At 41.4% G+C, this 115,343-nt stretch carries 99 protein-coding genes, 1 tRNA gene, 4 pseudogenes and 2 other annotated features (2 of these 106 only partly in view); of the genes and pseudogenes, 36 read left to right on the forward strand and 68 right to left on the reverse strand.

All coding sequences use genetic code 11. The annotated features are described in order from the left end of the window. The 8 genes and pseudogenes from hisH to CCC71_RS01310 form a co-directional block, all read right to left on the reverse strand. On the reverse strand, positions 1 to 529 hold the 5' portion of the coding sequence (gene hisH / locus CCC71_RS01270; protein WP_021840129.1) for an imidazole glycerol phosphate synthase subunit HisH. Its footprint begins 101 nt before the window's first position; 529 of the gene's 630 nt are visible here — the first part of the coding sequence; it begins with the start codon at positions 527 to 529; its stop codon lies beyond the left edge, outside the window. Positions 530 to 555: 26 nt separating this feature from the next. Further along, positions 556 to 1,242 carry an imidazoleglycerol-phosphate dehydratase HisB gene (gene hisB / locus CCC71_RS01275; RefSeq protein ID WP_156704118.1) on the reverse strand — a complete coding sequence of 229 codons (687 nt, stop codon included), beginning with the start codon at positions 1,240 to 1,242 and terminating at the stop codon, positions 556 to 558. Continuing rightward, positions 1,232 to 2,572 (reverse strand): histidinol dehydrogenase, encoded by a 1,341-nt coding sequence (gene hisD, locus CCC71_RS01280; RefSeq protein WP_021840131.1) that lies wholly within the window; start codon positions 2,570 to 2,572, stop codon positions 1,232 to 1,234. The genes hisB and hisD overlap by 11 nt, the downstream gene beginning before the upstream one ends. 35 nt (positions 2,573 to 2,607) lie before the next feature. Next, positions 2,608 to 4,390: pseudogene (gene hisG / locus CCC71_RS10910) on the reverse strand (ATP phosphoribosyltransferase). 288 nt (positions 4,391 to 4,678) lie between these two features. Continuing rightward, entirely contained in the window at positions 4,679 to 5,662 is a 984-nt protein-coding gene (gene hisJ, locus CCC71_RS01295; RefSeq protein ID WP_021840134.1) for a histidinol-phosphatase HisJ, read from the reverse strand. Then, complete coding sequence (locus CCC71_RS01300) at positions 5,659 to 6,339, reverse strand: energy-coupling factor transporter transmembrane component T family protein (protein ID WP_021840135.1); 681 nt, start codon at positions 6,337 to 6,339, stop codon at positions 5,659 to 5,661. Before CCC71_RS01300 ends, hisJ begins: the two co-directional genes overlap by 4 nt. 8 nt (positions 6,340 to 6,347) lie before the next feature. Beyond that, positions 6,348 to 7,157 (reverse strand): energy-coupling factor ABC transporter ATP-binding protein, encoded by an 810-nt coding sequence (locus tag CCC71_RS01305; protein ID WP_296332674.1) that lies wholly within the window; start codon positions 7,155 to 7,157, stop codon positions 6,348 to 6,350. Between the two features lie 133 nt (positions 7,158 to 7,290). Then, positions 7,291 to 8,751: an energy-coupling factor ABC transporter ATP-binding protein gene (locus tag CCC71_RS01310; RefSeq protein WP_021840137.1), complete on the reverse strand. Its 1,461-nt coding sequence runs from the start codon at positions 8,749 to 8,751 to the stop codon at positions 7,291 to 7,293. A gap of 52 nt (positions 8,752 to 8,803) precedes the next feature. After that, positions 8,804 to 9,054 (reverse strand) — a binding site (T-box leader). A gap of 362 nt (positions 9,055 to 9,416) precedes the next feature. Between CCC71_RS01310 and CCC71_RS01315 the strand changes: the two genes are divergently transcribed. Beyond that, positions 9,417 to 10,448, forward strand: coding sequence for a Rossmann-like and DUF2520 domain-containing protein (locus tag CCC71_RS01315; RefSeq protein ID WP_226981821.1), 1,032 nt, complete (start codon positions 9,417 to 9,419; stop codon positions 10,446 to 10,448). After that, positions 10,441 to 11,280 carry a 3-methyl-2-oxobutanoate hydroxymethyltransferase gene (gene panB, locus CCC71_RS01320; protein WP_156704126.1) on the forward strand — a complete coding sequence of 280 codons (840 nt, stop codon included), beginning with the start codon at positions 10,441 to 10,443 and terminating at the stop codon, positions 11,278 to 11,280. The genes CCC71_RS01315 and panB overlap by 8 nt, the downstream gene beginning before the upstream one ends. A gap of 274 nt (positions 11,281 to 11,554) precedes the next feature. On the opposite strand, the gene leuB is transcribed toward panB, so the two are convergent. The 8 genes from leuB to CCC71_RS01360 all read right to left on the reverse strand — a co-directional run bounded on the left by leuB (position 11,555) and on the right by CCC71_RS01360 (position 20,250). Further along, complete coding sequence (gene leuB, locus CCC71_RS01325) at positions 11,555 to 12,628, reverse strand: 3-isopropylmalate dehydrogenase (protein ID WP_021840140.1); 1,074 nt, start codon at positions 12,626 to 12,628, stop codon at positions 11,555 to 11,557. Between the two features lie 118 nt (positions 12,629 to 12,746). Continuing rightward, complete coding sequence (locus tag CCC71_RS01330) at positions 12,747 to 13,241, reverse strand: 3-isopropylmalate dehydratase small subunit (protein ID WP_021840141.1); 495 nt, start codon at positions 13,239 to 13,241, stop codon at positions 12,747 to 12,749. A 1-nt stretch (position 13,242) separates the two neighbouring features. Next, the gene (gene leuC, locus CCC71_RS01335; protein WP_226974409.1) at positions 13,243 to 14,502 is read right to left on the reverse strand and encodes a 3-isopropylmalate dehydratase large subunit; all 1,260 of its coding nucleotides are present in this window, start codon (positions 14,500 to 14,502) and stop codon (positions 13,243 to 13,245) included. A 161-nt stretch (positions 14,503 to 14,663) separates the two neighbouring features. After that, the gene (locus CCC71_RS01340) at positions 14,664 to 16,280 is read right to left on the reverse strand and encodes a 2-isopropylmalate synthase (RefSeq protein ID WP_021840143.1); all 1,617 of its coding nucleotides are present in this window, start codon (positions 16,278 to 16,280) and stop codon (positions 14,664 to 14,666) included. Positions 16,281 to 16,785: 505 nt separating this feature from the next. Continuing rightward, positions 16,786 to 16,987, reverse strand: a binding site (T-box leader). Positions 16,988 to 17,050: 63 nt separating this feature from the next. After that, entirely contained in the window at positions 17,051 to 17,785 is a 735-nt protein-coding gene (locus CCC71_RS01345) for a DUF805 domain-containing protein (protein ID WP_156704128.1), read from the reverse strand. A gap of 58 nt (positions 17,786 to 17,843) precedes the next feature. Beyond that, on the reverse strand, positions 17,844 to 19,001 hold the full coding sequence (locus CCC71_RS01350; protein ID WP_226974410.1) for a glycoside hydrolase family 3 N-terminal domain-containing protein: 1,158 nt from the start codon (positions 18,999 to 19,001) through the stop codon (positions 17,844 to 17,846). A gap of 15 nt (positions 19,002 to 19,016) precedes the next feature. Next, positions 19,017 to 19,646 (reverse strand): hypothetical protein, encoded by a 630-nt coding sequence (locus CCC71_RS01355; RefSeq protein WP_021840146.1) that lies wholly within the window; start codon positions 19,644 to 19,646, stop codon positions 19,017 to 19,019. Positions 19,647 to 19,662: 16 nt separating this feature from the next. Further along, a complete protein-coding gene (locus CCC71_RS01360; protein ID WP_021840147.1) occupies positions 19,663 to 20,250 on the reverse strand; it encodes a hypothetical protein in 588 nt (195 codons plus the stop codon). 349 nt (positions 20,251 to 20,599) lie between these two features. Between CCC71_RS01360 and CCC71_RS01365 the strand changes: the two genes are divergently transcribed. Then, entirely contained in the window at positions 20,600 to 21,415 is an 816-nt protein-coding gene (locus CCC71_RS01365) for an ADP-ribosylglycohydrolase family protein (protein ID WP_156704132.1), read from the forward strand. Positions 21,416 to 21,961: 546 nt separating this feature from the next. Beyond that, complete coding sequence (locus tag CCC71_RS01370) at positions 21,962 to 22,129, forward strand: hypothetical protein (protein WP_021840151.1); 168 nt, start codon at positions 21,962 to 21,964, stop codon at positions 22,127 to 22,129. 171 nt (positions 22,130 to 22,300) lie between these two features. Here the strand turns inward: CCC71_RS01370 and CCC71_RS01375 are convergent, their stop codons facing one another. From CCC71_RS01375 to CCC71_RS01410, 8 genes and pseudogenes are all read right to left on the reverse strand, one after another. Further along, positions 22,301 to 22,864 (reverse strand): DUF805 domain-containing protein, encoded by a 564-nt coding sequence (locus CCC71_RS01375; RefSeq protein WP_021840152.1) that lies wholly within the window; start codon positions 22,862 to 22,864, stop codon positions 22,301 to 22,303. A gap of 266 nt (positions 22,865 to 23,130) precedes the next feature. Beyond that, positions 23,131 to 23,673 (reverse strand): DUF805 domain-containing protein, encoded by a 543-nt coding sequence (locus CCC71_RS01380; protein WP_021840153.1) that lies wholly within the window; start codon positions 23,671 to 23,673, stop codon positions 23,131 to 23,133. A gap of 184 nt (positions 23,674 to 23,857) precedes the next feature. Beyond that, a complete protein-coding gene (locus tag CCC71_RS01385; RefSeq protein ID WP_021840154.1) occupies positions 23,858 to 24,106 on the reverse strand; it encodes a hypothetical protein in 249 nt (82 codons plus the stop codon). 281 nt (positions 24,107 to 24,387) lie between these two features. Next, a complete protein-coding gene (locus CCC71_RS01390) occupies positions 24,388 to 24,798 on the reverse strand; it encodes a DUF805 domain-containing protein (RefSeq protein WP_021840155.1) in 411 nt (136 codons plus the stop codon). A gap of 140 nt (positions 24,799 to 24,938) precedes the next feature. Continuing rightward, the gene (locus CCC71_RS01395) at positions 24,939 to 25,697 is read right to left on the reverse strand and encodes an SDR family NAD(P)-dependent oxidoreductase (protein ID WP_156705285.1); all 759 of its coding nucleotides are present in this window, start codon (positions 25,695 to 25,697) and stop codon (positions 24,939 to 24,941) included. A gap of 95 nt (positions 25,698 to 25,792) precedes the next feature. After that, entirely contained in the window at positions 25,793 to 27,034 is a 1,242-nt protein-coding gene (locus tag CCC71_RS01400; protein ID WP_021840157.1) for an L-cysteine desulfidase family protein, read from the reverse strand. Positions 27,035 to 27,190: 156 nt separating this feature from the next. Then, a complete protein-coding gene (dpaL, locus tag CCC71_RS01405; protein ID WP_021840158.1) occupies positions 27,191 to 28,360 on the reverse strand; it encodes a diaminopropionate ammonia-lyase in 1,170 nt (389 codons plus the stop codon). Positions 28,361 to 28,440: 80 nt separating this feature from the next. Next, positions 28,441 to 29,529, reverse strand: a pseudogene (locus tag CCC71_RS01410) (hydantoinase/carbamoylase family amidase). 340 nt (positions 29,530 to 29,869) lie between these two features. On the opposite strand from CCC71_RS01410, the gene CCC71_RS01415 reads away from it, so the two are divergent. Continuing rightward, entirely contained in the window at positions 29,870 to 30,787 is a 918-nt protein-coding gene (locus CCC71_RS01415; protein WP_226974413.1) for an AraC family transcriptional regulator, read from the forward strand. 64 nt (positions 30,788 to 30,851) lie between these two features. On the opposite strand, the gene CCC71_RS01420 is transcribed toward CCC71_RS01415, so the two are convergent. The 7 genes from CCC71_RS01420 to sfsA form a co-directional block, all read right to left on the reverse strand. After that, on the reverse strand, positions 30,852 to 31,964 hold the full coding sequence (locus CCC71_RS01420; protein ID WP_296333589.1) for an IS1249 family transposase: 1,113 nt from the start codon (positions 31,962 to 31,964) through the stop codon (positions 30,852 to 30,854). A 325-nt stretch (positions 31,965 to 32,289) separates the two neighbouring features. Further along, the gene (locus CCC71_RS01425; protein WP_226974688.1) at positions 32,290 to 33,510 is read right to left on the reverse strand and encodes a GNAT family N-acetyltransferase; all 1,221 of its coding nucleotides are present in this window, start codon (positions 33,508 to 33,510) and stop codon (positions 32,290 to 32,292) included. 54 nt (positions 33,511 to 33,564) lie between these two features. After that, on the reverse strand, positions 33,565 to 34,473 hold the full coding sequence (locus tag CCC71_RS01430) for a DUF2156 domain-containing protein (RefSeq protein WP_296333590.1): 909 nt from the start codon (positions 34,471 to 34,473) through the stop codon (positions 33,565 to 33,567). Positions 34,474 to 34,813: 340 nt separating this feature from the next. Then, positions 34,814 to 35,932, reverse strand: coding sequence for an IS1249 family transposase (locus CCC71_RS01435; RefSeq protein WP_296332682.1), 1,119 nt, complete (start codon positions 35,930 to 35,932; stop codon positions 34,814 to 34,816). A 334-nt stretch (positions 35,933 to 36,266) separates the two neighbouring features. After that, positions 36,267 to 38,744 carry a DNA gyrase subunit A gene (gene gyrA, locus CCC71_RS01440; RefSeq protein WP_296332684.1) on the reverse strand — a complete coding sequence of 826 codons (2,478 nt, stop codon included), beginning with the start codon at positions 38,742 to 38,744 and terminating at the stop codon, positions 36,267 to 36,269. 133 nt (positions 38,745 to 38,877) lie between these two features. After that, complete coding sequence (locus tag CCC71_RS01445) at positions 38,878 to 39,198, reverse strand: YnfA family protein (protein WP_295243416.1); 321 nt, start codon at positions 39,196 to 39,198, stop codon at positions 38,878 to 38,880. 20 nt (positions 39,199 to 39,218) lie between these two features. After that, positions 39,219 to 40,382, reverse strand: a complete 1,164-nt coding sequence (gene sfsA / locus CCC71_RS01450; RefSeq protein ID WP_156704231.1) for a DNA/RNA nuclease SfsA — start codon at positions 40,380 to 40,382, stop codon at positions 39,219 to 39,221. A gap of 254 nt (positions 40,383 to 40,636) precedes the next feature. Here sfsA and CCC71_RS01455 point away from each other — a divergent pair, with 254 nt between their 5' ends. From CCC71_RS01455 to CCC71_RS01465, 3 genes are all read left to right on the forward strand, one after another. Next, positions 40,637 to 41,632, forward strand: coding sequence for a DUF1858 domain-containing protein (locus CCC71_RS01455; protein WP_226974611.1), 996 nt, complete (start codon positions 40,637 to 40,639; stop codon positions 41,630 to 41,632). Positions 41,633 to 41,634: 2 nt separating this feature from the next. After that, positions 41,635 to 42,297, forward strand: a complete 663-nt coding sequence (locus tag CCC71_RS01460; protein ID WP_226974610.1) for a hypothetical protein — start codon at positions 41,635 to 41,637, stop codon at positions 42,295 to 42,297. A 215-nt stretch (positions 42,298 to 42,512) separates the two neighbouring features. Beyond that, on the forward strand, positions 42,513 to 42,800 hold the full coding sequence (locus tag CCC71_RS01465) for a cupin domain-containing protein (RefSeq protein ID WP_296332689.1): 288 nt from the start codon (positions 42,513 to 42,515) through the stop codon (positions 42,798 to 42,800). A gap of 177 nt (positions 42,801 to 42,977) precedes the next feature. On the opposite strand, the gene CCC71_RS01470 is transcribed toward CCC71_RS01465, so the two are convergent. From CCC71_RS01470 to CCC71_RS01510, 9 genes are all read right to left on the reverse strand, one after another. Then, on the reverse strand, positions 42,978 to 43,427 hold the full coding sequence (locus CCC71_RS01470) for an OmpH/Skp family outer membrane protein (RefSeq protein ID WP_127059053.1): 450 nt from the start codon (positions 43,425 to 43,427) through the stop codon (positions 42,978 to 42,980). A 234-nt stretch (positions 43,428 to 43,661) separates the two neighbouring features. Further along, positions 43,662 to 44,036, reverse strand: a complete 375-nt coding sequence (locus tag CCC71_RS01475) for a GerW family sporulation protein (RefSeq protein WP_021840419.1) — start codon at positions 44,034 to 44,036, stop codon at positions 43,662 to 43,664. A 61-nt stretch (positions 44,037 to 44,097) separates the two neighbouring features. Then, positions 44,098 to 45,201: a hypothetical protein gene (locus CCC71_RS01480; protein WP_296332693.1), complete on the reverse strand. Its 1,104-nt coding sequence runs from the start codon at positions 45,199 to 45,201 to the stop codon at positions 44,098 to 44,100. A 164-nt stretch (positions 45,202 to 45,365) separates the two neighbouring features. Further along, positions 45,366 to 45,944: a cob(I)yrinic acid a,c-diamide adenosyltransferase gene (locus tag CCC71_RS01485; protein ID WP_127059051.1), complete on the reverse strand. Its 579-nt coding sequence runs from the start codon at positions 45,942 to 45,944 to the stop codon at positions 45,366 to 45,368. Between the two features lie 320 nt (positions 45,945 to 46,264). After that, positions 46,265 to 47,263, reverse strand: coding sequence for a M23 family metallopeptidase (locus CCC71_RS01490; RefSeq protein WP_021840416.1), 999 nt, complete (start codon positions 47,261 to 47,263; stop codon positions 46,265 to 46,267). A gap of 73 nt (positions 47,264 to 47,336) precedes the next feature. Further along, positions 47,337 to 47,858: a DUF4446 family protein gene (locus CCC71_RS01495; protein WP_021840415.1), complete on the reverse strand. Its 522-nt coding sequence runs from the start codon at positions 47,856 to 47,858 to the stop codon at positions 47,337 to 47,339. 210 nt (positions 47,859 to 48,068) lie between these two features. Continuing rightward, positions 48,069 to 49,286 (reverse strand): [FeFe] hydrogenase H-cluster maturation GTPase HydF, encoded by a 1,218-nt coding sequence (gene hydF / locus CCC71_RS01500; protein WP_021840414.1) that lies wholly within the window; start codon positions 49,284 to 49,286, stop codon positions 48,069 to 48,071. A gap of 75 nt (positions 49,287 to 49,361) precedes the next feature. Continuing rightward, entirely contained in the window at positions 49,362 to 50,357 is a 996-nt protein-coding gene (locus tag CCC71_RS01505) for a ParB/RepB/Spo0J family partition protein (RefSeq protein ID WP_021840413.1), read from the reverse strand. Next, positions 50,350 to 51,111 (reverse strand): ParA family protein, encoded by a 762-nt coding sequence (locus CCC71_RS01510; protein ID WP_021840412.1) that lies wholly within the window; start codon positions 51,109 to 51,111, stop codon positions 50,350 to 50,352. The genes CCC71_RS01505 and CCC71_RS01510 overlap by 8 nt, the downstream gene beginning before the upstream one ends. Before the next feature lie 529 nt (positions 51,112 to 51,640). Here CCC71_RS01510 and CCC71_RS01515 point away from each other — a divergent pair. After that, entirely contained in the window at positions 51,641 to 52,807 is a 1,167-nt protein-coding gene (locus CCC71_RS01515; RefSeq protein ID WP_296332695.1) for an ISL3 family transposase, read from the forward strand. A gap of 149 nt (positions 52,808 to 52,956) precedes the next feature. On the opposite strand, the gene CCC71_RS01520 is transcribed toward CCC71_RS01515, so the two are convergent. From CCC71_RS01520 to rpmH, 11 genes are all read right to left on the reverse strand, one after another. Next, on the reverse strand, positions 52,957 to 53,820 hold the full coding sequence (locus CCC71_RS01520) for a methylenetetrahydrofolate reductase (protein WP_021840454.1): 864 nt from the start codon (positions 53,818 to 53,820) through the stop codon (positions 52,957 to 52,959). 117 nt (positions 53,821 to 53,937) lie between these two features. Next, on the reverse strand, positions 53,938 to 56,364 hold the full coding sequence (locus tag CCC71_RS01525) for a homocysteine S-methyltransferase family protein (RefSeq protein ID WP_296332698.1): 2,427 nt from the start codon (positions 56,362 to 56,364) through the stop codon (positions 53,938 to 53,940). Positions 56,365 to 56,549: 185 nt separating this feature from the next. Beyond that, complete coding sequence (locus CCC71_RS01530; protein ID WP_021840456.1) at positions 56,550 to 57,242, reverse strand: vitamin B12 dependent-methionine synthase activation domain-containing protein; 693 nt, start codon at positions 57,240 to 57,242, stop codon at positions 56,550 to 56,552. Between the two features lie 300 nt (positions 57,243 to 57,542). Beyond that, the gene (gene rsmG, locus CCC71_RS01535) at positions 57,543 to 58,268 is read right to left on the reverse strand and encodes a 16S rRNA (guanine(527)-N(7))-methyltransferase RsmG (protein ID WP_226974464.1); all 726 of its coding nucleotides are present in this window, start codon (positions 58,266 to 58,268) and stop codon (positions 57,543 to 57,545) included. Positions 58,269 to 58,276: 8 nt separating this feature from the next. Further along, positions 58,277 to 60,154: a tRNA uridine-5-carboxymethylaminomethyl(34) synthesis enzyme MnmG gene (mnmG, locus tag CCC71_RS01540; RefSeq protein ID WP_021840459.1), complete on the reverse strand. Its 1,878-nt coding sequence runs from the start codon at positions 60,152 to 60,154 to the stop codon at positions 58,277 to 58,279. Between the two features lie 193 nt (positions 60,155 to 60,347). Further along, positions 60,348 to 61,736: a tRNA uridine-5-carboxymethylaminomethyl(34) synthesis GTPase MnmE gene (mnmE, locus tag CCC71_RS01545; RefSeq protein WP_021840460.1), complete on the reverse strand. Its 1,389-nt coding sequence runs from the start codon at positions 61,734 to 61,736 to the stop codon at positions 60,348 to 60,350. Positions 61,737 to 61,800: 64 nt separating this feature from the next. Next, positions 61,801 to 62,919 carry an RNA-binding cell elongation regulator Jag/EloR gene (gene jag, locus CCC71_RS01550; RefSeq protein ID WP_021840461.1) on the reverse strand — a complete coding sequence of 373 codons (1,119 nt, stop codon included), beginning with the start codon at positions 62,917 to 62,919 and terminating at the stop codon, positions 61,801 to 61,803. 2 nt (positions 62,920 to 62,921) lie between these two features. Beyond that, positions 62,922 to 63,578 carry a YidC/Oxa1 family membrane protein insertase gene (locus CCC71_RS01555; protein ID WP_296332702.1) on the reverse strand — a complete coding sequence of 219 codons (657 nt, stop codon included), beginning with the start codon at positions 63,576 to 63,578 and terminating at the stop codon, positions 62,922 to 62,924. Between the two features lie 120 nt (positions 63,579 to 63,698). Beyond that, positions 63,699 to 63,941 carry a membrane protein insertion efficiency factor YidD gene (yidD, locus tag CCC71_RS01560; protein WP_021840463.1) on the reverse strand — a complete coding sequence of 81 codons (243 nt, stop codon included), beginning with the start codon at positions 63,939 to 63,941 and terminating at the stop codon, positions 63,699 to 63,701. A gap of 14 nt (positions 63,942 to 63,955) precedes the next feature. After that, positions 63,956 to 64,342, reverse strand: a complete 387-nt coding sequence (gene rnpA / locus CCC71_RS01565; protein ID WP_412192070.1) for a ribonuclease P protein component — start codon at positions 64,340 to 64,342, stop codon at positions 63,956 to 63,958. 60 nt (positions 64,343 to 64,402) lie between these two features. Beyond that, positions 64,403 to 64,537, reverse strand: coding sequence for a 50S ribosomal protein L34 (rpmH, locus tag CCC71_RS01570; RefSeq protein WP_006555255.1), 135 nt, complete (start codon positions 64,535 to 64,537; stop codon positions 64,403 to 64,405). Positions 64,538 to 64,985: 448 nt separating this feature from the next. Between rpmH and dnaA the strand changes: the two genes are divergently transcribed. The 17 genes from dnaA to CCC71_RS01655 all read left to right on the forward strand — a co-directional run bounded on the left by dnaA (position 64,986) and on the right by CCC71_RS01655 (position 85,909). Next, entirely contained in the window at positions 64,986 to 66,842 is a 1,857-nt protein-coding gene (dnaA, locus tag CCC71_RS01575; protein ID WP_021840465.1) for a chromosomal replication initiator protein DnaA, read from the forward strand. 254 nt (positions 66,843 to 67,096) lie between these two features. Beyond that, the gene (dnaN, locus tag CCC71_RS01580) at positions 67,097 to 68,206 is read left to right on the forward strand and encodes a DNA polymerase III subunit beta (protein ID WP_021840466.1); all 1,110 of its coding nucleotides are present in this window, start codon (positions 67,097 to 67,099) and stop codon (positions 68,204 to 68,206) included. 76 nt (positions 68,207 to 68,282) lie between these two features. Further along, a complete protein-coding gene (locus CCC71_RS01585) occupies positions 68,283 to 68,525 on the forward strand; it encodes an RNA-binding S4 domain-containing protein (protein ID WP_021840467.1) in 243 nt (80 codons plus the stop codon). Then, on the forward strand, positions 68,522 to 69,598 hold the full coding sequence (gene recF / locus CCC71_RS01590) for a DNA replication/repair protein RecF (protein WP_021840468.1): 1,077 nt from the start codon (positions 68,522 to 68,524) through the stop codon (positions 69,596 to 69,598). Before CCC71_RS01585 ends, recF begins: the two co-directional genes overlap by 4 nt. A gap of 2 nt (positions 69,599 to 69,600) precedes the next feature. Next, a complete protein-coding gene (locus CCC71_RS01595; protein WP_021840469.1) occupies positions 69,601 to 70,740 on the forward strand; it encodes a DciA family protein in 1,140 nt (379 codons plus the stop codon). Positions 70,741 to 70,767: 27 nt separating this feature from the next. Then, positions 70,768 to 71,037 (forward strand): hypothetical protein, encoded by a 270-nt coding sequence (locus CCC71_RS01600; RefSeq protein ID WP_127059033.1) that lies wholly within the window; start codon positions 70,768 to 70,770, stop codon positions 71,035 to 71,037. Positions 71,038 to 71,122: 85 nt separating this feature from the next. Beyond that, complete coding sequence (gyrB, locus tag CCC71_RS01605; RefSeq protein ID WP_226974469.1) at positions 71,123 to 73,024, forward strand: DNA topoisomerase (ATP-hydrolyzing) subunit B; 1,902 nt, start codon at positions 71,123 to 71,125, stop codon at positions 73,022 to 73,024. Between the two features lie 16 nt (positions 73,025 to 73,040). Continuing rightward, positions 73,041 to 74,492 carry an amino acid permease gene (locus tag CCC71_RS01610; RefSeq protein WP_296332705.1) on the forward strand — a complete coding sequence of 484 codons (1,452 nt, stop codon included), beginning with the start codon at positions 73,041 to 73,043 and terminating at the stop codon, positions 74,490 to 74,492. A gap of 361 nt (positions 74,493 to 74,853) precedes the next feature. Next, a complete protein-coding gene (locus CCC71_RS01615) occupies positions 74,854 to 76,119 on the forward strand; it encodes a 1-deoxy-D-xylulose-5-phosphate synthase (RefSeq protein ID WP_226974471.1) in 1,266 nt (421 codons plus the stop codon). Positions 76,120 to 76,122: 3 nt separating this feature from the next. Then, positions 76,123 to 76,605, forward strand: coding sequence for a transketolase C-terminal domain-containing protein (locus CCC71_RS01620; protein ID WP_226974472.1), 483 nt, complete (start codon positions 76,123 to 76,125; stop codon positions 76,603 to 76,605). A gap of 350 nt (positions 76,606 to 76,955) precedes the next feature. Next, positions 76,956 to 78,314, forward strand: a complete 1,359-nt coding sequence (locus CCC71_RS01625; protein WP_021840474.1) for a hemolysin family protein — start codon at positions 76,956 to 76,958, stop codon at positions 78,312 to 78,314. 123 nt (positions 78,315 to 78,437) lie between these two features. Further along, complete coding sequence (locus CCC71_RS01630) at positions 78,438 to 78,989, forward strand: MarR family winged helix-turn-helix transcriptional regulator (RefSeq protein WP_021840475.1); 552 nt, start codon at positions 78,438 to 78,440, stop codon at positions 78,987 to 78,989. A 162-nt stretch (positions 78,990 to 79,151) separates the two neighbouring features. Beyond that, positions 79,152 to 80,243 (forward strand): efflux RND transporter periplasmic adaptor subunit, encoded by a 1,092-nt coding sequence (locus CCC71_RS01635; RefSeq protein ID WP_226974473.1) that lies wholly within the window; start codon positions 79,152 to 79,154, stop codon positions 80,241 to 80,243. After that, entirely contained in the window at positions 80,240 to 83,287 is a 3,048-nt protein-coding gene (locus tag CCC71_RS01640) for an efflux RND transporter permease subunit (protein WP_156705448.1), read from the forward strand. The genes CCC71_RS01635 and CCC71_RS01640 overlap by 4 nt, the downstream gene beginning before the upstream one ends. Before the next feature lie 147 nt (positions 83,288 to 83,434). Beyond that, the gene (locus CCC71_RS01645; RefSeq protein WP_021840478.1) at positions 83,435 to 83,752 is read left to right on the forward strand and encodes a hypothetical protein; all 318 of its coding nucleotides are present in this window, start codon (positions 83,435 to 83,437) and stop codon (positions 83,750 to 83,752) included. A 329-nt stretch (positions 83,753 to 84,081) separates the two neighbouring features. Further along, positions 84,082 to 84,158: transfer RNA gene (locus tag CCC71_RS01650), tRNA-Arg, on the forward strand. Between the two features lie 143 nt (positions 84,159 to 84,301). After that, a complete protein-coding gene (locus CCC71_RS01655) occupies positions 84,302 to 85,909 on the forward strand; it encodes an IS1182 family transposase (RefSeq protein ID WP_296332711.1) in 1,608 nt (535 codons plus the stop codon). Between the two features lie 176 nt (positions 85,910 to 86,085). Here the strand turns inward: CCC71_RS01655 and citX are convergent, their stop codons facing one another. From citX to CCC71_RS01670, 3 genes are read right to left on the reverse strand one after another with little or no spacing between them, the layout of a single operon-like run. Continuing rightward, positions 86,086 to 86,646: a citrate lyase holo-[acyl-carrier protein] synthase gene (gene citX / locus CCC71_RS01660; RefSeq protein ID WP_021841201.1), complete on the reverse strand. Its 561-nt coding sequence runs from the start codon at positions 86,644 to 86,646 to the stop codon at positions 86,086 to 86,088. Beyond that, the gene (gene citC, locus CCC71_RS01665) at positions 86,630 to 87,694 is read right to left on the reverse strand and encodes a [citrate (pro-3S)-lyase] ligase (protein ID WP_021841200.1); all 1,065 of its coding nucleotides are present in this window, start codon (positions 87,692 to 87,694) and stop codon (positions 86,630 to 86,632) included. Before citC ends, citX begins: the two co-directional genes overlap by 17 nt. Further along, the gene (locus CCC71_RS01670) at positions 87,687 to 88,565 is read right to left on the reverse strand and encodes a LysR family transcriptional regulator (protein WP_296332714.1); all 879 of its coding nucleotides are present in this window, start codon (positions 88,563 to 88,565) and stop codon (positions 87,687 to 87,689) included. Before CCC71_RS01670 ends, citC begins: the two co-directional genes overlap by 8 nt. Positions 88,566 to 88,791: 226 nt before the next feature. Between CCC71_RS01670 and citD the strand changes: the two genes are divergently transcribed. The 4 genes from citD to citG are packed head-to-tail and all read left to right on the forward strand — an operon-like array spanning position 88,792 to position 92,533. Continuing rightward, entirely contained in the window at positions 88,792 to 89,088 is a 297-nt protein-coding gene (gene citD / locus CCC71_RS01675; protein WP_021841198.1) for a citrate lyase acyl carrier protein, read from the forward strand. Continuing rightward, positions 89,089 to 90,000, forward strand: coding sequence for an HpcH/HpaI aldolase/citrate lyase family protein (locus CCC71_RS01680; protein WP_006555234.1), 912 nt, complete (start codon positions 89,089 to 89,091; stop codon positions 89,998 to 90,000). 11 nt (positions 90,001 to 90,011) lie between these two features. Further along, positions 90,012 to 91,574 (forward strand): citrate lyase subunit alpha, encoded by a 1,563-nt coding sequence (citF, locus tag CCC71_RS01685; protein ID WP_226974678.1) that lies wholly within the window; start codon positions 90,012 to 90,014, stop codon positions 91,572 to 91,574. A 20-nt stretch (positions 91,575 to 91,594) separates the two neighbouring features. After that, positions 91,595 to 92,533: a triphosphoribosyl-dephospho-CoA synthase CitG gene (citG, locus tag CCC71_RS01690; protein WP_156705341.1), complete on the forward strand. Its 939-nt coding sequence runs from the start codon at positions 91,595 to 91,597 to the stop codon at positions 92,531 to 92,533. A gap of 41 nt (positions 92,534 to 92,574) precedes the next feature. On the opposite strand, the pseudogene CCC71_RS01695 reads toward citG, so the two are convergent. Continuing rightward, positions 92,575 to 93,586, reverse strand: a pseudogene (locus tag CCC71_RS01695) (IS30 family transposase). A gap of 269 nt (positions 93,587 to 93,855) precedes the next feature. On the opposite strand from CCC71_RS01695, the gene CCC71_RS01700 reads away from it, so the two are divergent. Continuing rightward, positions 93,856 to 94,170 carry a DUF1904 family protein gene (locus CCC71_RS01700; RefSeq protein WP_021840271.1) on the forward strand — a complete coding sequence of 105 codons (315 nt, stop codon included), beginning with the start codon at positions 93,856 to 93,858 and terminating at the stop codon, positions 94,168 to 94,170. Between the two features lie 61 nt (positions 94,171 to 94,231). On the opposite strand, the gene CCC71_RS01705 is transcribed toward CCC71_RS01700, so the two are convergent. Then, positions 94,232 to 94,408, reverse strand: a complete 177-nt coding sequence (locus CCC71_RS01705) for a hypothetical protein (protein ID WP_021840272.1) — start codon at positions 94,406 to 94,408, stop codon at positions 94,232 to 94,234. A gap of 632 nt (positions 94,409 to 95,040) precedes the next feature. On the opposite strand from CCC71_RS01705, the gene CCC71_RS01710 reads away from it, so the two are divergent. Then, the gene (locus CCC71_RS01710; protein WP_021840273.1) at positions 95,041 to 96,387 is read left to right on the forward strand and encodes an SLC5/6 family protein; all 1,347 of its coding nucleotides are present in this window, start codon (positions 95,041 to 95,043) and stop codon (positions 96,385 to 96,387) included. Positions 96,388 to 96,652: 265 nt separating this feature from the next. After that, positions 96,653 to 98,056, forward strand: a complete 1,404-nt coding sequence (locus CCC71_RS01715) for an NAD(P)-dependent oxidoreductase (protein WP_021840274.1) — start codon at positions 96,653 to 96,655, stop codon at positions 98,054 to 98,056. A 131-nt stretch (positions 98,057 to 98,187) separates the two neighbouring features. Here CCC71_RS01715 and CCC71_RS01720 read toward each other — a convergent pair whose 3' ends face one another. Both CCC71_RS01720 and CCC71_RS01725 read right to left on the reverse strand, forming a co-directional pair. After that, complete coding sequence (locus tag CCC71_RS01720; RefSeq protein WP_021840275.1) at positions 98,188 to 98,667, reverse strand: pyridoxamine 5'-phosphate oxidase family protein; 480 nt, start codon at positions 98,665 to 98,667, stop codon at positions 98,188 to 98,190. A 43-nt stretch (positions 98,668 to 98,710) separates the two neighbouring features. Beyond that, positions 98,711 to 99,919 (reverse strand): MalY/PatB family protein, encoded by a 1,209-nt coding sequence (locus CCC71_RS01725; protein WP_156705645.1) that lies wholly within the window; start codon positions 99,917 to 99,919, stop codon positions 98,711 to 98,713. 169 nt (positions 99,920 to 100,088) lie between these two features. Between CCC71_RS01725 and CCC71_RS01730 the strand changes: the two are divergent. Next, positions 100,089 to 101,175 (forward strand): annotated as a pseudogene (locus CCC71_RS01730) (IS30 family transposase). Between the two features lie 101 nt (positions 101,176 to 101,276). Here the strand turns inward: CCC71_RS01730 and CCC71_RS01735 are convergent. From CCC71_RS01735 to CCC71_RS01755, 5 genes are all read right to left on the reverse strand, one after another. Continuing rightward, positions 101,277 to 102,044 carry a sugar phosphate isomerase/epimerase family protein gene (locus tag CCC71_RS01735; protein ID WP_021840322.1) on the reverse strand — a complete coding sequence of 256 codons (768 nt, stop codon included), beginning with the start codon at positions 102,042 to 102,044 and terminating at the stop codon, positions 101,277 to 101,279. Positions 102,045 to 102,052: 8 nt separating this feature from the next. Continuing rightward, on the reverse strand, positions 102,053 to 103,138 hold the full coding sequence (locus tag CCC71_RS01740) for an ABC transporter ATP-binding protein (RefSeq protein WP_156705578.1): 1,086 nt from the start codon (positions 103,136 to 103,138) through the stop codon (positions 102,053 to 102,055). Further along, on the reverse strand, positions 103,138 to 103,965 hold the full coding sequence (locus CCC71_RS01745; protein WP_156705580.1) for a carbohydrate ABC transporter permease: 828 nt from the start codon (positions 103,963 to 103,965) through the stop codon (positions 103,138 to 103,140). Before CCC71_RS01745 ends, CCC71_RS01740 begins: the two co-directional genes overlap by 1 nt. Beyond that, complete coding sequence (locus CCC71_RS01750; protein ID WP_021840319.1) at positions 103,955 to 104,833, reverse strand: carbohydrate ABC transporter permease; 879 nt, start codon at positions 104,831 to 104,833, stop codon at positions 103,955 to 103,957. The genes CCC71_RS01745 and CCC71_RS01750 overlap by 11 nt, the downstream gene beginning before the upstream one ends. Before the next feature lie 106 nt (positions 104,834 to 104,939). Beyond that, positions 104,940 to 106,241: an ABC transporter substrate-binding protein gene (locus tag CCC71_RS01755; protein ID WP_021840318.1), complete on the reverse strand. Its 1,302-nt coding sequence runs from the start codon at positions 106,239 to 106,241 to the stop codon at positions 104,940 to 104,942. 371 nt (positions 106,242 to 106,612) lie between these two features. On the opposite strand from CCC71_RS01755, the gene CCC71_RS01760 reads away from it, so the two are divergent. Next, positions 106,613 to 107,779 carry an ISL3 family transposase gene (locus CCC71_RS01760; RefSeq protein WP_296332595.1) on the forward strand — a complete coding sequence of 389 codons (1,167 nt, stop codon included), beginning with the start codon at positions 106,613 to 106,615 and terminating at the stop codon, positions 107,777 to 107,779. A 91-nt stretch (positions 107,780 to 107,870) separates the two neighbouring features. Here CCC71_RS01760 and CCC71_RS01765 read toward each other — a convergent pair whose 3' ends face one another. Next, complete coding sequence (locus tag CCC71_RS01765) at positions 107,871 to 109,961, reverse strand: OPT family oligopeptide transporter (RefSeq protein ID WP_226974592.1); 2,091 nt, start codon at positions 109,959 to 109,961, stop codon at positions 107,871 to 107,873. A 252-nt stretch (positions 109,962 to 110,213) separates the two neighbouring features. Between CCC71_RS01765 and CCC71_RS01770 the strand changes: the two genes are divergently transcribed. Continuing rightward, on the forward strand, positions 110,214 to 111,089 hold the full coding sequence (locus tag CCC71_RS01770; protein WP_226974593.1) for a DUF3298 and DUF4163 domain-containing protein: 876 nt from the start codon (positions 110,214 to 110,216) through the stop codon (positions 111,087 to 111,089). Between the two features lie 195 nt (positions 111,090 to 111,284). Here the strand turns inward: CCC71_RS01770 and ychF are convergent, their stop codons facing one another. The 4 genes from ychF to CCC71_RS01790 form a co-directional block, all read right to left on the reverse strand. Continuing rightward, the gene (gene ychF, locus CCC71_RS01775) at positions 111,285 to 112,391 is read right to left on the reverse strand and encodes a redox-regulated ATPase YchF (RefSeq protein WP_021840315.1); all 1,107 of its coding nucleotides are present in this window, start codon (positions 112,389 to 112,391) and stop codon (positions 111,285 to 111,287) included. Between the two features lie 124 nt (positions 112,392 to 112,515). After that, the gene (locus CCC71_RS01780) at positions 112,516 to 113,649 is read right to left on the reverse strand and encodes an ABC transporter permease (protein ID WP_296332724.1); all 1,134 of its coding nucleotides are present in this window, start codon (positions 113,647 to 113,649) and stop codon (positions 112,516 to 112,518) included. Between the two features lies 1 nt (position 113,650). Continuing rightward, complete coding sequence (locus CCC71_RS01785) at positions 113,651 to 115,153, reverse strand: ATP-binding cassette domain-containing protein (RefSeq protein ID WP_156705584.1); 1,503 nt, start codon at positions 115,151 to 115,153, stop codon at positions 113,651 to 113,653. After that, positions 115,150 to 115,343 carry the end of an HlyD family secretion protein gene (locus CCC71_RS01790; RefSeq protein WP_021840312.1) on the reverse strand. The gene runs 781 nt beyond the window's last position, so the window shows 194 of its 975 coding nt (coding positions 782-975); the start codon falls outside the window, past its right edge; it ends in the stop codon at positions 115,150 to 115,152. Before CCC71_RS01790 ends, CCC71_RS01785 begins: the two co-directional genes overlap by 4 nt.

Genomic DNA, 115,343 nt, shown 5'->3' on the forward strand with positions numbered 1-115,343 from the left:
CATACACATTACCATGCGCCACCACGGCCGGTATTTCCATGCCGTAATCAGCCACCGCCGTAATATAGCGCGTTTCACATTTCACATAATAGGAATGAACAAAGTATGTGTATTCGCCATCAATACAGCTAAAAGGACTTGTTTTATTCACCAGTGAATTGCAATTCCAGCCGGTGTGCGGCACCATGAGACCCAAATCTTGAGGAATTTCATCTACCGTACCCGGAATAAAACCGAAGCCCTGTGTTTGGCCGTATTCATTGGAACTATCAAACAAAAGTTGCATTCCCAAGCATATGCCCAATACGGGAATATTTCGAGCTACCACCGTCTCTAAGACGGGTACCAAATCACGTCGTGTTAAAGTATCCATGGCTTGCCGAAAAGCGCCCACGCCGGGCACAACGACGCCGGCGGCCTGTAAAATCGTCGTCTTATCGGCCGTTAAGACCGTCGGTATGCCCAAGTGAGCAAAGGCTTTTTGCACATTAAAGGTATTGCCCGCATCATAATCTATAATTGCAATCATACGCTACCTTCTCTTTTCAAAATATTTTATACTGTCAAACTGCCCTTGGTAGAGTTAACGCCTACAATAGCCTCATTTACAGTTACAGCACGGCGCAGTGCCCGCCCCAAGGCCTTAAACATGCTTTCAATAATGTGATGTGTATTGCGTCCATATTCATTGCGCACATGAAGATTCATAAGACCGTTCATAGCGATGGCTTGGAAAAAATCTTCCACCAATTCTGTCTCAAAAGTTCCCAACAAAGGAGTTGAGAGTTCCGCCTTGAACACTAAATAGGGCCGGCCGCTCAAATCAATAACGACCTGAGTCAGTGCCTCATCCATAGGCACCCACGCATCGCCGTAGCGCTCAATTTGTTTTTTATCGCCCAAGGCCTTTGTCAAAGCTTGGCCCAAGGCGAGGGCCACATCTTCAACCGTATGATGAGCATCAATATAGGTATCGCCATCAGCCTTAACCGTTAAACCGAAGCGACCATGTTTAGCAAACAAATTCAACATATGATCAAAAAAGCCGATGCCCGTCGCCACGGCAACGCCTGATTCTTCATCTAAATTAAGCGTTACTTCAATATTCGTTTCCGCGGTTTTGCGGATTACCGTAGCCACTCGCCATGTAGCGGCCGCTTGCTCAGCTGCTTGCCGGGTCTTACCTGATATTGCCACCGTGGCCGGCTTAGTATTTGTCTTCGCTTCATCCTTAGTGTCCATAAGCAACTGCCTCCGTATCTTCACCTTTACCGGCTACTACCGCATTGTCTTTTGTTTTATCAAAACGAATTTCAATGGACCGCGCATGGCCTTCCAAACCTTCAGTGCGTGCTAATGTGGCAATATGCGGAGCCAGCTCAGCTAAGCGTTCTTTAGAAAATTGCATAAACGCTGTACGTTTTACAAAATCATATACGCCGAGGGGTGACGAAAAACGAGCCGTACCGCTGGTTGGCAATACGTGATTCGGGCCGCCCATATAATCACCCAGCGGCTCAGCCGTATAAGAGCCGAGGAATACGGAGCCGGCATTTTCTACTAAGCTCAAGTAATCTGACGCATTGTTAAGCTGAATTTCCAAATGTTCCGGTGCCACTTCATTCATTAAAGTGAACATGTCGGCTACCGAATCCATGATGGCAATAAAACTACGCTCTTCAATGGCCACTTTGGCAATATCCTTACGAGGCAGTTCCTCCAATTGCCGTGCCACTTCATCCGAAACGGCATGAGCCAATACTTCGCTGTCTGTAATTAGAATAGCCCGCGCCCGTTTATCATGTTCCGCCTGAGACAATAAATCAGCGGCCAAGTGAACCGGATTAGCTGTTTCATCAGCCAAAATGCCTATTTCGGAAGGCCCTGCAATCATGTCGATGGATACTTGACCGAACACTTGACGTTTCGCCGTAGCCACATAGATATTACCGGGGCCTACGATTTTATCAACCTTCGGAATTGATTCCGTACCATAAGCAAGGGCTCCCACAGCCTGAGCGCCGCCTACCTGATAGACTGCATCAACACCGGCTAATTTAGCGGCACCTAGTACAATCGGCGCAATGCCTTCTTTTTGCGGCGGTGTCACCATAATAACTTCCTTAACACCCGCTATTTTAGCCGGCAAAGCACACATCAAAATAGTCGACGGATAGGCGGCCGTACCGCCCGGTACATAAATGCCCACCCGTTTTAACGGGGTTACTTTCTGGCCCCGGACTATGCCCGGTGTATCCAAATCAATAAAGCTTTGGTCGATTTGTCGTTTATGAAAAGCCTCAATATTACGTTTGGCCACTTCCAAAGCCTCTTTTAAAGCCGGATCCAGTGAATTATAAGCTTTGGTCAAAGCTTCGTCACTCACTTTTAACTCCGTAAGCTGTACGCCGTCAAACTTTTCACTATAATCACGCAAAGCCGCATCACCTTTGGCAATAACGGTATCAATAATTTCGCGTACCTGCTGTTCAATCACTAAATCCGTTGTGGCCGCCGTGTAATCATTTACCAATTCCAGCATCTTTTGTAACGGCTCTCTATATATTTTCATGATGGTCTCCTCTCTTTTTTTAATTTTTTCTCAAATTATTTCGCCATATCAAGCTTACGAGCTTCTTTTAAGCGGTCTACCAAATCAAAAATTTCACCCCGTTTTTGCTTAAGCGCCAAAGGATTCGCTACTAAGCGCGTTGAGATGGGGCTCAATTTATCAAAAATCTGCAAATTATTTTCCCTCAAGGTTGTCCCTGTTTCCGTTATATCCACAATGGCATCAGCTAAACCGATAAGGGGCGCCAACTCCACGGACCCCTCAATTTTGATAATTTCCACGTCTTTACCACGGCTGGCAAAATAGCGTTTCGTAATATTCGGATACTTGGTGCCGATGGTATGTCGCCGCGGCTCATTGAGATCATAACCGGCCAGCGATGCCAGAATAAATTGACAACGCCCCGTTTGTAAATCCAACAGCTCATACCCTGTATTCTGCTGTTCTTCCAAAATATCGCTGCCTACAATGCCGATATCAACGACACCGTTATTTAAATAGGTAAGAACGTCGCCGCCTTTAACTAAAATTACTTGCAAATTCTCACCTAAAGTAATGACCAGTTTTCGTTTTTTATTTCGTAGCGGCTCACAATCAATACCGCAACGTTCAAAGAGTGGAATAACCTGATCTTCCACTCGTCCCTTTGTCAATGCAATACTAAGCATCGGCTTTCACCCCTTCCTCTGTGACCACATAGAGTATGGCTCCGTCCGCAGCAGCTTGTTCACGGGCCTCCGCTAATGTATCGGCCAACACTAAACTATACGTCGGATGAGCCAATACATAATCAGCCACCACATCCCAAGCATCTTCACCGATATACACATAGGATGGTTTTGCCTGAGGCAAGGTTATATCCGCTACCGATGCCAATACATCCAAATCAAAGCCCATACCCACGGCCGGAGTAGGTTCTTTTTGAAAATTAGCGAGTAATTTATCATACCGTCCGCCGCTCACAATATAACTGGCCACGCCGTCAATATAGCCGCGGAAAGTAAGTCCCGTATAATAAGGTTGCGGTGCGGGACTGCTGAAGTCTATGCGCACCTTTTGACTGGATAATTTTTGTACCGCCTGCGCCATTTGCATAACCCCGTTCACCAAACGCTGTGCGCTCATCGGTAAAATAATGGCATCCAGCTCTTGCTGCACTTCCTCAATAGAGCCGAAAAGGCGCGGCCAAATTTTGAGCAAGGAATACAATGTATTTTCCGTATACGCTTCAATTAAACGCTCGTACACCGGCAAGTTTTTATTAAATAACGCTTCAAACAATTCGGTTCGTTCCGCCGCCGTAAGCCCCAATGCGTCGACTACGGTTTCGGCAAACCGCGCATCACTGAGTTCCACATATAGCTGATTGTTGAGCCATAATCGGTTAACTTGATTAATGATAAGCAAACACTCCAGTTCGGCTTTTTCCGAAGCATAACCGACCAGCTCAATGCCGGCCTGTGTCACTTGATTTGCCCAACCGCGGTGAGCCTGATTCATAGCAAACACATCGCCGGTGTAGTAAAATTTTTTAGGCAAATTAACTTGAATATTCGCTAAAAAGCGTGCAATAGGCAGCGTCAGATCGGGGCGAATTACCAAGCGTTCCTGGGAGCTGTCCACCACTTCATACATACGCTGCTGAACAGCCAAATCATAGTCATCAAATATATTCTTGTATTCAATGAGAGGTGTATTAATCTTCGTATAACCCCGTTCAAAAAAGCACTTAGCCAGACTATGACTAAGAGCTGCTTTTTTCTGTGCTTCTTCACCAAACTCATCGCGAAATCCCGGCGGCAATCGTTTCTGTCTCATATGTTCTCCCTACTCTCTTCCTCTTTGAACCCTATCGGTACGTTCTATTACATCTCTTTTACTTATTCTTTACTTTTATTCTTCATCTAACTAAAGGATTAAAGTTATAATACACTTTCAAGCGCGGATAGTCAACTTTCATTTAGGTATAGCATGCATGTATTTAAGTAATAAGATACTGTTTCAAATGGCAAATAACTAAAAAGGAGCCTTTAACCATATGATTTTATATGACTAAAGGCTCCTGATATGTTGTTCTCTCAAATCAATTTCTCTATAATATTACCCTTACTCACTCCAGGCTTTTACAAAAGCCGATAAGCTATGTGAGTCGGATCCCATCATGAACGGTACACCCAAAACATAGGCCATTCCTTGAATGAAAGGACTTGGATACATTTCACCGCAATTTTCTTTGAACACACCGCTCACATTATAATCAAGGGTCCGATTTTGCACTTTTAAGGTGCGTAAAATGTTCATAATGACCTGCTGCGTTTGCTGATCATAGGACGATGTAAAATTGAAATACTTTTGGTATTTTTTAATCACATCAATATGGCCGATACGCACCGGCGTATGTGGTCCGAAATCAGTCTGTACCGCCTGCAATACCAATTCAAAATAGCGACGGAACAAAACATCCTGTTTTTGCAAATAACTGCCAAAGGCTTTTTCAAATTCCGCCTCACTGTAGTCAAGACACCAAAAACCGTCGTTCGCGCCCTGCATGAAGTGAACCGACAATAAGTTTTCACCCGTATAAGGACCTACCATGTTTAAAAATTCTTGCGTAGCTGCTTCAAAGCCCGGTAAAAAATCCACTTCAAAACCGACAGACAAATTAATATGCTGCCCGTATTCGCGTTGCAGTTCATTGCCTAACGCCAAATACGGCTCCACTTGGTCCATCCGCAACGAAGCTGTAGTAAGCCCCTCTTCATCACCTTTATAGCGTTTACTGAAACCGACCGGTAGTGGTGCATGTTCAGTAATACAAAGTTTATAAAAACCTAATTCGATGGCTTTTTCAATAATCAAGGCCACCTTATCGCCACTGCCATGAGGGCAAAGTTCGGTGTGTATATGACCATCCACCAATTGCCCTTCATATTGATTATTGCCGGCTACGGGATAACGGTGTTGGCGAGCTTGTACCGCAGCGGCAGGCTCGTTATTTTGCGGCATAGTATTACGCACGTTATTTTGCGACATAGCGTCACGATCGTTATTTAGCGGCATACCGTTATGAAACGGTTGATTATTACTCATATAGCGCCTCGCACATACATAATAATAGCAATCGTAACCAAGACAAGCACGGCTGTCACTACATAATCCAAACCTTTCATGCCAACAGTGGCTACAAAGCTGTGATCTTTATTACCGAAACCGCGAAGTTCCAAAGACAGCGCCATTGTTTCCGAACGGCCTAAGGATTTTAACAACAATGGTTGAATGACAGAACCGTAAGAAGTAAAGCGTTTGAAGAAATTACCTTCCAAAGCAAGACCTCGACAAGCCTGAGCTTCCTGAACGGCATGGCTTTCCGCAATGAAATCCGGTACGAAACGAAGGGCTGCGGTGAACATAAACGCATATTCGTAAGGAATTTTACACTGCGTAACCAAAGCTGCCGTCAAATCCTGTAATTTCGTCGTTGCCAAAAGCATGATGAATACCATAGTCATGCAGAGCATACGAAGACCGGTTACGTAAGCCGATTCCAAGGTACCACCGCCAAGGAACTGTACCACTGCCAAGAACACGGCGAAGGCGGCTAAAGTTAAAACGGCTTTATATTGGCGAATCAAAAGACCCGTTACTAGTAGAATTAAAAGTTCCAAAGCCAATAAAAGGCTTAATTCATAGGTGGTTGTCAAAAGGACAGCCCATGCGGAAAAGGCGATGGTCATTAATATTTTGGTAAATGGTACTAATCGTTGCATGGTTCCTCCTAACTGCGAGCCTTTAAGGCCAACATTTTTGCTTCAAATTCTGCCATTGATTTGCAATAACCAAGGCCCGGTACCGTTTCTGCCAATTCTACACACGGCGGTTTGGTAAGACCTAAGTCAAATAAATCATCACGGCTCGTAAATAATTCTTCCGGCTTCCCGTCAAAAGCTTTCGTGCCGTAGCCTACGATAATAGCGCGGGTACAGTGGCTTGCCATGATTTCCATGTCATGAGTAACAAGGATAATCGTAAGTCCCGTAACACGCAAGGTTTCCAACAATTCCAAGAGTTCGCGTGTTTCCTTACCGTCTTGACCACTGGTCGGTTCATCAAGAATTAAAAACTTGGACTTCATAGCCAAGGCCGAAGCAATGGCTACACGCTGTTTTTCACCACGACGTAAAGTCGGTGGATACGCATCGCGCAAATGACTGATGCCCGTATCGGCCAAAGCTTTGGACGTAATATCCGCCACTTCCGCTTTGGTGTAACCTAATTGTTCCGGTCCGAAGGCCACTTCTTCAGCCACCGTTGGGCGGAACATTTGGCGATCCGGCTGTTGGAACACGTAGCCGATGAAACGGCCTCGTTCCGATGGCGGTAACGCCGTAATATCTGTGTCATTATAATAAATCTTGCCGCTGCGCGGTTTTTCAAGGCCCATTAATAAACGGGTTACCGTCGTTTTACCGCAACCGTTGCGACCGCCGATGGCGATGAATTCACCTTCGCCGATGGAAAAATCTACATTATCTATAATATCTTGGCCCAGCACATAGCCGAAACGCAAGCCTTTAACCTCCAGCATACGAACCTCCTGTTTTTAATCCGTTAGCTAATTCTTTATCTACCGCTGTAACTTTAATGACTCGGTAGTGCTATCTATTTTATGTTGCTTTTCTCTTATACTCTTTACCCGCTCTCACAACTGCTTTGATTGGCTAGGCTTTTAAACCTTCTTTAGCAGCTGCCACGCTGAGCCATGGTTTTTCAAAAGCAAAACCTGCTTCTTCTAGACGCATATAGGTTGTGAAGATGGATGGCAATGCGTCCACATAAATTTTGTGGTCATACATGTAACGCAAGGTTACTTCCGGCACATCGTCGGTGCGAAGTTCGCCGTCTACCATGAGGGCCATGCGATTGGCATATGGCAGCACTGCATGAAGGTCGTGGTCGATAACGACTACGGTAATGCCGTATTCCTTATTAAGGGCACCCACTAAGCGATACAATTCAGCAGTCCCTTCCGGATCGAGGGAACTGGTCGGCTCATCCAACACGAGGATGGATGGATTCGTGGCAAGCACGGAGGCAATAGCCAAACGTTGACGCTGACCGCCGGAAAGACTTGGAATCTTACGGTTTTCCATGCCTTCAAGACCAACCTGTTTGAAAACTGCGGCACTTCGTTCTTTAATCTGTTCCGGTGTATAACCGCGGTTTTCCATGGCGAAGGCCACTTCTTCGGCTACCGTCATGGTTACGAGCTGCGTGTCATAATCGGCCAGTACGACACCGATTTCCGTAGCCAATTCGGAAATTTCCGCCTGCGTCGTGGCTTTACCGTTTACGAATACCATGCCTTCCATACGACCGCCGTAGAATTTAGGCACCGCACCAATCATGGCCATACATAAAGTGGATTTACCGCAACCGGCAGGACCGGTAATAACGAGGAAGTCCCCATCGTTTACAACTAAATTAATATCTTTCAAAGCCGGCTTGGTTTGCTGGCCGTAATAATAAGAGAAATGTTCAATAGAGATTTTAGCATCCGTAGCCGGTGTCAATTCATACATACTATGGTCGCTGGAAATAACTTCATCCGCTTTCGGTAAATAACCGCGGCGCGCGAATAAGCGTTGTGCCGGCAAATATAAAAGCGGTGTAATAACGGCGTTAATAGCAGCTACCAAAAGAACTAACGGCCACATAGCTTTCGTGTACACTTCAGTCGGTAACGCTAAAACTACATACAAAACGGTAACGAAAATCCCGCCCGATACAACGGTACTTAAGAATCCGGATACAACCGGCGGTACAATCATGCGACCGAATTTCAAACGGCTGAACATGTGAACCACGAAGGCGGCGGTGAGTGCCCCGGCCGGTTCACTCAATAAGTTCGCATACGGAAACGCCGATTTAGAAGTCATCAGGTTAATTAGGGCTGCCACAAGACCAATCCCTAAGGACTGACGATAATTTGGTCTGGTCAAATGAATGGCTACGCAGTAGGTAGCAATCATCCAGTTCGGCGTAATGCCCGCCACGCTAGGGCTGACTAAGTGTAAAATCGTACCTAACGCAAGCATTAAGGTACTGACTGTGACCCAGCGGAACTGCCCGCCTTGCACATGTGTATATACTAATTTTGAAACATCTTGAACTCGCTCCATACTGTTCTCCTCCTAAAAATGGGTATAAAAAAAACCTTCCAATCCCAAAATACATAGGGACGAAGGTTAATCCGCGGTGCCACCCCGATTGGTCAAAAGACCCGGCTCACTACGTACGGCCTACCCAATACAGGCGATACGCGCTCCTTTGGTAACGGTCGGAGATGACCGGTGACGCCTACCTACTGGTTCGGGCCACATCTCCCAGGTCCATTCACTATACTTTCTTGCACCGGGCTTCCACCATTCCCGACTCGCTGTAGCCGAACTTGTATAGCTACTCTTCCTGTTCACAGATGATAACTATATGTTTTATCCAATTATACACACAAGCGATTTAAGAAGTCAATACGATTTTCACAAATTATGACAAATCTTTTTGCTGGCTCTCAGAATCTTTATTCATGGTTGCTGCTGTAGCTTTATTCATAATCTTCGTTCTCCAATAAATATATAAGTTAGCGTTTAACACGTCATTTCAATAAACAGTTCGCTATGCTATAATAACAGTGAAATAGAGTGGTATCTATCAAGAACCACATCGCTTTCAACAGGATTTATAACTTCATAATTTATTCTAGTTTTATCGCTTGGATCTTTTAGACCGGGACGAGACGCAACATAGGAATTTTATGCGCATTTCGTGGTCGAAGTGCGCCTTTTTTATGAAAACTTGCGGCACGTCAAAAGCAGAAAGGAGTTTCATGAAAATCGGTATTATCGGCGGGGGCAAAGTCGGTTCTACCTTAGCTCGTCATTTGAGCACTCGTTTGGTGGGCATCGTAGGTTCTTCTTCTGAAAAAACCACCCAATTAGCCACCAAGTACAAGGTACCTTGTATGACTCACGCTGAACTCGCCGCCAAGGCGGATTTGGTATTACTCACCGTACCGGACAGGCAAATAGCCATCGTCGCCAAAAGCCTCGCTGCCGAGGCTCAACAAGAGCCGGCTATAGGGAGTACCGTTTACTTACACTGCAGCGGCAGTTTAGACCTGTCACCCCTTAAGCCTTTGCAAGACATTGGCGCTTTCGTAGGCAGTCTTCATCCTCTGCAAAGTTTTGCCGGTGAAAACACCGTTTTAAAAGGCATTTACATGGCCATTGACGGTGATGAAAAGGCACAACAAGCCGCCCATGAACTGGCAACGATTTTAGAAGGACGAAGTTTTCACGTTCCCGCCGCAGACAGACCGCTCTATCACGCAGCCGCCTGTATCTGTGCCAACTATACGGTCACCTTACAGGCCATGGCGCAAGAGCTTATGAGCCGTTGGTTAGTGCCAACTAAGATTTCAGACTCAACCAAAGACTCAGCCAAAGGCTCAACCAACGAAGCACCGGCCAACGTTTCAGGCTCCGGCTCAGTCATTATGGACTCAACCAAGCCTTCGAAGGCCGCTTGGCAAGCACTTTTGCCATTATTCCAAGGCGTCGCCGCCAATCTTGAAAAGGCTGAAAATCCCGGTTCCGCTCTTACCGGCCCCATCGCGCGGGGCGATATAAACACGGTACAGAGCCATTTAGGGGTTTTACCAAAAAACATGATTCCGGTTTACATACAATTGGGCATGGCCACAACGCAGTTGGCCCTAATGAATCAGACAATTACGCCGCTTATGGCGGAAGAACTATTCGATCTATTTAATTCCGTTCACTATGAAGCTACTACTAAGGAGGAGACTTCACATGAGTAACAAACCAAAAACTATTACAACCATCAAACAAATGAAGGAACAGGGCGAACCGATTACCATGATTACGGCCTATGACGTAGCCATGGCGCGCAATGTAAATGAAGCGGGCATCGACATGATTCTCGTAGGTGACTCCGTCGGTAATGTAATGCTCGGTTACGAATCCACTCTTCCTGTTACGATGGATGAAATGATACATCATACCAAAGCGGTAATGCGCGGCAATTCAACGGCTCTCGTGGTAGCCGACATGCCGTTCATGAGCTATCAGGCAGACATGGCGGAAGCCATGCATAATGCGGGCCGTTTCTTAAAAGAAACCGGCTGTACCGCCGTAAAACTTGAAGGCGGTCAAGAAGTGGCCCCTTTGATTAAGAAACTTACCACCGCCGGCATTCCGGTAGTAGCCCATATCGGTTTAACACCGCAGTCGGTAAATCAACTCGGCGGCTTTAAAGTACAGGGCAAAGACATGGAAGCGGCGCAGCAACTCATTGATGATGCCAAAGCCTTGGAAGAAGCAGGCGCTTTCGCCTGTGTCTTAGAATGTGTACCTGCTGCCTTAGCTACCAAAGTAACGCAATCCCTCAAAACGATGGTAACCATCGGCATCGGTGCGGGCAACGGTTGCGACGGGCAAGTACTGGTTTGCAACGATTTACTGGGCGTAAGCACCGGCTTTTCACCGAAATTTGTCAAAAAATACGCCAATCTCCATGACATCACGGTCAACGCGGTAAAAGACTATATTGCGGATGTAAAAAGTCGTGAATTCCCGGCCGAAGAACATACCTTTAAGATTGACGATTCTGTGCTGGATAAATTATATTAAAGTAAATCCCGCAACTATAAACACGCATAAATACATACAGGCATATATAAACATATTTAAACACACATAAACACATATAGGCACATATAAGAAAATATGTGGTTTCAAAATTCAAAAAGGCGATAAGTTCAGTTTATTTCTGAATTTATCGCCTTTTAAGTTAGCAAATTATAGGACAAATCAGCAGCACTTTCCCTACATTATATTTTACCCTATCTAAAGTTAAGGTTTGAAAATATAGGTAATTGACATTAAATAGGCTGAGCTAAGTTAGTTAAATATATTGTAAAACCGCTGCTGTCATGCCATTTGTATCGACCCGTTGCATGCCGTCCTTATAAATATCGCCCGTACGATAACCCGCTTCCAAGGCTTTTTCAACGGCTGCTTCAATAGCATCAGCGGCCTTAGGTGCGTTCAACGAATAACGACACATCATGGCGGCCGACAAAATGGTGCCCAAAGGATTGGCAATGCCTCGGCCTGCAATATCCGGTGCGGAACCGTGGATTGGTTCATATAACGCAGTACCCGTACCGATGGAAGCGGATGGCAAGAGACCCAGTGAGCCGGACACAACGGCGCCTTCGTCACTTAAAATATCGCCGAATAAATTGGTCGTAACGATAACATCAAACTGGCCGGGATTGACTACAAGCTGCATAGCCGTATTATCTACATACAAATAGTCCATATCAATTTCCGGATTAGCCGCCGCTTTCTCTTGGGCAATCTTACGCCATAAGCGGGAGGAGGCCAACACATTGGCTTTATCCACACTGGTAATCTTACCGCGACGTTTAGCCGCCGTTTCAATGGCCACATCCATGATGCGCTCAACTTCATAGCGATGATACGTTTCCTTATCCCATGCCAATTCATTGGGACCTTCCCCTTCCGCTTCTTCACGTTCTCCGAAATAAATACCCCCGGTCAATTCACGGACAATGACAAAATCTACATTTTGTACCAGTTCCGGCTTTAACGGTGAATAATCTTGTAAGGCTTTAAAAATGCGAACCGGTCGTAAATTACAAAAAAGACCTAAAGCTTTACGAAGACCGAGAATTGCTTTTTCGGGGCGAATAGATGGGGCAACATCATCCCACTGCGGGCCACCAACCGCCCCTAGCAAAACAGCATCCGCCGTTTCACAAGCTTTAATCGTCTCCGCCGGCAATGGCTCGCCATAGGCATCGATGGCTTCACCGCCGGCCTTTTTTTCAACCCATTCTATCGTTATATTATCTTTTGTCACAGCCGCATCAACTATACGGCGTGCCGCCGCCACAATTTCACGGCCGATTCCGTCGCCATTAATAGCGACAACCGTTTTTGTTTGACTCATTTATATTCCCTCTATTTTTCTCAAAATCTCAATACCCAAAATGCAAAAAGATAGTGAAGTTCTTATACGCATTACCTGCTAACTATATTAACAGATACTTCATGCCCCGGTGCAGCGATTAAGCCTCACTGCGTTGTTTGGCAAAATTCACCAACCCGCCGGCCTTGGCGATAGCCTGTACAAATGGTGGCAAAGCAGTCCCTTGATACACTTCGCCGGTCGTCAAATTATGCACTTCGCCGGTACTCATATCTACGCCCACTTCATGGTCGGCTTTGATTTTTTCAACAGCATCACCGATTTCAATCACCGGCAAACCGATGTTAATCGCATTGCGAAAGAAGATGCGGGCAAAACTGTGAGCAATGATACAAGGCACACCATTTGCCTTAATAACCGCCGGTGCATGCTCACGGGAGGAGCCGCAACCGAAATTTTTACCGGCCACCATAATATCACCGGGCTTCACATTCGGTGCAAAAGTAGTATCAATATCTTCCATGGCGTGGGTGGCGAGCTCCTGCATATCGGCAATGGCCAAATAGCGGGCCGGAATAATTACATCTGTATCTACATTGTCGCCGTAGCGCCAAATTTTTCCTTGAAAATCCATATTATACCTCCTCCGGACCGGCAATGCGTCCCAAAACGGCACTGGCCGCCGCCACATAAGGGCTTACCAAATATACTTCACTATCTACATGACCCATACGGCCTCTGAAATTACGATTCGTCGTCGACACAGTGCGTTCACCGGCCGCCATAATGCCCATATAGCCGCCTAAGCAAGGTCCGCAAGTCGGCGTGCTCACCGCACAACCGGCATCTACAAAAATATCTACCAAACCTGTTTTAATGGCCTCATCATACACAGCCTGACTACCCGGAATAACGATGCAACGAACGAAGTCAGCTACTTTACGATCTTTAAAAATAGCTGCTGCCGCCGCTAAGTCTTCATAACGGCCGTTCGTACAGGACCCGATGATTACCTGGTCAATCGCGATGTCCTTTGCAATTTCATCTACATAATGCGTATTCGATGGTAAATGCGGGAAGGCTACTACCGGCTTTAACGCTGCTAAATCAATAATCACGGTTTCGCTGTAAACGGCATCTTCGTCCGCAGCAACCGGTGTAAAATCACGTTTTACCCGGCCGGTTACATACGCTTCAGTTCTTTCATCGTACGGGAATACACCACATTTACCGCCCGCTTCAATAGCCATATTACAGATAGTTAAGCGATCGGCCATAGCCAAATGGGCTACGCCGTCACCGGTGAATTCAATAGCCTTATAACGTGCTCCATCTACACCAATGCGACCGATAAGTTCAAGCACGATATCCTTGCCGGTTACCCAGCGATTCGGCTTACCCATAAGTTCTACCTTAATGGCTTCCGGCACTTTGAACCAAATCTGTCCCATGGCCATAGCTACGCCCGCATCAGTAGAGCCTACGCCGGTGGCAAAAGCGCCAAGCGCTCCATAAGTGCAGGTATGTGAATCCGCCCCGATAATCATATCTCCTGGTGCTACCAAGCCCTGTTCCGGCAATAATACATGTTCGATACCCATGCGGCCCACTTCAAAATAATGAGTAATCTTTTCGGCTTTTACAAAATCACGCATTACTTTGGCTTGCTCCGCCGATTTTATGTCCTTATTCGGCGTGAAATGGTCGGGCACCAAATAAATACGGTCACGGTCAAACACAGGTTTACCTATTTTTCTGAATTCTTTCAGTGCCGGCGGAAAGGTAATGTCATTCATCAATACCGCATCTACCTTGCACTCAATAATATCGCCTGCTTTCACCACGTCTACGCCGGCGTGGCGCGCCATGTTCTTCTCTGTCATCGTCATCCCCATAACGAAATCCTCCTCAACTCTCTTAAGCTCTCAAACTATTTTCTCTTATGTCTTAAAATACATTCTCTTATGTCTTAAACTACATTCTCTTGTGCCTCAGACTTACGCTCTATCAGCTGTAATACACCATGAAGCTCTCTCAAAACTTCGTAGCGTAATGTTTATTCTATGTCCTGTGCTATTTCCTGCTCAATTTCTTCTGCCAAATACACATAGTTTACAGCATTAATATAGGCCAACACACTGGATGAAATTACATCGGTGCTCACGCCGCGTCCGTTATATCGGCGGCCTTTATATTCAATCGTTACCTGCACTTCACCAAGCGCATCCTGCCCTTCCGTTACGGCTCGTACCTGATAATCCTTGAGTTCAATCGGCAAACCGATAACACGCTGTGCCGCTTTTAACGACGCATCTACCGAACCGTCACCGACCGCCGCATCTTCGCGAATACCTTGCGGTGTTTTCAAACGTACATCGGCGTAAGCATAGCCTCGTTCGTTAGATTTATAATGATGATGGACAAGTTCCACTGCTTTTACATGGTCGATATTGTCGATAACTAAAGCCAAAATGTCTTCGTCAAAAATCTCTTTTTTACGATCCGCCAAGGCTTTGAATTTAGCGAATAAGTCGTTCACTTTGGCCGTATCAAACTTAAAGCCCATGCCCTCCAAATGGCTTTCAAAGGCATGACGGCCGGAATGTTTGCCAAGGACGATGCTCGTTTTTTCTGCCCCCACACTTTCCGGTGTCATAATTTCATAGGTGGTCGGATTATTCAACATACCGTGCTGATGAATACCCGATTCATGGGCAAAAGCGTTACGCCCTACAATCGCCTTATTCGGCGGTACCACCATACCCGTCAATTTGCTGACCAATTTGCTGACACGAGTGAACTGTTTCGTATCGATGGCGGTGGTTACGCCGTAAATATCGGCGCGAGTTTTTAAAGCCATTACAACTTCTTCAATGCCCACATTACCGGCTCGTTCGCCAAGACCGTTAATGGTGCCTTCCACCTGACGGGCTCCCGCTTGAATGGCAGCCAAGGTATTGGCGTTGGCCATGCCCAAATCATCATGGCAATGAACACTGATGATGGCTTTGTCGATGTCCTTTACATGCTCCTTGATGTAACGGATTTTATAAGCAAACTCATCCGGCGTCATATAGCCCACCGTATCCGGCACGTTCAAGATGGTAGCGCCCCCTTCGATGGCAACACCAAAGACTTCACATAAATAATCCAAGTCGGTACGCGATGCATCTTCGGCGGAAAACTCGATTTCATCAAATTTGCCGGCTGCAAAAGCTAAGCAGTCTTTTACGATTTCAATGACTTCATCGCGCGTTTTTTTCAATTTATATTCTAAGTGAATATCGCTGGTGGCAATAAACACATGCAAACGGCTATGCTCAGCGCCTTTCAAAGCTTCCGCGGTGCGCTCAATGTCTGCCTTATTGGCTCTGGCCAAGCCGCAAATAGTGGCGCCTTTTACTTCATCGGCGATTTTTTTAACCGCTTCAAAGTCCCCCGGCGATGCAGCCGGAAAGCCCGCTTCAATCACATCAATGCCTAAGCGTACCAAGTTCTGCGCAATTTCAATCTTCTCCGGCGTCTGTAATGATACGCCCGGGCTCTGTTCACCGTCACGCAAGGTTGTATCGAAAAAATAAACTCGATCCTGATTTACTACATTATTGGCTGTCTGGTTAACTGCTTGATTTGTTACTTCGTTGACTTGATCAGTTGCTTGCCCCTGTGTCATATACATTCCCTCTCTTTTCGCTCTCTTATTTCTCAACTAAGCGCCCTATATGTTTAGCGCCACTCTTTGTTTACCCAAAATTTCATCAGTACAGCGCTCTCACCCGCCATACTAAGACTCATCATTTCTTAAGCGAACCGGCTCAGCCCCGCGCTCTCACCCACGGGACCGGTTCCTCTCTTCTCGCTCAAATGAGTCCCCAGTGCATCATGCTCTCACCCACAATGCATTCTCTCTCTTTTTTCTCAAAAGAACCGTCACGCCATTATTTTTAAACTATTCTTCTTAAAAAATCTTGACTCGGATAATATAAAAACGCCCCCGGATGCACAGTAAAACTGTACGTCCAGGGGCGTTATATACATTAATAGCAGCCTATTAACAGCTATGATTTTTGCCGGATGAAGTAAGACTTGAGACCTGAAAATTTAAAATTTAGACTTGAAGTAAAATTTTCATTTATTTTTTCATCTAACAAAAAAGCCCCCGGAATCACATAATGTGTTCCAGGGGCATCATAAACTATAACACGGTACCACCCTAGTTGGTTCTCTTGCAGTTATAACGGAACTACCGTCACGGCTTACTTCAGTTCAGCCGCAATGCTCCGAGGCGAGTTTCGATACTATCCGTTCTATTGCCTCGCACCGACCGGCAACTCTCTGTAAGCAACTAAATAGTTCTTTATACCTGTTCATCACATATCTCATTTGATTGTTGCTATTTTCGCACATACATATATACTTTGTCAAGAGATTTTTTTAAGAGTTTTATATTTTACCAAAATAACGGCTCGAAAACTCTGATTTCTCATAGTTGGAATAATCCGGTAACGGCCCATATTGATTCGTTTCCGGTTGACTCTGCTGTATGCTGAAAATTAACAGAACGATAACACCAAATGGTACAAATACGATTAAATACCACCAGCCCGTACGACCGATATCATGGAGCCGCCGTACCTGTACGGCTATGGAAGGTATGATAAAAGCCAGGCCGATTACACTGCTTATAATACTGCCAAACTCCGAAATAACACTAAAAATAAGCGTTAACAGCGAGCCTACTACCCATTGGGCCAACACAAAGCGCCAAAATTCACCGCGCGTAGCCCGCCCCTTGAAATCAGCATATTTATCCTTAAGACACATAATATAATTATCGATTAAAGATAGGGAACCCACCCAGTTAGGCGGATAACCTTCACCATTCTCCCAATTGGCATAGTGCGTATTAGAGGACTGTGGCTTTGCCGCCGGCACTTGATTATTAACACCGACTTCTTTTGGCTGATTGCCATCTGACGAATCATCTGCCACCGGCTCCTCTACATAAACCGGCTGGCTGAATTGACTATCCTTCTTGAATTGTTCTCCTTGCTGTTCCTTTTTCGGCTGCGCCGGTTCACTCACGTCCGGCATGGCTATTTCACCGACGGCCGTGCCGCATTTCGAACAAAAACGACTGCCTTCCCCAAGTTTAGCTCCGCATTTTGTACAGTACATAATTCCACTCCTTTACCTATTCCCCGTTTTCCATCTATTCCTTACGAATTAATAACTATTACCATGCCAAATTATGGCTGATTTTCAACATTAATATGTGACGCACCGCATCATTTAAGCGGTCTTTGGAGATGTCACCGCTGCGCACGGCCTTTAAAATCGCATTATAACCCTCGATGGCGTGATTGTACTCTTGACCGATAAGCACAATATCCACACCGGCGTTAACAGCCTTAACACTCATATCGCCAAAACTGTAATGATTGGCAACGGCGCCCATTTCCATATCATCCGTAATGATGACACCTTTATATCCCAGCTTTTGACGTAAAAAATCTTGCATAATAACCTTAGACAAGCTGGCCGGCATGGTATCATCGAGATTGCTGTAAACCGCATGGGAAACCATGACCATATAGTCGTCGTTATTCACCGATTGTATGATCGTCTCAAAGGGCTTTAAATCGGTGGCCCATAATTCATCGGCCGATGCGTCAATCGTATTGCCCTCTTTATGTAAGTCCGTCACGGTACGACCGATACCCGGAAAATGCTTTAACGAATAAATAAGCCCCGCTTCATGGTAAGCATTGCCCACCGCCTTAACAAATGGAATGACTTCAGCCGCGGTGGTGCCGTAAGAACGTTCATCGGCAAGGCCCAAATCGGCAACCGGTGCAAAGTTCACATTAAAACCTAATGATTTTAACTCTTTACCACTTTCTAATGCTAGTTTTGCTGCTTCCGCCGGTGTACCTTGCCCCAGCTGTTCAGCGGCCGGTACTTTTACAAGCTCACTGCTCAGGCGCGCCACCCAGCCGCCTTCCTGATCTATAGCTACAAAGAGCGGTGCTTTTTCACTTTGGCGAGCCGCTTTCTGTAAATCTTGAATCAACGCTGCAACCTGTTCTTTGGATTCCATGTTGCGGTCAAACAAAATAATGCCGCCCATTTTGTATTCGCTCAGCATATAGCGCACATCGTCGTTTACCTGAGTCCCTTGCATGCCGAATAAAATCAGCTGGCCGACTTTTTCTTCATCACTCATGGACTCAAGTAATGAGTCTACTTTTTGCTCGGCCGTCAAATCCGTCTTTTGCCAAATTTCTTCCTTAGCCTGGGGCTTTGTATCAGAGCCGCACCCTGCCATAACCACTAAAGCCATAAGCAAAGCCATTAAAAATCCAAGCCGTTTAAGACCTTTTCTGCCTTTCATTAATTCGCCTCACTTCTAAATCTTACGGGCCGACATATCATCAATAAGCCAGCCCGACCCTTGTTTACGCATCGTCACTTCGCCGGCAAATTTGCTCGCCACCGTGTCGCCCTTGTTACCTGTATAGTCTTCCGCATGCAACGTATACTGAATCACAATCGTGTCATCTGTTTGGGAAATAACGCGCATAGAATCCACTATACTTTCCTTGGTTTTGATATACCCCATGGACCAATCATAAAAAGAATTGCCCCCTTCTCGCTTATAATTTTCAGATAACAAATCATAGGCCTTAGAAATATCACCATCAGTAATCATCTGATGATATGTTCTAAATGTGTTCATAGCACTGTCAGCGGCCAATGTTTTTGGATCGGATGATTTAGGTTTTACTACCGGTTGTGTTTTAGTTACTGTTTCAGTTGCCGTAGTGGTCACACCATTTGATGTTAACGTGGTCACTTCTTTGGCTGTCGTATTCAGTATTTGCTGATTTCGTTCCTGATAACTTTCATCGGCATAATCAGCCGCTTCCTCCAATACGCTCATCGTATTGGCATAGGACATATACATATTACCAAAAAATAAAAATACCCCCAGTACACAAGCCCCAATAATCTGTCCCTTATCATTGCGTTGATACATGCTAACCTCCTCCTTCTTACAACGATTTCTCTTTAATTTCATCGATTAACCAAACCGGTCCATCTTTGCGCAGCGTCGCTTCACCGGCAAATTCCCTACGCACCGTATCGTTACCTTCATCGACCAACTTATGTAATGTATATTTAATGATAATCGTATCCTCGGTTTGTGAAACTAAATCCATTGAAGATACGACAACTCCTTTGGTTGCGCTAAAGCTGTTAACCCAGGTCTCATAATTACCGGCCACATTCTGTTGGTAATTATCGGAAAGCAATTGATACGCACGGGCATACTTATGCTCCGTAAGAAACAAATGATAATTTACAAACGTGGTCAACGCACTTTCGAGCTCCTTAAGCTCCAGCACATCTTTTGACGTATCCTTGGCTTCGGTTGCAATTTCGCCCTTGGCCGCTGATGTAGTTGTCTCTTTAGTATCGGACTCTAAACCTAATGCTTTTTTACCCTGCTCCCAGTAACCAACCCATCTGGTGGCCTGTTCAAATACTTTATCCACACTGTTTGTGGAAACCATTATCGACGCTGACGCCATGATTAAAACTCCGATAATAATTCGCCGTATTAGACCCCAATAATCCATACCATCCTCCCCGATTGACTGTACCCCTAAACCTATTTACTATTCTCCTAAACCTATTTACTATTCCCCTAAACCTTTTGCAAAAAATCCTCATTTCATAAATTGGAGACTTACTCTATAAGTAAAAAGTTCCACACACATTGAAAGTTTCCCTCTTTTAACTTTTAACGACTTCATTTTATAATCACATTTCAAGTATCTTGATAAAATTCATTGAACTTAGCCTCTATATTTATCGTAAAAAGCATGTGGTATAATATAAGCCTAACGATATTTTTTGGTTTTTTAACCTGAATATTCATCGTTTTTTTAATTGAATTAGGTGTTGGATATGAGGAGGCGTATTACTATGTTAGGTGCAATTGTAGGCGACGTTGTAGGCTCCCGTTTTGAATGGGACAATCTGAAGTCTAAAGAATTTGAACTTTTTAAACCCCCTTGTCATGCTACCGATGATTCCGTGATGACCATAGCCATTGGTAATGCTTTATTAAAGGCTGCTACGGCTCCCCCTGAAAAGCTGGCTCAAACAACCGTAATGTCTATGCGTATTCTGGGACGAGCTTATCATGGTCCTAATTACGACTATGGCGGCATGTTTTACCAATGGCTCTATGAAAAAGACCCAAAACCATACAACAGTTTTGGGAACGGTGCGGCCATGCGTGTCAGCGGCTGTGCCTACGCCGGCGACAGCTTAGAAGAAGTCCTTAATTTAGCTCACACCGTAACGGCTGTCACTCATAACCACCCAGACGGTATTGCCGGCGCGCAAGCTACGGCCGGTGCCATTTATTTAGCACGTACCGGTGCTTCCAAAGACGAAATTCGCAAGTTTGTCCAAGATAATTATTATGACTTGAATTTCACCATTGACGGAATTCGTCCTACCTACACATTTCAAGGTAGTTGTAAAGGAACGGTACCGCAAGCCGTTGTAGCCTTTCTTGAAGGTAACGACTTTGAAGATACCATTCGCAATGCCATTTCCATCGGCGGCGACAGCGATACCTTGGCAGCCATTGCCGGCTCTATTGCTGAACCGTTCTTCGGAATTTCGCGAGAAATCGGTGATACCGCCTTGTCCTACTTAGATACGCCACTCTTAAAGCTGTTCTGTGAATTTGAAAAAACCTTTATTTTTCCGAAACAGCCGAAAAAATAGAATAATCCGAACAGCAAATTTTATTTAGAACCAAATTATTCCGGCAACATAATCACAACATACCATCATTTTCATATCGATAATTTGCGATTTACTCCCGAATTTGCTATAATTTTAAAAAAACAGCAAGCCCTGTGCTTGTAAACAGCACAATAATCAAGCCAAATAATCGATTGTATCATAATGTTATTTTGTCATTTTTTATGTACATCAAGAAAATTTAAAGTTTTCGTATTAGAAAGGTGTAAAAAATGGATAATTCTCTTTATGAATACAAAGCATTTACTCTTATTGAAGGTTTAGGTGAATTATATACAAAATATCTTTACAGAGTATCAACATCTGACTTAGATAGCGAAACTAAATAGACATTCATAGACAAAATAAAATCTGAAAAAAGAAATCTTAATTTCAAAACGTTAGATACCGTTGAAAAACTAGATTTAGCGGAAGCTAATTTTAATCAACTAAAAAAACAATTAGATGGCTTAAATATTTCTTTATAAAAAGTAGACATTAAATTATAACAGTAGGGAGACTTGTAAAATGAAATCTTTAATTATGTTATTGTTAGCCGGCTTATTTATGTATATTTCCTTCAAAATGATGGTATTTGCATTTAAAGTAGGCTTCATGGTTGTATCCATTCTCTTACTTTGTGGCTTTGTTTATTACCTCTACCGCTCTATCACGTCCAAACGTTCGGAAGAGTAATACTGATACCACATACCGCATAAAACATACTCCTAACAAAAAGCGATGGACCCCGGTCCATCGCTTTTTTGCGTTCATTTTAAAAGACCCATAAGACTAGGTAACTACTTATCTTATCGGCCTAAAAAACAACTCATTTTGTCCTATAAAATAAAAACAGCGCAAAATGTCCTATATATCTGAAATTTTCTTATTGTTGAACCACTTTTTGCTTACATGATCCGTATAATCCGGCAACGGTCCATACTCATTTTCATACATCTGACTTGGCAAGAGCGTAAAAATTAAGAGAATAAAACTACCGCCCGGAATAAGGTGTAAGAAATACCACCAACCGCTGAAGCCGGTATCATGATAACGACGTATTTCACAGGTAATAATAGGTGGTAACAAGGCTAGCCAAGCGGCTACGCTGATAAAAAAGAAAAAGAAGAACGGTACATTGGAGTCGGCTACATTCATAAACATTCCGGTAATAAACATCAACGGAAATTCAACTACAAGGATTAATAGCCCTACAAATAACATAAACTTCCAGTACTCACCGCGCGTAGCACGACCTTCAATGGTACAGTACTTTTCAATAAGGCATAATTTTATATTTTCAGTGAATTCCAGCGAACTCTTCTGATGATTTGCCACTACCGGTACGGTGGACGCAACGCGCATTTGTCCGCAATTAGGACAAAACCTGGCTTCCGGTGACAATTCTTTACCACAATGACTACAATACATAATAAACCTCCCAGCAATCATTTTTTTAGATAGTATACATGATTCGACAACAAAGTTAAACACTTCTAACTTTTATTGCCGATTAAATTATTATATTGCTAATTATATTCTAACATACTTTTTCAATCATTTTTGTATACAAAAAAACAGCCCTAAGCTATGACTGCACCTTTTCACGAACTTTTGAAAAGCCTGCCTCATCAAAGCCAATGACTGTTTTATAAATTTAATATTCAATGTTTAATTAACTAAATAATTGCTCACGATTACCCTTGATAATTACTGTAATCAGGCAAAGAACCATATTTATTAGGCAATGGATTATTTTTTAAAAGCATTAAAACAATACCCGCAATAGTGCCTATGAAAGGAATTAAAATGAGTACTAACCACCAGGCACTGCGATTGGTGTCATGAAGTCGTCGAACCATTACGGCTAATGACGGCATAAATAATGCGAGGCTCAATAAACTGAGTACGCTTTCAACAATTTTACTCGACTCCATAACCGACCCAATTAGAGCCGCTACAATTACAATCACATAATGCACCAAAGAAAACTTCCAATACTCTCCCCGTGTAGCACGACCTTGTATGGTAAAGAACTTTTTAGTCATACACATCTTAAAGTTTTCCCAAATCGGTAAGGATCCCACCCAATGTAAAGGATAGCCATCCGCATCTACCGCAGGCACCGCATTTGTTGACGTCGCTGCTACCGAAGTCTCTGCCGCAGCAACATCTTGACCACAGTGTGAACAAAATGCTTGCCCGGCCTCCAATTCTTTACCACAATTTTGACAATTCATCCCAATACTCCTCTCTACGCAAACCCTTAACTAACAACCACTTATAAAAAAATTCATGTATATCATTCAATAAAACGATATAAATGAACATTCTACACTAATTATTAATCTTTATCAAATGCAAATTATGAAAACCGGTATCACACCGAATTATCATAAATATTAAACCAAAACATCTTAACGTTTACGTTGGGTGAACACCCGGATAATGGTCGGGAATTTTATCATTTATCCCTCGTGTGAGCGCCTTTATTTCGTCATGAATAACATGATTGACTGTTTCACATTTCGCCGAATTTTGTCCTAACAATACACGACCTTGGTCAACTGCTACCTTAGCTCGCCCGGTTACTATGAACGGGTGCTTTTTAATAGCTTCGATTTCATCTACATAATGACTGCACATAATCTTATTGACCGTAATTATTTTCATAAGTTTCCCCCTGGCACGGTAAAATAACCAACTGATATACTTAAAAATTTAAAATCGGCACAATGTTAAGTTTTTAATCGTACAATTCAAACGTAAAATATAGTATCAATCAAATGTTGCCCACCGCCCGTAATAAGTGGTTAAGCCATTCCCAGACGCTGCCGGTGCATTCCCCCATTCCGTTACTGCTTAAAATAATTACTATAGTAAAACTCCAAGTCCCGGTTTGAATCCTTGCTTTTGGGCTCAGAGGTTAAAACAGTATTAATATTCAAGCTCCATTAGCCCCTGTAATAGCTGTAATCCGGTACGGGGCCGTATTTATTAGGTACTGGATTCCCTTTCATGACGGAGAAAATAAACAAAACAAAAGAACCGGCATAGGGCACGAAGTGGAGTAAAAGCCACCACGCACTACGGTTCAAGTCATGAAGCCGACGGGTCTGCACCGCTAACGAAGGCAAAATGAACGGTAAGGTGACTACCAAGGTCAAAATATCTTCGAAGGTCGAACCAATACTGAAAATACTGATTAAGAATTCCAACACAATTATAATAACGAATTGAATGAGCACAAATTTCCAGTACTCACCACGGGTAGCACGACCTTCAAATTTTAAATATTTTTCAGTCATACACATTTTAAAATTATCCCAAACCGGTAAGGAACCGACCCAGTTTTCACTATTCATAGGAACTCCTCTTTTAACTACAATCTTAAATTCAAACTCATAAGTAACCGACATGCTAATATAACTAGCCCGCCGGAAAAAGATATATAACCACCAATTGCCTGTAGTGCTTTATGGGCACCACAGGCAACTGTCATTTCTTATTTCTTTGCAATCATAAAACCGGTGGCCTGCTGATTGGCCATGATGGTAATGTCCGAAATCTGCACGCGTTTTGGCTGCGTAGCGGCAAATACGATAATGTCCGCAATATCTTCCGCCTGCAACGCTTCCACGCCGGCATATACAGCAGCCGCTTTTTCCTTATCACCGTGAAAACGAACTTCACTGAACGGTGTTTCCACAATACCCGGTTGAATCGTCGTCACTTTAATATCCGACTCAATCGTATCGATGCGGATACCGTCACTCAGTGTTTTAACAGCCGCTTTAGTGGCACAGTATACAGCGCCTTTAGCGTACGCATAAATACCGGCCGTAGAACCTAAGTTAATAATGTGACCGGCATTTTTAGCCAACATGAACGGTAATACGGTACGTGATACATAGAGCAAACCTTTTACATTTGTATTAATCATGAGCTCAATATCATCGATGGAACTTTCTTGGAAAGCATCGAGACCTTGCGCCAAGCCTGCATTATTTACAAGAATATCTACACCGCCGGCTTTTTCAATCACCGCCGGTAACGTTTCCGTAACTGCTTGACGATTTGTTACATCAAGGGCAAACGGAGTTACCTTGATGCCGTATTCCGGTTCGAATTCGGCTTTCATGTTTTCCAATACTTCCAAGCGACGAGCGCATAATAAAAGGTCATACCCCGCTTTGGCAAAAGCTAAAGCCGTAGCGCGGCCGATTCCCGAAGTAGCACCTGTGATTAATACTGTTTTGCTCATTATAGTCACTCTCTTTCTTAGATATACCTTATATTTCTATTATAGATATAATTCGGTTTTGAGACTAGTTAGAAATATTTTTATTTTGCTCTATATTATTTTTCAATCATTGATTCTAAAATTACAATGTCCGTCTCGCGCATACCGTCACGAGCGATACGCCCCACCGTATGCACCGTTTCATCGATATTAGCTTTAACGATACCGTCACCGTTTTTAAAACTATTATTCGACTTCGCCTGGCGATAGGATAATAACGCATTGCCCAGAGACATACCAATCTTCATGGCACACGATGCTTTGGCGCCGTCACAAACCACGCCGGATGTACCAACCAGTGCATTGGATAGGGTTTCCCATACCACTTCTTTCGGCTCATCCGTTAAGTACGCAATACCTGCTGCCGTAGCAGATGCGGCACTCACCACACCACAATAGGCACTCAAACGCCCAATATCATGCTTAATATAAAGTGCTAACACATTAGCCAAGGCCAACGCACGATAACGTCGTTCTTCAGGCACATCATATTCTTCAGCATACACATGAATAGGAACGGCCAAGGTAATTCCCTGATTGCCGCTGCCGCAGTTAATCATAACCGGCATGCTGCAACCGCCCATGCGCGCATCGGAGCCGGCCGCCGCATAAGCACGTGCCTTATCCGCAATGCTGGCAGAATCTTCAATAATAAGTTTACCGATGTTTGAACCGTAGGAGTTTTTCATCCCCTCTTCGGCAATGGCCATATTATATTCAAACTGACGATGCAATAATTCTTTGAGCCGCTTAAAATCAGCCTCTTCAGCGAATTCATAGCAGTCATCAAATGTCATCTGCACTTCTTCCGCCAAAATCTGTTCCAACGGCATATCAAATATAACTTCCCCGTCTTTTTCGATGTGCGTAATATTAGTGTGTTTCTGTTGAACCGTTACCTTCACTTCGTGATCCGCCGTTTTAGCGGTTACGGCGATGTACAGATTGGCCACACCTTCCGCCAACGATACGGTACAGAAATTACTTTCAAATAATTCATCAGCCCGCTTCACATCATCCGATGTCAAACCTTCGAGTACTTCCAGTTCTTTAGACGCATCACCCACAATAGCGCCCAAAATCAGACTGTAGTAAAAACCGGTTCGCCCCTGTGCATTCGGGATAGTTACGCTCTTCGCGTTTTTAATAATGTTGCCGCTGCAATCAGCGTGCAAGCTGCTTGGAAATTCCCCCAAAACTTCCACCGCTTTCGCCGCCGCAAAGGCCAGCGCAATCGGCTCCGTACAACCAAAAGCAGGTAGTACCTCTCTCTCCAACATACAGTACAAATCTTTCATAAGAGTCCTCCATGCTTTTTTATTCAAATGACGTAATTTAGCCATTTCTAATTTTATTATACCTTATTTATAATCAAAAATCTCAATATAATTTCATTATAATAAAAAACAAGACACTTTGCGAGCAATCATTGCAAAGTGCCTTATTAGCAAAATTTACTTTATTAAACCGCATGCACCATCCCAAACAATGCGTCGATAATTAACTGTATCCGTATCGCCTTCAGTACTGATACAAAGAACAACAGATTCTTCATTTAATCCCAACTCTGAACGCATAGGCGCTTTATCCGCATCAACCATAAGACGATAAACGAGTCCGGTTGTAACAGCACCGCTTTCACCTGAAATGATTTGTTCATCACCATACAACGGATTCCCCAACACACGCATTCCATCGGCTGCAACTTTATCATCGCAAGACACACTGTAATCGCCAAATTGACGAATTTGTTCCCAGCCTACCGTACATACCTCACCACAACAAAGGCCGGCCATAATAGAATCTAAATCTCCCGTCACGGCATGTAAGGTACCATCATTGGCTTTAACTGTCTGAAATACACAGTCTGCCTTATTAGGTTCTACATAAATTATGGTTGGTTTCTTATCACCATAATAATGATTGAAAAATCCGGTTAAAGCTCCGGCCATAGCACCAACTCCGGCCTGTAAGAAAATATGGGTAGGTACAATATCTCCCAAAGACTGTACAGCCTCTAACGCCATTGTCATATAGCCTTGCATAATCCAACCGGGAATTTCCTCATAGCCCGGCCATGCCGTATCTTGCACCAAAATCCAACCGTTAGCGTCACCTTGTGATTTAGCAAAACGAACTGTATCATCATAGTTCAGTTCGGTAATCTCTGCCGTAGCACCAAGTTTACGAATATTTTCCAATCGTTCGACAGCCGATCCTTTCGGCATATACACAACAGCTTGCTGTTTTAAATTCTTAGCAGCCCAAGCAATACCGCGTCCATGATTGCCATCGGTAGCCGTTACAAAAGTGAAACTGTTTGGCTCTACATTTTTCACTTCAGCCGGCGTTATATTTAATTTTGTAGCAATCACTTCAGCCAGCGCATAACTGCCACCAAGGCCCTTAAAAGCATTCAACTCAAATCTATAGCTTTCATCTTTTACAAATAAATTTTTTAGTCCCACATGTTTAGCTAATGCACTTAGTTCTCGTAACGGTGTTGCCTCGTACCCCGGTAAACTCTCGTGGAATTCCTTAACTGCTTTTGCCTTTGCAACAGTAAACAAGGCATCAAAGTCACTAGATCTAACATCTTTTTGAATAGGAACAATATTTATCATGGATTCTCCTTAACTTATGTTATTCATAGACTAACTGTAATTCTTCTTAGAAATTTATCTTCTTCAAGAAAATCGATTGTTTACTGCGCCAAATTTTTGATTACATTAATGAATACATTGGCTCCGGCAAAAATATCTTCGTCTTTAGTATATTCTTTCGGATTATGACTAATACCGTTTACACTTGGTACAAAAATCATGGCCGACGGGCAAATCCGCGCCATCATCTGTGCATCTTGACCGGCACCGGACGTCATCCGACGATTCGATAAATGCATTTCATTAGCCACTTGTTCCACCATACTTACAATTGTTTCATCAAATTGTACCGGTTGAAAACGTACTAATTGCTCCGTACTAATTTGTACCTTATCGGTCACTGCCAATTCTTTTAGGTATGCCGCTAAAGCCTGTTCTTCAGCTATTAAGCGTTCCTCATTAGGGTTGCGTACATCAACTGTAAAAACAGCTTTTGATGGGATTACATTAATCGCATTTGGTTCAAAAGCAATCGTACCCGTTGTCGCTACTGTAGTACCACCTGACTGATTACAACGGTCACGCATAAAAGTAATTACCTTGGCTACGGCCAAACCCGCATCCACTCTCATATTAGTCGGTGTTGTACCTGCATGATTAGCTACACCTTTAATCTCAATTCGTTGCCAAGAAATCCCTTGCAAATTTTCAACAGCTCCGATAGAAATGCCTTCTACATCTAAAATAGGACCTTGCTCGATATGAAGTTCAATATACGCACGAGGTTTAATAAATCCCGGTTCTTCCGTCCCTTCGTAGCCGATACGCTTTAATTCTTCTCCTAAAATCGTGCCGTCTACACCAACAATAGCTTAGGCTTCTTTTACATCAAGACCTCCTGCATATACAAGGGAGCCCATCATATCCGGTGAGTAACGAATACCTTCTTCATTGGTAAAGGCTCCTACAACCAATGGACATTTTGTTACAATCTGCTGTTCCTGTAAACTTTGAATTACTTCAAGGCCGGCCAACACTCCATAACAACCGTCATATTTGCCGGCATTAATAACCGTATCAATATGAGAACCCATCATAATCGGTGCTTCATGTTTATTGGACTCGGTCTCCCATATCCCAAAAATATTACCAATATAATCTACTGCTACACGAAGTCCGGCTTCTTTCATCCATGCCACTACCTGATCGCGCCCGGCTTTTTCCGTATCGGAAGCAGCCGCTCTGGTACGGGCTCCATTTTCATCAATGCCGATTTCACCAAGTTAGTTGATTCGATTCAACAATCGTTGTTCGTTAATTTTTAACATAATAGTTCCTCCTATACCTACTGACATCCACTATAGAACTTCTTATCTATGCCCTAAGTATAAGGGTATCGTGATTTTCTTACTATCGAATACGAACGTATTTTTATCTGATTTGTACTTTTTATCATACTTATTATGTTGTATTGTAATAAATATTCCTTTATAATTTAAATCAAGACATATCATCAAAGGAGGATTAGTTATGATAGAATCTCATCCACAATCAAAAAATAAAGGGCAAGCATTTGCCATGAGTTTCACCAGTGAGCTTCGCGAAAACCTCCCCTATATAGCCCTTGATTTACCTTTATCCGTATATACCCAGGATTTCGTCCATGCTACGTCCGACATGGTGCCCATTCACTGGCATAATGAAATCCAACTGACTTGGGTTATTTCCGGATCATTAGAATATCGTGTTAATAATAAAACCTTTCATTTAACACCAAATACATTATTATTTGTAAATCCTCACCAACTACATACGTCAAAAACAATAGACCAAGATACACATTCACTCTGTCTAAACTTTACCGATAGTTTATTTATTGACTATATCCAAACTCATTTTATTAATCCCATTACCCAAAACCCGTCACTCGCTTATGCCATGTTACCCCTACAGCCAAATCAGCTAAAACAGTTGCAATCTTTTATAGAGTTAGACGATGCTCCATTTCATCATTTAGAGGTTATTAACTTTATTATGGAAATCATTGAACAGCTCTATCCGCTTACCAAGAATGAATCAAAGCCGGTCAACAAAAAGGAACTGGCCCTGTTCTACGCTATGATTGAATACATTCACAACCATTTCCATGAACAGCTGACAGTTACAGCTATCGCCAAACAGGCTTTTACCAATAAAAATAGATGCACCGCCTTATTCAATAAATACGCCAGTACATCGCCTATTAAATATTTAAACAATTATCGGCTTAATCAAGCCAAAGATCTGCTATTACAAACATCTCAATCAGTATCAGATATTTCATTAGCGGTCGGTTTCAATCAGTTAAGTCATTTTATTGAACTCTTCCGTCTTAATTATGGTTTATCACCTCTCAAATATAGAACCTTTCATTCTAAAACCATCGGTAATGATGCTATTGAAAAATAATAATCTTGGAAGAGTTCTGTTAATTTTGGCTTATAGGACAAAAAGTGTGTGTGGCTTTTTTAAATTAATCCCAATAAATTGGAAATTCCGTGGACATATGGAACTCATTCCAGACAATGGCATCGCCCCATTGGGGTAAGATATTATCAGGACGGTTATTCCGCATTATCCTACGGTAAGTAGCAGCGATTGTTTTATCTGTAGGCATACATTTTAATATTTCAGCAACAGGAAGCGGTCTAGGTGAGTGCTCGTAACACCACCAATAGACCGCTTTTAATCGTCTTTCTAAGGATAATCCTCTGTGGTCTCGTAACATCCCCCTAAGTTGCGCATTAACGCCTCCTTCCAGTCGATTGTTCGTTGTAGGTACGGTAATATCTACAAACGTCAGGTAGGTAAATAGAGTCTCATCTCTAATTAATCGTAAAAGTCCTGCCTCAGCTTTTAAGAGGCGTTCATGAGTAGCCCTTTTATTCCCATTTTCGTCAACTGTCATTTCACGTAAGAAGTCATCAAACTCTTCTCTCCAAGCTAATAATCCATCAATCCAAGTATAGGCATCATCTATCGATTGAATCTTAAATAAACGCTTTGCTAGTTCATATAAGGCCTTGCCGGCTACTGTTTTTGGTGCAGAAGTTGTATACCTTCTTACTTGTGCAAAAACATGAAATAAGCAGCGTTGATGGTTACTTGTCGGCCACCTCTTTGCTAAGGCCTTAGCAAATCCAGATCCGCCGTCTGAGATAACAACACGCGGAGGAGCAATACGGTCCATTAATGCCTGCCAAGCTCTAGAGTTCTCATATCTACAAACATACCAGCCTAACACATGGTCCTTACTACAACAAATAAGTACACAGAGCTTACGCGTTAGGTATATGCCGTCAAAGTAAAGCACATCATATACTTCCTCAATCTTTGGTGGAAGGCACCATATGGACCAAAATTTAGCGGTTTTACGTCTAAATGTACGTCCTCCTCCAGGCATATCCTGCTGCAACTGTTTACTAAATAACCACTTCAAAAACAACTTTAGATCATGACTATCGGTGTTAATTTTGTTAGTGAAAGCGACTTTACAGTGCTTACAAAACCATCGCTGAGAACCGGATTTCAATATACCGTGTTTTATACATTTTCGACCACAATCAGGGCAAACTACTTGTTTAATTTTAATCATCCTCCTATTTATGTTTTTATTTAGGAAGATATAATACCATTTTAGTCAGTAGTTATGTGGGTTCAAGCATGTTTTTACACACACTTTTTGTCCACCCTTTATCTTTGTCAAAAAAAGATAAAAGTGCTATAAACCCAGTATCTATCTAGGTTTACAGCACTTTTTACACACACTTTTTGTCCTATAACTCTTAATTTTCAAAAAATTAGCAAAACAAAAAGCCCTCATAAGATGCAAAACCTCTAGCCAATCGGATGTAACGCATCCGGTATAAGTAGAGTCTGAGCCTTATGAGGGCCTTTTTATATATTAATTCTTACCACCATTCATTAATGTATGTTTTTTGTTTCGGATAAACACGGATGAGCATAGCAATCACCGCTTTTTCACCACATACTTTACCTTCAAACAGCAGTTCCGACGCTGTCATGCGGCCCATAAGGATAAGGCTTAAAGCCCCTACCTCACTTACAACCTGCACATCAGCTTTAACTTCGTCCGCTGTTTTAACGGCTTCCACGTGGCCATCACTATGAATTGTCACTTCATAGGTACCTTCATTCCAAGTTGCCATGGAATCTTTAACACCTAATGTAAAGGTATAGGTCTTACCGTCAACTACGCCCGCCTGATTGGCCCAATGTGCATCAATATGGGCCGGCACTGTCGCCATAGCCGTCGTCACATCGACAATACGACTCATCATGTACGGCATGGTTGTATGACCGGTTTTACCGTTCGGATGGAAAATATAAGATTCATCCTGCATACCTTCGTTCCAGCGGATGCTCGAACCTTGCGAACGATGATTGTATAAGTAATTTAAGAGACCTTTTTGACCGCGACGGGAAGTGTACACAAATTCGGTAACCGGAATTTCTTCCGCCCCTAAACGATACACCGCATAGCCTTCAATTTGACCGTCTTCGGTCTGCACATAAGCTACGCGCACCCCTTCCGCAAAAAAGCTGCCCAATAAGCGTCGCCATTCTTTTTCACCGCGCACGGCATAACCGGATAAACCTTCAGTATAAGCTTCATAGATTGGGGCTAACTTAGTCCATTCGTCTTCCGATTGCAAAAGACCGAAATGAAGTGTTTTATCCGTAAGCGGACGTAACTCTTCAAGACTCAAGGTTTGCACCCACTGATGAGCGTACAGTTCCCAACCGTATTGTTGGTAAAACGCAGCTTTGGACGGCATCAAAATGGTGATCCCCTGACCGCGTTTTTTTAACTCTTCTAACGAAGCCGTTAATAATTGACCGCCGATACCGCCACGGCGGGCTACCGGATCGGTTGCTACGCCTACCATGTAACTTACCGGCACGAGCGCACCGCGCACATTAAGGGTATACTGACGCAAATGCACCATACTGGTCAGCAAATTTCCGTCATAGCCTACCATGGTATGTTCCGGTTCATAGGCTTTGCTGAAATAATATTGGAAAAACGGATCTTCTTTTGTTTCAAAGCAATAAGCCCATAAATTTTCTACCGCTTTCGTATCATTGGCGTTGGCAATTCTAAATTCCATAATTACACCTCTTTTTATACAAAAAAGGAGAGTCCTCAGGACTCCCCTAATACTTTATTCCTTAACAGGACAAATATCGGCATATACCGCATCATATTTTTCGGCAAAATGATCCGGATTATACGATTCTTTAGCCTTACGAAGGCCCGGTAAGCCCATATCTTCTTCACGGTTTACAAATTCCGTATCGGCAAATTCATGACGAATGAATTCATTGTTGATAGCCTGGTACAAACCGCGGATAGTCGGATTTGCTTTTTCAATATGAATCAAAGCCATACGGTCGTTCAAGTATTCACCGATAGTGAACGCTTCGATACGTCCGAACAACTTGATAGCACCGCCTACAAGACCAAGTTCATCCCAATGAGTGAACAACAATTTAATGGCTTCCAACTCATCTTCAATGCCTTCTTCATGATGCTGTTCCACCCAGGATTCAGCCGTAGCAATACAATCGGCAAAAATGTCCGAAGTAAGCGGCATGTACTCATAGTTGGTATACTGCATGCGGAACTGATTTAAGTGATTTTTCTTCTGGCGCAATTTTTTACCGGACAAAGTAATCAAATCTTGCGTTTTATAAATGTACTCAAAATTGTCACGGTCCGGCGTAAATTCATAGCAATCAGGACAAAGCGTATTCATACGCTCCATCATAATCGGATTAACACCTTTTAAACGGAACGGCAAGTTATTCACTTCGAACCATTCTTTAGCCATATCAAGGCCGTCTACGAATTTTGCATCTTTACCGGCAAAAGGTGGCAACATAAACGGTTCCCGTTTGCCGCCCCCTTTAATGAACAATACGCCATCTTCTTCGGCCCATTCGATACCATAAGCATCTTGCCACATAAACAATGTGGTAAAACAGTTATCCGATGCTTCATAATGATGAATTGCAAAATAATCATCAATAATCGGTTTATCTTTTAATTCAAATCTTCTAAATACTAAAATAGGAATCGCCTCCTACGGACTAATAGTAATAATACACAATTATAGCGTTCTGATTTTTTTATAACGCTCTACATTTTTTAGGAACTATATCCCTAACCCAAATACCCTAATCTTTTAGGACTTTATTAACACTATACTCAGGGCCAATCAATACTCTTTTTAGAGTACCAATAGGGGCTGAGCTCATATAGCGAACTCTATAATTATACTACATATTTGAACTTTGTAAAATACAACTATATCTATATATTTCATTCTATATATATGATTTTACCATAAAATTGTGTAAAAGAGAATTTTTTTCACAGTTTCGGGTTATAGGACATTTTGAGTTGGTAATTTAATCCCATAGATAGTTAGGATATGGATCTGAGAAATGAAAATCACTCCATACAATAGCATCGCCCCAGGTTGGAATAGAATCTTCTAATTTTTCTCTGGAATTCATGGTATCATATAGTTTAGAAATACTTTTGTTGGTCGACATAACCTCGAGTATTTCAGCGGGTGAAAGCGGTTTCGGTGAGTGCATGTAGCACCACCAGAAAACCGCTTTTATTCGCCTTTCAATATTCATTCCTCTATGGTTACGAAGCATAGCTCTTAATTGAGCATTTATGCCACCTTCAATACGGTTATTAGTAGATGGACAGTTAAAGTCTAATGTATCATCTAGGTAGGTAAATAAGGTACCAGATTTAATTAATACAAGAAGTGATTGCTCTGCTTTTAAAAGTCTTTCATGTTTTAACCTAGGTTTTCCATACTCGTCATAAGATACTTCGTCTAAAAAGGCTTTATGCTTAATTTTCCAGTCTGTTAAACTTCTAATCCAATGTAATGCTGCAGTCGTAGAATTTACCTTAAATAAATCATTTGAAAGCCCATATAGCTCTGCACCGGCAATTGTTTTAGGACGAGTTGTTGTATACCTTTTTACTTGTTGAAAAGCATGAAAAATACATCTTTGAAGTTTGGCCTTTGGCCAAACTTTTTTTAATGCCTTCCGAAAGCCGGGACCACCATCAGATACAACGACCGTGGGCGTAGCAATACGGCTCATCAAAGCCCCCCAAGCCCTCGCTCGCTCAGCTCTGCATACATACCAACCTAATACATGCTTTTCACCACAGCAGATTAATATACAGGCTTTCCTTCCTAGGTGAATACCATCAATGAATACAATCGAGCTTTGAGTTTCAATTTTAGGTGGTAAAGGCCAAAGTTCCCAAAATTTAGCTGTTTTTCTGCGAAAATTACGACCGGCACCGGGCATATCTTTTTGTACATTTTTACTGAACAACCATTGAAGAAAAAGGCGAAAATCCGAGTTTGTATGATCATAAGGCTTAGTAAAAACTTGATGACATTCTTTACAACGCCATCGCTGCCTACCTATTCGAGTTTTTCCATACTTTATACAGTCAAAACCACAATAAGGACATCTAATTTTTTTCATAAAGTAATACCTCCTAAAAAATATATTTTCTAGAAAGATATAACCTTATTTAACCCTTATATAGCAAGGGGTTTCAGACTTTTTACCAACTCATTTTGTCCACCCTTTAAAATCTAATAAAAAATTTAAAAGACCGATGAGACTAGATAAATACTAGTCTCATCGGTCTAAAAACCAACTCAAAATGTCCTATAGGCCACAGTTTCTTTCGTTTGACAGCATTATTTTATAGACATTGAATCTATTATCGACAAATGAAGAACAGTGAATTACAAAAAGCGGACTGAAGAACTTTTATCTTCAATCCGCTTTATTAGTATTTATAAGTTATCACTTAGAACAAGCTGTCTTCTTCCGAATCCAATTCGTCTTTAGCAATAATAGCTACGGAAGCTACTTTATCCTCACCATCAAGATTTTGCAATTTCACACCGGAAATGGCTTTACCTTTTTTAATGGCAATATCTTTCATGTCAAAACGAATAATCTTGCCCTGTTCGGAGATGAGCATTACTTCATCGCTGTCCGTTACGATACCAACAGCTACAACATCACCGGTTTTATCGGTAATGCGGAAGTTTTTCGTTCCCTTGCCGCCGCGTTTCTGGAGCGAGTAGACATCTTCGCTGTTGCGTTTACCATACCCTTCTTCACTGATAGTGAATACCTGACAAGCTTCGCCCGATTCGATAATCACACCGGCGCCGACTACATCATCACCGGCATTAAGTTTAATACCGCGAACGCCCTGAGCGGAACGTTTCATGAGACGTACGTCTTCTTCATTGAAACGAATAGCCATACCCTTACGAGTGCCGAGGAGAACATCCTGATTGCCCGCTGTGAGGCATACCGCAATGAGACGGTCATCGTCAGCCAAGGAAATAGCATTCAAACCGCTGCGACGAATATTTTGATATTCTTCAATGGACGTACGTTTTACCACGCCTTGTTTTGTTACCATTAACAAATTAAGATCGTGATTTACAGTTTCCATATCAATCATAGTCGTCACCGCTTCACCTACATTGAGCGGCAATACGTTGATAATCGCTGTACCGCGGGAATTGCGGCTCGATGCTTCCGGCACTTCGTAACCTTTCAAGCGATATACACGGCCCGCAGTGGTGAAGAACAAAAGCGTATTATGGGTACGAACATGAGAAATCTGTACCACATAGTCGTCTTCTTTCGTCTTCATGCCGACAACGCCTACGCCGCCTTTATGCTGGTTGCGATATACATTGGCATTCATGCGTTTGATATAGCCCTGACGAGTCAAGGTAATAACCATTTCTTCGTCGGCAATCAAATCTTCCACATCAAGTTCCGATGTATCAATCGTAATTTCACTACGACGTTTGTCGCCGTATTTCTGTTTCATTTCGGTCAATTCGTCTTTGATGATACCCCGCTGACGGTCTTCGCTGGCCAAAATAGCTTTCAAATCAGCAATAAGGATTTCCAACTGTTTGTATTCGTCTTCAATCTTTTCACGTTCCAAACCGGTCAAACGACGTAAACGCATATCTAAGATGGCAACGGCTTGTTTTTCAGTTAAGCCGAATTTCTGCATCAATGCGTTCTTCGCGATTTCATCGGTTTCCGACGCACGAATTGTGGCGATAACTTCATCAATATGATCGAGGGCAATAAGCAAGCCTTCCAAGATATGAGCACGAGCTTCCGCTTTGGCCAATTCGAACTGCGTACGACGTACGATAACGCCTAAACGGTGGTTCAAATAGTGAGTAAGTACTTCTTTTAGCGTAAGTACTCGCGGATGACCGTCCACCAAGGCAAGCATAATCACACCGAAGGTGTCTTGCAATTGAGTGTGTTTATATAATTTGTTAAGAACGATATCCGGCTGTACATCGGCGCGAAGCTCTACAACGATGCGCATACCGCGACGGTCACTTTCGTCACGAAGCGCGGTAATGCCGTCAATAACCTTGTCACGGCTCAATTCGGCAATGCTTTCAATAACACGGGCTTTATTAACCTGGTACGGAATTTCCGTTACCACGATACGGTGTTTGCCCTTGTTCATTTCTTCAATCGTGGCACGGGCACGCATCTTAATGCTGCCACGGCCAGTGCTGTAGGCTTTTTTAATGCCATCGCGACCGAGGATTAACGCCCCTGTCGGGAAGTCAGGCCCTTTAATGGCTTTCATCAAATCGTTTACATCCACATCAGGATTGTCGATAAGCATAATTAAGCCATCCGCTACTTCGTTCAAGTTGTGCGGCGGAATATTGGTCGCCATACCAACGGCGATACCGGCGGAACCGTTAATTAACAAGTTCGGAATTTTGGCCGGCAATACTGTCGGCTCTTGCAAGGACTCGTCATAGTTTGGCATGAAATCAACGGTATCTTTGTCGATATCAGCGAGCATTTCCGTCGTAATACGAGCCATACGTACTTCCGTATAACGCATAGCCGCTGCCGAGTCACCGTCGATGGAACCGAAGTTACCGTGACCATCTACCAAGAGGTAGCGCGTATTAAAATCCTGTGCCAAACGCACCGTTGCATCATATACGGAACTATCCCCGTGTGGATGATATTTACCAAGTACGTCCCCGACGATACGGGCCGATTTCTTATATGGCTTATTCGGAGTCATACCGGTTTCATGCATAGCGTACAAAATACGACGATGCACCGGTTTTAGACCATCGCGAACATCCGGTAAGGCACGCATAACGATTACGCTCATGGCATAATCGATATAGGAGCTCTTCATTTCTTTATCAATCTGGACGGGCTCAATTTTCCCGTGACTCCAGGTCGTTTCCTCCACAGTCTCACCTCATTTAATAATAACTAATCGTACATTTCAAGCGCTTCATTTAATTTATTAGCAACTTATATTATAGCATTTTTAGCGTTTTTATGCTACTTTTAACCGCATCAATAAGGGATTTTCACCACATTTAACGGGGATAATACATAATAATTAATACCCCTACGAGGGCAATGGCAACACCTACTAAATCGGCCATATCGGGCACCACTTTATCCACCTGCCAGCCCCATAATATGGACAAAACAATAAAAATACCGCCATACGCCGCATAAACGCGGCCGAACGAGGCCTCCTGCAAAGTAGGTATGATACCGTATAAAAAGAGAACGACGGCACCGGCCACTAAGTACCATGGCCCTTTATCTTCTTTTAAAGCGAGCCATACCAAATAGCCGCCACCGATTTCAAAAAAGCCGGCTACGATAAAGTAAAATAAGGATTTAGCTATTTCCATCAGTGTCTCCTTCCTTATTCACCAAGATTAATCATTGTATCCAAACGGTTCATGCGAAAATCTTCTACCATGAGCATAAAGGGCTCGTTATGAATCGGATTATAGGTCGTACCAAACAGATGACTGTTACAATCACAGTCACTTGAGCCGAAGCCCGGCACCTCCCAGCCATCCAAATTGTTAACAGCCTTGGCCAATTCACATTCCAAATCGTCGCTGCTACGAATCGACAAGGTGGCAATCATTTCACAGTGAGAACGGAAATAATCGAGATGCCAATGCATCTTTTTACGTTTCCGTTTATGACGTTCCAAACGCTTGGTAAGATTGGCTTTAGCGGAGCCCACATAGGTATAATACCCTTCCTCAAAATGAAGGATACCCTTACTACCGATTTCCAAATCCATGGCGGTAGACAAATGTAAAACCACCAGATAATCGCCGCGGTCCTGTGCTTCCCGGCGAAGCAGTTCCGCATCAAAACGGCATTCACGGATTACCTCCGGCATGGTAAATTCTTCCGTCCAACGCAGTGCCACCGCCTTCCAATCAAGATCTCCCGCTACTTCACCGAAAGTTTGGGCAAAGGCCAAATCCGTATGATAATCCGGTAAAAACCAACGGGCCCGTTCCCACTGTACCAAGAACAAGACCCCCGTATGATAACCTTCACTTTTAAGAGCCTGTAGATGCAGTAAATGTTTACGCCCTCGCTCCGTTATGGCATCAGGGAACATGGCCCCTTCACGACTGAACAAAGTGCAGGATTTTACTTCCAGCAAAAAAGACTCGCCGTCATCATTGGTTAATAACAAATCAAAGCGGCTATTACCTACTGTATATTCACGGCGCACGACGGACCATTCTTCCCAACCGGGAATTTGTTTCGTAGAAATTAAATACTCCGCCACATCATTACTGTAGTTAGTATCCAACATAATCGGCACCCCATCCCGTTCAATGCCGATAACCCGGTACTGTGTTTTGGCGTCCTTTTTCGGATGATGGACTATGTAGAATTTAACACCGGGGTATAATAACTCCCACATGCGGCCCGGATTCGGCAAATGGGCCGGCAATACTTCACCGTTTAAATGATCCATAGCCAGATGAACCACAAAGCGATTCGGCCGTTCTACAAATCGTCCCGTTAATACTTTTTCATATAGTTGTTTCATGGTCTACCTCTTATTACAAAATTGCAATAACGAATCATTCTTCTAATATATCTAAAAAAATAAAAATGTAGCACAGGCTACATACATTTCAAGTAAAATGTCCTATAATGAACAATGTAAACACGAAGATTACCGTGTACTAAACGACATGAAGCAATATTTTTACTCGTATTATAAAAATATTACCTTCTTTATTATACGTAGAAGTAATGCACTCGTAAAGGAGTGCCGTCAAGGGAAAGGACGATGACATTATGGCTCAAGTAGCAGGTAACTTACAAAGAATTCGCAACGGTCAACGCCGTTATGCAATCACACCACGCATTCCGGGTGGTTTCGTACAACCAACTATGCTTCAAAAATTTATAGATGTAGCCAACACATTTAAGGCTACCCTCAAAATCACCGGTGCCCAACGCATCATGATTACTAACTTAAAAGCGGAAGATGTTGATAAAGCTTGGGAAATGCTGGGAATGGCACCGGCTTACAGCACATCCAATCGTGTACGCAGCGTAAAAATTTGCCCGGGCACCACGTTCTGTAAACGCGCTAAGCAAGACAGCGTAAGCCTCGGCATGAAATTAGATAAATTATATATTTCTCAGGAAATGCCTTCCAAAATGAAATTCGGCGTATCCGGTTGTCCAAACTCTTGCTCCGAATCCATCACTAAGGATATCGGCGTAATCGGTACCGCAGAAGGCTGGCAAGTATATGCCGGTGGCAGTGCCGGAGCACACCCTCGTTTTGCCGATCTCATCGCCGAAGTAGCCACTGAAAAAGAAGTATTAGCCTTAGTAGACCGCATGGTTACTTTCTATAAAGAAAACGCTCATATTGAACGTATGGGGGCCTTCATTGACCGCATTGGTCTTGATGCTTTCAAAGAAGCTGTATTAGGTGATGTTGAAGCAGCTGACGCATCCAAATCTGCAGCAGCAACCGCTACAATCAGTGCCGCTGCCGCAGCTGATGTAAATGCCACTGAGCCTTCCGTAAAATTACCGGGTATGGGTAATAATGCTACACAAGGTTTACAAATGGGTGAACCTATTACTGAAAACTCCATCATTCGTGAAATCATCGAAGTATATCCAAACACAATTCCGGCTCTTCAGGAAATCGGCATGGGCTGTCTCGGCTGTCCGTCGGCTACGTCCGAACCATTATGGCAGGCCGCTTCCATTCACGGCTTTGATGTTAATGACCTCGTAACTCGTTTGAATAATCTTCGTAAAGGAGCGTAACCATGTCAGCATTCTTAGGTCACATTCATTTTTGGTTGTATAAAAAAATTCGCCTCGTTATTGAGCGCGAAGACTTAATCTATAAAGAAGCACAGAAATCCTTAGGCGATTTAGCCGATGAGCTTCATTTCGTTGCCGTAGATCTTTACGGCAAACCAATTCCGGCGGACCGTAATCTTGAAATGATTATTGACCACAGCAATATTCACGGTTGGTTACAAAATCAGATTGAAATTGCTACGGTCCGTGAAGCTAACTTCATCAAAGACTTGCTCGACTGCGGTGGCGAAGATGCGGAAACCGCCATTTTGACAGCCTTCGTAACCCAAGGTGCCGCATGTGGGAAAGTAGCGGCCGACGAGCTTAATAAGGGTGAACATACGCCACAGGAAATCTATCAGATTATGCAAAACTACTATTTAAACGGCATGCCTTGTGACGGTGGCGATACAGTTCTCGCTAATACAGCTGATGAATACGTATGGGAAGGTAGCCACGCTAATCAAAAAGCCAACTGGGCTAAAGCCGGCGTCGATCAGACATTCATGATGGCTGCCTACCAGGCTTGGTTCCAAGGTTTTGTAAGCGCTGCAGATCCTAAGTTCAAATTCACCGTAGAATTAATTAACGGCGAATTCCCGCAATACAAAATCGTGCGCGCTTAAGCAACACTTCAAGTCCGGCTATTTTATACAGCCGACTCCCGGCTGATAGTTAAATCAGCAAAAAATTGTACGCCCTACAATTAACAATATATGTATATAACTTGCCGTCAGCTGACCATTGCACTTTATAACTAATTTACCTTTCCCTTATAGTCTAAAGGCAACGTACTGTCGGCAAGTTTTTTCTTACAATTATTTCCAAAGGAGGTTTTCTCATGGTTGGTACTGAAAAAAACGAATTGGGCTTATTATTCCAAGGTCCTAATTTTGTAGTTGTAAAAAAAGGCGGCAAAGCCGGTGAAAAAGTAGAAAATCACAATCATCCGGAAGCCAATGTAGTCTTTACCGTAGTAAAAGGCAAAGTAGAGGTTCAACTGAATCAGGAAGAAGAACATGTGTTAACTCCTGGTACGGTTTTACAGTTTAACGGTGACAACTTCATTCAAGCAACCCTCGTGGAAGACAGCGAATTTATTGTTACTTTAGTGCACAAACCGGAATAAAAAATAGCGACACATCCTTATTACGAAAATGTATCGCCGTTAACACAATATTTATAGGCACTAACCCTTATTCTATAGCCTCATAAAAGTAAAAGCGAGCCAAGGTCATCCTTGACTCGCTTTTTTTAATGAGGGCCTACTGTCATGTGACAGTCCTTAAATAATGAAGTTACTTGCTTATTTCAACAAAGCAATTACATCGTCAGTTACGTTTTCAGCAGTGGAGTTTGGTTCAATACTTACGATAACTGTAGGGTTAGCTACGATGAAAGGTAAGTTTTTCTGAGCACGTACCTGATCCAATTTTTCTTGGATTTTAGAATCAACCGGTGCGAAGATTTTGTTCATTTCTTCGTTGTATTTCTGAGCTACCGGAGCATATTTTTTATCGATAGCTTCCTGTTTTGCTTTTTCGTCTTTGATTGCGTTAATTTCATTTTCCAATTTCTGAAGTTTTGGAGCGTATTCCTGTTCAACTTTCTGAGCTTGCATTTGAATAGCACCGTAACCAGGATATGCCTGCATTACCTGAGCCATATTAACTACGCCAACATTAGCTGCGCTGGCAGCACCTAAACCAATTGTTCCAATAACTGCTAAAGCAGCAAGATTCTTTTTAAAATTCATGTCCCAAAGACCTCCTTACAAAACTAGAGCCTATTATGTAGCCCTATATTCACTATAGTAACAGAAATATAGAGAAACTACAATATCTAAAAAAATTAATTTAATATTCAATATTTATTTTTGTCATGTATTTATCATACCGATTGATAATGAATATCAAATGAATTATCGTTAAAACCAATCATATACTCTAAACAGCCCCTTAATAAAGAGGCTGTCTGACGAGATTATATTTTATTTTTCATCATTTTCATTGATATAAATATATTGGTCCTTTTTTAACTTGGAGATAATTTCAGGAACCATACCGATAAGGCGATCAAAACCACTGTATTTAGCGGAACCTTTGATGTTGAATAATTCTACCCGTTCGCCTTTGATAACAAGAATAGCAGTCGGTTCCATTTTAGCACCGCCGCCGGCACCACCGCAGTCAGCTTTACCGGCACCACCGGTACCGAAACCCATGGTTACATCTACAAATGGAACGAGCGTAGCATCACCGATTTGAATCGCTTCGCCGACTACAGTTTCCACTTTAATCATATCTTTGAATTTTTCAAAAATAGGTTGTAAATTCTCTTTAACAAAGGTGCATTTATTTTCCATGAGGATCCTCCTTAACGCATGTGTACTTCACACCGATAATATTTAGTATAGTAGCACCGCATTACGCAGCTGCTTTATCTTTTGTTTCTGATTTTTTAGCTTTGTTATTTTTGTCTGTAGCCTGTTTATTGTCAGACTCTTTAGCTTCCGCTTCTTTTTTAGCTTTTTGCGCTTTGCGATAACGCAAGGCAAATTTCACCGCATCAATTAAAAGGTCTCGTACCGGTTTCGATAGCGCAAACAAGGTACCGTAAAAAGCAAGTACGCCCGGACTGATACGACCATGCACATCTAAGCTGCCTTCAAAAGCGGGCTCAACGAAACTAAGTTCCACATTAGTCATTTTTTCAGGCCAAATCGAATATAAGGCCGATGCAGTCAACCCCATTTGATATGGATTGCCTGTACCGAATGTGCCTTCGATTTCAAAGTGACGCGGTTTCGAATGATTGTAACAACGCTTGGTAAAAAGCAACAATTTCTCATATAAGGCACCGTTGGTTACATGTTTAACCCACCACCATTTATGAGGATCTTTTGCTTTTTCTTCACCCTTCGCGTCTTCATCAGCTTGCTGGCTGTCAGTGTCAGCTTTTTGGGCCTCATTGGCCTTTTCAGCTTGGCGTGTTGCCTTAGCGGCTGCCGCTTCATTTTGAGCTCGCAATTCACTTGGTGATATAGTGCCTTCCACTTCACCCGTAGTCGGGTTCGTCATGATAATACGATCACCGCTTTTTTCAGTGACCTCTGACACTGTTTCCACAGGTTTACCGTCAGCATCAAAGCGTACACTTTTAACCACCGTCTTAGGTGTAGTGTCTTCTTCGCCTTCTTCCTGTTGTATCCGCGTTTTTTCCAACTCTTCTTCATAGACCTTGGATTCATCAGGTTCAGCCGTCTCTTCCGCTACGCGGCGGGACAACCAATCTTCATAATCACGGACATTGCCCAGTTTTGCTTTGTGCAAAATATAAACTTCTTTGAAAAAAGGCTTGCCTTGCTCATAGGCAAAGTGAATGCGAAACATTTTGCCCCACCATTGAATGAATAAACGCGCTTTATACGGTTTACGGCCTACTAATTCAACAGCATATGTAATGGGGTTAAAAATAGCGACTATAATCAGAACAAAAATAACCAGTAGCACTATGGCTAACCAGGTCACAGGCAACACCTACCCTCCTATAGTAACGTCTTGCGGTTTTCTCTATATCCGCCGCCCTTTCAGCTACCTGAATAAGGCATTCTTATAAATATTCTCCATATAGAGAGAAAATTCCTCTATTTTAGAACTTCTAATTTAAAAAATTCTATCTGACTTTATTATGGTTAGTTTTCAATGCCGGCTCTGGCTAAAACACCTTTTGTATAATAATGTTTTACCTCTTCCATAGAAGTAACCAAATCAGCTGCATCAACGAGCCAATCAGGGGCGCCACGACCGGTAAAAATCAATTCGGTCTTCGGTGAACGATGTGCCAATAAATCTTCTGTGTCTTCGCGACTGATAAGTCCGAAAAACAGGGCCATTACATATTCATCAAGTACTACCACATCATATTCGCCGGAGCTCACTGCTTCTTTAGCTCGTTCCATGCCCTTAGCTATAAGCGTTACATAATCAGCCGGCGGTTTGCCGACAGGAAATACAACAACTTCATCACCCCAACGAGCCAATTCTTCTTTGGTTTTGACTCCTTCTTGGATGATAAAAAAAGGCTTACCTACCGTCTCTAAGGTCAGATTCGGTAAGGTCGGTAAAATTTTATGTTCACTGTAAACCTTCGATTTCATGAACTGCAAAAACAACACTTTTTTGCCTGCTCCTAAGGCACGAATCGCCAACCCTATAGCAGCAGTCGTTTTACCTTTGCCATCGCCCGTATAGACTTGCACATACGTATCCATGATGGACCTCCTTTACACATTTGTATATTATCATTTTACCACATCTAAACCGCTAACGTTATATAAAAACTGTATACATTGAAAAATCTTTTAAATTTTTTTATCAAAAAGGCTATAACAACTCAAATATGCCATTATGAAACAAGAAAATTCTAATAGTTTTCCTAATCATAAGACAATCTATGAGTGTTATAGCCTTTAGTTTTTATGATAACTTATTCAATTTTCATATAGGATTTGATTCGGTTATTCGCCAAATACTACCCGGCTCTCGGTGCCAAATTCTAAACAGCAATAAAGTTAGTGAATTAACAAGAATGCTACTGAATCGGCAAGAATAACAACGGATCTACAGCTACGCCGTTAATATCCACTTCATAGTGAACATGGCTACCCGTACTCTTACCGGTACTACCCATTAAAGCAATCGTGTCACCTTGTTTTACCTGCATGCCTGCATGAACAAGTAAAACCGAGTTATGGCCGTAACGTGTTACAAAACCATTACCATGATCGATTTCTACCAAATTACCGTAACCGCCCGATGTTGCATCGGCAAAGGTAACCGTCCCCGCTGCAGTAGCAATAATCGGTGTACCGTAGTCATTAGCAATATCAAGCCCTTCATGGGTAGCGGAACCGCCATAAACAGGATCGATACGAGTACCGAAATTGGACGTAATAACCCCTTTAGCCGGCCAAATAGACGGCATAGTCGATGTATTGCCCGGATTATTGGCTGCAAATGCTACCGATTGTAAATCACGAATATTCTGGCCTGCGCCGTCACGCAAAATATTGCGCAACATATAAAACGAAGCCATACGCTGCTGTGCCAAGCGGTCAAGGCGCGACAATTTAGCCGACAAGCTTGTTACGGATGTTCCGGAACTGCCGGCGGCATTAGCTGCAGCGCTATTAGAATCTGTTTTAGCGGCACCGCCAGGCTCATCCTTATCGCCGGAAGCCGCCTGCGGGGTTTGTGCTTCTCCACCACCTTGCGGTATCGTACCGGATTCGGAGCCCTTAACCATTTGGCGAATTTCTTTATCCAACTGGTCCAACGATTCCATTTTTTTATCTAAAATCTCAGTTTTTTGTTGCAATAGCTTCAATTGTTCCGTCTGTAATTGCGTTTGTTGCCGCAATTGCATAACTTCAGCCTGACGCGTAATGCCCCAGATGCCGAAGCCTAAGGTAACAACCAATAACAATACGAAGCCGGTCAAAACCCAGCGCCATTGTTGTTTCGTTATTTGCAACGTATACGAATCGCCCTGACTTTGCACATGCTGTGCCAAAAAGTCCGGAATTTTCATATATTGCCCCCAACTCCTTCTTTTTACTACAATCCTTTCATCATTAAATTTGTTGTAACAAGATGTATCTATCTTATTTTACTACGGAAGCGCTGATAAGAGCTTCTTCATTGCTCTTCGTGCCCAAAGCTTCCTGCAAGCTTTCCATTTCTTCCTGAGAAAGACTGGCAAGACTTTTACCATTAACAATAGGTTTACTGAAAATACGAGATTCACTGCGTCCATATACACTGGAAATACAAATCCCGTTGTTATTACCATCCAATAAAGTTACGGAGAACGATAAGTCGTTTCCTATATTTTCAAAGGCATTGTATTTAACAAAACCAATTTTCTGAAATGTATTGTGCTGTGTCGCCTGAATTGCTTCCTGCTGCTGGAATAAACTTTCAATCGATTCCGCCGCATCACGCAATTCTTTGACTTCTACAGATAATTTACGCTCTAAACTACTGCCATTTTCACCGCGCATAAAATAATCATATCGCTTACTTAAGGAATTAATTTTACTTTGCAGTACGAGGCAATAGAGAAATAATACAATGAGTAATAAACCGCCGGCAGTGGCGATCCAAAGTTGCATATTTTCTAACATGATATGCCTTTCTATTTAAAATTATACGAATATAATGAATTTAATATTAAATTACAGCCTATTTCATCAATAACATGAAATAGCAAGGCTATAATATGCTGTTTTTTCCTTTTAAGGAGTCCATAATTCAACCAAATTATATCTTATAGCTGAACTTTTATTATATCACAAATGTGTGATTATTGTTACATTCAAATGCCTCAAGCCTACTTATAACTCAGAAGCAAAGGGACTAAGTGCACGGTCTAGTATACCATGTAATGACGCAATTAGCACGCCATAATTTACGATAGGCACCCCTTGTTGTTCTGATACATCCAGGCGGCGCAATACTTCACGGCGCGTCAACATACAGGCTCCGCAGTGAATTATCAAATCGAAGTCCTTTACATTTTCCGGGAAAGCGCCACCGCTGGTCCATTGCAAATCTAAATTTTCATACCCCGCCTGTTTTAACCAACGCGGGATTTTAACCGTACCGATATCATCACATTGACGATGATGGGTGCAGCCTTCACTAATCAGAACTTTAGCGCCCGGTTTTAAGTTTTTAACAGCTTTCACGCCGGCTGCCAATGTTTTTAAATTACCTTTAAAACGAGCCATCAAAATAGAAAAGGATGTAAGCGGAATGTCATCCGGCACCTGCTGAGCCACGGCATCAAAAGCCTGCGAATCGGTGATTACCATTTTTGGTTTTACCCCTAATTTAGCAAGAGCTGCCGAAACTTCTTCCGTTTGCACTACAAGACCCATACCATGAGCATCCAATATTTCACGAATCATCTGCACTTGCGGCAAAATAATACGCCCTTTTGGCGCAGCCTCATCGATGGGGCACACCAAAAGAATAACATCATGCGGCTCTACCAAACCGGCCAATAAAGATTGCTCATCTTCACCGTCTTTTGGTTTCATAGAACCTAATTTTTCTAAAATAACTCTCTGTTTATCATTTTTCAATAAGTCAGCGCCTATATAGGCCAAGTTCAAATCACCCAATACAGCACCGGCTTGTGCCATGTAAGAATCAGCGGTAATACCGGCCACTTCATTTAAAACAAGTAAAGTATTTACATTTTGACGTTGCAACAAACCAAGCCATTCCATATCCGCTGCTGTTAGTGCCGCATCGGTTTTCAAAACATACACGGCCAAGTTCATGCGCGGCAATAATTCTTTTGTCTTATTAATACGCAGCGGTCCCAACTCCGACGTATCGTCAACGCCGGCTGTATCGGTAATAACAACCGGACCTAATGGCAAAATTTCCATGGCTTTGCTCACCGGATCCGTAGTTGTACCGGCTACTTCCGAAACCAATGCAATTGGCTGTCCAGTCAACATATTAATCAAGGTAGATTTACCTGCATTACAGCGGCCGAAAAAACCGATATGTACACGATTTGCTTTTGGTGTTTGTTCCATACTTGTCATAGCTTCTTACTTACCTACCTTTAATATAACGTAAACCGCTCCAACCGTATGAAAATAGGTTAGCGGTTAAACGTGAAATGAAATGGAAGCCGATTCATCAGCGTCAACTTCAGTCTGTGCAGGAGAAGCTCCCTCAACTTCACCCATACCTTGGGCCTCTATATAATCTATGAGATAGTTTAACTCCTCTTCACTACGGAAGGCTATCTCCATTTTCCCTTGTACCTTATTACCTGCTTTAACTTTAATATCTACGGGCATGCCGAGACTCACTTTTAAGCGGTCCATAATAGCCCGTAACTCAGCTGTTTGCTGAGCTTTCGTTCTTGCTTTGCCCTGTTTACCATAGGTACCGTCAAGCATTTGCTTAACCAGTGTTTCCACCTGGCGGGCCGTTAATTCTTTTTCTTTAATAAGCTTTAATGCTTCTTTTTGTAATTCTTTATTTTTTAAACTCAATAGTGGTCTGGCTTGACCAATAGAAATATCGCCAAGGGATAATTCTGTAAGAATAAAATCCGGCAGCTGCAGTAGGCGCACCATATTGGCCACATGAGAACGACTGCGTCCCAAGCGAGTGGCAATGGCCTCTTGCGTCTTTTTAAACGTATCCATAAGGCGCTTATACGCATATGCCTCTTCTACAGGGTCCAAATCTTGACGCTGTAAATTTTCCACTAAGGCGATTTCCGTAATCTGTTCCATACTGTAGTCTTTAATGACTACCGGTATGGTCGTAAGTTCCGCCAACTGGGCAGCGCGCCAACGACGTTCGCCCGCCACTATTTGATATTTATCATCCATTTTACAAACTACGATAGGTTGAATCACACCATACTGACGAATCGATTCCACCAATGTTGCCATTTCATCTTCTAAAAAATTACGACGTGGCTGATTTGGATTAGGCTCGATTTCCGTTAACGGTAATTCAACAATTCCCGTTTTAGCGGCTTCATCAATATTGGCTGTGGCCGCGGATGCAGTTCTCTGCTCATCTTGCGGCAGCAAGGAAAGCACACCTCTGCCGAGACCACCTTTTTTCTTACTGTCTCTAGGCATTTTTGATGACCTCCTTGGCTAATTTCATATACACTTCGGCCCCCTTGGATTTCGGATCATAAATAATGATCGGTTCGCCATAGCTGGGCGCCTCACTTAAACGCACATTCCGAGGAATGATAGTTTTATACACTTTAGTAGTGAAGAATTTTTTAACTTCATCCGCCACTTGAATCGATAAATTAGTACGACCGTCAAACATGGTTAACAATACACCTTCAACTTCAAGTTTTTCATTCAAGGATTTTTTAACCAAGTTAACGGTATTAATCAACTGGCTAACTCCCTCCAGTGCATAGAATTCACTTTGAATCGGAATCAATACACCATCAGCGGCAGTCATCGCATTGAGGGTGAGCAAATCGAGTGATGGCGGGCAATCGATGAAAATAAAATCATAGTCATCTTTTACTTCTTTTAACGCCTTTTTCAAAATATGCTCGCGCTTTGGTAAGTTTACCAATTCAACACCGGCTCCGGCCAAATCTATGGATGCAGGTGCAATCTTCAATTTCTTAAGAGCTGTTGGCACGATAACATCATTCATCGTCATGCCATTGATTAAAACATCATAAATACAAAGCTCTAAATTATCTTTATCAATGCCAAGTCCGCTTGAGGCATTTCCCTGTGGATCCATATCAATAAGCAGCACTTTTTTGCCTAATTTCGCAATACAAGCACTTAAATTAACCGATGTGGTCGTCTTGCCGACTCCACCTTTTTGATTTGTTATGGCTATTATTTTTCCCACAGGCTCACCTCATTTTCTTAATACAAATACACAAAAATATTATACCATACTCCCCGAATAAAAACTTGTAAAATAGGACAATTTAATCATTTTTTAAAAATTGTTTCACGTGAAACAATTGAATTTTTCTTTGCTTATAAAGAGATGTTACATTAAATTCAAAACAATACGCACCTTTAATTGCGTGGCTATTTGTTTCACGTGAAACAATCCAACTCATCTTCAAATTTTAAAATTCTAATAATAATTTTATTCCTCCCGCATTAGTTTTATAATTCGAGCATTAATGTTTCACGTGAAACATTTACGGCGATAATTAAATAGGTTCTATAATTTATTTTGGGGCGCTAAAGAGAAACGCTAGTTGCGTGTCCTCTTGGCGCCTACTTTTTTTGCACAAAAAAAGACATATTGAATAAAATCCGATACAATAAAGGTGCTAACAATTAACGAAAGGATGTTTATTCAATATGTCTAGTCTTAATTATATAGGAAAATGCTCGGAATAAAAGATTCACATATCCAAAATATGAGAGAAACTTCAGAAGAATATGTATTACATGTGATGGTGCCGGTAAAACCTCATGTTTGTCCTAATTGCCATAAGGAAACAACGCGTATAAAAGGCTATACACATCGTACAATCCGCCACACTACAACCAATGAAAAGCCGATTCGCCTTATCTATCGTCAACGCCGGTATAGCTGCACTTGCGGACGCACGTTTAATGAAAAAACAGAGTTCTCTACGCGCTATCTTAGGACTACCCCCCGACTACGAGAAGTGGTCATTACTGAATTGTCAGAGGTAAAATCTCTAACAGCAGTTGCTAAACATTGTCATATTAGCGTAACTCAAGTTATTCGCATTTTTAAGGAAATTAACTATAGCCGGCCCAAGACATTACCTTCGGTATTATCTATTGATGAATTTAAAGGCAATGCAGCCGGCCAAAAATACCAGGTCATCCTTACCGATCCTACTGACCATAAAATACTGGATATTCTGCCTAAACGAGATACAGTCAAGCTAATACAGTACTTTTTGCAATTCCCAAGACACGTACGAAACAACGTAAAATACATCACAATGGACATGTCCCTCCAATTCCGCTCCGTCATGAAGCAATGCTTCCCTAAAGCTCATATTGTTGCTGACAGATTCCACTTAATCCGGCTGGTGACCTTTGCCCTTGAGCGAGTGCGTAAAGCTGAGCAAAATACCTTAACTAATGCAAGCCGAACCTTCAAAACGAATAAGCGAATATTGACTAAACATTTTAAGGATTTAACTGACAATGAATATGCAAAACTGATGGATATGTTTCACTATTCATCGAGATTACACCGTGCCTATATGCTAAAATATACCTTCCATACAGTGTTGAAATTTAAACGGAGGCGCGATATTCTAAGGTCCATAAATGAATGGCTTTCATTAGTTTTTGACTCTGAACTATCTGAATTTCAATCCCTCTTAAAAACGTTCTCCTCTTGGAGCGACGAAATTATTAATGCCTTAACCTTCCCATATTCAAACGGCTTTACCGAGGGTTGCAACAACAAAATTAAAGTTTTAAAACGTTGCTCTTTTGGGATACGGAACTTCCACTACTTCCGAAACCGGATTTTATTCATCAATGCAAGAAAAGGACACGCAACAGTTATGTCGCATGTCCTTCCTCAAAGTGCATAGACTCTTTAGCGCCCCAAAATTTGACAAAGAGCCATTAAATATCATTCACATTGTTTCACGTGAAAAAAAACGATTCGTCACCTTAATAACGAATCGTTTTTTTGTCATTCAATTAAAATAAGTTTAGTAAATTTAACAAAGGATTTCTATTACACGTGGTCAATCAGATATAAAACAGTCTGTATGTCATTAAGTGGCATAATATGAACACCTTGAGCTACTTTCTTTATGGCCAGCAATGTTTCCAAGGCGATTTCAAGTCCTGCCTCTTTGCCGCCTTTTTCCATACGGTCTAATATATCTTCCGTCAATGAAATTCCCGGCACCTTCGTATGAAGGTATGTGGCCATTTTAAAACTTTTCAAAGGAATGAGCCCTAACATAACCGGAATTCCTAAAGGAGCTACCATATCAATAAAACGTTTAGCCTTTTCTAAATCATAAATCGGTTGCGTCTGAATAAAATTAGCACCCGCTTCTACCTTGCGAATTATTTTAGCTTTTTCCTCTTCCAAGTCATCAGCCCCCGGATTACCGGTTGTGCCAATGTAAAAATTTGTTGGCACTTCAAGTTCATTACCGGCCAAGTCAAAACCGCTATTTAAAGTGTGAGCTATTTTCAACAAGCCCATAGAATCCACTTCAAAAATAGGTTTTGCATCAGGATGATCCCCTCTCGAAGGTTCATCACCGGTTAAGGTTAAAATATTATTAACGCCCAAAGCAGCGGCCCCTAAGAGTTCTGCCTGCAAGCCTAAAATATTTCTGTCGCGACAGGTCAGATGGAATATGGTATCAATCTGTGCCCGATATTTAATTAAATGAGCCAAAGCAATCGGACTCATGCGAAGTTTGGCCATCGGGCAATCAGCAATATTAATAGCATCCACTTTATCTAAAAGTTGTGCCGCTTCCTTAAAAGTTTTATTTGCCGAAGCACTTTTCGGCGGGTCCAATTCAACCGTAATGGTAAATTGTCCGGCTTTATGTTTTTCACGTAATGATGTAACCATCTAAATCCCCAACTCTCTCTTATAATTAAGTATTTTTTACCAGTCGAATATAATGCCGGGCATTCTCATACTATCCTCGGCATATTTAACGATAGCTGATAATAAGTAAAGAAATTATCAGTCGTCTCCAAGCAGTTTTTTAACAATATTAACGGCCGTAATCCCATCTTTAGCATACGAATCAGCCCCTGCCTTATCAGCATATTCCTGCGTAAGTACGGCACCGCCCACAAGAACCTTAGCCGGTAAACCTGCTTCGCGAATAGCTTCAATCGTCACGTCAATCATAGGCATCGTTGTTGTCATAAGTGAACAAATCCCTACGACCGTAGCATTTTCACGTTTAACGGCCGCTACAATTTCTTCCGGATCCACGTCTTTCCCCAAATCAACTACACGGTAACCGTTATTTTCGAGTAAAGCTGCTACGATATTTTTTCCTAAATCGTGAATATCACCTTTAACGGTCGCCACTATAACCGTATCTCGAGTTATGCCGCCGGAGTCCGGTAACACACGTTTAATGGTTTGGAAAGCACCTTGCATAGCTTCGGCAGCCAACATTACCTGTGGTAAAAAGACTTTACCGGCGCCGAATTTTTCCCCCACCACATTCATCGCTTCCGACAAGGCATGTTTTGTTATTTTCAAAGGATCAACACCATCAGCCAACGCCTTTTCTACTAATTCAATAACTAATTCTTTTTCCCCTTGTTCAACAGCATGCTGAATATTTTCTAAAGGATCATCACTGTTAAAAGAAACCGTGGCCACTTTTTTAGAAGCAGAACTTGTAACTGTACCTTCTTCGTCCAAGCCGTAATCGGCAATAAATTCAGCCGCGGCCGGATCAAAACCGAGTAATGTTCGTGCTGCCACAAAGGCTTTTTTTACAGTCGCATTTAAAGGATTAAGAATTGGTGCTGTCAAACCATGAGATACAGCCATTGTTAAAAATTGACTGTTTAAATATGGTCGTTGCGGCAAACCAAAGGACACATTGGATAAGCCCATAACCGTTGGAAAGCCGAATGTTTCTTTATACATCGCCAAGGTGCGAAGTGTTTGTACCGCACTGTCCTGACCACTTGCCAAAGTTAATACAAGCGGATCTAATAATAAATCCTGACTACGAAGACCATTCTCATAGGCGGCAAGTACAATTTCTTTAGCCAATTCCACTCTTTGTTCCGCCGTAGCCGGCAAATCACCACGGCCCAATGGTAAACATAAAAGGGTGGCCCCATAGCGTTTTGCTAAAGGCAATACTTGGGCCAATTGTTCCGGTTCCGCATTTACAGAGTTAATCAAAGGACGACCGGGATACATTTTTAAGCCCGCTTCCATCGCAGCCGCATCCATAGTATCAATGGAAAGGGGCACATCTACGAGCATACTGAGTTCCATAATAGCCCGTTTCATTATGGCCGCCGGATCTACATCAGGCACGCCCATATTAACATCCAATACAGCCGCACCGGCTGCCACTTGTGCCAAAGCATCACGTTTTACCATGGCAAAGCTGCCCTCTTTAATTTCTTTGGCCAATACTTTACGACCGGTCGGATTAATACGTTCACCGATAATAATCGGCTTTTCCGTATGCCCCACTTTAACAAAACCGGTACGACTGGTAAAGGCCGTAAACGGTGCAATTTCAGGTCGTTCTTTAGGTGTATGATTACCGGCCGCTTCAGCGATGGCTTTAATATGTAAAGGTGTACTGCCACAACAAGCACCCACATAGGTTGCCCCTGCATCAAGTAAGGCCGGTACATAAGAACCCATTTCTTCCGGCGATAAAGGGAATACCGTTTCCCGACCAACCAGCATCGGCATACCCGCATTTGGCTGAGCACTAATCGGCAAGTTAGTAACCGAAGCTAAGCGTTCAACTAACGGTATAAGCTGTTCCGGTCCTAAAGAACAATTAATACCTACCACATCGGCTCCCATGGCATCCATTAAAATAGCTGCCACTTCCGGCGGTGTCCCGGTGATAGTACGACCGTCTTCACTGAAGGAAAATTGACAAATACTCTTAACGTCCTCTTTAGTTTTATTTAATTTTTCACGAGCATCACGAGCAGCCAATAAGGCAGCACGCATTTCCTGCACATCTATAATTGTTTCAATGATTATGAAATCCACGCCCGCTTCAATTAAAGCTAAGGCTTGTTCATAATAAGTATCATAAACTTCATCAAAAGAAATCTGTCCCAACGGCTCTATGAACTGGCCGGTAGGCCCCATGGAACCGGCTACTTTAGCTGACGGTTTTACCTGGGCAATCGCCTTTTTAGCTGCCTTAACGGCGGCGGCATTAATTTCCGCCACACGATGTTCCAAACCGTAATCCGCCAATTTTAAACCACAGGCACCAAATGTATTAGTCGTTACGATATCACTGCCGTTTTTTAAATAGGCCGCATGAATTCCGGTGACTACCTCCGGATGTTCCACATTAAATAATTCGGGACAGTCCCCCTCCACTAAGCCCGATTGTTGGAGCATAGTGCCCATAGCACCGTCAAATATATACATACCTATCGCCTCTCTCTGTTCCTATTAACTCATATATTATCTATTAAAATTACTGTATCTTGGTTTACATTATTTAAGTTTACCTTATTAAGCTTCCGAAATTACTATACTTTCTTTAATTATCCAACCGGCTATACCTTGTTTAACTTCTTAACCGGCTATACCTAATTTAATTTCTTAACCGGCTACACTTTGCGTGATGCGCAGTTAACCTGACTGCAGGAACTGCAACCCCGTTTAATCCCCGGGCGTACATCACCGTTTTTTTCACAATCAAGAGCCCCTTTGGGAATGCAACCTATAATAGCTGTTACCGATTTGCGTGGAAACAGCAAGAATGTGTCCGTTACTTCAAGTCCTATATGACTCGTACCAATAATGGCCGCTAAATCTTTTTGCACATTCAGATTCCAATTACCGTAACCGGGACTGAATCGCCATGTCGTAGTATAACCCGCTTTAGCCGCTTCTTTCTCAATTAAGTCATTCACTTGATTCGCAACCTGTTCAACCGCCGTTGTAGCAGCCGCATCGACTAACAAGCCTAAGGTATAATTATTTTCTTTAAAAAGCTCAGCACTGCGCAGCTCTACACCTTCCCCAATGGTAACAGCCAAAACATATACTTTGTCCGCTTTTTCTAAATGTTTGCGAATCGAACTGCCTTCTACGATTAGGGGCGGATTGCTTTTTATCGTTCCCGTAGCGGCATCATAGTCATACGCTTCATAAACACCCTTCGGTTCCGCCACCAATTGTACTTCCAAACAAGCATCGGTTACATATTGTTTAGGAAAATCTGTTGCCTGGCGTAAGCCCGCATATCGTATTGTTTCTGCCACATCTATCTGTGGTAAACGACCATTGTAAATAGCCATACGCCTCGCTCCTCTCATCATCTTTCGCAAATATTTTCGGCCATCTGCACTTATAATCTATATAAAAAACTATTATAGATTTTGCCTATAATCTATAATCAACAAATATGGCCAACACATAAAAATATGTTACCTTTATTACCTTTTAATGTCAATAAAAAACCCCTTGCTAAAGGCCTGTAAACATATACATATCAAATGTACTTAGTTATAGGTTAAACCTTTAACAAGGGGAATTTTATTCATATCTTACCGATTTTATACATGCAGTAAGAACTTTATCTTATCAATATTAAGTTTTTAAACTAAAGGCTTAGTCTTAATATCCTTTGGCTTACGGGGATATAACTTAGGTGTTACACCTGTTTTCTTAATATAAATAATAGCCCGCTTATCATCGAGCGTTGGCAATTGTACCGGTTTTACCTGTTCAATGCTTCCTTTTAAAATCTTCAACGCTTTCGACGCTTCGGCCATTTCTTCCTCATAGGCGGCGCCTTTTAAAGCTACCATATACCCATTTTGTTTTACATACGGCAAAGCCCATTCGAGCAGTACCGGCAAGCGCGCCACCGCCCGACTGGTCACGAGATCGTACGCTTCACGATGCGCCGAATCATGGCTTATATCTTCCGCTCGACCATGTAATGTTGTTACCTTATGTAATCCCAATTTTGATATAACATCACTGAGAAAATTAAGTCGTTTTTGCAAGGAATCAAATAGCACAATTTCTAAATCAGGGCGCATAATAGCGAGCGGTATACCGGGGAAACCGGCACCTGTTCCCAAATCAAGAAGTTTTGCACCTTCTTTGAAAATAAGATCCTTATCATCCAAAGCTGTGAGGGAGTCTACAAAATGCTTCACCGCTACTTCGTGCGGATCCGTAATGGCCGTCAAATTGAGATACTTATTGGTTTCAATAAGCATTTCATAATAGGTCGTGAATTGACTTAATTGATCGGTTGTAGCCGAGAAACCGGCCGCCTTTAATTGAATCGCCAAATTATCGGTAAAGTTCATAGCCCCTCCTACTGTTGTTGTTCACGACGATATTGTTCTAATTGGATTAATAAAACCGACACATCCGCCGGTGATACACCGGAAATACGACTGGCTTGGCCGATGGAATGAGGTTTAATAGTCTTTAATTTCTGCTTGGCTTCCAAAGAAATGCCTTTCATGGAATCATAATCCCAATCGGCAGGAATAATCTTTTCTTCCAACTTGCGAACTTTTTCTACCTGTTCCATTTGCTTTTTAACATAACCTTCGTAGGTAATCATAATGTCGATTTCTTCTTCTACATCAGGACTGTAACGTTTTAAATCAAAGGCATCAGCCACATCGCCATAGCTTAATTCATTACGCTTTACCAAATCATAGGCAGTCATACCGGTTTTAATATGAGCGGTCCCCATAGATTCCAAGAGTGCCTGCACTTCTTTGGTTGGGTTAATATTTCGTGCTCGTAAGGCTGCTACACCTTCTTCGATTAACGATTTTTTATGCAAGAAACGCTGATACCGTTCATCCGATACGAGGCCGATTTCACGACCTTTTTCAGTCAAACGAAGGTCCGCATTATCCTGACGAAGCAATAAACGATATTCACTGCGGCTCGTCATCATACGATACGGTTCCTTGGTGCCTTTCGTTACCAAGTCATCGATTAAGACACCGATGTAGGCTTCGGAACGGGACAAAATAAACGGTTCTTTACCTTGCAAATATAAAGCTGCATTAATACCGGCCATGAGACCTTGAGCGGCCGCTTCTTCATAACCGGACGTACCGTTAGCCTGACCGGCGGAATACAAGCCTTTGATGTGTTTGACTTGAAGAGCCGGCGTCAATTGCAACGGATTTAAGCAATCATATTCAATGGCATAAGCAGGACGCATAATTTCTACATTTTCAAGACCCGGAATGGTGCGCAAAAATTGATACTGCACGTCGATTGGTAAGCTTGTACTCATGCCCTGTACGTACATTTCATTTGTGTGATTACCTTCCGGTTCTACAAAGAGTTGGTGACGGTTTTTATCACTGAAACGAACTACTTTATCTTCAATGGATGGGCAATAACGAGGGCCCGTACCTTCAATGATACCGGTATACATCGGTGCCCGGTTTAAGTTTCCGCGAATGATATCATGAGTTTCTTCCGTAGTATAGGTAAGCCAGCAAATCTGTTCATTGCGATCAGTCCAATCAGACATGAAAGAGAAGGCGCGGTACTTGCTGTCGCCCGGTTGTTCTACCATGTGATCCAAAGTTAAAGAACGTTTATCCACACGAGCCGGCGTACCTGTTTTAAAACGCATCAATTCAATGCCGTTTTTACGAAGCGAATCAGACAATAATTCAGCTGTACGCTGACCGTTAGGACCGCCGGTATAGGTCAATTCACCAAGAATAATTTTACCTTTCAAGTAAGTACCGGTGCAAAGAATGATAGCTTTCGCTTCATATACTTCGCCCAATTCACTCAAAATACCCTTTACTTCACCATCTTCGATAAGCAGTTCATTTACCATAATCTGTTTTACATTCAGATTATCCGTATTTTCAAGGGTTTCTTTCATCAAACGCTGATAAGCCACTTTATCAGACTGAGCACGCAAGGAATGCACGGCCGGACCCTTACCCATGTTCAGCATGCGCATCTGAATGGCTGTAGCATCCGCATTAATAGCCATTTGACCGCCTAAAGCATCCAGTTCATACACCAAATGACTTTTACCCGGGCCACCTACGGCCGGATTACAAGGCATCAAAGCAATATTATCTAAATTAAGAGTTGCCATAAGCGTGCGTTGGCCCATACGGGCTGTAGCCAAGGCCGCTTCGCAACCGGCATGACCGCCACCGATGACAATGACGTCATACGTATCTACTGTATACATACTATCTCCTATCCCTCTCTCGAGGCACTATTGTTCAGTAATTTTATACCAACCTCATTTGAGGTCTGTAATTTACATTATAAGCAAATTCAGTTGTCTAAGCAAAAACCTATATGACAACCAAGAAATTACCAAAAGTTTTACTTAAACAAAATAGTCAAATTTTGAAATTTACACTATTTTATTTACCTAATTATTTACCTAAGCAAAAACGACTGAATAATTCATCTACTAAGGATTCGCGCAAACTGTCACCCGTAATATCCCCCAGTTGCTCCCAAGCAGTGCGTACATCAGTAACGATAAAATCAACCGGCAAGCCGGACTCAATATTATTCAAAGACTGTTCAATCTGCGATTTAGCCTGCTCCATCAAAGTAATATGGCGCACATTGCTAAGCATAGCGGATGATTCATTTTGAACCGTACCGCCATATACCAATTCTTTGACAGCATCAGCCAACACATCCATGCCTTCACCGTTAGCAGCACTAATCGGTGCAATAGCGGCAAATTGACCGTATTGAGCCACCGTATCGGCCGTAATGACCGCGCCCTTATCGGCTTTATTGAGGAATACGATGGTATTTTTATGAGAAGCTTCACGTAAAATGGCTTCTTCCTCCGCCGTCATAGGCTCCGATGCATCAATAACGCACACTACGATTTGAGCTTTATCCAAATACTCTTTAGCTCGATCTACACCGAGTTTTTCCACGATATCATCGGTCTCACGAATGCCGGCTGTATCAATCAAACGAACCGGAATTCCCTCAATAGTAATAGCTTCTTCAATGCTGTCACGGGTGGTACCCGGAATATCCGTAACAATAGCACGATTTTCACGCAAAAGAGCATTCATAAGGCTCGACTTACCTGCATTCGGACGTCCCACAATAGCCGTCATAATGCCATCACGCAACAAGCGCCCACGGTTAGCCGTAGCCAATAATTGATTGATTTTAGCTAAAATAGGCCGCAATTTATCCGCCGTTTCATCCATCGTAAGTTCTTCAATGTCTTCTTCCGGATAATCAATAGCCACTTCCAGATGTGAAATTAACTCAATCAACTGTTCTCTAATGGTGCGAATCATACCTGCCAAAGTACCATCCAGCTGTTTTACCGCAACCGCCAAAGATTGCTCCGATTTTGCCTCTATAATATCTATAACAGCTTCCGCCTGGGTAAGGTCGATGCGGCCGTTTAAAAACGCCCGTTTCGTAAATTCACCCGGCTCGGCCAAGCGAGCCCCCTGACGAAGCAATAATTTCAAAATTTCACGCACCACGATAATCCCGCCGTGGCACTGTACTTCTATAACATCCTCCGCCGTAAACGACTTTGGACCTTTCATGATTAAAACAAGGACCTCATCAAGGATTTCATCCTGTTTCTGAGGATCTATAATATGACCATATTGAATGGTTCGATTCGGCCGTTTTTCTAAAGGTACGGTTCCCTGTGCTTTAAAAACAGAACCAACTATTTCAAAGCAACGAGTGCCACTGACGCGAATAATGCCAACCCCGCCGATGCCGGGTGGCGTCGCAATGGCAGCAATCGTATCTTCTGTGTACATGGTGTTCTCCCTTGTGTAAAAATAAAACCCGATCATAGATCGGGTTTTATGACTCGCACATAGCTTATCGTTTATAAGCAATGACTACGTGACGATACGGTTCTTCACCTTCACTATCAGTCACAATATGTACTTCGTTTTGGAGCGTTAAATGAATAATTTTACGCTCGAATGCACTCATAGGTTCCAAGGAAATCTTTTGACGATTTCGTTTTACCTTCGAGGCAAGGCGTTTAGCCAAATTAACCAAAGTTTCTTCACGACGAGAGCGATAATTTTCTACATCCACTACGATATGACAATGGCCGGCTACTTCTTTATTAGCCACCAAGTTTGTTAAGTATTGAATAGCATCCAAGGTTTGACCATGTTTGCCGATTAAAATACCTAATTCTTCACCATGAATCTGGAATGTGATTTTCTCAGCAGTCATCATTTTTTCAATCTGAACGGATAAGCCCATTTTGCTAAACATATCTTGTAAGAACTGTTTACCTTTATCGGCAATCACCATCTGTTCTTCTTTAGAAACCGGTTCACGTTGCGGTTTTACAGCCGCTGCAACGGTAGTTGCCGCATCTTCCGCAGTCTCTTTAGCATCAGCTAATGTATCCGCAACGGTATCTTTTACATCAACCGCTACATCTTTTGCCTGCGCTTTCACATTAGCAATTTTTGCTTGTGCCGCATCAGCTGCTTCACCTAAATGTTGCTGTGCTTTATCAGCAAGTTCGGCAGCCTGTTCTTTCACTTCGCCGAATTTTTGCTGCGCCAATTCAGAAACTTCACCGGCTTTTTGTTGAGCCGCTTCCGCTACTTCATTGAATTTTTGCTGCGCTGCTTCGGCTACTTCTACAGCCGTGCTTTTAGCGTCAGCTACTTTTTCCTGCACAAATTCAGAAGCTTCACTAACTGCTGTTTTTGCTTCCGCTACTTTAGTCTGTGCCGTAGCCTGTACATTGGCTGCGGCCTGTTCAGCTGCAAAAGCTACTTTTTCAGTCAACGGAGCTTCTTCAAAATATAAACGCACTAACGCATCGCGACGACCAATACCCAAGAAACCGCTGGAAGGCTGTTCCAATACTTTCGTATCGGTTACGACCTTACCGTCAGCTTTAAGCTGTTCGGTGCCTTTGGCAACGGCATCAGCAATCGTTTTTGCTGAAACTTCAATATAATCCATAATTAAGCCTCCTTATTATCGTTTCGATAGATAAAGAACTGCTGAATCATTTGGAATATGTTTGATACAACCCAGTAAATAACCAAACCGCTTGGGAAATTCAAGCTGATATAACCAATGAATAAAGGCATGAAAATCTGCATTATCTTCTGTTGGCCGGCACCAGCACCGGTAGCATCTTGCGCAGTTTGTTTGCTCATTACAAATGTAGAAAGAGCACTTAATACAGGTAAAATATACAAATGATCCGCTTCACCCAAGCTTGGCAACCATAAGAAGCTTTCATATGCAGGATCATATGGATAGCCTTGCAACGCGTAGAAAATAGCGATTAAAAACGGCATTTGCACCAATAGCAGTAAACAACCGGATAAAGGATTAACGCCTAATTCTTTATACATCTTAGCAATTTCCTGTTGCGCACGCTGTGGATCATTCTTGTATTTATTCTGAATCTCTTTCATTTTAGGCTGCAATTTCTGCATGCCCTTCATAGATTTGACCTGTTTAGCCGTCAACGGCGCCAGGATTGCCTTAATCCCGATGGTCATAATAATGATCGCTATACCATAGCTTGGGAACCCTAATGCTTCTGTAAGATTATAGCAATACGTAAGCAAGGTCCGCATAAAATCAACTAATACCTGAAAAATTTCCATTAGTTTGCTCCTATACGAGTATTAATGACGAATACAAATGGCCTTTGCGTGTCTATATACGTTATGGTATGGTCTATATTTCATCCATACAGACACTTTGACATTTCCAAATTTGTGTTATCACGGAACCGGATCGTAGCCGCCCGGATTAAAGGGATGACAACGTAAAATGCGCCGAATTCCTAAATAACTGCCTTTAAAAGGTCCATATTTGCGTAATGCTTCCAAGGTATACGTCGAACATGAGGGATAAAATCGACAAGTTTTAGGCTTTAATGGAGAAATTCCATAGCGATAAAATTGTACCAAGCCGATGAATAGCATATTCAACAGTTTGGTTAAGAAGGTCAAACAGCGTTTCATGGATACGCCTCTTTCTAAGCTTCATTACTTTTAAGTAATTTGCTCTTTTTAAAAAGATACATCATTTCCTTACACGCTTGATCATAGGTGGCACTCGCCATGCGAGCCCGCCCTACAACCACAATAGCATAGCCTTCTCGGATAGCATGCTGATTAAGACGATACACTTCTTTCATAAGCCTGCGCGCCCTGTTGCGCTCCACCGCACCGCCTACCTTTTTACCGGTTACAAAACCGATCCGGGTAGCCTGCTTGGCCACGGGCATACGGTAAACTACACAGAGACGACCTACTTCATAATTGCCATGTTTATAGACAAGACGATATTCACTGTTTTTACGAATTCTTCGTTCTTTATCTAATTTAAATGTCAATTCACTCATATCATCATCCCATGCCATTATGAATAGAAAAACTTGGCAGCAGCGCCAAGTTTTTTCTCCTGCCTAAAAGCTATTATATTATGCAGATAATTTCTTTCTGCCTTTAGCACGACGTCTTTTCAAAACAAGACGGCCGCCAATAGTCTTCATACGTTCACGGAAACCATGAGTACGTTTTCTCCAAAGAGTATTTGGCTGATATGTACGTTTCATGTATAAAACACCTCCTTGAGATTGTTCTTGTAATTACTTATACCATAACAGCATAATTATAAATATAAAGCCATGTAATGTCAATACTCACTCGATAGATTCAATCATTATTAGCCATATACTGTGGATATATAATATATACATTATACTCTTAATAACGCCAAAAAGATATCCACAACTACGATGACAATTCTTCCTATTTCTGATAAAATATAGAGGATGAAATATAAAAGGAATATCATATTGTGACTAATAAAACTAGGTTATCAACAAGATATACACAACTTATGCACTACTTATCCACAACAGAAGTGATAACAGTATAAAGTCAGTGTTTATCAGTTGTTCTAACCTATTTATTTTTTCTCTTTTTTCACAAAAAACGAAGTTATACACAGGTTAGGTATTTTTAGTTATTCACAGTATGACACCCTGGGAAGGAAATGGTATGTCAAACATCAATCTTAACGATTTTTGGAATAAAGTACGCGAAGATATTGAAGCCACATTACCAAAAGAAATTTTAGAAAGCACGATTATACGATTGCTCCCGTTACAATTGGACGAAATCAGTAAGACCCTTACATTAACCACGATGCAAACGTATATTAAGGATTTTATCGAAAACGAACCGATGATAAAAAATGCTTTTCAAAATTCCGTAAATAATGTTTGGCAGCGTTTAACCAAAAACAATTCTCCACTTACAATTATTATTACAACACCGGGCGACAAAGAGCCGGCGACCCTTCACGAAGAGGTGAAAACAACCGTTGCCCAACCGAGTGTAATGACGCCACCGGAACCAACGGCTTTTACCAATCAACCGGCAAACTATGACGATAGTCAAATCGCTTCTATGCCGCAATCACAACTGGGCAATGAATCGGGCTATGACATGAATGAGTATGAAAACGCACCGTATGAAACAGCCGCTCATGCCAATGAAACGGCAACCCATGCGCCGAATTATAGCGCCTACGATCAATTAGCCAGTCAATACGGTTTACCACCGGCCGCACCGGCGCCGTCACAAACACCGCTGCATACACCGAATTATGATGAGCCGGTTGTAGTTGATTCTGTACGTAAAAACGACGCCACTAAATCCGGCCCGTATATTCCAAGTACTTCACCGATGGAATCGGATAGTTTATTCCCACCGTCGGAAATACCGCAAGAAGCGGCATCTATGCAGTCTAATAGCAGTCAAACAACCTTATATAAAAATAATGAATCTATTTTAAAATTAAATCCGGATTACACCTTTGCCACCTTTATTGCCGGCGGCTCCAGCCAAATGGCCTATGTGGCAGCACAAAATATTGCGGAAAATCCGGCCAATCGCTATAATCCGTTCTTTATTTACGGTAAATCAGGTCTCGGTAAAACTCACTTAATGCATGCTATCGGCAATGAAATTCATCGTCGTTATCCCCATTTACAAATCATGTGTATCACCAGTGAAAACTTCTTGAACCTCTTCGTTCAATCTATTCGTTACGGCCAAACCAATATGGATATATTCCGCAGCACATTCCGTAAAGTCGATGTTCTCTTGATTGATGACATTCAATTTATTCAAGAAAAACGCTACGCCGGTACGCAAATGGAATTTTTCCATACTTTTAATGCCTTAACGGACAGTAAAAAACAGATTGTCCTCACCAGTGATGTTTTACCACAAGATATGGAACAAATGGAAGATCGCTTGCGTACACGATTCAGTTCCGGCCTGGTGGTAACCATCGATCCGCCAAACTCCGAAACTTTGGAAGCCATCACGCGCTCCTATGTGGACAAACAGCGTGAATTACTGCCAAATCTTAACATTCCGAACGAAGTGATTCGTTTCTTTGGCAACACCTATTACAACCGTAGCGTTCGTGATTTACAAGGTGCCCTTACCAAATTAATCACCGCCGCTGAATTGGATAATAAACTCGATCAAATTACCGTGGAATATACGCGCTATATCCTGCGTGATCTCATTCCGGAAAGCAAAAAATCCGTATTATCCGTTGCCTATATTCAAGATTTTATTTCTGATTATTTCAAAATCAAAAAAGAATTCTTAGTCGGTCAGAAACGGAATAAGCAATACGCTCATCCGCGCCAAATCGCTATGTATCTGTGCCGTGAACTCATCAATGAAAGTTTTCCACAAATTTCGCAAGCTTTTGGCAAAAAGGATCACACCACAGCTCTTCATGCGTATAATAAAATCAGTGAAGACCTAGCTAAAAGTACTGATTTAAAGCGAACTATCGATGATATTATCAGTAAAATCAACGAAGATACCTAAGGATTAACGGTTGTGGATAACTCTGTGAATAAGTTGTGTATAGTTAGTGATTAACTTCCAAGTTATTGACAAGCACGACTCTAAAAGTTCATAAGTGGATAACTTTTTCCTTCTATTCACAAACTTATACCCATGTGGAAAACCTATTAAAAATGCCACTTCAAACAGCTTATCCACTTATACACCGCCCCTACTACTAAGACTACTAATAATTAAAAACTTAATCACATCCATAATAGTAAAGGAGACAGTCCATGAAAATCCAATTTGCAAAAGATACGTTACAAAAAGCGATTAATGCCTTAGCCAAGGTTAGTCAGAACAAAACAAGTTCTAATTTACCCGGTGCTATATATATAACAACTAAAAACGGTAAAGTAGAAATGCAGGCCAATGATTATGAAATCGGTATCCGCATTACTATTGATGCTAATATTATCGAAGAAGGTACTATCGTTCTCAGCACGCGTTATTTCCAAGAATGGGTTCGTAAAACACCAACCGATACCATTACTTTAGAATCTAATGCAGAAACTAAACAATTATTATTAAGTTCTGAAAGTTCTCAATTCAATCTTATTACCATGGATCCGGATGATTTCAACTTAGTTGAACAGATTCACGATGAAAATCACATTGATGTAGACGGCGAACAATTTAAACAAATGATTGATTTAACTAATTACGCAGCTGCCAATGATGATGATCGTCCGATTTTTACCGGTGCTTTATTGGAAGGTGAAAGCACCAATTTAACTATGGTAGCTACAGATACTCACCGTATGGCCGTTAAGAAAATCAACTTAGATGCACCTATGCCGGCGGCTATGCGTATTTTGATTCCAACCAAAACATTGGCTGAAGTATCCCGTTTATTACCAACGGATCAGCCAACCGTAGTTCGCATCATTTGGAATCGTACGAATGTAGTATTCTTATTTGATACTATTTACTTATTCTCTCGTTTGATTGAAGGTCAGTATCCTGATTATGAAAAAGTAATCCCATCGCAATTCGATTCCAGTGCGATTTTAAACAGTCGCGATTTTGCCGGTGCCGTAGATCGTGTTTCCTTATTGGCTAAGGATGCGAGCTACAATGTTATTCGCTATGATTGGGATGAAAAAGAAGTTACTTTATCTACGCAAAATGCTGAAATCGGCATGGCTAAAGAAGAAGTACTTTGCGAATTTAAAGGTACGCCGTTTACTATTTCCTTTAACGGTCGTTATATTGGCGATATTTTGCGTCACAGCAGCGGCGACAGAATTCATTTATACTTAAAACAGAACGGTCCCGTTGTTATTCGCCAGGATGATAATCCAAATTATACCTATGTAGTAACGCCGGTTCGCACGAACTAAGAATAGACTGAGCTATAAGCTTATATTAATAATATATAGTTGCAGAGTTAACATCACGTTTTGTGAGGAGGCAATTATGAGTAAAACAGAACCGATTCAAGTAGAAATTTACACGCCTTACATTAAATTGGATCAATTATTAAAATTGGAACAAATTATTGGCACGGGCGGTCAAATTAAATTTTTGCTTGATGATGAGAAAATCAAAGTAAATGGCGAAGTTTGCCATGAAAAACGTAAGAAAATATACCCTGATGACTTAGTTGAAATTCAAGGTATCGGTACCTTGGTCGTTGTTAAAGAGGAGGCCGGCGAGTGAACATTCACTCCTTGGAACTCGTTAATTTCAGAAATTACGAGCATGCCAATTGGACCTTTCCGCCCCATATCATCGTTCTTCACGGACTCAATGGTGTAGGCAAGAGTAATCTCTTAGAAGCCTTGTATGTCAGCACCATCGGCCGCAGTTTTCGTACCAATGATACACAGGATTTACTGCAATTTGGTGCTACCGAAGCGGGGATTATTGTGGAATTTACGAAGCGTGATACGAAACACAAAATCAATTTGAAGCTCAGTGGCAAGGAAAAGAAAGATATTCGTCTCAACGGTAACCGAATTTTACAAAAAGAATTAGTAGGCACCTTGAATACCGTTCTTTTCAGTCCTGAAGATTTACAGCTCATAAAAGGCAGTCCCTCTTTAAGGCGTCGCTTTTTAGATATTGAAATATCGCAGACAAGTGCGTTATATTATCAGCAACTGCGCTTGTATAATAAGATTTTGCAGCAACGTAATAAAGTATTAAAAGATTCTTACGGCAAGCGAGATATTTCTTTAGCCGAATGGGATACACAGTTGGCGGAGACCGGGTCATTTATTATAAAAAAACGACTCGACAGTTTGCGTAAAATTAATCTTTTGCTGGATTTGATGAATCGTAAACTCACAGGGGGCAAAGAAAATTTAAAGCTTACCTATGAGCAACATCAAATTTCAAATGGATTTTTAACCGAACCGCAAGCGTTTTATGAGCAATTGCAGGCTAATTTACCGGTGGATCGGCATCGCATGAGTACCTCTTTTGGTCCTCATCGTGATGATTTAGGCTTCTTTTCCGGTCCTATGGATTTGAAACGATTTGGCTCGCAAGGTCAGCAACGAACGGCTATTTTATCGCTTAAATTAAGTGAATTGGAATATATCAAATCGGAAGTGGGCGAGTATCCTATATTGCTATTGGATGACGTGCTCAGTGAATTGGATAAGGAGCGGCGGCAAAATCTGTTGAATTTTATCCATAAAAAAATCCAAACGTTTATAACCACGACCGATTTGGAAGATGTGAAACAATTGAGTGATGTGGAACTCATTAATTGTGAAAGGCGGTGATCATGATGAGCGAAACGTTTGAGTCGAAAAACGGCATACAACCGGCAGTCTCCGAGGCAAAGACTGAGGCCGCTGCGGGGGACGATGTAACAGTCCGCTATATTGAAGGTCTGTTGGCCTCCAATCGGCCGGCCGGACCCATCGGCTATAAGCCGGATGCCCATGTGCGGCAATATGATACGCATTTGAACAGTAAATATAAATCGTTCAACGTATTCAAACAATTCGCCGTCATGCGCCTGTATCATCATTGGCCTAAAGTTGTGGGGGCGGTGCTGGGCAAACAGACTAAAGTGCTTGAAATTAAGCCGCCTATTATTAAAGTGGCGGCCATGACATCCCCCTGTTTGCAGCAACTTCAGATGATGAAACGTCAATTATTGAAAAAGATTAATGACTTTTACGGCTCGGAGCTTATTACAGAGTTAGAATGCACCATGTATCGGCAAAGCTATTTGAAAGCAATTCAGCCCGTCGATGCAGTGTCGGTTACATCGTCCCATGGTCAAGGATTAACCAAGGGTGATACATCGGCCTATATGGGCACAGCAAAACACACGGATTCCTATGAGCGGGTGCTCATTAATTTTAAAGCGATTCCTATTCCCATTGATGTGATGGCTCAAATAGACTCATCGGTGGCGAATATAAAAAGCGAAGAATTGCGCCGGCAGTTGAAAGATGTGCAGATAAAGCAATATAAGAAGACAGTCTATCTAAAGGACCATGGTTATCATAATTGTGAATGCTGTGAAAAACTTATTGGTCCTGGTGAGACTCTTTGCTCATCCTGTACTATAAAAACGCAGGAACATGAGGCTTTTTTATATCGTCAGCATATTAATGGTATTAAAGATCGATTGATGCAAGAACCCTTTGCCGTATATGATGAAATGCGTCAACATGTACCACAGTGCACTATGTCCGATTATCAGTTGGCTCATCGTGAATGCGTGTATTTTTTCAGAAATCGAGTCGTCAAAGAAGAATCCAACGAGAATTATGATATATATATGCTGTTAATGCTGATTACGCACAAAAAAGCAGAACAGCTAAAACCGGAGTTTGTACGCAATTCGGTTTTAAAAATGCGGGCTCAATACAAGGAGGCTGTAAAGTCTCATAAACCGCAAAGCAATTGAAATATAGAGAAAGTGATGGTAAGATGTATGTTCGTTCATTTATCGGATACGTATAGCGTGTCTATTGAAGATATCGTGGCGGTGGTACAGGATATTCCGCTTTTAAAAGGGCGGCGCCGTCGCAATAAGCAATGGCAGAACAAGGATGTAATCCAAGTTTTTCCGGATGAACCGATTGAATGCTACTTGGTTACAGTGGATGCGGTTTATGGCTTAAGTATGTCTATTACCGGCGTAGGCCGCCGTTTACAGCGTGCCGCTACCGGTATTCCGGTAAGCTTATACACAAAACGATAAAAATAGAGTATAATTAAGGATAATTGTTTTATAAAGCTAAATCCCCATAGATATGGTTTATTACTGAAATTAGGGAGGATATGGAATGGCAGAACAGAATTATAGTGCCGATAATATACAGGTCTTAGAAGGCCTGGAAGCGGTACGACGCCGCCCGGGGATGTACATAGGGAGTACATCATCTAAAGGGTTGCACCATTTAGTATATGAAGTTGTTGATAACAGTGTGGACGAAGCCTTAGCCGGCTATTGTACTCATATTGAAGTCAGCATTAATGAAGATAACAGCGTTACCGTTACCGATGACGGCCGCGGTATTCCGACAGGTATGCATGAAACAGGCGTTCCGGCGGTTGAATTGGTTTTAACCAAATTGCATGCCGGCGGTAAATTCGGCGGCGGCGGTTACAAAGTATCTGGCGGTCTTCATGGCGTAGGTATTTCCGTAGTTAATGCTTTGAGTGAATGGACGGTTGTTAAAGTTCGTCAGGAAGGCAAAGAACAGGAAATTACTTTTGCGCGCGGTCATTTGCAAAGTCCGTTAAAAGTCATCGGTGAAGCTAAAGATACCGGCACAACCGTTACTTTTAAACCGGATGCAGAGATTTTTGAAACTACCGTATTTGATTTCGGCGTATTGCGTACTCGTTTACAGGAATTGGCTTTCTTGAATAAAGGTCTGCGCATTACCCTTACGGATAAACGTCCGGAAGAAAATTTAGTAGAAAGCTTCATGTACGAAGGCGGTATTACATCCTTTGTTGAATTTTTAAATGAAGGCAAAAACTTGGTTAATCCTACTGTTATTGATGTGGAAAACACGCGTGACGATGTAGTGGTTGACGTAGCGTTCCAATACAATGACAGCTACAGCGAAACTTTATTTTCTTTCGTTAATAACATTAATACCATTGACGGCGGTACCCATTTGAGCGGTTTCCGCAGTGCCTTGACTCGTACTTTAAATGATTACGGTCGTAAATCCGGTCTCATTAAGGACAATGAAAGCAATTTGTCCGGTGAAGACGTGCGTGAAGGTTTGGCTGCCGTTATCAGTGTAAAAGTGTTAGACCCTCAGTTTGAAGGTCAGACAAAGGCAAAACTGGGCAACAGTGAAGTCAAAGGCATTACCGATACGGTTGTGTCGGAAGGTCTTAAAACATTCCTTGAAGAACATCCGGCGGAAGCTAAACGTATTATTGAAAAAGCAACCAGCGCCACCCGTGCTCGCGAAGCAGCTCGTAAAGCTCGTGAATTGACCCGTCGTAAAAATGCTTTGGAAGTAAGTTCTTTACCGGGTAAATTGGCAGACTGCTCTGAAAAAGATCCGCTTATGACCGAAATTTATCTCGTCGAAGGTGATTCTGCGGGCGGTAGTGCCAAACAGGGCCGTGACCGTCGTTACCAGGCAATTTTGCCGTTGCGCGGTAAGATTTTGAACGTAGAAAAAGCTCGTTTAGATAAAATTCTAGCTAATAATGAAATTCGCTCCATGATTACGGCCTTTGGGACCGGTATTGGGGAGGATTTTGATCTCGATAAGAGTCGTTATCACAAAATTATTATCATGACCGATGCGGACGTTGACGGCGCCCATATTCGTACGCTTTTATTGACCTTCTTCTATCGTTATATGAAACCGCTCATCGAAGAAGGACGTGTATATATTGCGCAGCCGCCATTGTATCAAATCAAAAAAGGCAAAGGTCATTGGTATGTATACAGTGATGCTGAAATGGCCGCTAAGCTAGATGAAATCGGTCGTGACAATATTACGATTCAGCGTTACAAAGGTTTAGGTGAAATGAATCCGGAACAGCTTTGGGAAACAACCATGAATCCGGAAAATCGTACTATTTTGCAGGTAAGTTTGGAAGATTCCATTGAGGCCGGTAAGATTTTTAGTGTACTCATGGGGGATAAAGTAGAACCGCGTCGCAAATTTATTGAAGATAATGCTAAATTAGTTCGTAATTTAGACTTGTAGGGTGGGAGGATAGTGTATGAGTGATGCAGCGAATACTAAATTAAAAAGAAGTCTGAAATCGCGCCACATGAATATGATTGCCTTGGGCGGCTCCATTGGTACGGGCCTCTTCGTAGCAGGCGGTGAAGTAGTTAGCACCGCCGGCCCGGGCGGCGCTTTGGTAGCCTATGGTTTTATCGGTATTATGGTTTATTTCTTGATGACCAGTTTAGGTGAAATGGCTACCTATTTACCGGTACCGGGTTCGTTCGGTACGTATGCATCCCGTTATGTAGATCCGGCTTTCGGCTTTGCTTTAGGGTGGAATTACTGGTTTAACTGGACGATTACCTTGGCGGCGGAACTTGTTGCCGGTGCTTTAATCATGAAATACTGGTTCCCGGACATTCCGGCCATCGTATGGTCGGCCTTGTTCTTGGCGGCTTTATTCTTGATGAACTATTTATCGACCCGTTCCTTCGGGGAAAGTGAATATTTCTTCTCCAGTATGAAGGTTATTACTGTTTTCGTATTCTTATTTGTAGGTACCATGCTTATCTTGGGCATTGGCGGTACATCGCCGGGCTTTGAAAACTGGACACGCGGTGAAGCACCGTTTGTAGGCGGTTTTGCATCTATTATGGCCATCTTCATGGTAGCGGGCTTTTCCTTCCAAGGTACGGAATTAATCGGGGTAGCTGCCGGTGAATCGGAAGATCCGGAAAAAAATATTCCTAAAGCAATTCACTCCATTTTTTGGCGTATTTTATTATTCTATATCGGTGCTTTCGTAGTCATCGGTTTCTTGATTCCTTACGATGATCCGAATTTATTGAATTCCAGTGTTGAAAATGTCGCTATCAGCCCATTTACCTTGGTACTCGATCGTTTCGGTTTTGCCTTTGCGGCCAGCTTCATCAATGCTATTATTTTAACGGCCGTATTGTCTGCCGGTAACTCCGGTCTTTATGCATCTACCCGCATGCTATATGCCATGGCTAAAGAAGGGGATGCACCTAAGGTATTTACTAAATTGAATTCCCGTGGTGTACCGGTACCTGCTTTATTAGCAACGGCAGCTTTCGGTGTATTTGCATTCTTAACTTCCTTAATCGGTGAAGGTACTGCGTACAACTGGTTAATCAATATCAGTGGTATGAGTGGTTTTATTGCATGGCTCGGGATTGCCATTGCTCATTATCGCTTCCGTCGTGCATTCCATGCACAGGGTAAAAGCTTGGATGCCATTCCGTTTAAAGCCTTGTTCTATCCATTCGGTCCTATTTTTGCTACCGTTTTATGTCTTATCATCATTGCCGGTCAGAACTATACAGCGTTCACCGGTGAAACGATTGACTGGTACGGTGCCAGCGTAGCCTATATCGGTATTCCGGTATTCTTGTTGGTATATGCGGCGTATAAGAGCAAATATAAAACTCATGTTATTCCGTTAAAAGAAGTTAATTTGGATCGAGATTACGAAAAATAATCCGCAAAGTTCTTAATTTCTTGATATTTCTAAAAAATTTTAAAACCATCGATATGGTCATAAAAACTGATATTAGAGCGGTTTCTAAGGGATATATGCATCATTCGTTGAACGAAATTTTAAAATTAAATAGAAAAATTTAAATTTAATGCTTGACTTGAAGTCGACTTCAAGTTCTATAATGAGTTCTGTAATCACCGCTGATGACTACGAAATGTGAGTCACAGTGAAGATTACAGAACTTTTTTTGTTTAAAACAAATCGTTAGTAAGTCGTATTCATAATAGTTTTGCAAATCCTAAGTTGGATAACAATGTATGATATACGGATTATATATATGGTGTTTAGAAAGGAAGATAGTATGAATTTATTAAGTAAAGTAAACAGCCCTCAAGATATTAAAGGCATGAGTATTGAAGAATTAAAACAATTGGCTCAGGAAATTTGCGAAGTACTGATTCATCGCGTAAACGAAACGGGTGGTCATATGGCGCCGAACCTTGGTTTTGTAGAAGCAACCTTGGCGCTTCATTACGTGTTTGATTCGCCAAAAGATAAATTTGTATTCGACGTATCCCACCAGTCCTACATTCACAAAATGTTGACCGGTCGTAAGGAAGGTTTTACCGACCCTGCATCTTACAGCAAATATTCCGGTTATACCAATCCGAACGAAAGTGACCATGACTTCTTTACCGTAGGTCATACTTCCACGTCCGTAAGTTTGGCTTCCGGTATGGCTAAAGCACGTGACCTTAAAGGTGAAGACGGTAATGTCATTGCCATTATCGGTGACGGTTCCATGTCCGGCGGTGAAGCTTTGGAAGGTCTTAATGTAAGTGCTACATTGGGCAGCAACTTCATCGTGTTGTTCAATGATAACGATATGTCCATCGCTCCGAACGAAGGCGGTTTCTACGCTCACTTCAAAGCATTGCGCGACAGCAAAGGTAAAGCGGAAAACAACTTCTTCAAAACATTAGGTCTTGACTATGTATTCGTAGAAGACGGTCATGATTTGGAGTCCTTGATTGAAACGTTCAAAGCTGTTAAAGACATCGATCATCCAATCGTAATTCACATGGTAACTGTTAAAGGTAAAGGGTTACCGGAAGCAGAAGCGGATAAAGAATCGTACCACTACATTATGGGTAAACATTTTGATGTGGATGCGTACATGAAAGAAGAACATTTTGATGACATCATCGCAACTCACTTGCTTGAAAAAATGAAACAAGATCCTACCGTAGTCGGTTTGACAGCCGGTGTACCGGGCATTCCGGGCTTTAATCCACAGCGTCGTGCCGAAGCGGGCAAACAATTTATTGACGTAGGGATTGCGGAAGAACATATGGTGGCTATGGCTGCGGGTATTGCCAAAAACGGCGGTAAACCGGTTATCCTTGATGCGGCTACCTTCTTACAACGTACCTATGACCAATTGATGCAGGATATGGCTTTGAATAACAATGCCGTTACTATTTTATCCTTCCCGTTGGGCGGCGGTATTTCGCCAATGGATGCTACTCATTCCAGTGCTTTTGATTTGGCTATGATGAGCACCATTCCAAACCTTCGCGTATTATCCCCGGCTACTAAAGCAGAATTGTTGGCTATGCTCGATTGATCCTTGGAACAGACTGACTTCCCGGTAATGATTCGTGTACCGGGCGGTAAAGTACAGACATTTGAAAGCGGCAATGCCTTCAACGGTGATTTGAGCAACCAAGTAACTGTCAAAGGTAATACGGTAGCTCTCTTGGGCTTAGGTGCCTTCTATGACCTTGCTTTACGCACTAAAGACGCTTTAAAAGCTGAATTAGGCATTGAGGCAACCGTTGTAAATCCGCGTTTATCCTCTGAAGTCGATGCTGACACTTTGGAAAGCTTAAAAGCAGACCACAACCTCGTAGTTACTTTGGAAGATGGCGTATTGGACGGTGGTTTTGGTGAAAAAGTGTCCCGCTTCTACGGTTTATCCGATATGAAAGTATTGAACATCGGTATGAAAAAAGAAGTTAATGACCGTGTTCCTATGGATGAATTGGTGGCTCGTTACCACTTATCCCCTGAATTAATCGTTAACGATGTGAAAGCGATTTTAAATAAATAATTTAGGTCAATATAAACTGATTTAAGTATAAATGATTCAGGCTGTAACTCAGCCTTTGGGTTCCCGTTTTATAAAGTTAAAACGTTTATCTGATAGAGGCTTGGCATTTTAGGCATAAATGCCAAGCAATAGAAGCTTAACCCTTCGATATATTCTATGAAAACGCCCTGTCGCCATACGCAGCGACAGGGCGTTTTTGCATTATGCCGGTCTATGTTTTACAAATAGAGGCAATAAGACTCAATATAGCGAAAATATTCAATTTTTGATATACTATACGGTAAGTACAGGCTAAAGTAGCCTGACAGAATATAAGTATCCACTGTAAGTAAGAGGAGAGTGATTCATTAGTGGATGGTGACGTGGGTCTGGAGATACTCATAATTTTCTTGCTCATTATAGCAAATGGTATTTTCTCCATGACAGAATTAGCCATAGTCAATGCCCGTAAGGGTTTATTGGAAGATAGTGCCGAAAAAGGCAGTACGGGGGCACAGCGGGCGATTCAATTATCGGAAGACCCGAATCAGATGTTTTCTACCATACAAATCGGTATTACTTTAATCGGTATCGTAACCGGTTTGTATTCCGGCGCCGCATTATCGACGCCTATGGCAGAAGCTATTAAAGAACATATACCGGTTTTGGCACCCTATGCCGATTCGGTAAGCCCTATTGTTATCGTATCGTTGACGACCTATTTATCCCTCGTTGTGGGTGAATTGGTACCGAAGCGTATCGCGTTGAACGCACCGGAACGAATTGCCATTATTATGGCCGTACCGATGCATTCGTTCTCGGTTATAGCAAAGCCGCTGGTAGCCTTGCTTAGTTCATCCACCAGCTTTTTATTAAAACTCTTGGGTGTTAAAGAGAAAGAAGAAGCGCCGGTTACAGAACTTGAAATCAACAAAATGTTAACCCAAGGTGTTGAGTTGGGGGCTTTTGAAAAAGAAGAACCGATTCTTGTAGATAATGTATTCCGCTTGGCCGATTTAAATGCCGGTGATGTTATGACACCGCGTACACAGCTTAAGTGGCTTGATTTGAATAGTCCGGAGGAAGAAATCAAAGAACGTCTTTGCAACTCCACACATTATCGTTTGCCCGTAGGGCGCGATTCCTTGGATGAATTGGAAGGTCTCGTTATTGTGGCTGATGTGTTCGCCGAGCATATGAAAGCAGGCGGGGAAAAGACGTTAAAACAATTGGTGGCAGAATGCACCAAGCAGCCGGTTATGGTACCGGAATCCATCAGTCTTATGAAGCTTCTTGAAGTTTTCCGTTCGGAAGGTATTCATGAAACCGTAGTACTCGACGAATACGGCGGTTTCAGCGGGCTTGTAACACTTCATGACATCATGGAGAAATTGGTTGGTTTGATGCCGGCCAGCGAAGATGAGCTGAAAGAAGAAGAAAATCGTATTATTCAGCGCACGGAAACAACTTGGCTTGTTGACGGCCTACTCAGCATTGATGAATTTAAAGAATATTTCGGTATTAACAAAGAATTACCGGGTGAAGAAAAAGATTTATATAAAACGGTGGGCGGCTTTTTGACATATTTATTCGGTCGCATTCCTAAAGAGCTGGACCGCTACGTGTGGGAAACATATACCTTTGAAATTGTCGATATGGATAATGTCCGCATCGATAAAATCATGGTGGTTCATGAGCCGATTGAGGAAACAGTAGCTGCCGACGAATAAGAACTATCCTCATAGTGTAGGCGAAGACCAAAGCTATGAGGATTTTTTTAGTTAAAAGACGATTATTATGAGATGTGTTAAACATCTGTATAAAACTACAAAAATACGGAGTTGTAAATACCAATGGAAAATACGTACAAAGAATTAGTGACTACGGCTTCATTGTTTGCTGTATATGTGCAGGAAGTTCGTAAACGTCTTCTAAAAGAGGCTATTGAAACGTATATTGATACAGTGCCTTGTGAATCGGCAAACAAGCTGATGAATAAAAAGTTTAATCATTCGGAGATGCAAATCTTAAGTTATTTGGAAGCTAAACCGGATAAAACGGGGACCTATCAGGAAATTTTGAAGGCTATGCCCTTTTCACAGGGGCTGTTATCACGGTATGTAAAACGTTTGGCGGCCAACAATTTGCTCATTCGTTTTCACAACAAAGAAGATTTAAAAGCTGTATTATTGCGTAATACGGAACTGGGAACGGCTGTGGCATTGGTGCATAATGATTTGCATAAGCGTGAAGAAGCTTATTTTAAATCGGTTCTCAGTAATGTGCCGGCTGAAAAAATTAAGGACACCTTGGAAACACTTAAACTTTTAATGAATGGACCGATTGCTATATCTGATGAAGAATTGAATACGCTAACCGGTATGAAGCCAAAATCGGCCTATTGACAGTCATAGTATATGGAAATAAAACCTTATTGGCATTACTGTAACACCAATTAAAGGCGGATAGTATAAGGTACATAGTATATTGAAAATAATTGACAGTATTGGGAATAACTCTTACAATTAACATATATATTACCGGTAATAAATAAGGAGGAGATTCATATGAGCGGGCTGAGAAGTTGGCGCCGATACACGATAATTACAGCATTATTGACAGGTTTGTTACTCTTGGTGAGTGGGTGTGGCTCATCGGACGAAACGAGCGATAAAGCACCGTTGGTTAAAACGCAGGTCGTTGGGCAAGGGAGCGGAGCCGGTGAAAACAGTTTGGCCGGTACCATTAAAAACCGCAATGAAACGGTGTTGTCCTTCCAAATCGGCGGACGTGTCATTCAAAAGAATTTTAATATCGGTGATCGCGTCGGAGCCGGTCAAGTACTGGCCATATTAGACCAAGGCGATACGAGCAGTCAGTTGCAAAATGCCGAGGGTGCTTTGGCAGCGGCTCAGTCACAGTATGATTTGGCAGCTACCAATGTACAGCGTTATCGCCAACTCTATGCGGAAGAAGCAATCAGTCAATTGCAATTAGACCAGATGGAAAACTCCTATAAAGTAGCGGCCGCTCAATTGGCACAGGCGCAGGCTAATGTGCAGACCAGTGCCAATCAGCAAAACTACACGCAATTAACAGCACCGGCTGACGGTATTATTACGGCTGCCTCCATTGAAGTGGGGCAGGTCGTAGCGGCCGGTCAGACTGTAGGTACTATTGCGGTCGGCAATGAACCGGAAGCGGTTATTGCCTTGCCGGAACAAATGATGGCGTCCGTAGCCGTTGGTTCGCCGGCCAGCGTAACCTATTGGGCTTTACCAAATGTGACAACGGCCGGTGTAGTACGTGAAATTTCTCCGGTGCCGGATGCGACGGCGCGTACCTATACGGTTAAAATTTCTTTACCAAATCCGCCAGCTCAATTACAGCTTGGTATGACTGCTAATGTAGTATTCAATCAATTAAATAGCAATGGATTAATGATTCCGTTAACGGCTTTAGTAGGCACGCGTCAACCGACACCAAACAGTCAGGGACAAGTCTATGTAGTCACTGATAATACGGTGCATTTACGAAATGTTACTTTAGGCAGTTTAGGTAATAATCAAGTCATGGTAGTATCCGGTTTGAAGGCCGGTGACCGCATTGTAACGGCCGGTACGGATAAATTGGAAGAAGGGGCTAAGGTACGCATATGAAGCAGTTTAACTTAGCTGATTGGGCCCTCAGACACAAGTCTATCATTTACTTCTTTATGGCCATGCTCTTTGCCATCGGCAGTTTTTCCTTTATGAAAATCGGTCGTATGGAAGATCCGAATTTTACGATTCGCACCATGGTTGTAGCCGCCACTTGGCCGGGTGCGTCACCGCAGCAAATGTCGGAACAGGTTACGGATAAACTGGAAGAAAAAATTCGCGACTTACCTGGTCTTGATTATACAAAGAGTTTTACGGATGGCGGTAAAACGGTTATTTATATTAACCTCAAAGAATCAGTCAAAAGCGACGACGTACGGGCCGCTTGGACGGAAGTACGTCACATGATTGATGATGAATGGTCAAGCTTGCCATCCGGCGTGCAGGGACCTGTTATTAATGATCGTTTTGACGACGTGTACGGTACAATTTACGCTCTTACCGGCGATGACTATTCCTATGAAGAAAAAAGAGCTTATGCGGAAGATATTAAGCGCGTTTTACTCAGTGTACCGAATGTAAAACGTATAGATTTAAAAGGTGTGCAAGAACAGACTCTTTATGTGGAAATGAATAAGGATAAATTGTCGGCCTATCAGATAAGTGCCCAGACGATTTTGAATGCCTTAAAACAGCAAAGCTCTATGGCGCCGGCCGGTATGATTGATACAGATACGAATAATGTCTATTTGCGTGTGAACGGTCTTTTTGACAGTGTTGATTCCGTTCGCGAAATGCCGCTCCAAGTGAATGGACAGACCTTGCGTTTAGGGGATATTGCCACGGTTCGTATGGACTACGAATCACCGCAAAGTCCGCTGTTCTACTATAATGGTAAACCGGCCATAGGCATTGCCGTTTCCATGGATCCGGGAGCCAATAATATTGAATTCGGTAAGGCATTAGATGCTAAAATGGCGTCCTATAAGGATGCCTTGCCGGCCGGACTCGATGTCAGTCAGGTATCCAACCAACCGAAAGTGGTGGATGATTCCATCAGTGAATTTACCCGTTCTTTATTTGAAGCCATTGTCATCGTATTAATCGTCAGCTTTATATCCCTTGGTGTACGCAGTGGGATTGTGGTAGCTCTTACGATTCCGGTCGTTGTGGCCAGTACCTTTGTGGGGATGTATGCGGATGGCCTCGAACTGCATAAAGTAAGTCTCGGTGCCTTAATCATCTCCTTAGGCCTATTGGTGGATGATGCGATTATCGTCGTGGAAATGATGACCCTCAAAATGGAAGAAGGGCTCAATACGCATGATGCGGCTACCTTTGCCTATAAATCGACGGCCTTTCCGATGCTGAGCGGTACCTTGATTACCTGCTGCGGCTTCTTGCCAATCTTTTTATCGGAAGGATCGGTTGCCGAATTTACCCATGCTTTATTTATTGTTGTCGCCATGGCACTTTTGTTATCATGGTTTGCTTCGGTGCTGGTAAGTCCTGTATTGGGCAGTAAATTAATTCGTATCAAACCGGGTCATGAGGAAACAAGAGCTATGCGGATACAAAAAGCCTTTTTAGCTCGTTTTGAAAAATTCCTCCACTGGGCTCTCGGTCATCGCCGTACGGTCCTTATCACTACCTTAGTGTTATTCTTCATTTCTTTGGTCAGCGTGCCGCTTATTAAAGTAGAATTTTTCCCGGCCTCTACAAGACCGGAAATCATGGTAGCCATTCAGTTTCCTCAAAGTTCTTCCTTACAGTATACGAAGGAACAGGCGGAGCAATTGGATAATCTCCTCAGTGGCGATAAGCGCATTGAGCATTATTCCTCTTATATCGGTGAAGGAGCGCCCCGTTTTGTGCTCACCTTGGAACCGGAAGTACAGCGTAACAACTACATGCAGTATGTGATTGTAGCTAATTCTTTGGAAGACAGAAACAGTTTGTACAATGAATTAAATGAAAAATTGAAGGACGAATTCCCATCGGCTTTAATCAACATGGATTTCATTCAAACCGGTCCGCCTTCAAAATATCCGATTATGTTCCGTGTATCCGGTCCTGATATGGATAAAGTTAAAGAAATTGCCACCGATGTGAAGGCTGTTTTCAAAGAATATCCTGAAATTACAGATATTGCCGAAGATTGGCCGGATAATACACCGAATATTGAAGTGCATATCGACCCGTCTAAAGCGCGTTTGATGGGCGTTGATAGTTATACGGTAGCGACAGATTTACAAAGTAAAATATCCGGTATTACGGTGGGACAATATTATGTAGGCAATCAGACGATACCGATGAAATTTAAACTCAGCGGTAATGAAGATCATAATATGAGTGTTTTGCAAAATATTCCGATTCAGACCGGTTCCGGCGCCTATGTACCGTTGAGTCAGATTGCGACGATTTCTTTGGGCAATGAAGACGGTATCATATGGCACCGTAACATGGCGCCGACCATTACAGTCCATGGCAATGTACCGCCTAATGTAATGGCCGATTCGTTAGCTAATGAAATTAATGAAAAACTGGATACCATGAGAGCGGACTTACCGGCCGGCTATACCATTGAGGTTGACGGATCCGCCGAACAAAGTAACATTGCTCTTAATAACTTAAAAGGGCCGATGCCGATTATGATTTGTCTCATTATGGTAATTCTCATGTTCCAGCTCAAGAAAATCTCCCTCATGATTATGGCCATGTTAACGGCACCGCTGGGACTCATCGGGGTTGTTTTGACTATGCTTTTAACCAATACGCCGATGGGCTTCATGGTAGTCTTGGGGGTTATCTCCTTAAGCGGTATGATTATCCGAAACTCTATCATTTTAATTGACCAGATTGAGTTACATCGCAAAGAAGGACAAACGACCTATGAAGCCATTGTAAGCTCCACTATCTTGCGTTTCCGACCGATTATGCTCACTGCTTTGGCTGCTATTTTAGGCATGGTACCGCTCATGCGAAGTGCCTTTTGGTCACCGATGGCCATAGCTTTCAGCGGTGGTCTCTTTGTGGCTACGATTTTGACTTTAATTGTGCTGCCCGTTATGTATGCTGTTTATTTTAAAGCGGAAGAAAAATAAAGGGAATTATCAAAATTAGTGAAAATTTATTGGTAATATTGTAATTAATACGATAAAATTAAATCAAAGCATATTGCGTAGATGATGTAATGTATGATTAAATAAGTAAGTAGACATTGCCAATAACAGTGAAAAGGAGCTAATACGATGAGTAACGTAGCATATTATGCCATTCATTATGGGGTGGATGAAAAGGGATATATTGCCTTTAATAAAGACAATAAGGAAATGACAGTAGTATTGCCTGATGAAACTTGGCAAAAAAAGGTTTGGGATTATTTACATACACCGCAAACTATTGAAAAAGCGTTAAGCCTCGACGTGTATGAAACAGTTACGTTAGATCCTTCTGAATCTTTGGAAAATTTAAAATTAGCGTTAACCGTTATGTGGGAACGCACTGACGTTCAAGTTGATTGGAGCCGCCCGGTTGAAATCGACGGCGAATTTAAGTTCCCTGAATAAGTAATGGAAGACCTGTATTGTTAGTAAAAATTGGCAGAACATGTCATTTTTGAGCGAACAAATTAAAAGTTATACACCGGTTATAAACTAAAAATAGTACATACTGACGAACATATCCACAGATTATACACATAAATCTGTGGATATGTTGTGTATAGCTTGTGAGTAAGTCTAAAAATTTGGTGCATAAGTGAACGAAAAAGTGTATAACTCTGTGTATAAACTGGGGATAACTCGTGGATAAGTGCTTAAGAATATAGGTATATTGCGAGATGTGAACATTCCGTTTATAATATAGTTTGTAAAGTGTTTTAATTTAATACATACATGCGTCTATAGCTCAGTAGGATAGAGCAGCAGTTTCCTAAACTGCGTGTCGGTGGTTCGATTCCGCCTAGGCGCACCAAATAAAAAGGGGCTGTAACGAAATACACCCCTAAAAACAAGAATGCGGTTTGAAGATACGAAAGTGTCTTCAAGCCGCATTCTTGCTATATTTGTATAAGAAAAAAGGCCCCGAAGGGCCTTCTTTGTTGGTATAATTAATTTATGAACAGAAACCATATCCAACAAGGCAATTATACTAAACTTTCTGGCTTTCGCCAAGTAGTTTTATCATTGGATTATGGCTTTCAGATCGGACCAAAAGAACCGGTGAGATTACTGGATGCTGTATTGGAGGAACTGGACTATACAAGGTTGCAGCATTTATATTCTTCAAAAGGAAGAAAATCTTTAGTACCTCCCCATCTTTTGTTTAAAGTCTATGTGTTAGCTATGACCGAAGGCATTGTATCTGTTCGCAAAATTGCTGAGCAATGCACTAAAAATATCCATTACATGTGGCTCTTACAGGGCTATCCGACTCCGTCTCATATGGTATTTCATCGATTCTTTCAACGCTTAACTGTTGATGTACTTAGAGATTTGTTATCTCAATTTATTCAAGCATTAAGTGAATTTGACAGCTTAGATTTTTCTGAAGTATTCATCGACGGAACTAAATGGGAAGCCTATGCAAATAAATACACCTTTGTGTGGAAAAAGGCAATTCTTAAGCACTATGCTAAGTTACCGGATAAATTGTTAGTTCTTCAATATGAAATACAAAATCTTTTGGACATAGACGTCTCAGATATGACTGAAGATGAACTATTGGTTTTGCTGGAGCAATCCATACGCGAAAAGCAAATTGAGTTTGTACACGGTACCGGTAAACGAAAACATCCATTGCAAAGAGCTTTTGAATCCTGTTTAGCCTTGCGTGGCAAGCGAAATGAATATGATGAAAAGTTAGCTATTCTAGGCTCTCGCAACAGTTACTCTAAAACTGATCATGATGCTACGTTTATGCGACTAAAAGAAGATCATATGTTAAACGGCCAATTAAAACCGGCCTACAATGTTCAACTAGCTGTTCATAGTGAATATATTATGGGCGTTGGCGTATTTCCAAATCCTACAGATACGAACACCTTAATTCCATTTATGCAACAATTAGAAGGACAATACAAACAACACTTTCAATATGTGGTAGCTGATGCCGGTTATGACAGCAACGAAAATCTGGCATGGTTATGGGCTCATGATTACAAAACTTGTATTAAACCAAGTACATATGAATTGAGTAAAACGAAAAAGTATAAGAAAGATATTGGTCGAGCGGATAACATGGTATATGATGAGGCGACCGATACATTTACTTGTGCCAAAGGCCGTACATTACGATTCCAATACATACGCAGAAACAAAAGTAAGACCGGTTTCATTAAGCAAAACCGAGTATACCGGTGTGAAAACTGCAATTATTGTGGCTTACGTAAGGAATGCCAAAAACTTAAGTTCGGAAAACTTCCTAAGGGGAATAAGACGATATATATTGCTACTGATTACCGCGAATTATTAGCCAAAAACAAGGCTGTATTTGATAGTGACTATGGCTTACAACTTCGAGTAAACCGTTCTATTCAGGTGGAAGGTGCTTTTGGCATAACAAAAGAAGATTTTGAATACACCAGGTTCAGGCACCGAGGCAAAGTTAACGTAGAAAAAGATTTATTACTATTAGCTTTTGGATACAATTTACTGAAGCTGCATAACCGAATACAGAAGAAGCGATTAGGTCAACGGTTGTTCGAAACTAATTCTGCTGCGTAATTAAAAGCCAAAAGCTAAAGGCTTATTTAAGTGCGCTAAAAAACAAAAAAACAAGGATATTTTCAGAATTGTTGATTTTGGAAATATCCTTGTTTTAATTGAAAAGGGAGCTGTAACTGAAATGTGAGTTAAAAAACTCAATTTCGTTACAGCCCCTTTTTATGTTTAATAGCATCTTATTTAAATACTATTAAATTAGATTCTTTGATTAGTTTTAATATAGCTAACTGCATTTCTTCGATAGAATGTGTTCTATTACGTGCACAATCTTGTGCCTGTTTATTACAAATAAGGCAAGAACGATATTGTTGACGGGATAATTTGTGTCCTTTCGGATCAATAATATCAATATCAAATAAACGACCTAAGGGATGTGTATTTTCTAAGGTAATCGCTTCGTTTTTTACGTCATCGGCATTACCGTCAAAGGCACAGATATATTCATTCCCGGTTATTTCATTACTATAATGTTCCTGTAAAATATGAATTTGATGATTGTTGAATATAGCGTTAATGGATTTTATGCCTATATAAAATATATCAGATAAAAGACTGTTGTTTTTTATAGGGCCCGGAATATTTAAAGTAAATGAAAGTAACGGTGCGTGATATTTTTCAAATAGAACGTTTTGTAACATAGCCCTATGCTCACGACAACGCATCATGTCATTAAGCTCTACTTGTGTGCCCTCATTTAAGCGAGTCAGTAAAGTTTTAAAATCAATAGTGTATGACATTTTGGCTCTCCTTTATTTTCTGTATGATAGGTTGTGCCTCTTTACGTTGCAGGAATGAGAATGTCGATACAGGAGTTAAATTTTTAACTAATTCCCAACTATCCTGTCTAATAGCTTCACGAACATGAGAAGCACTGACGATTATGTTATCTTTGGTAAAACGGGAAACTATATGGTGTTCAATATAGGCTTTTTTTAATTCTTGAGCCATCGTTTCATTATACAGTTTTGTTACTTGGCTAAACGGCTCCTCACCAACATAACGTGACGTTATGTTTAGATATTTAGCGATTTTTACAAAAATATTTACGTCCAATATGGCTTGGCTGAGAATTACGGCTTCATTGTCTTTTTGAAAATAAGCCGGAAAAGTGGCACTGCTTATCATATAAGAACCACAGTCATGATAAATAACATTTTTTAAATCCTTGGTACCGTCCATAATGAGTTGTTTTCGAACGGTATAAGGAAATAAGCTGGAGTCGTCACTGACGATAAAGAGATGAACATAATCATTTGATTCACAAGCAGTCTTAATTAAATGCAAATGTCCCAAAGTAAAGGGATTGGCATTTAAAACAATAGCTGCTTGTTTTTTATTTTCAAAATTAGGACCAACTTGTTCAATACTTTCCGTATTTAATAACTCCAGATATTCTTTAAAACCGAATGGTTGATTTTCTAAGAATGAAACCAGATTCGCATCTTGATAAATTTCATAGAATCCTAAGTCTTTAAAGTATTTGGCTGACTTTGGTTTTGTATAGATAAAAAGATGAGTATTACCTCGATTGTATTGAACTTCTACTAAATGTGAAAGTAAGGTATTTAACAGGCTTTGACCCTGGTAGTCAGAATCGACGGCAAAGCACCGTAAAGAATTTTTAAATAAGCTTCCGGTAGCAACAATATTATTTTGATCATATATGGCCGCTATATAATCAAGGTTTTTATCCAGAGTTAAATCTTCTTTAGCCAGTAATGCTTTTACAGCCTCTATCCCTTTTGTATCAGAAGGATAAATTTGAGAAACTGTAAAGTTATTCATGAAAGGCCTCCTTCCAGTCGGTCATAAATTGAATAAATGCATCTATTTGAGGTAGCACTTTGAGATTCGGTTGATATAGCAGGTAAGTCGAACGTTCTAAAGGCATACCGTCATTAAAAAATAGGGGCTTAACAGTTCCGGTAAAATTCTCCAGACAAATCTCGGGAACAATGGCCCATCCTAAATTTTCTTTTACCATATTTACTACTGTTTGAATGCCATCAACGGTAATATCAGATTTAATATTTTGACTTAAATTATTTTCATTTAACCAGCGGATAACGGCGTGTTCCATATTTGTATCAGTTTCTCGCGTAATATACGGTAAATTATTTAAATCGGATAGAGTTTGAATTTCATTATTATAAATTAAGCATATTCTTTCACGATAGAGAAACAATTTATTGCCTGTCCAGTCCTGAAAATCACCGCGTAGTATAGCAGCGTCCAGAGTGTTTTTTAAAAGAAGTTTGTATAAATCACGACTTTGATTGGTATGAATATGGGTAGCCACCAACGGATATTGATTTTTAAAGCTTTTTAAAAATTGCGGCAATTTATAATGGGCAAAGTTTACAGAAACACCCATTTTTATGGTACCGCTGACAATGTTTTTTAAAGAGTCAATATCTCGAGTCATTTGCTCTTTATGTTCCATAATAGCTTGGGCATGTTTTAACACAACTTCGCCGGCCGGTGTAAAATGAACACCTTGGCGAGAACGTATAAGTAATTCTGTGGATAATTCTTTTTCTATACTGCGTATACGTTTGGATAAAGTTGATTGAGAGATATATAATTGCTCAGCCGTATGAGTTATATTGTTTGTTTTAGACAGTAAAATTAGTAATTCATAATCCTTATCATCCATGAAATATACCTCCTTTACTTTAAAATGCAGATTTAAAAAAATATAGTTTATAATCCTATTTTAATTCTTTTATTACAAAAAATATATATTTTTTGCCATGAAAATATTTCGTAGAAAATTGAGAAAATAATGAATTTTACATAAATGTGAGACAGTGTTTAAATGTATTTATAAAAGTTCTCTATATTATGTATAAATTGCAATTTAGGTTGTAGGAGGTTAGTTTATGGATATTTTAAACAATGCAATAGCCGGAACATTGGAGTCCAGTGATGCACAGGTACAAGTATTTCCACAATCAGGTAAATTAAGTATTTATGTTGAAAGTAGTGTTATGAATCAATATGGTCGTCAAATAAAAAAAACGGCTGAAGAAACATTAGCAAAGTTAAAGGTAAAAGAGGGAAAGGTTGTTATTATCGATAAAGGAGCTTTGGAATGTACACTTAAAGCTCGTATTGAGTGTGCTGTATTTAGAAGTTGCGGTCAATCGGAAAGCAATATTCCTTGGGAGGTGTTATAAATGATTAATCGTCCAAAACCGGAAAAATTCAGATTGCGTAGAACGATGATGTTTATGAATGCGCAGAAACCTGGCTTAATAAAAGATGCGTATATTTATGGCAGTGACAGCATTATTTTAGATTTGGAAGATGCGGTAGCGGAAAATCAAAAAGATGCAGCCCGTTTTTCTTTATATCAAGCATTAAAGAATGTTGATTATGGTGATACGGAAGTAATTGTTCGTATTAATGGTTTGGATACACCTCATTGGCAAGAGGATATTCGTGCTGTAGTAGCCGGCGGTGCTGACGGTATTCGAATTGCTAAATGTGAAAGTGCAGCTGATGTAAAGTTGGTTGAAGAACATGTATTGGCTGCTGAAAAAGAATTCGGCGTAGAAGAAGGACGTACATTATTAATGGCCGCTTTAGAAAGTCCTAAAGGCATTATGAATGCTTATGAGATTGTATCGGCATCGGATCGCATGTTTGGTTGTGCTATTTCAGGCGGTGATTTCCGTAAATCTATGCATGTACAGATTAATCGTGGCGGTATAGAAATGTTGGCGGCACGCAGTCAAATGTTATTAGCCGCTCGAGCAGCTAATGTTCAGTGTTTTGATACTATGTATCCTAATATTGATGATATGGAAGGCTTTGAAGCAGAAGTAAAACAAAACAGAGAAATGGGTTTTGATGGTAAGAGTATAGTAAATCCGCGTCAAATTGCTTTTGTACATGAAACATTTGCACCAACGCCGAAAGAAATTGCATATGCCGAAAAATTGGTAAGATCATTTAATGAACAAGCGGATTCCGGTGTTGGCGTTTATACGGTTGACGGTAAGATGGTAGATATTCCGTTTTTTGAAGATGCAAGACGCATTATTGCTTTAGCAAAAGCTTGCGGTGTGTATAAAGGTGACTTATAGAGGTGATATAAATGAAAAATGCAGTAGGTAGAGAGATTCCGGATGAGCTTTTAGTTAATAATAAGCGCGTATATTCCGGAAAAAATCAGATAGATGGTCAATATGAACAAAAAGTTGGACCGAAGCGTAGAATTGGTGAAAAACCGAGAGAAAATAAATTAGTGGCTACTCTTCGGGAAGCTTGTGAAAAGTGTGGTGTTCATTATGGTATGACCATTTCATTCCATTCTGTATTCCGCAACGGTGACTATGTAGCGTCAATGGCCGTGAAAACATTAGTTGAAGAATTGGGTGTCAAAGATTTAAACATTGCCGCCACTTCATTAGGTAGTGCTCATGATATTATTGCCGATTATATTGAAAAAGGGATTGTAACGGGCATTCAAACATCCGGTGTTCGAGGTCGTATCGGAGAAGTTATTTCTGAAGGAAAATTAAAAACACCGGCTATTATTCGCAGTCATGGCGGTCGTCCGCGAGCTATCGCAGCCGGCGAAGTGACTATTGATATTGCCTTTATCGGTGCTTCAGCATCTGACTATTATGGTAATGCAGCCGGTATTGGCGGTAAAAATAATAGTGGTGTAATCGGTTTTGCCGGGCCGGATGCAAAATATGCCAATCACGTTATTGTTGTTACGGATACATTAGTGCCGTTTCCTAATTTACCGGCCCCTATTAATGCTATGGATGTGGATTATGTAGTGACTGTTGATGAAGTCGGTAATCCGGATAAAATAGCGACGGCTGAAGCACGAATGACACAGGATCCACGAGAATTGATGATGGCTCGTAACGTTGCGGATATTATTGCTAATACTCCATATTTTAAAGATGGTTTTTCATTCCAAACCGGTGTAGGTGGCCCTTCATTGGCTGTAAACCGGTTTTTAGAAGAACATATGGTTAAAAATAATATTCAAATGGGTTTTGCTTTGGGTGGTATCAGTAATGCTATGTGCCAATTGCAGGATAAAGGCTTGGTAAAGAAAATTCTGGATACTCAGTGTTTTGATAAACCGACAATTGAACATTTAGCTAAACATCCTGATAAACATATTGAAATTACAACTGATGAATATGCTAATCCATCAAATCAAGGCGCCTATGTGAATAAGTTAGACTATGTAGTCTTGTCTGCTTTGGAAATTGATACAGATTTTAATGTTAATGTTATTACCGGTTCAGATGGTGTTTTACGCGGTGCACCGGGCGGTCATCCGGATACAGCGGCCGGAAGTAAATGTTGTATTATTGTTACGCCGTTAACACGCGGTCGTATGGCGACTGTTTGTGAAAAAGTAGTTACTGTTACTACGCCGGGCGATACAGTTGATGTATTGGTTACCGATTATGGAACGGCTGTAAATCCTTTGCGTCAGGATATTATTGACTGTTTAGATAAGGCCGGTATTCCACATGTAACAATTGAATCTTTGAAGGAAAAAGCATATTCATTAGTAGGACGGCCTGATGATTTGGAATGGGAAGATAAGGTAATTGCTGTTGTAGAAGCTCGTGATGGTAGCATTTTAGATGTAGTTCGTAGAATTAAACCGGTCACATTGGATTAAAGTAACAGGGAGGGTGCAGAATGAATATTTGGGAGAATATTCCCAAACCAATACAAAATATAGGCTGTTTGGCTTTGGAAGCTATGTTATTAGAGGCTAATTGTGCACCCGCTCCCGGTTTGGTAGACCGTTTTAACAGTGGTGCCCATAATGATATGGACATTTATACGTTTATAAAAAGTTCAGTAGCATTAAGTTCTTATATGTATAATTTTGCGTATATGGGCTATATGCATAAGGGTGCATTAGATACGTTATTAGCGTTTATTCGTCCTTTGGGTATTGAAGCGGAAGCTGCTATGTTTAAAGCTACAAAAGGAGTAAATACACAAAAAGGTTTGATTTTCCTTATGGGTATTCTTTGTGCTGCGGCCGGCTATGTATATCGAAAATATAATATTATCAAAAGTACTTTAGTTTTTGATGCAGTAAAAATCATGTGTCAGGGATTAGTAGCAAAAGAATTAGGTAAATTACCCAATGACAGAAAACTGACTTCCGGTGAACGGTTGTATCATCAATACGGCATCAGGGGTATTCGCGGTGAGCTGGAAGACGGGTTACCTATTATTAAAGATATTGCTTTGCCGGCTTATAAAAAGGCCATTACGTTAGGTGCTACTGATGATACATTATTGATTTATACCTTATTATCAATTATGACTGCTACAGAAGATACAACAATAATAAATCGGCATAATATGGAAACATTAGCTAGGGTTCAAAGAGAAGCTAAAGCTTTATTAGAAAGCAATCAAGTTTTGGAATCAGGCGGGTTTGAAGAAATTAAAAAATTAGACAAAAAGTTTATTGAACAATGGATTAGTCCCGGCGGTTCAGCGGATTTATTAGCAGCCACTCATTTTTTGTACTCATTGGATGAAAAATATGGTTCACTAACATTTATGGATGAAACAATTAAAACAGGAAGTCCTACTTGTATTGCTATCAAAGATTAAGAAGGATTGTGCAAAAATTAAAAAGTAATTGAAAACAGGCTTTAAAACTCTTTATAATAGTAAATTGCAATATGAAATTGAACACTTTTAAAAACCCAGTAACTTATTAACTTCTTCAATGAAGGCTTCTTGTGGTGTCCGGTAGTTCAGAATTTTGCGTGGCAGTGCATTACACCAATCGGTAGCACGTCGAAGTGTTGCTTCTGAAACATCACGAATGGGAGTTCCTTTGGGAATAATACGGCGTAATAAACCGTTGTGCCGTTCATTAGAACCACGCTCCCAAGCTGCATACGGATGAGCAAAAAACACTTGTAAATGCTCTGTTTCTAACTCAGCAATAGATGCAAATTCAAGACCGTTATCGGCTGTAATTGTCTTGCAGAGTTGCTGTAGTGAGTCATGAGTACTGAAGCTTAGTAACCAGCTCTCTAGCGTATTTTTAATGTCAGCTGCTTTAGCTGACGGAGAACGCAATGTTACATAAGCCCGTGTTTTACGTTCCAATAGGGAAATAATCACTTCATCATGCTTATCTTTAATGCCACGGACAGTATCAAGTTCCCAATGACCAAACTCTTCACGAGTCAGAATAGACTCATCGCGTAGATCAATAGATTTACCAAGGTTTTTCTTGTGTTTACGCGTATTAGATTTACGCGTAGAACGACGTAATACTAACGGTAAATCCATAGGCTTAATACGGAGAAGACCTTCATGTAGATAGTTATATAAAGTTTTGGTAGACACCATTTCATTACGTATAAACAAGCACTTACGCAAGGCGTAGCCTACAGCAGCATCAAGTGACCATTTATGGACTAATACCTGCTCTTCTACCCACGTAAGAAACGGGGAAATAATACCGGCTTTAATTTGTTCTACAGAACCGCGCTGTATTTCGCTTTGAATCGTTGTACGAGAACGGCCTAATGCATTAGCAATCGCTGTTTTTGATACACCTGCTTGTAATTGTTTTTCAATAAAAAAGCGTTCTTCATAAGATAAGTGTTTGTTTGTACGTAATGATGTGTTATGATTAATAGAGTCCATAGTGATATCGATACCTCGTGTAAAAGATTTTAGATTAGACACCTTAATCATAACACAAATCGGTATTCACTATGGATTTTTTATATGTTCAATTTCAGTTTACAATTAACCAATTTTAAAGAATGTTAAGTAGTTGTAAGTAGGTTGTAAGTAGTTTTTAGTAGGTTGCAAGTAGTTGTAAGTAGGTTGTAAGTAGTTGCAAGTAGGTTGTAAGTAAAAAATACATACTGAAAAATAATATCAATTTATTAAAGTGGTAAGGAGTAATCATGCCCCAATTAATCTTCAAAGGTGTTATACCTGACGTTGTTCAAAAGTTAAGTATTGCTTTGCCTAAACAGCTGGCTGAATTGTCTGATACACCGGTAGACTATTTTACCTTAGAATGTCCGGAAACAAAGTATTTTCGTGATGGTAAAATCCATGACATGTATCCTTTAGTGGAAGTGTTACAGTATGATCGTGGTGTTGCTATGGAAAAACAGATGGCACAGTGCATTGCTGATGCGGTGAAGGCCGAAGGCTATACTATGTGTGAAGTGTATTTTATACATATCGGCAAAGACGATTATTATGAATTTTAAGAGATAATTAAGAAGCCTCGCAGAATTTTGTTCTGTGAGGCTTCTCTTTGTGTAATACTTCTTAACTCTTCTTCACCACCGAAATAATGGTTACACCCTTACCGTAACTATGGGAAGCAATAACCTGATTCCTTGCATCAGATATACTGGTAGCCGTTACTGTTGTGGCATTGACACTGCCCCGCGAGGTTGGGCTGGTACTTTTATATCTAAATTTTACTTCATAGCGTCCACTCATACGTTAACATCTTCCTTTCATAAAAATACAGTAACATAGTAAGTCTGAAAAACACATTTATAGTAAAAAACAGTGACAAACCCTATAAATCCATTATATATGTAAATATGTATAATAGCAACGGATAGTATACATAATTGATATTCATTCACAAATTGCGTATTAATTATACAGAATACTCATAAGACGAGCCATTTAATAAATATTTGAGTAATTTTTACAGAAACTAATCAAGAAAAACCGATAAAAATCATAACAATAAGTTGAATTTAAGAATGTTTTTATGGGGTGGATATTACACCTTATTTTTATGAAAATATGAGTAATACTTCGTAAATATTATAAAATAGTAATTAATATAATATAATACAAAAATATTAAGTGAAAATATTCTGATTAATATTATAATTTATGTATGTTTACTATTAATTGTTTGATTATAAATAATTGAACACTCAGAAAGTACACTCTATGCAATATAATCATGATGATTAGTTGTCATTTTAGGTATGCTATGCTATCATACATACATAAGATGTCTTTTCTGAACGGATACTTGGGGGCAGGTTTTAGAAAAGGACGAAAAGTGTTGTTTTTAGGTTTTACAGGTTTTACTATTAAGGAGTAAAGGTATGTTAGATGAAAGAACAGTAGTCCAAAAGGACATACCGGTTCAGGAGGAATTACCGGTATATGGCGAACAAACAACAATTCGCGAAAGTATTACTAAAACATTAGATGCCTCCAAATGGAACAAAGAAGATACGACTTGGATGTTAGGTTTATTCGGTACAGCCATCGGCGCCGGCGTATTATTCTTGCCAATCAACGCAGGTATCGGCGGCATCTGGCCATTATTGATGATTACCTTATTTGCATTCCCGGTAACATTCTTGGCTCACCGTGCATTAGCGCGCTTTGTTATGTCCGCTTCTTCACCTGATAAAGGTATCATCGGTGCGGTTGAAGAATTCTGGGGGCCTACGGCAGCTCGTGTATTCAATGTAGTTTATTTTGTTGGTATTTATACAATCTTGTTATTATATTCCGTAGCGATTACCAACACGACTGACAGCTTACTACAGAATCAGCTCGGTATTGCCGGCGTTGATCGTGCTTTAATTACGGTAGCTGTAATTGTTGGTTTATTGGCCATCGTTCGTATGGGTCAGGATATTATCGTACGTATTATGAGTTACTTGGTATATCCGTTTATTGCCACTTTATTGGTTATCGGTTTATACCTCATTCCTGAATGGAATACCGCTATTTTAACCTACCAGCCTGAAGGCGGTAGCAGCAGTGCTATGCTCATGACTTTGTGGATGACATTCCCGGTTCTTGTATTCTCGTTCAACCATTTCCCTATTATTTCTGCTTTCGTTATGAAAGAACGTCAGGAATACGGTGATGAACATGTAGATAAAAAATGTCATGATATTCAAAAATACGCTGTATTATTGATGTTCGGCGTTGTAATGTTCTTCGTTTACAGCTGCGTATTCGCCTTATCTCCGGCTGATTTACAGGCTGCTAAAGATCAGAACATCTCCATTTTATCCTACTTAGCTAACCACTTTAATACACCATTCATCGCTTGGTTGGCTCCAATCATCGCCTTCGTTGCGATTACTAAATCCTTCTTGGGTCACTATGTAGGTGCTTATGAAGGTTTACGCGACATCGTTATTGATTTAGGCCATGTTAACAAAAAAGAATTAAATGCTAAAACGGTTGACCGCATTATCTTGGCATTCATGCTCATTACTTGCTGCTTGATTGCTTACATTAACCCAAGCATTTTAGGTATTATCGAAACATTGAGTGGTCCGGCTATCGCCTTCATTCTCTTGTTAATGCCTATGGTTGCTATTTTCAAAGTACCAAAAATGCAGAAATACCGCAGCGTAACAAACTACTTTGTAATCGTAATCGGTATCATCACTGTAGCCGCTATGTTCTACGGTCTTATCCAGTAATTGGATTAAAAAGTTCATAATTAGGTTTGTAAGCCACCATCTGAGTCATTCTCAAATGGTGGCTTCTTTTATTGTGGTCCTGTACTGACAATATTTGTAAAAAAGTCAATCGGCTAATTATGGCTTATTTTGTCAACTATTTACTAGCTACAGGCGTTATGGTATAGTAGAATTAGTTTTTAAAAAAAGATATAGGGAAAAGGAATAGTATAAATTGACTCATCAATGAAGGCATTGATAAGTGAGAATTAGAGGAGGGATTTCCATGGTTGGACCGAATGAAGTAACAAATCAACAAGCAGGAAATATAGTAGCCAACGATGCAGCGGCGAAGGCTCGCCACCATGCGTACTTGGAAGATGCTGATTATACATTAGAGGAAGCCTTAGCGGAAGCTAAGCGTTGCTTAAATTGCGCGAAGCCTTTGTGCCGTACCGGTTGTCCGATTGAAAATGAGATTCCGCGCTTTATTCAAGCCATTGCGCGCGGCAATTTTGGGGAAGCCAATGATATTATCGGCGAACGCAGTAATTTACCGGCCGTTTGCGGTCGAGTTTGCCCTCGTGAAAAGCAGTGCGAAGGCCATTGTATTTTGAATCGTGCCAATAAGCCAATCAATATCGGTAAATTAGAACGTTTTGCGGCGGATTTTGAAAGCTTACACGGCTTACGTCGTATGAAACCAATCATTAAGGATCAGGGCAAAATCGGGATTATCGGTTCCGGTCCTGCGGGCCTTACCGTAGCCAGTGATATGGCCAAACTTGGTTATGAAGTTACGATTTTTGAAAAACAGGATGAACCGGGCGGTATTTTGCTCTATGGTATTCCGGCATTCCGCTTGAGTAAAGAAGTGGTACATCGTGAAATTAATCGCCTTAAAGCGCTTGGTGTTAAATTCGAATGTAACACGGTTATCGGACCGGATAAAACAATCGATTCCTTATTTGAAGAAGGCTATGACGCTATCTTCATCGCAACCGGTACCCATGTACCGATGGAACTTCCTATGCGCGGCGATGAAAAACCGGGTGTTTTACAAGCCATGGCTTTGTTGACAGCCGTTCAATTGCATCAAAACGGTCGTGTCGGTGATGATGCCATTCCGGTTCAAAAGGGTGACCGCGTTGTTGTAATCGGTGCCGGTAATGTGGCTATGGACGCAGCTCGTACTTGCGTGCGTTTAGGTGCTGAATCGGTTACGGTAGCGTATCGTCGCGGCGAAGAAAACATGAGTGCCAATCCGTCTGAATACGAAGAAGCGAAAGAAGAGAATATTCGCTTCAAGTTCTACGCGGCTCCGTCCAGTGTAGAAGGGGACGTTGTGGTAGAAGGTTTACGTTGTGAAATTCAAGAACCACAGGAAGACGGATCCATCCAGCCAACCGGTCACTATGAAGTGATTCCGGCCGATAAGATTATCATCGCCATCGGTCATAAACCGAATGCACGCTTAGTCGGCCCGGGCAACGGGATTGAAGTTAACAAGGACGGCTATGTAGTAACGCGTGAAATGCCGTACGGTATGACGAGCCGTAAAGGCGTTTTTGCCGGCGGTGACGTAGTACATAAACCGGCTACCGTAGTACTCGCTATGCGCGCCGCTAAAAAAGTTGTAGAAGGCATGGTTAACTACTGCGAAGCCAAACGCTACTTGGGCGACCTTTAATTAGCTTTGATTAGAGAGTGATTTGGCACGAATAAAATCAAATATCAAATATAATGAAAGCTCCAACATTGGGATTCTGATGTTGGAGCTTTTTAAGTATTGTTAATAAGTGTATATGTTGTTTTTTGTTTTTATACCGGAGCCTGATTAGCTTTACAAGTCAGCTCTCGAGCTACTAGTTTTATAACAGCTATGGCTTTTAGCATAGCCGGTTTATATTCCCATTGGTTTTTACCGGTGTAATGCGCCATGATGAGATTTAAGGCGGCTTCTTTTTCAGCCATATCTTCTACCAAAGAAGCATCGGCCGTACCGATAATGCTGAAATAGGCTGAAGAATAATCGCAAGCTATCTCACCGGGTAGTAATTCTTGGCCGCCGTCCATTTCAAAAGCAGCATAACCGGTGCGTTTAATTAAGTCGATTTTACGCCCCATAGGGGCACTGTGACAATAAAAGACATGCTGGCCGTTTTCAAAAGAATGGGCAAAATGAAGCGGTACTATGTAAATTTCATCCTCATCGCGTAAGCCTAAACGAATGGCACGACAGCGCGCAATGAGTTCGTTAATTGTGTTTTCATCAGTAATCTGACGATCGTGACGACGCATGGGCATCTCCTACCTTTATATAAATTGAGAGTTTACTTTAAAATTAAATTTGGTTAATAGATTGTAGTCCTTTAATAATACGATTGGCGGCTTCGCGCACTGTATCCGGATGGGCTGCCAAGTTGAAGCGTACAAAACCCGGTGTGGCTGGAGCAAAGTTAGGACTTGTGTTTACGCCGACGCGGCACTGTTTAATCATGAAGTTATCCAGTTCTTCAGGAGCCACATAGGCTTTAAAATCAACCCAGGCCAGATACGTCGCTTCCAGCGGTGTAAATACTAATTTAGGAGCCGCTTCGAGCAAGGTGTTTTTCAAAATATCGTAGTTGTCTTTAATTACAGCCAACAGTCCGGTTAACCAAGCATCGCCCGTCTGATAAGCTGTTTCTGTAGCCAGTAAATCCAGCACCGGGAGCTGTGTATGGTCGATGGTGGCTACATAGGCATCAAATTGTTTGCGATGAGCTTCATTCGGAATAATGGTATGCGCTACCGGTAAAGAGGCTAAGTTGAAAGTTTTGGACGCACTGGTAATGGTGATAATGGAATCTTTGAAGCGGCCGTCTTGTACGGCTAAGGCCGGAATAAACGGATCCGGTCCAAAAATAAAATCCTCATGGATTTCATCACTTACGATGAGTATATTATTTTCTTCACAAAGGGTGAAGAGTTTAACCATTTCTTCTTCCGACCAAATACGACTCACCGGATTATGGGGATTGCAGAGGATGAAAACTTTAATATTGTGTTCTTTAATCTTTGCTTCCACATCGTCAAAGTCGATATAATAGCGGCCTGTTTCGTCTTGTTGCAGTTCACTGCAGATTGGTGTGCGGCCTGTATCCTGAGGTGTGCTGTAGAACGGATAATACACCGGTGAAAGAATAAGGATATTATCTTTTGGCTTAGTGAAGGCATGCAAAATCCAGAATAAGGTCGTTATCGTGCCGCTTGTAAAGCGGAGCCAGTTTTTCTTAGGCGTATAGCCGTGATGGCGTGTGAGCCAATCGATAAAGGTTTGATGATAGGTAGGGCTGATTAAAGAATAGCCGAAAGCACCATGTTTAACGCGTTCCGTAAGAGCATCAATAACCGTTTCGGGTGCCTTAAAATCCATATCAGCCACCCACATAGGGATGACGTCATCGGTGCGGAAACGTTGTTTTAAACCGTCCCATTTAACACTATTAGAGCCCCTTCGATCGAGGGCGTAGCGACTTAAAAATTCTTCTTTGGTCATGGTTTGACTCATTATTACACCTCCTGTAACAGTGTATGTATATTTAAAATTTTATATATTAGTAATTAATGGTTAATTGTAAACTGAAATTGAACATATAAAAAATCCATAGTGAATACCGATTTGTGTTATGATTAAGGTGTCTAATCTAAAATCTTTTACACGAGGTATCGATATCACTATGGACTCTATTAATCATAACACATCATTACGTACAAACAAACACTTATCTTATGAAGAACGCTTTTTTATTGAAAAACAATTACAAGCAGGTGTATCAAAAACAGCGATTGCTAATGCATTAGGCCGTTCTCGTACAACGATTCAAAGTGAGATACAGCGCGGTTCTGTAGAACAAATTAAAGCCGGTAAACGAGTTTTAATGTACTTGGCAGATTATGGACAACTTAACTATGAGAAAACCCGTCAGGGCTCCTTCAACACTCGTAAAGCCGGTATTATTTCCCCGTTTCTTACGTGGGTAGAAGAGCAGGTATTAGTCCATAAATGGTCACTTGATGCTGCTGTAGGCTACGCCTTGCGTAAGTGCTTGTTTGTACGTAATGAAATGGTGTCTACCAAAACTTTATATAACTATCTACATGAAGGTCTTCTCCGTATTAAGCCTATGGATTTACCGTTAGTATTACGTCGTTCTACGCGTAAATCTAATACGCGTAAACACAAGAAAAACCTTGGTAAATCTATTGATCTACGCGATGAGTCTATTCTGACTCGTGAAGAGTTTGGTCATTGGGAACTTGATACTGTACGTGGCATTAAAGATAAGCATGATGAAGTGATTATTTCCCTATTGGAACGTAAAACACGTGCTTATGTAACATTGCGTTCTCCGTCAGCTAAAGCAGCTGATATTAAAAATACGCTAGAGAGCTGGTTACTAAGCTTCAGTACTCATGACTCACTACAGCAACTCTGCAAGACAATTACGGCCGATAATGGCCTTGAATTTTCATCTATTGCTGAGTTAGAAACAGAGTATTTACAAGTCTTTTTTGCTCATCCATATGCAGCTTGGGAGCGTGGTTCTAATGAACGGCACAACGGTTTATTACGCCGTATTATTCCCAAAGGAACTGCCATTCGTGATGTTTCAGAAGCAACACTTCGACGTGCTACCGATTGGTGTAATGCACTGCCACGCAAAATTCTGAACTACCGGACACCACAAGAAGCCTTCATTGAAGAAGTTAATAAGTTACTGGGTTTTTAAAAGTGTTCAATTTCATATTGCAATTTACTATTAGTAATTAATTTCATTATAACAAAATATAGTTTCACTTACAAAAATAGCCATACTACCCTTTTAAAGTTAAGTATGGCCGTTTTTGTAATTGTTTTTAATAGTTTATTTTGTTGTCATTAAAGACTCTATAGAGTTCAAATGCTCTAATAATTGGTCCATAGATTTGAAAGTGCCGTTGGCGTATTCTAAGACTTTAGTGGCATTTGGTGAATATGTGTTGATTGCTTTAAATAATTCTGTCCAATTGATAGAACTGGTACCGATAGGCTGATGTTCGTCTTTTTTTTCATTATTATCATGTAAATGATAAGCAATAATCTTTTTGTTTAAAGTTTGAATTACATAAGGTAAATTCCATTGATTAACATTAGCATGGCCTACATCAATCAATGAAACAATGTTAGGAAACTTAGTAAAGAGTTCAATATACTCGGATTCATTGAATAGATTATTTGTTAATAAACCTACATTTTCTACGGCTAGACGAGGCCCGGCAATATTTTGAGCCAATTTATCAAGTTCTTGAAGACGTTCGATAACTAAGTTTTGTATATCTTTTCTATTTCCTGACCATTGTTCATTTGTATGGACAACGATAAATTCAGCATTAATTTCTTTGCCGAAAGTAATATCTTTTTCATAGCGGCTTAAATATTGAGTATCATCCGGATTGGCCAAATTGACGGTTACACAAGGTCCGTGCAAAGATATAGGTCGTGATTGAATATTAAATTGTGGCAATAAAGAACGCCAATATTCAACCGGTCCAAATTCTACAAAAAACTCCATACCAAAATTTTGAGGTAAATTTCTAAGTGCATTTTTTTCAAATGCAGGAAATAGTAAATCGCTAATCGCAATAGTATTCATGTTTCCTCCTAGTGGCTTTGTTTTGAATTTAAATTAATGCCGGTTTCGCTATCAAAGAAACAAGCGTCGTTCCAATTAAAATTAATGCCCAATGAATCACCGATATTAATTTTATTTTCTAATCCTGAAAATTGAATAAATCCTTTAATCATATCATTCACTTGAAATAAACAGTTTTGAATATTACCTATATTTTCAATATATTGGCATTCTCCATGTAACATAGCTCGTTCTACCGGAACAAGGCGTAATTTTTCCGGACGAATACCTACGGTAAGTGCCGGCGTTGTAAGTTTTTCTTTTACATATGGCGGTAACTCCAATGTAGAAGACCCGATGGTTACTTGACCGTTATTAGTTATTAAAGGCCATAGATTCATAGCTGGCGTACCAATAAATGAGGCTACGAATAAATTAGCCGGATTATCATATACAATTTCTGGTCTGTCGAATTGTTGTAAGACGCCTTCGTGTAAAATGGCGATTCTTTGACCGATAGTCATGGCTTCTACTTGATCATGAGTAACATAAATCATAGTAGAGTTACAGCTTTCATGGATTTTAATAAGTTCTTGGCGGGCATGTTGACGAAGTTGTGCATCCAGATTTGCTAATGGTTCGTCTAGTAAAAAATACGGCGATTGTTTTACGATGGCACGACATAAGGCAACCCTTTGTTTTTGACCGCCCGATAGAGATTGAATCAGGCGATTTTCGTAGCCTTTTAAATTTAACATTTCGATAGCAGCTTTAGCCCGTTCTTTGATTTCAGACTCAGGTAGATTTTGTAGTTTTAGACCGAATACAATATTATCCCATACATTGAAATGAGGGAATAAAGCGTAGTTTTGAAAGACCATGGCTATATTACGATCTCCCGCAGGTACATCATTGATTAGAGTTTCTCCCATATATAATTCGCCATCACTAATGTCTTCTAAACCGGCAATCATACGAAGAGTCGTACTTTTACCAGAACCGGAAGGTCCCAACAAGACCACTCGTTCCCCTTCTTTAATTTCAAAGCTTAATTGTTTAATGATTTCTTTTTCGTGGTAGGTTTTACTTACTTTATTAAAAACTATATTGTGCATTATCCTTTAACTCCTGATTGAATAAATGTGTTGAGAATATATTTTTGGCAAATGATGAATAAAATAAAAGGTAGAATACTGGTAAGTACGGCAAGTGCCATAGCCAGGCCCCATTCACTGCCGCCTTCGGCACTAATAAACATTGGTAATGCTAAAGCTAAGGTATATTCTGTTTTACTTTTTAAAATAAGCAATGGCCAAAAATATTCATTCCAAGCATTGATAAAGAACATAATACTAATGGAGATTACTGATGGTCTTACTAAGGGGAGAATAATGTGCCATAAGATATATAGCGGTGAAGCTCCTTCTAAAATGGCACATTCGTAAATACTTTTTGGAATACTGCGCATAGTTTGGCGCATTAAGTAAATACCCATGCCATCTACAATTTCTACGAGAATAACACCGTAAGGTGTGTCTAGAAGTCCCAATGAAGAGATCAATAAATAATTAGGCATGATTAACACAGACATAGGAATAAAAAAGGTCAGAACCATGGAATTGAATAGTAATTCTCTGCCTTTAAATCGATAGTAAACAAATCCGAATCCTGCTAATAAGCTGGTTATGATCTTAAAAATAGTAACCGTAATGGCAATAAAAAAGGTATTACCGGTAAATTGGAAAATAGGGAATCGGTCCAATACTGTAAAATAGTTGGATAATGTTGGATTTTCCGGTAGCGGATTCAAAGGGTACTGAAAGATTTGATTTAAATCTTTTAAAGAAGCCGATACTAGAAATACAATAGGCCATAAGCAAATGAGCAGCGAAACTATAAGGATGATATGGCCGATAAGTTCTTTTTTTAGATTAATTTTCATAGTATACCTTCTTATCTAATACTTTATTACGCCACCAAGCAAATATAACGAATAATAACATCGTTAACACAGCATACGCCGCCGATTTGCCGACTTGATAGAATACGAAAGCATATTGGTAAATAACGTATACGAGGTTTGCACTGCCTTGATTAGGTCCGCCTTGAGTTAATATATTGACCGGAATCATGACGTACTGTAAGCCGAATACCACGGTAATAACAAAGACGTAGATTGCTGACGAAGATGTTTGGGGAATTATAATTTTACGTAAAATGACCCAATCCGAGGCTCCTTCTAAACGAGCTGCTTCAATCATTTCTTTGGAAACGGACATCATGGCAGCCAACATAAGAATAAAGTTATAGCCAAATACTTTCCAAGCAATAATCATGCTAATAGAGAAAATAACTAAAATTGGTTCTTTCAGCCAACGAGGAGAATCAAGACCAAATATTTGTAAAATGGCATCAATAGGTCCCGCTAATGGATTATATATCCATAAGAACAGAATACTTGCAACGGATAGACTAAAAAGCGAAGGCATAAAGAAAAATACTTTGTATAGATTTTTCCCGTATTTAAGAACATAAGCTAAGATATAAGAATAAATATAAGGTAATACAAAGTTAAAAATTAAAAGAAATAGGACAAATAAAACTGTATTTACAATTACAGAATAAAATTCTGCCGTTTGAACGATATCTGTATAATTTGAAATTCCAACAAACTTAATCTTAGAACTTACCATATTCCATGAGAAGAAACTAAGAACTACATTGACGAGTAAAGGCCAATAATAAAAGATTGAAAAGAAGAATGCAGCCGGCAAGAACAGTAAGTAGCCTGATTTTGAAAGACGATTCATATTAAAACTCCTTCTAAGCACAATTAGAATCAATAGACAAAAATAAAATCTAAGGTCTACAGATTCTAATGGCATTAATTTTACAATATGAAAATTTTTTGAAATATTACTTCAGTAAATCGTTAATTTTTAAAGCTGCTTCGTGTAACGCTTCAGATGCAGTTTTACTACCGTTAAGGATAACATCTCGGGCATCAATTAACACTTGTTCTGCTTGTAAGCCATTTTGTCCCGGGAAGCTAACCCAAGGTGTTACATTAGGAAGCATTTCCATGGCTTTTTTTATATTTTCGTTTTCATCAATTAGTTTTTTGTATGGACCTTCTTGTGCCATATTTTTACGTGGCGGTAAGTAACCGGTACCAGTATCCCATTTCGTTAAGTTTTCAGCACTTTCCAAGTATTTTACAAATTCAACAGCGGCTTTTTGTTTAGCTTTATCTTTGCTGAGAATCATGAGGAAGTTACCGCCGGCAGGCACTTTAACTGGTTTGTTGCCAAAGGCAGGGAAGGTTGTAGTCATTACTTTGAAGTTAGAAGATTTTTCAAAATTAGCACGTTTGCCGATGGTAGTTGCTACCATAGCTAATTTACCGGAAGTAAAGCTTTGGAAACCTTCTTCATTAGTTGCGTGTAAGCCTGTGCCGTTTTTAACCATATCGGCAATTACTTGATAAGCATGAGCAGCTTCAGGGGTATCAAAACCGGCCTGCCATTTACCGTCTTTATGAGTTAACATGGTGCCGCCATTGGATTCAACGAGTGCTTGATTGGTCCAAGTATCGGCATATTCTTGCATAAAGAATGCCGGATTACCTGTTTTTTCTTTAATTTGTTTAGCATATTCTGCTACTTCTTCCCATGTTTTCGGTGGTTTATTAGGATCTAAACCGGCAGCTTTAAAGATATCCGGATTATAGTATAAAACCGGTAAGGATAAGGAGTAAGGAACACCGACTTGATCGCCGTTATCTGTTTGTGCTAAGCGAGCAATATTAGGTTCAAAGGTATCTTTTATAAAATTAGGATCACCTGCATCAGCGAAAATTTTATCAATATTTTCCGTTTCAAAGTTTTCGTGTGCATAGTTTAAGAAGTTCCAACCCATTTGCACTACGTCTGGTGTTTGGCCAGATGCTAAAGCAGCCTGTAAGTTTTGAGTTAAGCCTTTGTACATATCCGGATTAAATTTCTCAGTGACTTTAATATTAGGATGTGTTTTGTTAAAATCGGCAACCAATTCACGAACTGTTTGTCCACCAAAACTATCGGATGCGACATGCCAATATTCAATTTCTACTACTTTGTCATTTGCTGAACCACTGTTTGAAGTTGAGTTGCCACAACCTGCAAGTACGAGCAAGGCCAGCATACAAAACAGGCCGGATAAAATGGCTTTTAATCTCATGATTTCCTCCTACCTTGAATAAGGTTTTAATATACTAGATTACAATTTAGTGCACCACATATTTTTCATTAAATCATAATAGTGTAAACATTCAAGATGAAAAATGTAAAATTTAATAAAAATTTTTCAAGGTTTTGTAAGATTTTTGTAGGAGATAAAAAAACGGTTCTATAATTTATTTTGGGGCGCTAAAGAGAAACGCTAGTTGCGTGTCCTCTTGGCGCCTACTTTTTTTGCACAAAAAAAGACATATTGAATAAAATCCGATACAATAAAGGTGCTAACAATTAACGAAAGGATGTTTATTCAATATGTCTAGTCTTAATTATATAGGAAAAATGCTCGGAATAAAAGATTCACATATCCAAAATATGAGAGAAACTTCAGAAGAATATGTATTACATGTGATGGTGCCGGTAAAACCTCATGTTTGTCCTAATTGCCATAAGGAAACAACGCGTATAAAAGGCTATACACATCGTACAATCCGCCACACTACAACCAATGAAAAGCCGATTCGCCTTATCTATCGTCAACGCCGGTATAGCTGCACTTGCGGACGCACGTTTAATGAAAAAACAGAGTTCTCTACGCGCTATCTTAGGACTACCCCCCGACTACGAGAAGTGGTCATTACTGAATTGTCAGAGGTAAAATCTCTAACAGCAGTTGCTAAACATTGTCATATTAGCGTAACTCAAGTTATTCGCATTTTTAAGGAAATTAACTATAGCCGGCCCAAGACATTACCTGCGGTATTATCTATTGATGAATTTAAAGGCAATGCAGCCGGCCAAAAATACCAGGTCATCCTTACCGATCCTACTGACCATAAAATACTGGATATTCTGCCTAAACGAGATACAGTCAAGCTAATACAGTACTTTTTGCAATTCCCAAGACACGTACGAAACAACGTAAAATACATCACAATGGACATGTCCCTCCAATTCCGCTCCGTCATGAAGCAATGCTTCCCTAAAGCTCATATTGTTGCTGACAGATTCCACTTAATCCGGCTGGTGACCTTTGCCCTTGAGCGAGTGCGTAAAGCTGAGCAAAATACCTTAACTAATGCAAGCCGAACCTTCAAAACGAATAAGCGAATATTGACTAAACATTTTAAGGATTTAACTGACAATGAATATGCAAAACTGATGGATATGTTTCACTATTCATCGAGATTACACCGTGCCTATATGCTAAAATATACCTTCCATACAGTGTTGAAATTTAAACGGAGGCGCGATATTCTAAGGTCCATAAATGAATGGCTTTCATTAGTTTTTGACTCTGAACTATCTGAATTTCAATCCCTCTTAAAAACGTTCTCCTCTTGGAGCGACGAAATTATTAATGCCTTAACCTTACCATATTCAAACGGCTTTACCGAGGGTTGCAACAACAAAATTAAAGTTTTAAAACGTTGCTCTTTTGGGATACGGAACTTCCACTACTTCCGAAACCGGATTTTATTCATCAATGCAAGAAAAGGACACGCAACAGTTATGTCGCATGTCCTTCCTCAAAGTGCATAGACTCTTTAGCGCCCCAAAATTTGACAAAGAGCCAAAAAAACTGCCACATCCTTTCGGACATGACAGTTTTCATGATTAGATTTGTAAGATTTTATTTATGTTCTTCTTCGTTAATGCGTTGGATTTCGAGCGCTTCTTCACGATTGAACTTAGTCGATAATACAAGATTTACGAAGTAAGCAATTGTGAGGATAAAGACACCTAAACCAAGCCATTCAGCAGTATTTGCAAAGTCTTTGCCAACCATGCTGAGTGGATCTTCGCCACCGCCGGAAGTTACGGAGATAACGATGATAACCGCAATAATTACACCGATTAAGCTTTCGCCTACGATCATACCGGAAGCGAAGAGAACGCCGCGACGGTTACATTGTTCAACATCGGCATCAGCCAATTCACCGCTACGTTCTTTAGCACGTTTTACTAAGTATTTGCCAACGAAATAGCTCATTAAAGAACCGATAACGAGCGGCATTTCGAGGGAAGGCGGTAAATAGATACCCATCCCGATAGCCAATGGCGGTAAGGATAAAGTAGCTGTTGTGCTCTTTAATACTAAGTTAACGATAATACCGATAATACCGATGCCCACACCGATAAGGATGTAATCCCAATCAAGATTGGAGCTGAAGATACCTTGCGCAATTGTTGTCATCAAAGTAGCTTGCGGTGCCGACAAGGCAGCGGATGGATCCATTTCGGCACGAGGTAACGCACCGGTGAAACCATAAGCTTCGTATAAAAGGTTAAGAACCGGAGCGATAGCGATGGCGCCGGCTACGGAACCGATAAGTAAAGCTACCTGCTGTTTCCAAGGTGTAGCACCTACGAGTTGACCGGTTTTGAGGTCTTGTAAGTTATCGTTGGAAATAGCGGCAATACAAACAACCACACTGGTCATGAATAAGGCCATAGCAGTAGCGAATTTTACGCCTGCTTCAGTAGCGAATAAGTCATTGGCAGATGCAATGGCGAATACTACGAGGGACGAAATGATGATACCCAAAATACCGATACCGGAGATTGGGCTGGCGGATGTACCGATAAGACCGGCCATGTAACCGCAGGCAGCAGCTACGAAGAAGCCGATGCAAAGAGCGATAACGATACCGCAGATAACGAATGTCCACATAAGAGCAGGACTGATGTCAACGGCACTTACGAAGGAGTAGAAACAAACAACGAGGCCAACTAAAATAAGCAAGAATACAAGTGCGATAGTAGAAGGCTTCATATCTGTATCCATACGATGAGTTTCACGTTCTTCGCCGGACATTTTCATATTTTGAACGGAAATACGCATACCTTCAACAATTGGTTTTGCCAAGGTAATGAGGGTCCAAATAGCGGCAATACCGATACATCCGGCACCGATAAAACGAACCTTTTCTTTCCAAACGGCCATAGCGAAGGATTCTACCGACTTAGCATCGCCCATAGGCAATACATTGGTCAAGTAAGGCACGAAACCGCCCCAAGCGATAATCATACCAACCAAGATAGCGATACCACTGGAGATACCGATAAGGAAACCGGCACCGAGTAAGGCAGTGGAGAAGCCGAGAGGGAACTGAGTAACCCCGCGGCCAACACCGAACCAGAAGCTCATTTCACCGGCCAAGTAATGGAAGCCGTTGGTGAAAAGACTGATGATACCGGCAAAAATACCGCCGCTTACGATTTCTTTCATACCGCTGGCGCTTTGTTTAGCGCTGTCGCCATGATTCTGACTGCCTACTTTAAGAATTTCAGCAGCAGCACGGCCTTCCGGATATGGAAGATCGCTGTTTACTACCATGGCACGACGAAGCGGAATCGTAAATAATACACCTAAACAACCGCCGCAGGCACAAAGTAATAAAGTTTGCATGTAAGGGAAGCCTTGCCAATAGCCTAGCATCAAGAGGCCCGGCAAAACGAAAATAACAGCCGATAAAGTACCGGCAGCCGATGCTTGGGTTTGAACCATGTTGTTTTCAAGAACGTTGGAGTCTTTGAAAAAACGAAGGATAGCCATGGAAATTACAGCGGCTGGAATGGAGCTGGAGAAGGTTAAGCCAACTTTTAAGCCCAAGTAAACGTTTGACGCGGTAAAAATAATAGTAATGAGTACGCCTAATAGCATACCGCGGAACGTCAATTCCGGCAGATGTAAGTCATGACTCATAAAATCATGCTTCATACTAACCCTCCTTGAGAGAATAAAAAATAGAACACTTAATAATCCTACAAGACGATTGTACAAAAACTGTGGACAAAAATCAATCTCAAATTTAACTCTATATTGTATACATCATAAATCATCATGAAAAAATGCAGAATATCACGATTTTTTCACCGTTTTTTGCTATATTATAAATATATAGTGTTTTTTGGCATGATTTAATGTATTAAAGTACATCAGCCATAAAGGGGAATGAAGGAGGAATTTTTTATGAAACAGAAATGGCAAAAATATATAATGGCCGCTGTATTCGGATCCATCGCTTTGGGCGGTTTTGGCGGCGTTAATGCTGCTGACGTGGCCGTTGTAAAAGTGGATTCCGAACCGGCTGCTGCTGTAGTCGATGACAACGGCGATATTGTGGCAGTACAGACGCCGACCGAAGCACATAACAATACGACCGGCGTTATGACTAAACGTGTATCTTCGGATATTTCGCCGGCTTCCAATAAAGCTATGTGGGAAGCATCCGATGAACTGTCGCGTGAAGCGGATTTGGTGAAAGTTCCGGAAGCGAATGCGTATTATCAGCGTTTATCCGTAGCCGTTCAACCAATCGCTATCAGTGGTGACCGCATCCATGTTACCTATCCGACAGTAACATCCGTCAGCCCGGTGGTAACAAAGGAAATTAACAGTCGAATCACCAAATACGTACAAACATTGCAAAAGAATTTGGAAAAAAACAATCTTAAAGCGGATGTAAAAGAAAATCTGTACATGACATATGATGTTAAAGCCAATGACAAAGGGATCTTCAGTGTATTGCTTAAATCGTATACCATTGGTGACCAAGCTGCTAACGGTTTGAATACAGTAAAAGCGTTCACCTTTAACAGCACCAGTGGCAAAGTGTTGACCTTGCATGACTTTGGCGGCGTTAAATTAGATGAATTAAATCAGGCTATTGCCAATGATGAAGATTTAAAGCCACAGTTTTTCCCTGAAAACAGAACGGTCGACAAAGTTCCTTCCGATTTCTATGCTACGGAAGACCATGAAATTTTTGTTATCTTCCAGCAGGGCACCGTAGGACCTATGTCTTCCGGTACGATTTATGTACCAATGGGTAAATTGAAATACTAAGCCAAACTTAATATGACAGCTTAGCCGGTAAACAGAATAAACAGAAAAAAATGTACGCAGTTCCGATTTTGGACTGCGTACATTTTTTGTTATAGCCAATAAGCTATTAATGTTTATTTTATTTTCTTAAAACAGATAACCGTTATATTGTAACGATATATTTTAACAATATATTTTAACATTACATATTAATGCTTACACATTGAAGCGGAAGTAGGTTACATCGCCATCTTTCATGACATAGTCTTTACCTTCGAGGCGAACAAGACCTTTTTCTTTGGCCGCATTCTGGCTGCCGCAAGCTACAAGGTCGTCAAACGCTACGATTTCCGCACGGATAAAGCCTTTTTCAATGTCGGAGTGAATTTTGCCGGCTGCTTGAGGGGCTTTCGTACCTTCTACGATAGTCCAAGCGCGGGCTTCCATTTCACCGGCAGTGAAGAAGTTGATAAGGCCCAATAAGGAATAGCTGGCTTTAATTAACTTAGTTAAACCGCTTTCGGTAAGACCGAGTTCTTCAAGGAATGCCGCCGCTTCTTCATCGGATAATTCGGCGATTTCCGATTCGATACGAGCGGATACAACTACGACGCCGGAACCTTCGTTGGCCGCATATTCTTCTACTTTCTTTACATATTCGTTAGCTTCGTAATCAGAAATTTCATCTTCCGATACATTGGCTACATATAAGGATTTCTTAGCCGTTAACAAGGTTAACTCTTTAAGAATTTCCAACTCTTCTTCGTCGAGACCTTGGGCACGTATCGGAATGGCTTCGCCGAGACCTTCGATGACTTTTTCCAAAATCGGAAGTTCGATGCGAGCATCTTTGTCACCGCTCTTGGCGATTTTTTCAATACGCTGTTTACGTTTTTCAACGGAATCAAGGTCGGCCAAGCAAAGTTCCGTGTTGATGATTTCAATATCACGAATCGGATCGATGGAACCGGCTACGTGAGTGATGTTAGGGTCATCAAAACAACGTACAACCTGGGCGATAGCGTCAACCTGGCGGATGTGGCTAAGGAATTTATTGCCCAAACCTTCGCCTTTGGAAGCACCGGCTACGAGACCGGCAATGTCAACGAAACGCATAGCAGCCGGAATAATTTTTTTAGATTTAAACATAACGGCCAATTGATTGATGCGGTCATCCGGCACGTCAACCACACCTACGTTAGGTTCGATTGTACAGAACGGATAGTTGGCCGCTTCGGCACCGGCCTTGGTAATAGCGTTAAACAGCGTACTTTTGCCCACATTAGGAAGGCCTACAATACCTACTTCAAGATTTGTACTCATTTCATTCTCCTCACTCATCAGTTAAGTCTGCTATAGGTGATTATGGGAACCACCGACGTCTATGTTAGTTATAAATTACTATGTTAACAATTTATTATAACATAGAAACTGCGCGGATGCACTGTTAACCGTTTTTACGTTTATTGGTAAAGGTGTGGATACTGATAAAACCGGTGATGATAATGAAGGTAATAAGGGCAAAAATCTGTGGCCATAAATACTCGACACCTATTCCTTTTAGCATGATGCCGCGGATGATGGTCAAGTAGAAGGTCATGGGCATGATGGCGCCAAGGTATTGAAAAATGGCATCCATGGCCACACGGGGGAACATAAAACCGGATAACAAAATGCTCGGCATATATACCAAGATCGACATCTGCATGGCTTGGAGCTGGGTTTTGGCCACGGTGGAAACGAGGATTCCCAGCATCAATGAGGCGATGAGGAAGATGGTCGTTGTCATAAAGAGGACGAAAAAACTGCCTTGAAACGGCACATCAAATAGCAGAATCCCTGCTACCAAAGCGATACCCGCCTGAGCGTAGCCGATGATTACATAGGGAATTACTTTGCCGATGATGATTTCATAGTCTTTGAGCGGCGTTACCATTAACTGTTCCAAGGTACCCACCTCCTGCTCGCGCACGATAGCCATGGCCGTAATACTTACCAAGGTCATGGTAATCATGAGGCTGATAATGCCCGGCACAATGTTATAGGCGGTTATGAAATCCGGGTTGAACCAGGGGTTGATTTTAACTTCAATGGCATTACCAGATGGCATCGCTTGGCCGGTAGCCAGCAAGCGTTGTGACGTAATACTTAGGGACCGCTGTTGTCCTAAGAGTTGTGCCGTGCTGATGGCGCTGTTGGCTATGGTATTGTCACTGGCGTCGACGATGAGTTGCATTTCCGCGGTGCGCCCGTGTTTAATATCCTCACTGAAGGTTGGCGGAAAGGTGAGGGCCGCTACGGCCTTACCGGAATAAATGCTGTCTAACATGGCCTGGCTGCTATCTACATATTCAACGACATCATAGTAGGAGGTGCCCACGAAGGCATTAATAAGCTCGCGGCTTTCTTCGCTTCTTGATTGGTCATAAATAACCGTCGGTACATGTTTTACATCCGTATTGATGGCGTAGCCGAAAATAATGAGCTGCATTAAGGGCATTAAAATCAGCATAAATAAGGTGGCTTTATCCCGTTTCATCTGGTGAAACTCTTTTATCAGTATAGCCCAAATTCGTTGCATATCATTGACTCCTAGCTTGTTTCATATAATAAATAAAGGCATCTTCCAAATTATGAGCACCCGGTGTGGTTTCTTTTAATACTTTAGGGCGACCTTCGATAATTTTAGATCCTTTATCCATAAAGAGAATGCGGTCACATTGTTCCGCTTCGTCCATGAAGTGGGTGGTTACTAATATCGTGGTGCCTCGGTCGGATAATTTATTGATGACGTCCCAGAATTGACGACGTGTCAACGGATCGACACCACTGGTCGGCTCATCCAGGTACACGATGGCCGGTTTATGTAAAATGGCGGCTCCTAAAGAGGCTCGTTGGCGCCAGCCGGTCGGTAATTCACGGACTAAGCGGTTCTTAATGTCGTGTAATTCAAGTTCGTTGATGACGGTATCGATGCGTTCGGCTAATTCAGCCTTTTTTAAGCCGTAGACGCGACCGTAAAAGGTGAGGTTTTCCATGACTGTTAAATCGGCATAGAGACTGAATTTTTGAGACATGTAACCGATGCTTGATTTTATGAGTGACACATGCTTTGTCACATCCGTATTGAGTACTTCGATTTGGCCGGTCGTAGGGGTCAAGGTGCCGCAGAGCATGCGAATAGTCGTGGATTTACCGCAGCCGTTGGAGCCGAGCAACCCGAAGATTTCCCCTTCTTTAATAGTAATATTAAGCTTGTTGACGGCTGTAAAATCACCGAATCGGCGCACCAGGTCTTGCGTTTGAATAACGATTGGTTTATCGGTGAGTCGCTCAAAGTCATGGTGCACTGCATAATCGGCGGTAAGTTCGTTGTTTTTATTGACGAGGCGAATATATACTTCGTCCAGTGTTTGGTTTGCTTTTACATTGGTCTGAGCTCGTAGTTCTTGTGGCGTGCCGAGGGCTAAGATTTGACCGGCTTCAAAAAAAGCAATCTGCGTGCAGTAGTCTGCTTCGTCCATGAAAGGCGTAGCGACTACCACGGTGGTACCGTCTTGGTTGATTTTTTTGATTAAAGTCCATAATTCGCGGCGTGATAAGGGGTCGACACCGGTTGAAGGTTCATCCAAAATGAGTAGTTTTGGTGTGTTTAAGAGCGCTACGGCTAAAGCTAATTTCTGCTTCATGCCGCCGGATAAATCATTGGCCATGCGGTCTTTAAATTGGCCAAGGCCTACATATTCGGCGAGAGTATCACATTTACTGTGCAGATCATCCTTACTGAGTCCGTATAGACGACCATACAACTCGAGGTTTTCGTACACACTTAGATTGGGATATAAGGCGAAGAGCTGCGATACATAGCCGATAGTGTGCTTTATGTCGCGCGGCGAGGCACCATTAATAGTTATAGTGCCTTCGTTTGGGACGATTAGTCCGCAAAGCATGCGAAGGAGCGATGATTTGCCGGCACCGTCGGCACCAACGAGGCCAAACATTTCACCGTCCGGAATGGTCAGGTTGATACCCTTAAGGGCGTGCACATCGCCGTAATGTTTGTGGACATTTTGAATGCTAATCATGGAATCACCACATCCACGGGCATACCCGGTTTAAGAATTTCCTCACCATTTTTTACTTTAATACGCACTTTATATACTAAATTTGAGCGTTCCGTTTTAGTGATACTTTGACGCGGCGTATATTCCGCTTCGGGGCTGATGCGTTCAATATAGCCTTCAAAGATTTGGTTTGGTAAGCCGTCTACTTTGA

Source organism: Veillonella sp. LMAG:90 (genome assembly GCF_008679445.1).
GTDB lineage: Bacteria > Bacillota > Negativicutes > Veillonellales > Veillonellaceae > Veillonella_A.

Bases quoted from the DNA above. Each gene is read 5' to 3' on its own strand.
- mnmE (WP_021840460.1), bottom strand. From the start codon at position 61,736: ATGTACACAGAAGATACGATTGCTGCCATTGCGACGCCACCCGGCATC.
- citD (WP_021841198.1), top strand. From the start codon at position 88,792: ATGGATATTTTAAACAATGCAATAGCCGGAACATTGGAGTCCAGTGAT.
- CCC71_RS01710 (WP_021840273.1), top strand. From the start codon at position 95,041: ATGTTAGATGAAAGAACAGTAGTCCAAAAGGACATACCGGTTCAGGAG.
- rsmG (WP_226974464.1), bottom strand. From the start codon at position 58,268: ATGAACTTTACCGATAATTTGGCGATTCAATTAAAGGCGGCCGGTTTC.
- CCC71_RS01475 (WP_021840419.1), bottom strand. From the start codon at position 44,036: ATGGAAAATAAATGCACCTTTGTTAAAGAGAATTTACAACCTATTTTT.
- citC (WP_021841200.1), bottom strand. From the start codon at position 87,694: ATGAATAACTTTACAGTTTCTCAAATTTATCCTTCTGATACAAAAGGG.
- leuC (WP_226974409.1), bottom strand. From the start codon at position 14,502: ATGGGGATGACGATGACAGAGAAGAACATGGCGCGCCACGCCGGCGTA.
- citF (WP_226974678.1), top strand. From the start codon at position 90,012: ATGAAAAATGCAGTAGGTAGAGAGATTCCGGATGAGCTTTTAGTTAAT.
- CCC71_RS01315 (WP_226981821.1), top strand. From the start codon at position 9,417: ATGAAAACTTGCGGCACGTCAAAAGCAGAAAGGAGTTTCATGAAAATC.
- CCC71_RS01380 (WP_021840153.1), bottom strand. From the start codon at position 23,673: ATGAATTGTCAAAATTGTGGTAAAGAATTGGAGGCCGGGCAAGCATTT.
- CCC71_RS01700 (WP_021840271.1), top strand. From the start codon at position 93,856: ATGCCCCAATTAATCTTCAAAGGTGTTATACCTGACGTTGTTCAAAAG.
- CCC71_RS01495 (WP_021840415.1), bottom strand. From the start codon at position 47,858: ATGTTAGAAAATATGCAACTTTGGATCGCCACTGCCGGCGGTTTATTA.
- CCC71_RS01760 (WP_296332595.1), top strand. From the start codon at position 106,613: ATGAGAGAAACTTCAGAAGAATATGTATTACATGTGATGGTGCCGGTA.
- CCC71_RS01530 (WP_021840456.1), bottom strand. From the start codon at position 57,242: ATGGCTATTTACAATGGTCGTTTACCACAGATAGATGTGGCAGAAACA.
- CCC71_RS01310 (WP_021840137.1), bottom strand. From the start codon at position 8,751: ATGGAGCGAGTTCAAGATGTTTCAAAATTAGTATATACACATGTGCAA.
- CCC71_RS01330 (WP_021840141.1), bottom strand. From the start codon at position 13,241: ATGGATTTTCAAGGAAAAATTTGGCGCTACGGCGACAATGTAGATACA.
- CCC71_RS01785 (WP_156705584.1), bottom strand. From the start codon at position 115,153: ATGATTAGCATTCAAAATGTCCACAAACATTACGGCGATGTGCACGCC.
- CCC71_RS01715 (WP_021840274.1), top strand. From the start codon at position 96,653: ATGGTTGGACCGAATGAAGTAACAAATCAACAAGCAGGAAATATAGTA.
- CCC71_RS01770 (WP_226974593.1), top strand. From the start codon at position 110,214: ATGAAACAGAAATGGCAAAAATATATAATGGCCGCTGTATTCGGATCC.
- CCC71_RS01705 (WP_021840272.1), bottom strand. From the start codon at position 94,408: ATGAGTGGACGCTATGAAGTAAAATTTAGATATAAAAGTACCAGCCCA.
- CCC71_RS01395 (WP_156705285.1), bottom strand. From the start codon at position 25,697: ATGAGCAAAACAGTATTAATCACAGGTGCTACTTCGGGAATCGGCCGC.
- CCC71_RS01585 (WP_021840467.1), top strand. From the start codon at position 68,283: ATGAGTAAAACAGAACCGATTCAAGTAGAAATTTACACGCCTTACATT.
- dnaA (WP_021840465.1), top strand. From the start codon at position 64,986: ATGTCAAACATCAATCTTAACGATTTTTGGAATAAAGTACGCGAAGAT.
- hisB (WP_156704118.1), bottom strand. From the start codon at position 1,242: ATGGACACTAAGGATGAAGCGAAGACAAATACTAAGCCGGCCACGGTG.
- jag (WP_021840461.1), bottom strand. From the start codon at position 62,919: ATGGATTATATTGAAGTTTCAGCAAAAACGATTGCTGATGCCGTTGCC.
- CCC71_RS01390 (WP_021840155.1), bottom strand. From the start codon at position 24,798: ATGAATAGTGAAAACTGGGTCGGTTCCTTACCGGTTTGGGATAATTTT.
- CCC71_RS01460 (WP_226974610.1), top strand. From the start codon at position 41,635: ATGTCAGCATTCTTAGGTCACATTCATTTTTGGTTGTATAAAAAAATT.
- CCC71_RS01725 (WP_156705645.1), bottom strand. From the start codon at position 99,919: ATGAGTCAAACCATGACCAAAGAAGAATTTTTAAGTCGCTACGCCCTC.
- CCC71_RS01365 (WP_156704132.1), top strand. From the start codon at position 20,600: ATGTTAGGTGCAATTGTAGGCGACGTTGTAGGCTCCCGTTTTGAATGG.
- CCC71_RS01615 (WP_226974471.1), top strand. From the start codon at position 74,854: ATGAATTTATTAAGTAAAGTAAACAGCCCTCAAGATATTAAAGGCATG.
- CCC71_RS01350 (WP_226974410.1), bottom strand. From the start codon at position 19,001: ATGAAAGGCAGAAAAGGTCTTAAACGGCTTGGATTTTTAATGGCTTTG.
- mnmG (WP_021840459.1), bottom strand. From the start codon at position 60,154: ATGTATACAGTAGATACGTATGACGTCATTGTCATCGGTGGCGGTCAT.
- CCC71_RS01655 (WP_296332711.1), top strand. From the start codon at position 84,302: ATGAACAGAAACCATATCCAACAAGGCAATTATACTAAACTTTCTGGC.
- CCC71_RS01670 (WP_296332714.1), bottom strand. From the start codon at position 88,565: ATGGATGATAAGGATTATGAATTACTAATTTTACTGTCTAAAACAAAC.
- CCC71_RS01490 (WP_021840416.1), bottom strand. From the start codon at position 47,263: ATGAAAATTCCGGACTTTTTGGCACAGCATGTGCAAAGTCAGGGCGAT.
- CCC71_RS01750 (WP_021840319.1), bottom strand. From the start codon at position 104,833: ATGAATCGTCTTTCAAAATCAGGCTACTTACTGTTCTTGCCGGCTGCA.
- CCC71_RS01635 (WP_226974473.1), top strand. From the start codon at position 79,152: ATGAGCGGGCTGAGAAGTTGGCGCCGATACACGATAATTACAGCATTA.
- CCC71_RS01425 (WP_226974688.1), bottom strand. From the start codon at position 33,510: ATGGAATTTAGAATTGCCAACGCCAATGATACGAAAGCGGTAGAAAAT.
- CCC71_RS01470 (WP_127059053.1), bottom strand. From the start codon at position 43,427: ATGAATTTTAAAAAGAATCTTGCTGCTTTAGCAGTTATTGGAACAATT.
- CCC71_RS01300 (WP_021840135.1), bottom strand. From the start codon at position 6,339: ATGCAACGATTAGTACCATTTACCAAAATATTAATGACCATCGCCTTT.
- CCC71_RS01745 (WP_156705580.1), bottom strand. From the start codon at position 103,965: ATGAAAATTAATCTAAAAAAAGAACTTATCGGCCATATCATCCTTATA.
- CCC71_RS01630 (WP_021840475.1), top strand. From the start codon at position 78,438: ATGGAAAATACGTACAAAGAATTAGTGACTACGGCTTCATTGTTTGCT.
- CCC71_RS01780 (WP_296332724.1), bottom strand. From the start codon at position 113,649: ATGCAACGAATTTGGGCTATACTGATAAAAGAGTTTCACCAGATGAAA.
- dpaL (WP_021840158.1), bottom strand. From the start codon at position 28,360: ATGATAAATATTGTTCCTATTCAAAAAGATGTTAGATCTAGTGACTTT.
- CCC71_RS01595 (WP_021840469.1), top strand. From the start codon at position 69,601: ATGATGAGCGAAACGTTTGAGTCGAAAAACGGCATACAACCGGCAGTC.
- CCC71_RS01735 (WP_021840322.1), bottom strand. From the start codon at position 102,044: ATGAATACTATTGCGATTAGCGATTTACTATTTCCTGCATTTGAAAAA.
- hisD (WP_021840131.1), bottom strand. From the start codon at position 2,572: ATGAAAATATATAGAGAGCCGTTACAAAAGATGCTGGAATTGGTAAAT.
- CCC71_RS01755 (WP_021840318.1), bottom strand. From the start codon at position 106,241: ATGAGATTAAAAGCCATTTTATCCGGCCTGTTTTGTATGCTGGCCTTG.
- CCC71_RS01720 (WP_021840275.1), bottom strand. From the start codon at position 98,667: ATGCGTCGTCACGATCGTCAGATTACTGATGAAAACACAATTAACGAA.
- CCC71_RS01680 (WP_006555234.1), top strand. From the start codon at position 89,089: ATGATTAATCGTCCAAAACCGGAAAAATTCAGATTGCGTAGAACGATG.
- CCC71_RS01375 (WP_021840152.1), bottom strand. From the start codon at position 22,864: ATGTATTGTAGTCATTGTGGTAAAGAATTGTCACCGGAAGCCAGGTTT.
- CCC71_RS01345 (WP_156704128.1), bottom strand. From the start codon at position 17,785: ATGTACTGTACAAAATGCGGAGCTAAACTTGGGGAAGGCAGTCGTTTT.
- rpmH (WP_006555255.1), bottom strand. From the start codon at position 64,537: ATGAAACGTACATATCAGCCAAATACTCTTTGGAGAAAACGTACTCAT.
- CCC71_RS01640 (WP_156705448.1), top strand. From the start codon at position 80,240: ATGAAGCAGTTTAACTTAGCTGATTGGGCCCTCAGACACAAGTCTATC.
- hydF (WP_021840414.1), bottom strand. From the start codon at position 49,286: ATGGAACAAACACCAAAAGCAAATCGTGTACATATCGGTTTTTTCGGC.
- CCC71_RS01400 (WP_021840157.1), bottom strand. From the start codon at position 27,034: ATGAAAGATTTGTACTGTATGTTGGAGAGAGAGGTACTACCTGCTTTT.
- rnpA (WP_412192070.1), bottom strand. From the start codon at position 64,342: ATGGCATGGGATGATGATATGAGTGAATTGACATTTAAATTAGATAAA.
- CCC71_RS01555 (WP_296332702.1), bottom strand. From the start codon at position 63,578: ATGGAAATTTTTCAGGTATTAGTTGATTTTATGCGGACCTTGCTTACG.
- CCC71_RS01515 (WP_296332695.1), top strand. From the start codon at position 51,641: ATGAGAGAAACTTCAGAAGAATATGTATTACATGTGATGGTGCCGGTA.
- leuB (WP_021840140.1), bottom strand. From the start codon at position 12,628: ATGAGTCAAACAAAAACGGTTGTCGCTATTAATGGCGACGGAATCGGC.
- CCC71_RS01505 (WP_021840413.1), bottom strand. From the start codon at position 50,357: ATGCCTAGAGACAGTAAGAAAAAAGGTGGTCTCGGCAGAGGTGTGCTT.
- CCC71_RS01645 (WP_021840478.1), top strand. From the start codon at position 83,435: ATGAGTAACGTAGCATATTATGCCATTCATTATGGGGTGGATGAAAAG.
- CCC71_RS01355 (WP_021840146.1), bottom strand. From the start codon at position 19,646: ATGTATCAACGCAATGATAAGGGACAGATTATTGGGGCTTGTGTACTG.
- CCC71_RS01610 (WP_296332705.1), top strand. From the start codon at position 73,041: ATGAGTGATGCAGCGAATACTAAATTAAAAAGAAGTCTGAAATCGCGC.
- citX (WP_021841201.1), bottom strand. From the start codon at position 86,646: ATGTCATACACTATTGATTTTAAAACTTTACTGACTCGCTTAAATGAG.
- dnaN (WP_021840466.1), top strand. From the start codon at position 67,097: ATGAAAATCCAATTTGCAAAAGATACGTTACAAAAAGCGATTAATGCC.
- CCC71_RS01305 (WP_296332674.1), bottom strand. From the start codon at position 7,157: ATGCTGGAGGTTAAAGGCTTGCGTTTCGGCTATGTGCTGGGCCAAGAT.
- CCC71_RS01525 (WP_296332698.1), bottom strand. From the start codon at position 56,364: ATGTATATATTTGACGGTGCTATGGGCACTATGCTCCAACAATCGGGC.
- CCC71_RS01740 (WP_156705578.1), bottom strand. From the start codon at position 103,138: ATGCACAATATAGTTTTTAATAAAGTAAGTAAAACCTACCACGAAAAA.
- citG (WP_156705341.1), top strand. From the start codon at position 91,595: ATGAATATTTGGGAGAATATTCCCAAACCAATACAAAATATAGGCTGT.
- CCC71_RS01435 (WP_296332682.1), bottom strand. From the start codon at position 35,932: ATGAAAAAAATTAGATGTCCTTATTGTGGTTTTGACTGTATAAAGTAT.
- sfsA (WP_156704231.1), bottom strand. From the start codon at position 40,382: ATGAAACAACTATATGAAAAAGTATTAACGGGACGATTTGTAGAACGG.
- CCC71_RS01465 (WP_296332689.1), top strand. From the start codon at position 42,513: ATGGTTGGTACTGAAAAAAACGAATTGGGCTTATTATTCCAAGGTCCT.
- CCC71_RS01485 (WP_127059051.1), bottom strand. From the start codon at position 45,944: ATGGATACGTATGTGCAAGTCTATACGGGCGATGGCAAAGGTAAAACG.
- CCC71_RS01340 (WP_021840143.1), bottom strand. From the start codon at position 16,280: ATGACACAGGGGCAAGCAACTGATCAAGTCAACGAAGTAACAAATCAA.
- CCC71_RS01455 (WP_226974611.1), top strand. From the start codon at position 40,637: ATGGCTCAAGTAGCAGGTAACTTACAAAGAATTCGCAACGGTCAACGC.
- CCC71_RS01415 (WP_226974413.1), top strand. From the start codon at position 29,870: ATGATAGAATCTCATCCACAATCAAAAAATAAAGGGCAAGCATTTGCC.
- ychF (WP_021840315.1), bottom strand. From the start codon at position 112,391: ATGAGTACAAATCTTGAAGTAGGTATTGTAGGCCTTCCTAATGTGGGC.
- CCC71_RS01520 (WP_021840454.1), bottom strand. From the start codon at position 53,820: ATGGTTACATCATTACGTGAAAAACATAAAGCCGGACAATTTACCATT.
- CCC71_RS01765 (WP_226974592.1), bottom strand. From the start codon at position 109,961: ATGAAGCATGATTTTATGAGTCATGACTTACATCTGCCGGAATTGACG.
- CCC71_RS01370 (WP_021840151.1), top strand. From the start codon at position 21,962: ATGAAATCTTTAATTATGTTATTGTTAGCCGGCTTATTTATGTATATT.
- CCC71_RS01600 (WP_127059033.1), top strand. From the start codon at position 70,768: ATGTTCGTTCATTTATCGGATACGTATAGCGTGTCTATTGAAGATATC.
- CCC71_RS01360 (WP_021840147.1), bottom strand. From the start codon at position 20,250: ATGGATTATTGGGGTCTAATACGGCGAATTATTATCGGAGTTTTAATC.
- yidD (WP_021840463.1), bottom strand. From the start codon at position 63,941: ATGAAACGCTGTTTGACCTTCTTAACCAAACTGTTGAATATGCTATTC.
- hisJ (WP_021840134.1), bottom strand. From the start codon at position 5,662: ATGAGTAATAATCAACCGTTTCATAACGGTATGCCGCTAAATAACGAT.
- CCC71_RS01385 (WP_021840154.1), bottom strand. From the start codon at position 24,106: ATGAAAATAATTACGGTCAATAAGATTATGTGCAGTCATTATGTAGAT.
- panB (WP_156704126.1), top strand. From the start codon at position 10,441: ATGAGTAACAAACCAAAAACTATTACAACCATCAAACAAATGAAGGAA.
- gyrB (WP_226974469.1), top strand. From the start codon at position 71,123: ATGGCAGAACAGAATTATAGTGCCGATAATATACAGGTCTTAGAAGGC.